Source organism: Bacillus sp. 0102A (assembly GCF_036765155.1).
Classification (GTDB): Bacteria; Bacillota; Bacilli; order Bacillales; family Bacillaceae; genus Bacillus; species Bacillus subtilis_G.
In genome coordinates this window covers 115,344-230,686 of sequence record NZ_JBAIZW010000004.1, presented here as the reverse complement: position 1 = coordinate 230,686, position 115,343 = coordinate 115,344, and the positions used below count along the sequence as shown (strand labels likewise).

At 44.6% G+C, this 115,343-nt stretch carries 103 protein-coding genes and 6 pseudogenes (2 of these 109 cut by a window edge); 59 read left to right on the top strand and 50 right to left on the bottom strand.

Annotation, left to right across the window (positions count from 1 at the left end):
- The 4 genes from V6D41_RS11705 to V6D41_RS11690 all read left to right on the top strand — a co-directional run.
- Positions 1-1,051, top strand: the 3' portion of a protein-coding gene (locus V6D41_RS11705) for a nucleotide sugar dehydrogenase (protein ID WP_148964148.1). Its footprint begins 227 nt before the window's first position; the window shows 1,051 of its 1,278 coding nt (coding positions 228-1,278); the start codon falls outside the window, past its left edge; its stop codon occupies positions 1,049-1,051.
- Positions 1,052-1,117: 66 nt separating this feature from the next.
- Positions 1,118-2,227: a non-hydrolyzing UDP-N-acetylglucosamine 2-epimerase gene (wecB, locus tag V6D41_RS11700; RefSeq protein WP_333518314.1), complete on the top strand. Its 1,110-nt coding sequence runs from the start codon at positions 1,118-1,120 to the stop codon at positions 2,225-2,227.
- 84 nt (positions 2,228-2,311) lie between these two features.
- Positions 2,312-3,082: a hypothetical protein gene (locus tag V6D41_RS11695; protein ID WP_333518313.1), complete on the top strand. Its 771-nt coding sequence runs from the start codon at positions 2,312-2,314 to the stop codon at positions 3,080-3,082.
- Positions 3,082-5,781, top strand: a complete 2,700-nt coding sequence (locus V6D41_RS11690) for a glycosyltransferase (RefSeq protein ID WP_333518312.1) — start codon at positions 3,082-3,084, stop codon at positions 5,779-5,781. The genes V6D41_RS11695 and V6D41_RS11690 overlap by 1 nt, the downstream gene beginning before the upstream one ends.
- Positions 5,782-5,803: 22 nt before the next feature.
- Here V6D41_RS11690 and V6D41_RS11685 read toward each other — a convergent pair whose 3' ends face one another.
- A complete protein-coding gene (locus V6D41_RS11685) occupies positions 5,804-6,625 on the bottom strand; it encodes a glycosyl transferase family 2 (RefSeq protein ID WP_333518311.1) in 822 nt (273 codons plus the stop codon).
- 264 nt (positions 6,626-6,889) lie between these two features.
- Here V6D41_RS11685 and V6D41_RS11680 point away from each other — a divergent pair, with 264 nt between their 5' ends.
- From V6D41_RS11680 to V6D41_RS11655, 6 genes and pseudogenes are all read left to right on the top strand, one after another.
- Positions 6,890-9,523 carry an N-acetylglucosaminidase gene (locus V6D41_RS11680; RefSeq protein ID WP_333518310.1) on the top strand — a complete coding sequence of 878 codons (2,634 nt, stop codon included), beginning with the start codon at positions 6,890-6,892 and terminating at the stop codon, positions 9,521-9,523.
- A 171-nt stretch (positions 9,524-9,694) separates the two neighbouring features.
- Positions 9,695-9,912 (top strand): annotated as a pseudogene (locus tag V6D41_RS11675) (transposase); the annotation flags it as partial.
- Positions 9,913-10,563: 651 nt separating this feature from the next.
- Entirely contained in the window at positions 10,564-11,790 is a 1,227-nt protein-coding gene (locus V6D41_RS11670) for a metallophosphoesterase family protein (RefSeq protein WP_333518309.1), read from the top strand.
- 4 nt (positions 11,791-11,794) lie between these two features.
- Complete coding sequence (locus tag V6D41_RS11665) at positions 11,795-14,692, top strand: ATP-binding protein (RefSeq protein WP_333518308.1); 2,898 nt, start codon at positions 11,795-11,797, stop codon at positions 14,690-14,692.
- Between the two features lie 78 nt (positions 14,693-14,770).
- Positions 14,771-15,715 carry a 3'-5' exoribonuclease YhaM gene (gene yhaM / locus V6D41_RS11660; protein ID WP_333518307.1) on the top strand — a complete coding sequence of 315 codons (945 nt, stop codon included), beginning with the start codon at positions 14,771-14,773 and terminating at the stop codon, positions 15,713-15,715.
- 124 nt (positions 15,716-15,839) lie between these two features.
- The gene (locus V6D41_RS11655; RefSeq protein WP_333518306.1) at positions 15,840-16,052 is read left to right on the top strand and encodes a sporulation YhaL family protein; all 213 of its coding nucleotides are present in this window, start codon (positions 15,840-15,842) and stop codon (positions 16,050-16,052) included.
- 40 nt (positions 16,053-16,092) lie between these two features.
- On the opposite strand, the gene V6D41_RS11650 is transcribed toward V6D41_RS11655, so the two are convergent.
- Entirely contained in the window at positions 16,093-16,956 is an 864-nt protein-coding gene (locus V6D41_RS11650; RefSeq protein ID WP_333518305.1) for a peptidylprolyl isomerase, read from the bottom strand.
- A gap of 159 nt (positions 16,957-17,115) precedes the next feature.
- Here V6D41_RS11650 and yhzE1 point away from each other — a divergent pair, with 159 nt between their 5' ends.
- Both yhzE1 and yhzE2 read left to right on the top strand, forming a co-directional pair.
- Positions 17,116-17,202, top strand: coding sequence for a sporulation protein YhzE1 (gene yhzE1 / locus V6D41_RS11645; protein ID WP_003327753.1), 87 nt, complete (start codon positions 17,116-17,118; stop codon positions 17,200-17,202).
- 124 nt (positions 17,203-17,326) lie between these two features.
- Positions 17,327-17,413 carry a sporulation protein YhzE2 gene (yhzE2, locus tag V6D41_RS11640; RefSeq protein ID WP_032681524.1) on the top strand — a complete coding sequence of 29 codons (87 nt, stop codon included), beginning with the start codon at positions 17,327-17,329 and terminating at the stop codon, positions 17,411-17,413.
- Between the two features lie 341 nt (positions 17,414-17,754).
- Here yhzE2 and V6D41_RS11635 read toward each other — a convergent pair whose 3' ends face one another.
- Positions 17,755-18,273, bottom strand: coding sequence for a DUF3267 domain-containing protein (locus V6D41_RS11635; RefSeq protein ID WP_333518304.1), 519 nt, complete (start codon positions 18,271-18,273; stop codon positions 17,755-17,757).
- Positions 18,274-18,480: 207 nt separating this feature from the next.
- On the opposite strand from V6D41_RS11635, the gene V6D41_RS11630 reads away from it, so the two are divergent.
- A complete protein-coding gene (locus V6D41_RS11630; RefSeq protein WP_333518303.1) occupies positions 18,481-18,822 on the top strand; it encodes a YhaI family protein in 342 nt (113 codons plus the stop codon).
- Here the strand turns inward: V6D41_RS11630 and V6D41_RS11625 are convergent.
- Both V6D41_RS11625 and V6D41_RS11620 read right to left on the bottom strand, forming a co-directional pair.
- Entirely contained in the window at positions 18,819-19,430 is a 612-nt protein-coding gene (locus V6D41_RS11625; protein WP_148964161.1) for an HTH-type transcriptional regulator Hpr, read from the bottom strand. The two genes, V6D41_RS11630 and V6D41_RS11625, sit on opposite strands and share 4 nt — an antisense overlap.
- A 176-nt stretch (positions 19,431-19,606) precedes the next feature.
- Entirely contained in the window at positions 19,607-19,963 is a 357-nt protein-coding gene (locus V6D41_RS11620) for a YtxH domain-containing protein (protein ID WP_148964162.1), read from the bottom strand.
- 130 nt (positions 19,964-20,093) lie between these two features.
- Here V6D41_RS11620 and V6D41_RS11615 point away from each other — a divergent pair, with 130 nt between their 5' ends.
- Complete coding sequence (locus V6D41_RS11615) at positions 20,094-20,285, top strand: hypothetical protein (protein WP_333518302.1); 192 nt, start codon at positions 20,094-20,096, stop codon at positions 20,283-20,285.
- Positions 20,286-20,358: 73 nt separating this feature from the next.
- Here V6D41_RS11615 and trpP read toward each other — a convergent pair whose 3' ends face one another.
- The 3 genes from trpP to V6D41_RS11600 all read right to left on the bottom strand — a co-directional run bounded on the left by trpP (position 20,359) and on the right by V6D41_RS11600 (position 22,666).
- Entirely contained in the window at positions 20,359-20,877 is a 519-nt protein-coding gene (trpP, locus tag V6D41_RS11610; protein WP_087991243.1) for a tryptophan transporter TrpP, read from the bottom strand.
- Between the two features lie 123 nt (positions 20,878-21,000).
- Positions 21,001-22,080, bottom strand: a complete 1,080-nt coding sequence (serC, locus tag V6D41_RS11605; protein ID WP_333518301.1) for a phosphoserine transaminase — start codon at positions 22,078-22,080, stop codon at positions 21,001-21,003.
- 148 nt (positions 22,081-22,228) lie between these two features.
- Positions 22,229-22,666 carry an HIT family protein gene (locus V6D41_RS11600; RefSeq protein WP_087991245.1) on the bottom strand — a complete coding sequence of 146 codons (438 nt, stop codon included), beginning with the start codon at positions 22,664-22,666 and terminating at the stop codon, positions 22,229-22,231.
- Between the two features lie 483 nt (positions 22,667-23,149).
- Here V6D41_RS11600 and ecsA point away from each other — a divergent pair, with 483 nt between their 5' ends.
- The 3 genes from ecsA to V6D41_RS11585 are packed head-to-tail and all read left to right on the top strand — an operon-like array spanning position 23,150 to position 25,844.
- Complete coding sequence (gene ecsA / locus V6D41_RS11595) at positions 23,150-23,893, top strand: ABC transporter ATP-binding protein EcsA (protein ID WP_333518300.1); 744 nt, start codon at positions 23,150-23,152, stop codon at positions 23,891-23,893.
- Positions 23,886-25,112: an ABC transporter permease EcsB gene (gene ecsB / locus V6D41_RS11590; RefSeq protein WP_333518299.1), complete on the top strand. Its 1,227-nt coding sequence runs from the start codon at positions 23,886-23,888 to the stop codon at positions 25,110-25,112. The genes ecsA and ecsB overlap by 8 nt, the downstream gene beginning before the upstream one ends.
- Positions 25,113-25,133: 21 nt before the next feature.
- A complete protein-coding gene (locus V6D41_RS11585; protein WP_333518298.1) occupies positions 25,134-25,844 on the top strand; it encodes an EcsC family protein in 711 nt (236 codons plus the stop codon).
- Positions 25,845-25,860: 16 nt separating this feature from the next.
- Here the strand turns inward: V6D41_RS11585 and sndC are convergent, their stop codons facing one another.
- The 4 genes and pseudogenes from sndC to hmoB all read right to left on the bottom strand — a co-directional run bounded on the left by sndC (position 25,861) and on the right by hmoB (position 29,451).
- Positions 25,861-27,051 (bottom strand): N-acetyl amino acid acetylase SndC, encoded by a 1,191-nt coding sequence (gene sndC, locus V6D41_RS11580; protein WP_333518297.1) that lies wholly within the window; start codon positions 27,049-27,051, stop codon positions 25,861-25,863.
- A gap of 69 nt (positions 27,052-27,120) precedes the next feature.
- Entirely contained in the window at positions 27,121-28,518 is a 1,398-nt protein-coding gene (locus V6D41_RS11575; RefSeq protein WP_333518296.1) for a hypothetical protein, read from the bottom strand.
- 68 nt (positions 28,519-28,586) lie between these two features.
- A pseudogene (locus V6D41_RS11570) lies at positions 28,587-28,907 on the bottom strand (hypothetical protein).
- Between the two features lie 43 nt (positions 28,908-28,950).
- Entirely contained in the window at positions 28,951-29,451 is a 501-nt protein-coding gene (hmoB, locus tag V6D41_RS11565; RefSeq protein ID WP_333518295.1) for a heme-degrading oxygenase HmoB, read from the bottom strand.
- 121 nt (positions 29,452-29,572) lie between these two features.
- On the opposite strand from hmoB, the gene V6D41_RS11560 reads away from it, so the two are divergent.
- From V6D41_RS11560 to V6D41_RS11535, 6 genes are all read left to right on the top strand, one after another.
- On the top strand, positions 29,573-31,717 hold the full coding sequence (locus V6D41_RS11560) for a transglycosylase domain-containing protein (RefSeq protein WP_333518294.1): 2,145 nt from the start codon (positions 29,573-29,575) through the stop codon (positions 31,715-31,717).
- Between the two features lie 120 nt (positions 31,718-31,837).
- Complete coding sequence (gene hemE / locus V6D41_RS11555; RefSeq protein WP_087991253.1) at positions 31,838-32,899, top strand: uroporphyrinogen decarboxylase; 1,062 nt, start codon at positions 31,838-31,840, stop codon at positions 32,897-32,899.
- A 72-nt stretch (positions 32,900-32,971) separates the two neighbouring features.
- On the top strand, positions 32,972-33,904 hold the full coding sequence (gene hemH, locus V6D41_RS11550; protein ID WP_333518293.1) for a ferrochelatase: 933 nt from the start codon (positions 32,972-32,974) through the stop codon (positions 33,902-33,904).
- 14 nt (positions 33,905-33,918) lie between these two features.
- The gene (gene hemY / locus V6D41_RS11545; protein WP_333518292.1) at positions 33,919-35,331 is read left to right on the top strand and encodes a protoporphyrinogen oxidase; all 1,413 of its coding nucleotides are present in this window, start codon (positions 33,919-33,921) and stop codon (positions 35,329-35,331) included.
- 145 nt (positions 35,332-35,476) lie between these two features.
- Positions 35,477-36,052: a TetR/AcrR family transcriptional regulator gene (locus tag V6D41_RS11540; protein WP_148964175.1), complete on the top strand. Its 576-nt coding sequence runs from the start codon at positions 35,477-35,479 to the stop codon at positions 36,050-36,052.
- 70 nt (positions 36,053-36,122) lie between these two features.
- A complete protein-coding gene (locus V6D41_RS11535; protein ID WP_333518291.1) occupies positions 36,123-38,450 on the top strand; it encodes a YhgE/Pip domain-containing protein in 2,328 nt (775 codons plus the stop codon).
- 41 nt (positions 38,451-38,491) lie between these two features.
- Here V6D41_RS11535 and fabHB read toward each other — a convergent pair whose 3' ends face one another.
- Complete coding sequence (gene fabHB / locus V6D41_RS11530; RefSeq protein ID WP_087991258.1) at positions 38,492-39,469, bottom strand: beta-ketoacyl-ACP synthase III FabHB; 978 nt, start codon at positions 39,467-39,469, stop codon at positions 38,492-38,494.
- Positions 39,470-39,598: 129 nt separating this feature from the next.
- Here fabHB and V6D41_RS11525 point away from each other — a divergent pair, with 129 nt between their 5' ends.
- From V6D41_RS11525 to V6D41_RS11510, 4 genes are all read left to right on the top strand, one after another.
- Complete coding sequence (locus tag V6D41_RS11525) at positions 39,599-40,375, top strand: YhfC family intramembrane metalloprotease (RefSeq protein ID WP_087991259.1); 777 nt, start codon at positions 39,599-39,601, stop codon at positions 40,373-40,375.
- 36 nt (positions 40,376-40,411) lie between these two features.
- Complete coding sequence (locus tag V6D41_RS11520) at positions 40,412-40,648, top strand: hypothetical protein (RefSeq protein WP_176365276.1); 237 nt, start codon at positions 40,412-40,414, stop codon at positions 40,646-40,648.
- A gap of 134 nt (positions 40,649-40,782) precedes the next feature.
- Positions 40,783-41,838, top strand: coding sequence for a M42 family metallopeptidase (locus V6D41_RS11515; RefSeq protein WP_087991261.1), 1,056 nt, complete (start codon positions 40,783-40,785; stop codon positions 41,836-41,838).
- Positions 41,835-42,242, top strand: coding sequence for an ASCH domain-containing protein (locus tag V6D41_RS11510; protein ID WP_087991262.1), 408 nt, complete (start codon positions 41,835-41,837; stop codon positions 42,240-42,242). The genes V6D41_RS11515 and V6D41_RS11510 overlap by 4 nt, the downstream gene beginning before the upstream one ends.
- A 37-nt stretch (positions 42,243-42,279) precedes the next feature.
- Here the strand turns inward: V6D41_RS11510 and gltT are convergent, their stop codons facing one another.
- Positions 42,280-43,569, bottom strand: coding sequence for a glutamate/proton symporter GltT (gene gltT / locus V6D41_RS11505; RefSeq protein ID WP_087991263.1), 1,290 nt, complete (start codon positions 43,567-43,569; stop codon positions 42,280-42,282).
- A gap of 266 nt (positions 43,570-43,835) precedes the next feature.
- The gene (yhfH, locus tag V6D41_RS11500; protein WP_032732181.1) at positions 43,836-43,970 is read right to left on the bottom strand and encodes a protein YhfH; all 135 of its coding nucleotides are present in this window, start codon (positions 43,968-43,970) and stop codon (positions 43,836-43,838) included.
- A gap of 157 nt (positions 43,971-44,127) precedes the next feature.
- On the opposite strand from yhfH, the gene V6D41_RS11495 reads away from it, so the two are divergent.
- From V6D41_RS11495 to lcfB, 4 genes are all read left to right on the top strand, one after another.
- On the top strand, positions 44,128-44,862 hold the full coding sequence (locus tag V6D41_RS11495) for an MBL fold metallo-hydrolase (RefSeq protein WP_333518290.1): 735 nt from the start codon (positions 44,128-44,130) through the stop codon (positions 44,860-44,862).
- Positions 44,863-44,874: 12 nt separating this feature from the next.
- Positions 44,875-45,870, top strand: a complete 996-nt coding sequence (lplJ, locus tag V6D41_RS11490) for a lipoate--protein ligase LplJ (RefSeq protein WP_333518289.1) — start codon at positions 44,875-44,877, stop codon at positions 45,868-45,870.
- Between the two features lie 64 nt (positions 45,871-45,934).
- Positions 45,935-46,579: an SDR family oxidoreductase gene (locus tag V6D41_RS11485; RefSeq protein WP_333518288.1), complete on the top strand. Its 645-nt coding sequence runs from the start codon at positions 45,935-45,937 to the stop codon at positions 46,577-46,579.
- Positions 46,580-46,696: 117 nt separating this feature from the next.
- Positions 46,697-48,238 carry a long-chain-fatty-acid--CoA ligase LcfB gene (lcfB, locus tag V6D41_RS11480; protein WP_333518287.1) on the top strand — a complete coding sequence of 514 codons (1,542 nt, stop codon included), beginning with the start codon at positions 46,697-46,699 and terminating at the stop codon, positions 48,236-48,238.
- A 39-nt stretch (positions 48,239-48,277) separates the two neighbouring features.
- On the opposite strand, the gene V6D41_RS11475 is transcribed toward lcfB, so the two are convergent.
- Positions 48,278-48,673: a hypothetical protein gene (locus tag V6D41_RS11475; protein WP_333518286.1), complete on the bottom strand. Its 396-nt coding sequence runs from the start codon at positions 48,671-48,673 to the stop codon at positions 48,278-48,280.
- Positions 48,674-48,821: 148 nt separating this feature from the next.
- Here V6D41_RS11475 and V6D41_RS11470 point away from each other — a divergent pair, with 148 nt between their 5' ends.
- Positions 48,822-50,099, top strand: coding sequence for a M48 family metallopeptidase (locus V6D41_RS11470; RefSeq protein WP_333518285.1), 1,278 nt, complete (start codon positions 48,822-48,824; stop codon positions 50,097-50,099).
- Positions 50,100-50,137: 38 nt separating this feature from the next.
- Here the strand turns inward: V6D41_RS11470 and aprE are convergent, their stop codons facing one another.
- Positions 50,138-51,283 (bottom strand): subtilisin AprE, encoded by a 1,146-nt coding sequence (aprE, locus tag V6D41_RS11465; protein ID WP_333518284.1) that lies wholly within the window; start codon positions 51,281-51,283, stop codon positions 50,138-50,140.
- Positions 51,284-51,725: 442 nt separating this feature from the next.
- Between aprE and V6D41_RS11460 the strand changes: the two genes are divergently transcribed.
- The 3 genes from V6D41_RS11460 to V6D41_RS11450 all read left to right on the top strand — a co-directional run bounded on the left by V6D41_RS11460 (position 51,726) and on the right by V6D41_RS11450 (position 54,465).
- Positions 51,726-52,175, top strand: coding sequence for a GNAT family N-acetyltransferase (locus V6D41_RS11460; protein WP_333518283.1), 450 nt, complete (start codon positions 51,726-51,728; stop codon positions 52,173-52,175).
- 68 nt (positions 52,176-52,243) lie between these two features.
- Positions 52,244-53,236 (top strand): NADPH:quinone oxidoreductase family protein, encoded by a 993-nt coding sequence (locus V6D41_RS11455; protein ID WP_333518282.1) that lies wholly within the window; start codon positions 52,244-52,246, stop codon positions 53,234-53,236.
- 257 nt (positions 53,237-53,493) lie between these two features.
- Positions 53,494-54,465: an ABC transporter substrate-binding protein gene (locus V6D41_RS11450; RefSeq protein ID WP_333518281.1), complete on the top strand. Its 972-nt coding sequence runs from the start codon at positions 53,494-53,496 to the stop codon at positions 54,463-54,465.
- Between the two features lie 31 nt (positions 54,466-54,496).
- Here the strand turns inward: V6D41_RS11450 and phoE are convergent, their stop codons facing one another.
- The 7 genes and pseudogenes from phoE to V6D41_RS11420 all read right to left on the bottom strand — a co-directional run bounded on the left by phoE (position 54,497) and on the right by V6D41_RS11420 (position 61,349).
- Positions 54,497-55,078, bottom strand: coding sequence for a phosphatase PhoE (gene phoE / locus V6D41_RS11445; protein ID WP_333518280.1), 582 nt, complete (start codon positions 55,076-55,078; stop codon positions 54,497-54,499).
- Between the two features lie 70 nt (positions 55,079-55,148).
- A complete protein-coding gene (locus V6D41_RS11440; RefSeq protein WP_333518279.1) occupies positions 55,149-56,243 on the bottom strand; it encodes an acetyl-CoA C-acyltransferase in 1,095 nt (364 codons plus the stop codon).
- 1 nt (position 56,244) lies between these two features.
- Complete coding sequence (locus V6D41_RS11435; protein WP_333518278.1) at positions 56,245-57,684, bottom strand: acyl-CoA synthetase; 1,440 nt, start codon at positions 57,682-57,684, stop codon at positions 56,245-56,247.
- Between the two features lie 4 nt (positions 57,685-57,688).
- Positions 57,689-58,249, bottom strand: coding sequence for a biotin transporter BioY (locus tag V6D41_RS11430; RefSeq protein ID WP_148964197.1), 561 nt, complete (start codon positions 58,247-58,249; stop codon positions 57,689-57,691).
- A gap of 134 nt (positions 58,250-58,383) precedes the next feature.
- The gene (locus tag V6D41_RS21535) at positions 58,384-59,208 is read right to left on the bottom strand and encodes a methyl-accepting chemotaxis protein (RefSeq protein ID WP_442893063.1); all 825 of its coding nucleotides are present in this window, start codon (positions 59,206-59,208) and stop codon (positions 58,384-58,386) included.
- Positions 59,188-59,565 (bottom strand): annotated as a pseudogene (locus V6D41_RS21530) (protoglobin domain-containing protein); the annotation flags it as partial. The pseudogene V6D41_RS21530 and the gene V6D41_RS21535, both read right to left, overlap by 21 nt.
- 254 nt (positions 59,566-59,819) lie before the next feature.
- Entirely contained in the window at positions 59,820-61,349 is a 1,530-nt protein-coding gene (locus tag V6D41_RS11420) for an FAD-dependent oxidoreductase (protein ID WP_333518276.1), read from the bottom strand.
- A gap of 112 nt (positions 61,350-61,461) precedes the next feature.
- Here V6D41_RS11420 and V6D41_RS11415 point away from each other — a divergent pair, with 112 nt between their 5' ends.
- On the top strand, positions 61,462-62,319 hold the full coding sequence (locus V6D41_RS11415; RefSeq protein WP_333518275.1) for an SDR family oxidoreductase: 858 nt from the start codon (positions 61,462-61,464) through the stop codon (positions 62,317-62,319).
- Positions 62,320-62,345: 26 nt separating this feature from the next.
- Here the strand turns inward: V6D41_RS11415 and V6D41_RS11410 are convergent, their stop codons facing one another.
- The gene (locus V6D41_RS11410; RefSeq protein ID WP_148964201.1) at positions 62,346-62,579 is read right to left on the bottom strand and encodes an IDEAL domain-containing protein; all 234 of its coding nucleotides are present in this window, start codon (positions 62,577-62,579) and stop codon (positions 62,346-62,348) included.
- Positions 62,580-62,871: 292 nt separating this feature from the next.
- Here V6D41_RS11410 and comK point away from each other — a divergent pair, with 292 nt between their 5' ends.
- Complete coding sequence (comK, locus tag V6D41_RS11405; protein ID WP_087991281.1) at positions 62,872-63,450, top strand: competence transcription factor ComK; 579 nt, start codon at positions 62,872-62,874, stop codon at positions 63,448-63,450.
- A gap of 44 nt (positions 63,451-63,494) precedes the next feature.
- Here the strand turns inward: comK and V6D41_RS11400 are convergent, their stop codons facing one another.
- Positions 63,495-64,394, bottom strand: coding sequence for an SDR family oxidoreductase (locus V6D41_RS11400; protein ID WP_148964210.1), 900 nt, complete (start codon positions 64,392-64,394; stop codon positions 63,495-63,497).
- A 207-nt stretch (positions 64,395-64,601) separates the two neighbouring features.
- On the opposite strand from V6D41_RS11400, the gene V6D41_RS11395 reads away from it, so the two are divergent.
- Entirely contained in the window at positions 64,602-64,871 is a 270-nt protein-coding gene (locus V6D41_RS11395) for an excalibur calcium-binding domain-containing protein (protein WP_087991283.1), read from the top strand.
- A 46-nt stretch (positions 64,872-64,917) separates the two neighbouring features.
- Here the strand turns inward: V6D41_RS11395 and V6D41_RS11390 are convergent, their stop codons facing one another.
- The 3 genes from V6D41_RS11390 to V6D41_RS11380 form a co-directional block, all read right to left on the bottom strand.
- The gene (locus V6D41_RS11390; protein ID WP_333518274.1) at positions 64,918-66,387 is read right to left on the bottom strand and encodes a sodium:solute symporter family protein; all 1,470 of its coding nucleotides are present in this window, start codon (positions 66,385-66,387) and stop codon (positions 64,918-64,920) included.
- A complete protein-coding gene (locus tag V6D41_RS11385; protein WP_333518273.1) occupies positions 66,384-66,584 on the bottom strand; it encodes a DUF3311 domain-containing protein in 201 nt (66 codons plus the stop codon). The genes V6D41_RS11390 and V6D41_RS11385 overlap by 4 nt, the downstream gene beginning before the upstream one ends.
- Before the next feature lie 224 nt (positions 66,585-66,808).
- Positions 66,809-67,171: a hypothetical protein gene (locus V6D41_RS11380; RefSeq protein ID WP_333518272.1), complete on the bottom strand. Its 363-nt coding sequence runs from the start codon at positions 67,169-67,171 to the stop codon at positions 66,809-66,811.
- Positions 67,172-67,321: 150 nt separating this feature from the next.
- Between V6D41_RS11380 and V6D41_RS11375 the strand changes: the two are divergent.
- The 4 genes and pseudogenes from V6D41_RS11375 to V6D41_RS11360 all read left to right on the top strand — a co-directional run bounded on the left by V6D41_RS11375 (position 67,322) and on the right by V6D41_RS11360 (position 70,735).
- Positions 67,322-67,946, top strand: a pseudogene (locus V6D41_RS11375) (TVP38/TMEM64 family protein).
- Between the two features lies 1 nt (position 67,947).
- Positions 67,948-68,454, top strand: coding sequence for a signal peptidase I (gene lepB, locus V6D41_RS11370; protein WP_333518271.1), 507 nt, complete (start codon positions 67,948-67,950; stop codon positions 68,452-68,454).
- Positions 68,455-68,631: 177 nt separating this feature from the next.
- Entirely contained in the window at positions 68,632-70,131 is a 1,500-nt protein-coding gene (locus V6D41_RS11365) for a monooxygenase (protein ID WP_333518386.1), read from the top strand.
- Positions 70,132-70,207: 76 nt separating this feature from the next.
- The gene (locus tag V6D41_RS11360) at positions 70,208-70,735 is read left to right on the top strand and encodes a MarR family transcriptional regulator (RefSeq protein ID WP_333516287.1); all 528 of its coding nucleotides are present in this window, start codon (positions 70,208-70,210) and stop codon (positions 70,733-70,735) included.
- Positions 70,736-70,955: 220 nt separating this feature from the next.
- Here V6D41_RS11360 and V6D41_RS11355 read toward each other — a convergent pair whose 3' ends face one another.
- The 5 genes from V6D41_RS11355 to V6D41_RS11335 all read right to left on the bottom strand — a co-directional run bounded on the left by V6D41_RS11355 (position 70,956) and on the right by V6D41_RS11335 (position 76,302).
- Complete coding sequence (locus V6D41_RS11355) at positions 70,956-71,153, bottom strand: hypothetical protein (protein ID WP_148964216.1); 198 nt, start codon at positions 71,151-71,153, stop codon at positions 70,956-70,958.
- A gap of 658 nt (positions 71,154-71,811) precedes the next feature.
- The gene (gene glcP / locus V6D41_RS11350; protein ID WP_333518270.1) at positions 71,812-73,017 is read right to left on the bottom strand and encodes a glucose/mannose transporter GlcP; all 1,206 of its coding nucleotides are present in this window, start codon (positions 73,015-73,017) and stop codon (positions 71,812-71,814) included.
- Between the two features lie 82 nt (positions 73,018-73,099).
- Positions 73,100-74,143: a glucose-6-phosphate 3-dehydrogenase NdtC gene (ntdC, locus tag V6D41_RS11345; RefSeq protein WP_333518269.1), complete on the bottom strand. Its 1,044-nt coding sequence runs from the start codon at positions 74,141-74,143 to the stop codon at positions 73,100-73,102.
- Positions 74,144-74,159: 16 nt separating this feature from the next.
- Entirely contained in the window at positions 74,160-75,005 is an 846-nt protein-coding gene (locus V6D41_RS11340) for an HAD-IIB family hydrolase (protein ID WP_333518268.1), read from the bottom strand.
- Entirely contained in the window at positions 74,977-76,302 is a 1,326-nt protein-coding gene (locus V6D41_RS11335; protein WP_333518267.1) for a DegT/DnrJ/EryC1/StrS family aminotransferase, read from the bottom strand. Before V6D41_RS11335 ends, V6D41_RS11340 begins: the two co-directional genes overlap by 29 nt.
- 104 nt (positions 76,303-76,406) lie before the next feature.
- On the opposite strand from V6D41_RS11335, the gene ntdR reads away from it, so the two are divergent.
- The gene (gene ntdR / locus V6D41_RS11330) at positions 76,407-77,396 is read left to right on the top strand and encodes an NTD biosynthesis operon transcriptional regulator NtdR (protein ID WP_333518266.1); all 990 of its coding nucleotides are present in this window, start codon (positions 76,407-76,409) and stop codon (positions 77,394-77,396) included.
- A gap of 575 nt (positions 77,397-77,971) precedes the next feature.
- On the opposite strand, the gene V6D41_RS11325 is transcribed toward ntdR, so the two are convergent.
- Together V6D41_RS11325 and V6D41_RS11320 are read right to left on the bottom strand one after the other, a co-directional pair.
- Positions 77,972-79,126 (bottom strand): AbrB family transcriptional regulator, encoded by a 1,155-nt coding sequence (locus V6D41_RS11325; RefSeq protein WP_333518265.1) that lies wholly within the window; start codon positions 79,124-79,126, stop codon positions 77,972-77,974.
- Between the two features lie 104 nt (positions 79,127-79,230).
- The gene (locus V6D41_RS11320; protein WP_333518264.1) at positions 79,231-80,436 is read right to left on the bottom strand and encodes an MDR family MFS transporter; all 1,206 of its coding nucleotides are present in this window, start codon (positions 80,434-80,436) and stop codon (positions 79,231-79,233) included.
- 113 nt (positions 80,437-80,549) lie between these two features.
- On the opposite strand from V6D41_RS11320, the gene V6D41_RS11315 reads away from it, so the two are divergent.
- Positions 80,550-82,277 carry an SgrR family transcriptional regulator gene (locus V6D41_RS11315; protein ID WP_333518263.1) on the top strand — a complete coding sequence of 576 codons (1,728 nt, stop codon included), beginning with the start codon at positions 80,550-80,552 and terminating at the stop codon, positions 82,275-82,277.
- Positions 82,278-82,468: 191 nt separating this feature from the next.
- Here V6D41_RS11315 and V6D41_RS11310 read toward each other — a convergent pair whose 3' ends face one another.
- On the bottom strand, positions 82,469-82,933 hold the full coding sequence (locus tag V6D41_RS11310; protein WP_333518262.1) for a ferritin family protein: 465 nt from the start codon (positions 82,931-82,933) through the stop codon (positions 82,469-82,471).
- Positions 82,934-83,117: 184 nt separating this feature from the next.
- Between V6D41_RS11310 and addB the strand changes: the two genes are divergently transcribed.
- The 5 genes from addB to hlpB all read left to right on the top strand — a co-directional run bounded on the left by addB (position 83,118) and on the right by hlpB (position 95,260).
- Positions 83,118-86,618, top strand: coding sequence for a helicase-exonuclease AddAB subunit AddB (gene addB, locus V6D41_RS11305; RefSeq protein WP_333518261.1), 3,501 nt, complete (start codon positions 83,118-83,120; stop codon positions 86,616-86,618).
- Positions 86,605-90,309 carry a helicase-exonuclease AddAB subunit AddA gene (gene addA / locus V6D41_RS11300; protein WP_333518260.1) on the top strand — a complete coding sequence of 1,235 codons (3,705 nt, stop codon included), beginning with the start codon at positions 86,605-86,607 and terminating at the stop codon, positions 90,307-90,309. The genes addB and addA overlap by 14 nt, the downstream gene beginning before the upstream one ends.
- A gap of 73 nt (positions 90,310-90,382) precedes the next feature.
- Positions 90,383-91,558 carry an exonuclease subunit SbcD gene (sbcD, locus tag V6D41_RS11295; RefSeq protein WP_333518259.1) on the top strand — a complete coding sequence of 392 codons (1,176 nt, stop codon included), beginning with the start codon at positions 90,383-90,385 and terminating at the stop codon, positions 91,556-91,558.
- Positions 91,555-94,947: an exonuclease subunit SbcC gene (sbcC, locus tag V6D41_RS11290; RefSeq protein WP_333518258.1), complete on the top strand. Its 3,393-nt coding sequence runs from the start codon at positions 91,555-91,557 to the stop codon at positions 94,945-94,947. The genes sbcD and sbcC overlap by 4 nt, the downstream gene beginning before the upstream one ends.
- Positions 94,948-94,963: 16 nt before the next feature.
- Positions 94,964-95,260 (top strand): HNH nuclease-like protein HlpB, encoded by a 297-nt coding sequence (hlpB, locus tag V6D41_RS11285; RefSeq protein ID WP_148964229.1) that lies wholly within the window; start codon positions 94,964-94,966, stop codon positions 95,258-95,260.
- A gap of 36 nt (positions 95,261-95,296) precedes the next feature.
- Here the strand turns inward: hlpB and V6D41_RS11280 are convergent, their stop codons facing one another.
- The 8 genes from V6D41_RS11280 to V6D41_RS11245 form a co-directional block, all read right to left on the bottom strand.
- The gene (locus V6D41_RS11280) at positions 95,297-95,515 is read right to left on the bottom strand and encodes a spore germination protein (RefSeq protein WP_010333667.1); all 219 of its coding nucleotides are present in this window, start codon (positions 95,513-95,515) and stop codon (positions 95,297-95,299) included.
- A gap of 49 nt (positions 95,516-95,564) precedes the next feature.
- A complete protein-coding gene (locus V6D41_RS11275) occupies positions 95,565-95,948 on the bottom strand; it encodes a spore germination protein GerPE (RefSeq protein WP_333518257.1) in 384 nt (127 codons plus the stop codon).
- The gene (locus V6D41_RS11270; RefSeq protein ID WP_333518256.1) at positions 95,948-96,121 is read right to left on the bottom strand and encodes a spore gernimation protein GerPD; all 174 of its coding nucleotides are present in this window, start codon (positions 96,119-96,121) and stop codon (positions 95,948-95,950) included. The genes V6D41_RS11275 and V6D41_RS11270 overlap by 1 nt, the downstream gene beginning before the upstream one ends.
- Positions 96,118-96,735, bottom strand: coding sequence for a spore germination protein GerPC (locus V6D41_RS11265; RefSeq protein WP_087993640.1), 618 nt, complete (start codon positions 96,733-96,735; stop codon positions 96,118-96,120). Before V6D41_RS11265 ends, V6D41_RS11270 begins: the two co-directional genes overlap by 4 nt.
- A gap of 21 nt (positions 96,736-96,756) precedes the next feature.
- Positions 96,757-96,990: a spore germination protein GerPB gene (locus V6D41_RS11260; RefSeq protein WP_148964232.1), complete on the bottom strand. Its 234-nt coding sequence runs from the start codon at positions 96,988-96,990 to the stop codon at positions 96,757-96,759.
- 13 nt (positions 96,991-97,003) lie between these two features.
- Positions 97,004-97,225, bottom strand: a complete 222-nt coding sequence (locus V6D41_RS11255; protein ID WP_087993638.1) for a spore germination protein — start codon at positions 97,223-97,225, stop codon at positions 97,004-97,006.
- Between the two features lie 419 nt (positions 97,226-97,644).
- A complete protein-coding gene (locus V6D41_RS11250) occupies positions 97,645-97,815 on the bottom strand; it encodes an aspartyl-phosphate phosphatase Spo0E family protein (protein ID WP_087993637.1) in 171 nt (56 codons plus the stop codon).
- A gap of 143 nt (positions 97,816-97,958) precedes the next feature.
- Entirely contained in the window at positions 97,959-98,882 is a 924-nt protein-coding gene (locus tag V6D41_RS11245; protein WP_333518255.1) for a CotH kinase family protein, read from the bottom strand.
- 154 nt (positions 98,883-99,036) lie between these two features.
- Here V6D41_RS11245 and V6D41_RS11240 point away from each other — a divergent pair, with 154 nt between their 5' ends.
- The 3 genes from V6D41_RS11240 to V6D41_RS11230 all read left to right on the top strand — a co-directional run bounded on the left by V6D41_RS11240 (position 99,037) and on the right by V6D41_RS11230 (position 103,262).
- Complete coding sequence (locus tag V6D41_RS11240; RefSeq protein WP_333518254.1) at positions 99,037-99,942, top strand: fumarylacetoacetate hydrolase family protein; 906 nt, start codon at positions 99,037-99,039, stop codon at positions 99,940-99,942.
- Between the two features lie 115 nt (positions 99,943-100,057).
- Positions 100,058-100,414 carry a YisL family protein gene (locus V6D41_RS11235; RefSeq protein WP_087993634.1) on the top strand — a complete coding sequence of 119 codons (357 nt, stop codon included), beginning with the start codon at positions 100,058-100,060 and terminating at the stop codon, positions 100,412-100,414.
- A 166-nt stretch (positions 100,415-100,580) separates the two neighbouring features.
- Positions 100,581-103,262: a S8 family peptidase gene (locus V6D41_RS11230; RefSeq protein ID WP_333518253.1), complete on the top strand. Its 2,682-nt coding sequence runs from the start codon at positions 100,581-100,583 to the stop codon at positions 103,260-103,262.
- A 31-nt stretch (positions 103,263-103,293) separates the two neighbouring features.
- On the opposite strand, the gene V6D41_RS11225 is transcribed toward V6D41_RS11230, so the two are convergent.
- A complete protein-coding gene (locus V6D41_RS11225) occupies positions 103,294-103,851 on the bottom strand; it encodes a DUF2777 domain-containing protein (protein WP_333518252.1) in 558 nt (185 codons plus the stop codon).
- Between the two features lie 169 nt (positions 103,852-104,020).
- Here V6D41_RS11225 and asnB point away from each other — a divergent pair, with 169 nt between their 5' ends.
- Together asnB and V6D41_RS11215 are read left to right on the top strand one after the other, a co-directional pair.
- Complete coding sequence (gene asnB, locus V6D41_RS11220) at positions 104,021-105,865, top strand: asparagine synthase (glutamine-hydrolyzing) (RefSeq protein WP_333518251.1); 1,845 nt, start codon at positions 104,021-104,023, stop codon at positions 105,863-105,865.
- Positions 105,866-105,946: 81 nt separating this feature from the next.
- Positions 105,947-106,722, top strand: a pseudogene (locus V6D41_RS11215) (phytoene/squalene synthase family protein).
- Positions 106,723-106,790: 68 nt separating this feature from the next.
- On the opposite strand, the gene V6D41_RS11210 reads toward V6D41_RS11215, so the two are convergent.
- Positions 106,791-108,158 carry an MATE family efflux transporter gene (locus V6D41_RS11210; protein ID WP_333518250.1) on the bottom strand — a complete coding sequence of 456 codons (1,368 nt, stop codon included), beginning with the start codon at positions 108,156-108,158 and terminating at the stop codon, positions 106,791-106,793.
- Between the two features lie 123 nt (positions 108,159-108,281).
- Here V6D41_RS11210 and V6D41_RS11205 point away from each other — a divergent pair, with 123 nt between their 5' ends.
- From V6D41_RS11205 to V6D41_RS11195, 3 genes are all read left to right on the top strand, one after another.
- Positions 108,282-109,145, top strand: coding sequence for an AraC family transcriptional regulator (locus tag V6D41_RS11205; RefSeq protein WP_333518249.1), 864 nt, complete (start codon positions 108,282-108,284; stop codon positions 109,143-109,145).
- A gap of 17 nt (positions 109,146-109,162) precedes the next feature.
- Positions 109,163-110,176, top strand: a complete 1,014-nt coding sequence (locus V6D41_RS11200) for a LacI family DNA-binding transcriptional regulator (protein ID WP_333518248.1) — start codon at positions 109,163-109,165, stop codon at positions 110,174-110,176.
- 207 nt (positions 110,177-110,383) lie between these two features.
- Positions 110,384-111,412: a Gfo/Idh/MocA family oxidoreductase gene (locus V6D41_RS11195; RefSeq protein ID WP_333518247.1), complete on the top strand. Its 1,029-nt coding sequence runs from the start codon at positions 110,384-110,386 to the stop codon at positions 111,410-111,412.
- Positions 111,413-111,459: 47 nt separating this feature from the next.
- Here the strand turns inward: V6D41_RS11195 and V6D41_RS11190 are convergent, their stop codons facing one another.
- The gene (locus V6D41_RS11190; RefSeq protein WP_333518246.1) at positions 111,460-111,969 is read right to left on the bottom strand and encodes a DinB family protein; all 510 of its coding nucleotides are present in this window, start codon (positions 111,967-111,969) and stop codon (positions 111,460-111,462) included.
- A gap of 49 nt (positions 111,970-112,018) precedes the next feature.
- A pseudogene (locus V6D41_RS11185) lies at positions 112,019-112,668 on the bottom strand (LysE/ArgO family amino acid transporter).
- A gap of 79 nt (positions 112,669-112,747) precedes the next feature.
- On the opposite strand from V6D41_RS11185, the gene V6D41_RS11180 reads away from it, so the two are divergent.
- Positions 112,748-114,199: an aminotransferase-like domain-containing protein gene (locus V6D41_RS11180; RefSeq protein ID WP_333518245.1), complete on the top strand. Its 1,452-nt coding sequence runs from the start codon at positions 112,748-112,750 to the stop codon at positions 114,197-114,199.
- 6 nt (positions 114,200-114,205) lie between these two features.
- Here the strand turns inward: V6D41_RS11180 and V6D41_RS11175 are convergent, their stop codons facing one another.
- Positions 114,206-114,844, bottom strand: coding sequence for a pentapeptide repeat-containing protein (locus tag V6D41_RS11175; RefSeq protein ID WP_333518244.1), 639 nt, complete (start codon positions 114,842-114,844; stop codon positions 114,206-114,208).
- Positions 114,845-115,048: 204 nt separating this feature from the next.
- Here V6D41_RS11175 and V6D41_RS11170 point away from each other — a divergent pair, with 204 nt between their 5' ends.
- Positions 115,049-115,343, top strand: partial view of an alpha/beta fold hydrolase gene (locus V6D41_RS11170; RefSeq protein ID WP_333518243.1) — the 5' end (the start) only. Its footprint extends 512 nt past the window's final position; the window shows 295 of its 807 coding nt (coding positions 1-295); the start codon lies at positions 115,049-115,051; its stop codon lies beyond the right edge, outside the window.

Below are 115,343 nucleotides of genomic sequence, written 5' to 3'. Positions count from 1 at the left end.
TATTATCTCTGTGCCAACCCCAAATCGAAACGATGAACATAAATCTTGTGACTTAACTTATGTGCTTGACGCAGTTAAGACTATTCTACCCTTTGTAAAAAAAGGAAATGTCATTATTGTTGAATCGACGATCGGGCCGAGAAGTATGGATGACTATATAAAACCTCTTGTGGAACAGGCAGGCTTCGTTATCGGAGAAGATGTGTATTTAGTTCATTGTCCTGAAAGAGTGCTGCCAGGCCAGATTCTTCACGAATTGATATATAATAACCGTATTGTGGGTGGGATAACCCCGGCCTGCACAGAAGAGGGAGCAAAAGTTTACAGCACCTTTGTGAAAGGTGAAATTATAAAAACAAATGCTAAAACGGCGGAAATGTCAAAGTTGATGGAAAATACGTTTAGAGACGTAAATATCGCTTTGGCAAATGAGCTTGCAAAAGTGTGTAATGAACTCGAAATCAATGCTCATGACGTCATTGAAATGGCAAATAAACACCCTAGAGTCAATTTACATCAGCCTGGACCGGGTGTTGGCGGACATTGTTTAGCGGTCGATCCATACTTTATCGTGGCCAAAGCGCCTGAAACTGCTAAGCTGATTGATCTATCACGTTCCATTAATACATCAATGCCGTATTATGTGGCGGACAACGTAAATGCGTTGCTAGAGAAAACAAATGGAAAAACGATTACTGTATTTGGTCTAACTTATAAGGGAAATGTAGATGATATTAGAGAAAGCCCTGCAATGGAAATCTTTGAATTATTAAAAGAACAGGGAAGATATGAAGTAAGGGCATATGATCCACATGTAAAAAGAGATTTTGTAATAAATGATGTCGAAGAAGCCGTGAAAGAGTCCGATTTAATTTTAATTCTAGCCGATCATGATGAATTTAAGAAATTAAACTGGGATCGGTTATCAAACATGTCTACGAAGCAAATATTTGATACAAAAAACATTGTGAAAAATCGTTCTAAAGATTTTAAATATATCAATTTAGGAAGTCTGCATGAGTTTATTCAAAAAGAAGCAGTACTGATCTAAAATTTGGCACATTGTTTTTTCAGACAACTATATGAGACCAAATAGCTCTAAGCGGGGGTAAAAGCATTGAAAAAAATAAAAGTTATGACCATATTCGGGACTCGACCTGAGGCAATAAAAATGGCTCCTCTTGTCCTTGAACTTAAAAAATATCCTGATCATATTGAATCTTTGGTCACAGTTACTGCACAACATAGGCAGATGCTTGACCAGGTTCTGAGTGCTTTTAATATTAAACCAGACTTTGATCTGGATATCATGAAGGACCGGCAGACACTAGCAGATATTACTACTAGGGCACTGACGAAATTAAATGAATTATTAGTTCAGGAAAAACCTGATATCGTTCTTGTACATGGTGATACAACAACGACTTTTGTTGGCAGTCTTGCCGCATTTTATAATCAAATCTCTGTAGGGCATGTAGAAGCAGGACTGAGAACGAGAAATAAGTACTCTCCTTTTCCTGAAGAAATCAACCGCCAGATTACGGGTGTCATTGCAGACTTGCATTTTGCGCCTACAGAAAAGTCTAAACAAAACCTTTTAGAGGAAAACAAAGACCTTGAACAAATCTATGTGACGGGAAACACTGCGATTGATGCCTTAAAAACGACTGTCCGAGGTGATTACCATCATGAAGTGCTTGATCAACTAGGTAATGACCGAATGATTCTTTTAACTGCTCACCGAAGAGAAAACATAGGTGAACCTATGGAAAATATGTTTCGTGCTATCAAAAGAATTGTTGAAGAGCATCATGACATTCAAGTTGTGTACCCGGTTCATTTAAACCCCGTCGTTAGGGAAACAGCAGAGCAAATTTTGGGAAGCTTGGATCGGGTTCATTTAATTGAACCTTTGGAAGTCATAGATTTCCACAACCTTGCCTCAAAATCATATTTGATTTTAACTGATTCAGGTGGAGTGCAGGAAGAAGCCCCTTCATTAGGTAAGCCCGTGCTTGTTTTGCGGGATACGACAGAGCGGCCTGAAGGAATTGAAGCAGGGACATTAAAACTTGCAGGTATAGAAGAAGAAGTCATTTACAAGTTGACGAAACAGTTATTAACAGATGAGGAAGAATATGAAAAAATGTCTAAGGCTTCAAACCCTTATGGAGATGGACATGCATCTAAGCGCATTGTTGAAGCTCTATTACAATATTTTTCATGAAAGATCCAATAGTCTGCCTTATGGCAGACTATCACGGAATTAATTTTATATTCCCTCACTTATGCAGAAAGGGATGAAGATGTTTTGAAACCTGTTTTCTCAGAAGCAGCTCAGAAAGAAGATGAAAAAGCGATCCAGTTTTTACAATTGGACGATAACAATCCAATCAAGTGGGAATATACATCAGCTGTGGGGGACCACGTTCTTATTGCAGTGAGGTCTAGTAATCTTGGCAACGAATATTTGTCCGCAATTGGAAAAAAAGTGATGTATTTAAGAAATGACCTTGAAGAAGAGAAAGAAGCAGGTCTTGAAACGTTCGACACCATTCTATTGGGAGCTCTCCCAAAGATGGTATTTGATTCAGACAGATATATTGAACGGCTTACGCCATATTTATCACCGAATGGAAGATTTGTACTATGGACTTTTATAAAAGATATAAACCTAGATCGTCTCCTTGCTCTAATTATAAAATCTTACCATCTTGGTTTACGTGTGAAAGTTCAAAGGGGGCACAATTGGCTGGGCTTGAAATTAGAGCATTCCAAAGAAACAGCCGTTAACGATATATCAGAGGCAATCCGTAATGTAATTGATTTTCTTCATTTACATGATGAAAAACAAATTCAGCCTTACGAAAAACAAATATCTTCCCTTTTGAGCGAATTAACGGCCCTGAAGAAAGAGCTTGTTGAGTCATATAAAAAAGAAGAAAAATTGCTGCAACATCAAAAAAAGATAGACAATCAAACAAAGTATCTTGAGAAGCGCTATCAAGCACTCTCTTCTTCAAAATTAGGACGCTTAACCCTTTTTTATTGGAAATTCAGAAAAAGAAGAGGTAACCGTTGATGTCGAATATTGATCAACGTCTTATGACCATTAAACAAAAAATAAATAGACTGACAAAAGAAATTGCGGTTGATAACGCTGCTATAAAGGAGTTTAACAATAAAAAGAGCTTAGCTGTATTAAATGATAGAAAAAATAAGCTATCAACCTTAAGAAACAGCCAAGCGGCTAAAAATAAGCCAACTTCTTCTCAAAATAGCATAATGACACCATCTGAAAAGGAAGCCTATTTGAAGTTTTTGGAGAAAAACCACAAAAAAGGTTATTATGATGAAATTCAGGAACAAATTAAGCAACTTCCGGACAGTAATGGTTCAAGGTATTATAAAAAACTTGATCTTCAAATTGGAATTATTGCAGATGAATTTTTATTTAAAAGTTTAGAGGATGCTGCGAATTTTCATTATATTACTTTTGAAAATTACAAGAATTTCGGTGATAAAATCGATATCTTTGTTCTTGCCACTGCATGGAGAGGGCTTGATGGAACATGGAAAGGCCTTGGAAATCCGAAAATAAAAAAAATTCGAGATCAGGTTCGCAACATTATTGAATTTTATAGAAGCAAACATATACCGATTGCCTTCTATTCAAAAGAAGACCCAGTTAATTATGAGTTTTATATAGACTTGGCTCAGCAAGCAGACCATATCTTTACTACTTGCCAAGAAGTCCTTGACGATTACCGAAGAGATTGTCCTTCAGCAAAGACGTTTGATGTATTGGAGTTTGGTGTTAACCCAATTTATCATAATCCAATCGGAACAAGATTGTTCAGAAGGCAGGATATACTATTTGCAGGGTCATGGTATCATAAATATCCCAACAGACAGCATGACAGCCGTATTCTCTTTGATGGTGTATTGGATGCGGGCCGTGAGTTAACTATCATTGACCGAAATTTCCCATTACAGCTGCCAGCTCATTTTTACCCAAAGGAATATATTCCTTACGTTGTGCCGGCTACAGATCATGAAACTTTGCAAAAAATTCATAAGATGTATGATTTCACATTGAATTTAAATTCTGTAAAAGACAGCAACACTATGTTTGCCAACCGAGTATATGAATTGCAGGCAATGGGCACGGTTGTATTATCCAATTACAGCATCGGAATAAATAGCAAATATCCAAACGTTTTTCTGGCCCCTTCTAGAGAAGAATTGACGGATTACTTAAACTCATTATCCGCAAATGAAATATATGAACTGCAGATGCAAGGCGTTAGAAAAGTGTTGAACGGCGAAACGGCATTTGACAGAGTAAATAAAATTGCGGAAATTACAGGACTTGAAAAGTATCAATTAAATAAAAAAGTGCTTGTAGTCGCAAAAGAAGATACATCTGAAATGAGAGAGCAATTCAACCGTCAATCTTATAAATATAAAACATTTATGGTAGAAAAAGATGTGACTGAACAAATTTATGCAGAGCATGATATGGTTGCATTTTTCGATGTAGATTACCGTTACGGAGAATTTTATCTCGAGGACATGGTCAACGGTTTTAAATATACAGATTCGGATTATATTACAAAAGATGCGTACTATCGTTCTTCTCAAGAGTATGTTCCCGGGATTGAACACCATTATGTAGATGAGATGAAAGATCGTCACCGTACGGTGTTCTGGAGAGAAGCGTTTGAGTGGCAAACGCTAAAAGATATGGAACCTGGTGAACTGTTAAAAGGATACAGCGTGGACCCTTTAGAGATCTTGACTGATCCAAAATGTAAACAGGAGAAAGAAAACAAATCATATAAAATTTCGGTGATTGTACCGACTTATAATAATGGGGAGCATTTAAGATTTAAATGTTTTCAAAGTCTATCCAGAAGCAGTATTTTTGAGGAAATGGAAATTATTATAGTTGACGACGGTTCAACAGATGGCTATACACCTAATGTTGTTAAAAGGTTGCAAGAAAAATACCCAAATGTCAAAACGTATTTTTATCCGCAAGGAGGCAGCGGAAGTGCGTCAAGGCCGAGAAATAAAGGATTAGATTTGTCTTCTTCAGAATGGATAACCTATCTAGATCCGGATAATGAAGCGATTAATGATGGGTATGCCGCTCTTTTACAGGAAGCTAAAGGATCTTCATATGACATGGTAATTGGTGATATGGTTCGATTATCAGATCAAGAGCAGTTATTTTCCTACTACAAAACCATGATGGGATTTAATAACGGCAGAGCATCTCGGAAGGGGCCACATGAGGAATTTCTCAAAAAGACTTATTTTAAGGCAATGAGCATGCAAGCTCTTGTCGCCAACAGAGAATGGCTTGTCAATTCCGGAATAAAGATGATTGAAGGGGCAATAGGAGAGGATACTCTCGTTTTTCATGAAATGATTCTTTCATCAAGGGAATTTAAAGTGATTGATTTACCTATTCATATTTACTATGCAATGGTCGAAAATTCTTCAGTTAACAATATAAACAAAAGATTTTTTGAGCGATATATGCTACTTGAAAAAGGGCGAATTGCTTGGCTGAAAAAAGAAGGACTATTAAAGGATTATCAAGATATTCGGCTTGAGAATTATATAAAGAATTGGTATATGGTTAAATTGGCCATGGTAAATGAAGAGGAAAAAGACGCAGCAAAAGATCTTCTAGTGCAAATACTGAGGTTGTATGAAGGAATGAATTGGAAAGATCAAGATATAATAAGTTTCTTAGAGTCAGAAATTTAGGTAAGGGGGGCTTCCCCCTTACCTAGTTTGTTAATCTTTTATTTAAAATAGCTAAAGTCTCCTCTTTACCCATAGGATTATGCCCTTTTTCCTCATCATAATAAAAGTGACAATCAATTTTATTTATATAAGGTTTTTGTTTAGTGAGCTCAAACAGCTGATTAAAAAAAGGATGAAAATGCCGGTTAACATCATGTTCGCAGGCTAAATTTTGGTAATAAATGATACTGGGAATATAATTAATTTTTTTGTAAAACTCCGGAATGCTTAACCTATATTTTAAATGCTGTGGAAAATCTTCTAAGTCTCTTTTATTATAAGATGTCTCGAGCATTTTCAAAACATGGCTTTGATAATAGTTACTCACAATTGTTTGTGGGTTATTAACTAATGCGGTAGAGCCTTTAACCATACCACTGAGGAAAAGAGAAGTGTATCCCCCGGCGGAGCTTCCATAAAAAGTGGTTTTTTCCGGCTGTATTTTTATTATTTCAGAAATTTTTACAATAATTTCTGAAATGGTTTCTAAATAAAAATGTTCTTTATCTCCCTGTCCCCAGCCGATATTTATATTTCCTAAATAAAGGGTTGGGTCATTATAAAATATGGTTGAACACGCGATTTCGTCAGCCCATGAATGCCTGTGGAAAACAGGTAGTGAATGTTTTTTTGGATCTATAGCGCCGGAGCCAAGAACTAATAAAGTGTCAGAAGATGATTTTATATTCAGAAAAAACTCAAACTTCACCTGTTTAAACTCTACAATTAATAGGGATTTCTCATCAAAGACTATAGTTTCCTTTGATAAATCTTCTAATGATGTGAATGTTTTTTTGATGTCCATATAGTCCCCTCGGTGTTTATTTTCTTTTAAAGATCATATATATATAATACTATTTTTGTCAAGGTCTGCTAGTTTTTAAACAGTAAATATGAAAATTTATTTTTGAGACCATACGCCATAGCTCTCATTACATTTTTTGAATTGTTCAAAAAAATCATCCGTTGTTCAAAATTTTGATATACTCGTAAATGTCGCTTAAACAAACTATTATATAAGCCGATATGAAAAAATGAGAGATTAATAAAAGAAGAAAGGGGGAGTCTAATGAAAAAAGTATCTTTAAAGTTTACTGTTGCTGTGTTTTTTATCTGCACGTTGAGTTTTGTTTTTGTCAATAAATCATCAGGCTATACAGATACTTCTACATATAAAGTAGAAACGTCCTCTGAGTTTCTTGGACAGGAAGACGCTGAAAAGAATCTGCAAAAGTTGAAGGCAAACACCGGCTGGGATGCAGTATATCAAAAAACAAACGAATATAGGAATATTTACAACATGTATTCCGGTGGATTTCCGACAGAATCAAGTGTTAAAACAGGACTGCAGGAGTTTGAAAATAACACAGGTATAAATGCTGATTACGTGCCAATCGGGACGAAAGATTATTATTATTATGTGTCTAGCGGCGGTTTTCCAGATAAATCTAGGGCGGAATCAGTCGTTCAGTCTTTTACAAAGGAGACCGGAGTTTCTGCAGCTGTTGAACCTATCAATACGACTAAAGATTACTATTATCAGTTAATCAGCGGCGGATTCGTCGGCGAAACTAAAGTAAAGGCTATTTTAAATGATTTTAAGACTAAAACAGGAATTGAAGGTACATATAAACCGATCGGCGATCCTGAAAAGTATCACACTTTGATAAGCGGCGGATTCAACGATGAGTCAAAAGTAAAGAATATTTTAAGTGATTTCCAACAGAAAACCGGAATCAATGGGACATATAAGCCAGTTGGCGATCCCGAAAAATATTATATTCTGACAAGCGGCGGATTTAGCAGTGAGTCTGCCACACAAGCCAATCTTGAGAAATTTGTGACTGAGACAGGCATTAAAGGCCATGTAAAGCCTGTGGGAGATTCTGTCGACTACTACAACATCAGAACCGGCGGTTTTGGGAGCGAATCTCTTGTCAAAAAGTATATTCAGGAGATTAAAGATGCTATCAACTTAACTGCTGAGTATGAACAAGTGCCGAATTCAACTTCATTCAGAATTCTATTCCATGATCTCAATTCTGCAGATCGGGAAAAGGCAGAGCGGCATATGACGGAGAAAAACTGGTGGTTCTCAACAGCGAAAAGTGATAAACAAACGTATGAGCGCTACAAAATCATATCCGATCCCGTGCTTGGAATGACCACTGTAAATAAAGGGTTGGAATTCTTTAAAAAGAATTCATGGTATGTGTCTTATAAAGAAACTGGGGAACAAGCACATACTAAATTTAAGATTTATTCCGATCCGATTCTTGGTGATTCTTTGCTTGCTAAAGGGTTAGATTTCTTCAGAGCTAACAATTGGTACGTTGGTTATCAGGATACTGGTAAAGAGGGTTATACTCGCTTTAAAATATATTCCAATCCGGTACTGGGAATGGATCAGGTAAATAAAGGATTGGAGTTTTTCAAAAAGAATTCATGGTATGCCGGCTATCAAAAGACTGGTGACACCGGATATTCATCATATCGGGTAGTGTCCGATCAGGTCTTAGGTAAGGCTCAAGCCCAAAAAGGACTGGACTTCTTTAAGGATAATGGTTGGTGGGCTACAATCGTTAATACTGAGAAAACTGGTTATTCTAGCTATAGAATTGAAACTGGGATGACTTTGTCGTATGATGAATTGCTTAAAGCACAGGCTTTCTTTAAAGAAAAGGGCTGGTGGAGCAGTTATACTAGCGAAAAACAATATCTTTATAAAATCATAATTGATAATGTTCAGGGATATAACAAAGCTTCTTCAATAGCCAGTCAAATTAAAAAGGACTTTGGATGGAACGTCAACATTGTCAAAATAAAAGACGGTCCTCAAATTATGTATACTGATTATGGCCTGACCTTCAATGATATGCTCAAAAAGCAAATGAGTGTAAATCCACAGACAGACTCGCCGGGTTATGTATCACTTACTTATATTAATACGGCAAATAGTACTGTAACGGCGGACTTCTTAAATGTGAGATCTTCTCCGGAAGTGGCAAGCAACAACATTATTGGGCTTCTTGAAAAAGGTGATAAAGTAAGTGTAATTGGTACAGAAGGAAATTGGGCGAAAATCAACCTTGGTTGGAGAAATGCAAGTGAAGATGAGACCGGGTATTATATCAATCCGAATAATTTTTCGATAGACAGTAAATATTACTTCCAGTATTTAAAACTGTCGCAATATGCAGGTCTATCAGCCAGTGAAATCAATACCAAGATTTTAAATGGTAAGGGAATTCTTGAAGGCAAAGGTGCAGCGTTTGTTGGGGCATCCAAAAAATACAACATCAACGAATTGTATTTGATTTCTCATGCTCTTTTGGAAACAGGAAATGGAACCTCTGAATTAGCCAATGGTGTCACATATAACGGTAAGACTGTTTACAATATGTATGGATATGGTGCATATGATTCCTGTCCGGTATCATGTGGCTCTAAAACAGCCTATGAGCAGGGGTGGGATACTCCTGAAAAGGCAATCATCGGCGGAGCGGAATTGATCGGTAAAAACTACATCCACAGAAGCGGTTTTCAACAGGATACACTGTTTAAAATGAGATGGGCTCCAACAGCGAGTCATCAATATGCAACAGATATCGGTTGGGCTTATAAGCAAGTAAATCGTATGTACAGCTTGTATACACTTCTTGATAATTATACGTTATATTATGACATTCCTAAGTATAAATAAGGAAAGAGATCAGATGCATAAAAGCGTCTGGTCTCTTTTTTTGAAAAAGAAACCCTAGACTAGCCTCGGGTTCCAAAAAGCTTTCAGCGCGTTGTATGAAGAAAAACTCCCCCGGGTGCTAAAATACTATTGGTTCACCAACCAAAATATCAACATACGGAGGAGTTTTTTATGTCAAAAGAAACTAACAGTCTAGCACATACAACATGGAATTGTAAGCATCACCATAGAAGGCAAGTCATTTATGGGAAAATTAAATACTTAGAACCTTATGTGACAGGAAAGGCGCCGAACGAAGCAACAGCATGTAAAAGATTATATCCATATGTTAGTGAGCATACCGCCAAAGATAAGCGTATGCATTTGTGGGATATTTAAAAGAAAAAGCAGTTTAATTGCCGCAGCCACCCGTTATCACGGGTGGTAATTATTTAGGAAAAACCCTTATATGTAAATGATGGAGGAAGAACTATTTTTTTATTCGAGAAGGCGAGGAGGGCCTAATATCTCTGTTTAAACAGTTGTCTAGATGACGTATTCTTCACCTTTTCTCGTTTTCGAACTGTTTTTCATCAATGTTTAGCAGCTTCCTAAACAAACAATTAGGCAGAATGGTTTTCTTAGAATTTTTTTGATGATTTCAGACTGCATTCTCTCTTACACATTTTGAGAGTTTTTTGCATTGTTTTAGCGTTCACTCGCTTTATTTTCATTCAGTAGCTTCAGGATGTTTCTTACTCCGTTCTTTTAAGAATTACTTGTTTTTCGTTTTTTCAACCCTTTCTCTCGATCTCAAAAAAGATATCCCGATTCTTTATTTAGTAACTGTCTTGAACCAATTTTACCTTTCTAGAAATTGAATGCATTTTTTCTTGATATTATGTTTTTCTGTTTTTTCTATAGTTTAGGATCAATATAGATATCTAAGTTTTCTATACAGTCTGTCCACCGGTGATAAACAGTGGTTATTATTTGACAGAACGTGCATTCGCCAGAATTCGGTGCTAAAATAAGGGTACTTCATCCTGGAAAGGAGCAGAATGTTGACTGATCTAACCTTTATTCATGCGGCAGATCTACATCTCGACAGCCCGTTTTACGGGATATCGCATCTGCCGGAACCGATTTTTGCCCGGATCAAAGAAAGCACGTTTGCAAGCGTGAGACATATGATAGATGCCGCAGTGAGAGAAAACGTTGATTTCATTTTGCTGGCGGGGGACCTGTTCGACGAAGCCAATCGAAGTTTAAAGGCCCAGCTCTTTTTAAGAAAGCAGTTTGAAAGACTCAGAGAGTGCGGGATTTCAGTTTATGTGATCTTTGGGAACCACGATCATCTTGGCGGGGAGTGGACGCCGATTGAATGGCCTGAGAATGTCCATATTTTTTCGTCCGCTGTACCTGAAGAAAAATCGTTTTATAAGGAAGGCAGGCGCATGGCAAGCATTTACGGCTTCAGTTATCAGGAGAGAGCCGTGACGGAAAACCAAGCCGTCCGCTATCGGAGGTCGACTGACGCGCCGTTTCATATCGGTATGCTTCACGGCACGCTGTCAGGAGCTGAAGGACACGATCCGTATTGCCCGTTTACACATGATGATCTCGTGAAAAGCGGGATGGATTATTGGGCGCTTGGCCATATTCATAAACGCCAGATTCTTTCTGCCGAGCACCCGGCGGTCATCTATCCGGGAAATACGCAAGCGCGCCATATGAAGGAGATCGGGGACAAAGGCTATTATCTCGTTCGTGTGGCAAACGGAGACATTTCGTATGACTTTCAGAAAGCGCATGATGTCTTGTGGGAAAAAGCGGCAGTTGATGTGACGGAGGCAAAGAATGTGAACGCCCTTTTCCAAATGATTGAGGACGCGTTTTCGAAGCTGCGGATAAAGGGGAGCCCTGTTTGTGTCAGACTCGTGTTGCAAGGGACCGCACCACAATGGCTGCTGGAGGCGCCGAAAGGCACTTTGGATGAGCTTCTTGAAGCGTTTCAGGAGCAAGAGGCGGAGGAAGAACACTTCATTTGGCCGCTCTCATTGGAAGACGAGACAGAACATGAAACAAACCTTACAAGCCTTGATCCTTTTTTTGGCGGTTTATTTACTGACATTGATCGCGGCGATCTGTCAGATGTGCTGGAGGGGCTTGAGCGGCATCCTGTGTATAGAAGGCACGCGGACCGGTTTAGCCAAGAGGAGCTAAAGGAAATAAAAGAGCAGGCACAGATTTTATTGAAAAGACAGCTTAAGGTGCTTGAAACATGAGGCGGTGAAAGCTTTGCGAATTAAATCTTTACATATCTACCAATACGGGAAATTTTCCAATCGGACCTTTCACTTTTCCGCCTCGCCTGTCCAATTAATCTACGGATTAAATGAGGCAGGAAAAACGACGATGATGTCATTTATTGAAAGCATGCTGTTTGGTTTTCCGAAAACGAAAAAATATGAACCGAAAACAGGCGGTGTCTACGGAGGTGTTCTTGAAGCTGAACATCCCGAATATGGGGTGTTGAGGATCGAACGGACGAAAGGGACTGCCGAAAAGCTAAGAGTGTACACAGAAAACGGCGAAGTGAAGCAGGGAGATGTTTTAAAGCAGCTGTTTCAAGGCACGGACAGGGCGCTGTATAAAGCCATTTATTCATTTGATGTATTCGGGCTGCAGGAAATTCACGCCTTTAATCGGGACAAGATTGGGGAATTTCTGCTGTTTTCCAGCTTGTTTGGCGCTGAAGCCGTATCTAAGCTTGATTCACGGTTGACAAAGGAAAGCGAAAGCCTCTATAAACCAAACGGGCGAAATCCTCAATTGAATCAAGAGCTGGAAACGCTTAAGCAGCTGGCAGCGAAGCTAAAACAGGCTGAAGCAGAGGAAGCGGGTTATCATCAGCTTCTTGAAGAAAAAAGAACGCTTGAATCCCGTCTTGCAGCCGCAGATACCGAATTGCAAGAGGCGGCAGGACATATCCGATCGTTTGAGGGAGCGATTGAGCTGAAGCCGCTGCTAAATGAAAAAGCGGCGCTCGAACAGGCGATGGCACAATATCCGGAACAGGCGGGACAATTTCCGGCTGACGGGCTGCACCAGCTGGAAAAATATGAATTTCATCTTCACCCGAAATCCGCACAGGCGGAGGCGCTTCGAGTGAAGATGGCGGAGCTTGACAAACAGGTGCAAAAGCTTAATCCGGATCAAGAAATGTTAGCGAAAGAAACGCTGATACAAGAGCTTTCCGCAGCGTTTCATATGTACCAATCCTGCGGAGAACAGCTCGCCGCCATTCAGGCACAGCTGCGCCAGTCGTCCGCACAGGCAGCGGCAGGGCTGGAACAGCTCAATAAAACGGATGAAAATGAACTCCTGAATATGAACACGTCATATGACTATGAATGGCAACTACAGCAGGCGGTGCAGCAATATGTGCAGGCAAGAGACAGAAAACGGCAGCTTGATGAGACGTTTGAACTTGCCCGGCAAGAGCTGGAAGACGCAGAAAAGGCCGTTCATGCAGCTTCGTCCGTCACTCTTGAAAACAGCGATAGAAAAGATAAAGAATCGGCCCTTAAAGCATATGATGAAGCACAGGGGCAGCATCAAGAGCAAGCGAAGCTGCGAGAACAGCTGAAGTTTTTTGAAAGGCAGCAGGTTAAACAGAAAAAGACTATCATTGCAGCTGGTATGTTGTTCATCGTTCTCTTTCTGCTGCTTCAGCAATGGATTCCAGCCATAAGCATCGGCGCTGCACTTATTGTGTATTGGCTTGCATTAGGTAAAAAAACACCGTCTTCCCGAAACAGCCGGGAGACGAGACAGCCAGTGACGGACATGTCGCCGGCAGAAGCCGAAGCGCTGAGAGAAGCATTATGGGAGGATGACCGCAATAAACAGCATCTCATCACACAGCGGGCAGTGCTCCAGCAAAAAGAGGCGGCTTATGAAAGGGTCATCCAGCAGTTTGAACAGTGGGAAAACGATATGGCCCCGTCCTTTACTCAGGTCGAGCGTTTTATGAAGGAGCTCGGATTCATGGAAGATCCGTCTTTTTTGCTTGATGCATACAGTTTAATGAAGGATGTCAAAAAAGACGTGAAGAAAAAGCATGAGCTGACAATTGAAGCAGGCAGGCTGAAAAAGCGCCGGCGAACATTCGAAGAACGCGTCAGCATGGTTCATCCGGTAGATCAGAGTCAGAATATGTCCATCTCGGACGCCCTTCACACACTTCGGAAAAACGTTGAACGTGAAAAAGAAATCGAGAAACAAAGAAAAGGAATTGAAACAGATATTCATTATACAAAGGAACAGCTGCTGGAGCTGGAACAAGAAATCCAATATTTTGAAGACCGGATCGAACAGTTATTTGCCGCGGCGGCTGCAAAAGACAGAAATGAGTTTTGCGCAATAGCTGAGGTCAGCAGGCAACTGAAGGATACGGAGAACAAGCTCCATCATGTAAACGCGCAGCTTCAAAGCGGACACCCGGTTGAGCTTGAGCTGGCGGATTCCAATACGCTTTCTGAATTGAAAAACAAGCAATTAATTGAGAAGGAAAGAAAAGAGCGGCTGACTGAGGAAGTCCAACAGCTTCGCAGCCAAATCGCATTGCTCTTTGTTAAACAGGAACAGTTAGAGGCTTCGGGGTTGGTATCAGACCTCAAGCTTCAAACCGAAATGCAAAAAGAACGTGTGAAAGACACCGCTAAAAAATGGGCCTCGATCCAAATGATCAAACAAGTGATCAGAAACAAATTGGAGCGGCATAAAAAAGTCGAGCTCCCGCGCCTTCTAGAGACGGCCGGAGAATTCTTCCGCCCGCTGACTGACGGAAGCTACCAAACGATTTATTTTTCCGAAACGGATGATTCCATTATGGTCATGCATTGTGATGGAACGGTCTATCAAGCAGAAGAGCTGTCACAGGGGACGTGTGAGCAGCTGTATACAGCGATCCGATTTGCTCTGGCCGTTACGCGTCAGGATGGGTCAAGGCTTCCATTCCAGCTTGATGACAGCTTTGTTCATTTTGATCAGGAAAGGCTCAAACGTGTATTAGACGTTCTTTATGATTTATGTGAAGGCGGAAGGCAGATTTTGTATTTTACATGTCATGATCATGTAAAGGATGCGTTTAAAAGCAGCCAAATCATTCATTTGGTGTCATAAAAGAGGTTCTATAGCTGTAAAACGGTATGTGATATACTGGTATCATGTAAGATAAGATACGGAGGGAGCTTTAATAGAATGGCTAAAGGGATTATGCTACATGAGGTTGGCGAACAGGTGGACCAATATCTATTGATTAAATCCTTGACGAAAGGGATTGCCAGCAACGGGAAACCATTTTTAACGCTGATGCTGCAAGACCAGTCAGGCGATATTGAAGCGAAGCTGTGGGATGCCAAGCAAAGTGATGAAGTGACCTATGCGCCGCAGACGATTGTGAAGGTCGTGGGGGATGTCCACCATTACCGCGGGCGCACCCAGCTGAAGCTGAGAAATATCAGACCAGTGAGCGAGCATGAAGACGTCAATATTGATGATTTTTTAGAAACCGCGCCCATTCCGAAAAATGAAATGATGGACACCATCACTCAATATATATTTGAAATGAAAAATCCGAATATCCAGCGGATTACAAGGTTTTTAGTCAAAAAACACGAAGCAGAATTTATGGATTATCCGGCGGCTACGAAAAATCACCATGAGTTTGTCTCCGGTTTAGCGTATCATGTTGTTTCTATGCTGAATCTGGCGAAATCCATTGCGGATTTATATCCGTCTCTTGACCGCGATCTGCTTTATGCGGGTGTTATCCTGCATGATCTCGGAAAAGTGAAAGAGCTGTCCGGCCCTGTTTCCACTTCGTATACGGTCGAAGGCAATCTGCTCGGCCATATTTCGATTATGGTCACAGAGCTGTCAAAAGCGGCTGAAGAGCTTCAAATTGATTCTGAAGAGGTGTTAATTCTTCAGCACTTGATTTTGAGTCACCACGGCAAAGCGGAGTGGGGAAGCCCGAAGCCGCCGATGGTGAAAGAAGCGGAAATTCTGCACTATATAGACAACCTGGATGCCAAAATGAATATGATGGACAGAGCGCTTGAGCGCGTGAAGCCGGGCGAGTACACTGAACGTGTATTCGCACTGGAAAACCGTTCCTTTTACAAACCGACTTTTCATAAATAATAAAAAAGGACTGATGCTGAACCATTCAGGTCAGTCCTTTTTTATGCGCTTTTGCCGCTCATAACTCGTCTCATTCCCGCATAGATTTAAGAATAAAGAATCTATGCAAAAGGGGGAGGAGCCCGTGTTATTTTTTCCATGGTGGGTGTATCTTTGTATTGTAGGCATCATTTTCAGTGCATATAAAATTGTGGCGGCAGCCAAAGAGGAAGAAAAAGCAGACCAGTCCTTTATTGAAAAAGAAGGGCAGATATATATGGAGAGGATGGAAAAGGAGAGAGAACGCCGCAATTCCCAACAGCCTGAAGAAGAAAATCAAAACCATTCCATCGCATAAAAAAGCTGTGCAGCTCAATGAGCCTGCACAGCTTTTTTTATTATTTAGAACTAGAAGTGCTGTCGCTTTTTGAAGATGTATTAAATGTGTCTTTGAGATCTTTATCTTTTACTTCGATATCAGCTTTCTTCATGACTTTTTGAACAGCTTCCTGAACGGCTGTGCTGTCATTTAGTTTTTGTTCAAGAACTTCGGATTTCAGTTCTTTTTTCATGTCATCGTATTTGCCGCGTTCTTCTGTCTTTTTGATGATATGATAGCCGTATTGTGATTTGACAGGATCACTGACTTCATCTGTTTTTAATTTAAATGCAGCTTTGCTGAATTCTTCCACCATACCATCTTTTGCGAACCAGCCAAGGTCGCCTCCGTTTGATGCAGTGCTGTCTGTAGAATATTCTTTTGCAAGGTCTTCAAATTTCTCGCCTTTTTTCAGCTTTTTCTCTACTTCTTCAGCTGTCTTTTTATCAGCGACAAGAATGTGGCTTGCGCGGATTTTGTCTTTTAAGCCTTCCCAGTACTCTTTAGTATCAGCATCTGTTACTTTGATTTGATCTTTAGCCGCTTTTTGTGTAAGCAATTCATATTTTACTTGCTCTTTGAGGTAATCTTTTCCATATTGATCTTCGAGGGCAGTATATTGATCGCCAAGTTGTGTTTTGTATTCTTTCAGCTTGTTGTCAATTTCTTTATCTGTCACTTTATATTTCTCGTCCAATACTTTTTCTTGCACTAGCTGTGTCAGGACGCTTGCACCAGCTGTTTTCTTCATGTTTGTGTAAAGCTCGCCTTTCGTTACATCGCCTGCGTCTGTTTTTGCGATGACTTCTTTGTCGCCGCCGCTGCAAGCACTGAGAGCGAGGATGCTTGTCGCGGTAATAGCTGCTATTGCAATTTTTTTCATTGTTTTCAAACACTCCTAATCATTCCAAATTAAATTACCTAAGCGTATCATAACACATTGTGGCTTTCTGTAAAAAGATTTTAAATAAAGGGCATTCGTCTAGTCAAACTTTTGCTGATGGCATACTTATATATTGATCAAGAAAAGGAGGTATGTAACATGAGCGGAGGATACTCTAACGGTTTCGCATTGCTTGTAGTACTGTTCATTTTGCTTATCATCGTAGGTGCAGCTTACATCTACTAAGCAACCCGGGGATCGCTTGCAAGATAAGCGATCCTTTATTTTCACTAGCGCCTAATCGTTTCAATCATGAATTGCATAAGATGTAATTGGAAAATAAAGCTTTTTACAGGAGGTGCTTTTTAAGATGGGTGAAGTATTTGCAGGCGGTTTCGCTTTATTGGTTGTGTTATTTATTTTATTGATTATCATCGGTGCTTCTTGGCTGTGCTAATCAAAATAAAAAGCCTAGCTGCTGAATCAGCAGCTAGGCTTTCTTTCATATTTACACAGTAAAGGAGATCTCCACAAATGAAGAGATCAGTAAAATTAATATAGATACATTGATAAATCGGAATACCTTATCCTGCCGCTCTTCAGGAATCTCTCTGACAAGGCATAGTGTATTGGTGAGCCTGTTTATGAAATATAAAATAAACATGGCAGCCACGATAAAATAGAATAAAATGATGGGAGATTCCCCCTCTCTCTGAACTGTCCCATATTACATTACCAAATATTTATTAAAAAAGATAGAATGCAAATTGAAAAATCGCTACTAGCGACAAGGTTTGGCTACTTTTCAACAAGAATATCCAAGCCGTCTGCTTCCTGGTCAATAAAAGCGGATTTCGGCGCTTGTATCAACTTAAGGGCCAGCAAGAAGTCAGGGAGACAGTAGCCGGCATGAATGCCCGAAATCATGCAGAAATAATGGGCATGATTTGGAAAAGCCAGCGCAGCGTAAAACAATACAGGCGTTATCAGCAAAAACGGGCTTACCAGTGAAATCAGCATAGTCGTTTTTGGTATCCGTTTCCATGCGCGCATACGCAATATGGAAAACTTTTTTTCTGATTTTCTTTTTTTGCAGATGATCGGCAGGACATGGATGACTTTATGTGCAAATAAAATAAAGACGAGCAATCCGCCGAATACAGGTACATATTCATCGCTTAAGCTTGTGCCGGGCCGCAGCAGCTCAAACGCTAAAAAGGTAGATATAAAAACCAAAATCATAAAACATACAGCAATTAATATGATGCGAACGGCGCCATAATCCTTCATGAGATTTATGGTCTTCCAGCAATTCATTAAAGTCATCCTTCCATACATCTTGATTAGAATCTCAAAATAATTTACTCCTCCTAAGAGAAAAAATCAATGCTTTTTTAAGAAAAAATATCATCCGGCAGGTATTTTTTTGAAACAAGCAAACAAACTGCGAAATATGGGGTTAGAACTTTCTTCTCAGTGAATTATCAGCTAAAATAAGATTAAAGATAGAAAGAAGTGGTGTGGATGGATTCGATGGATCATCGCATTGAGCGATTAGAATATTACATACAATTATTAGTGAAAACAGTAGATATGGACAGGTACCCTTTCTATGCGCTTCTCATTGACAAAGGGCTGAGCAGGGAAGAAGGGGAAGAGGTTATGAGGATATGCGATGAATTGTCGGTTGAGCTGACAGCACAAAAAGCGCAAGGATTTGTAACCTTCGATAAGCTCCTTGCGCTTTTTGCCGGACAGCTGAATGAAAAATTAGATGTTCATGAAACCATTTTTTCCTTGTATGAGCAAGGGCTTTATCAAGAGCTGATGGAAGTCTTTATCGGCATCATGAAGCACTTTGATTAACTGTTTACAGGTTCGAGCTCTTCTGCCGGTTCATCCGCAGCACTGTCCTTTGCTTTTTTCTTCAGTTTTCCGTTTGCGCTTTCAAAGTCATTGTCAATATTGGTGAGTGACGTTTCGAAAATTTCCATAAAATCATCGCCGTAAATATGGCGTATCATACACATCAGTTCTGCCACTTCAGGGAATTTTCCGAATAAATGATAAAGTGGCTGTGACCCTTTAAAAACCGCGTTGCGAGTCGGATCGAATTCCTCGAGCAAGCTCCAGAATACTTCATTCCCTTCCTCAGTCAATTGGACGTATGTGTTCCGTTTATCATTCAGGCGTTTGGAGAATCTTAAATATCCTCGCTCTTCCAGCTTTTTTGAAAAGTTGAATGCGGTTGATACGTGCATGACCCCGAATTTCGCGATTTCAGAAATGGAAGCTCCATTCAATTGATACGCAATCCATAAAATATGATGCTCATTAATATTCAGGTCATACGGTTTAAGCCATTGCTGCCAATCCTTCTCGATCGATTTCCAAAGAGCTTTGCTAAGCTGAGCCATTTTCTGGGTGAAGACCAGAGCCTCTTTCACATCATAAGGCGGTTCCACTCGATTCATTACGTCACCTGCTTCTCTTTTTCTTTTTCTCTATTATGCCAATAAAATAAAGATTAATAAAGATGAAAATGTAAGAATTTTTTAATAAATTCACAATCCGTTGCGGTGAGAGGCTTTTTCGGCAAAAAAAATGCGGGTCCAGTTTTAGCCCGCATTTTTTTCCTTTGAATAGGATATTAGTTTTGTAAGGTTTTCTCCAGCTGTTTGATCTTCTCTTCAATATCAGCGATTTCTTTTTGCAGATCCTGCTGGTGAGGTTTGATCTCTTCCTGCCATTTTTTAATTGACGTTTGGAGCTCGCCGCTCACATCTTTAATGACTTCTGTACTTTCTTTGGCCGCTTTGATCAGCTGGTCTTTTAACGCAAGTCCGTCTGATTTTAAGCGTTTGATCGTTTCTTCGAAAGAATCATAATTGGTTTTCATTTTTTCACGCAGCTGCGCTCCTGAGGAAGGTGCAGTCAGAAGAACTGCAGCCCCTCCGATAATGCCGCCTACGAATAGTCCTGTTAGCAGAGAACGTCCGTCCGCCATTACAATCACCCCGTCTTTTTCTTGAAAATAGGATTCATTCAGTATTTTTCGTTTTTTGTTGAAAGCCTGAACTTCTATACATAGCTTGCTTTATTTTAGCATATTTTTTAAGTGAAAAGGAGGGAGAAGGTTGTCTGTCTTTATAATGGTGTTATCCTGCATCACCCTTGCCTTCGCTTCAGGCGCTGTTTACTATATCAGACTCCTCAGCCAGGCTGCTTCTTATCCGCCCAAGAAGGTCATCCGGCAGAAAGCGCTTGTTTGTTCAACCGGAACCGCCTTTACACTATGTCTTATCTTTTTCACAAAACTCTTTGCTTAAAACATGCTGACAGGCTGCGGACTCTCTGTCGAAAAAAACCTCTCCCGGAAGCGGAAGAGGTTTTGGGTGACAATTATTCAGCAGCTTCCATAAAGCTTGAACGTTTTAAAATGGTTTGCACAATCGGATAAATAATAATCATTGCGATTGTGTTCAGTACAGCGGCCGGCAGAACAACAGCCGCGAACAATGCGGCGAAACCGCCAGGCAAACCGACGATCAATAAAGCTGACGATAAAAATACAATGCCCGATAAGATGGTCCCGATCGCTGTCAGAACTGCGGCTGCACCTGTTTTCTGGCTCTTTCTGAACAAAAGGAACAGGATGAAGAACAGAAACGCTGACACGGGTTTATCGATGATGTTAGGAATCTGTCCGGCTGGAAATGCGGTTGTAAGTGCGGAAATGATTCCGGTCACAATCCCAATGACGAGTACATTTTGCACCCGCGGGAACAGAAGGATGCCCATGAACATCATGATCAGCATCATATCTGGTTTCATGCCCCCTAAAAAGGGCGGAATAATGGAATGAAGCGCTGCGCCGATTGCGGCAAACAGAGCCATAATGACTAACTCTTTTGTTTTCATATCTATGCTCTCCTCTGCTAAGCTTTTTGCCCTCCAATAATATGCTCGTCATTTATTGCGAAGGCTTAAAGAATGTGATATGCAAACAGTATACCAAACGAACGGTTTGCATAGCCAGACTTTTTACTCATTTTCCTGCTGGAATTTCTTCATGAACGCAGCTAATTTTTCACAGTCTTCGAGAGACACCGCGTTATAAATAGAAGCACGGCAGCCTCCTACTGAACGGTGTCCGCCAAGGCCGATCATCTTTGCTTCTTTTGCTTCCTGAACGAATGTTTTCGTTAATTCGTCATTACGAAGCGTGAAGGTAACATTCATGCGTGAGCGGCTGTCCTTTCTGGCATGTCCTTTATAGAATCCGCCGCTTTCATCAATGCAGCTGTAGAGCACCTGCGCTTTTTGTTCATTGCGCTGTTCAGCAGCTTCAACACCGCCGTTTTCTTTCAGCCATTCCAGAACAAGGCTCAGCATATAAATCGCAAATGTCGGAGGAGTGTTGTAAAGTGAATCCGCTTTGACATGCGTTGAATATGTCAGGATTTTTGGAACGTTCGCATTTTCATTTTGCAACCACGTTTTTTTCATGATGACAACTGTCACACCGGAAGGGCCGAGGTTCTTTTGGGCGCCTCCGTAAATCACGTCAAATTTGGGCACATCGATTTTTCTGCTTAAAATATCGCTGGACATGTCAGCGACAAGCGGAATAGGGGAATTCGGGAATTCTTGCCACTGTGTGCCGAAAATCGTATTGTTGGACGTGATATGTAAATACGCGCCGTCTTTTACATCTGTAAGGTCAACTTCAGGAATAAAGCTGTAATTGTCTGCCTCGCTTGTCGCTGTCACAGAGGTGTTCCCGAAGAGCTTTGCTTCAGCGAGGGCTTTTTCTGACCAAGCCCCAGTCATTACAAAATGCGCGGTTTTATCAGGTGTTAAAAAGTTCATCGGAAGCATTGAGAATTGAAGGCTTGCCCCACCTTGAAGAAACAAAATATCGTAATCTTCCGGGATGCCCATCAGTTCGATTAAAAGATTTTTCGCTTTTTGGTGCACCGCTTCGTACTCTTTGCTGCGGTGGGAAAGCTCCATAACGGACATGCCGGATTCGTTAAAATCAATAAATTCTTTCTGTGCTTTTTGCAGAACTTCCAATGGCAGCGCTGCAGGACCTGCGTTAAAATTTGTTGTGCGTTCCATCATGATCCTCTCCCTGTTCTCCACGTTAATGTATAAAATAATACAATTATCCTATCACAAAAATGCAGTTTTTTGATAAAAAATTAGAATAATCAAAAGAAATTGACGGATGTTTGCTATAAATGCTCACAAATAAAATAACCCCATCTTATGATGAGGCCAGGCGTTTCGCGATAGAGGAAGAGATGGTCTGCAGATCCTCCGGTTTGTAATCATCAGCATGTGTTTTCCAAACGGCTCCGAATCCGTCTCCTTTTCCGTAGCGCGGGATAATATGCATATGATAATGGAAAACAGATTGTCCTGCTTTTTCGCCGTTATTGTTCAGCGTATTTAAGCCGATCGGTTCAAATTCATCCCGGATGGCGCGGGCGATTTTCGGAACAGCGTGAAAATATTGTTTTGCTAATTCATCCGTAAATTCATACACGTTTTCGATATGCGTTTTCGGAATGACAAGCGTGTGTCCCTTTGTCACTTGGCTTATATCAAGGAAGGCCAGCACGTGTTCATCTTCATACACCTTTGCGGATGGAATGTCACCGGCAATAATTTTACAAAAGATACAATTTTCTGCATTATGCATGAAAGTTCCTCCTTATGAAATTGTTTCGTATGTATACACTCATCGTACCACAGAAATGCTGGAAATAGAAAACAGGATGAACGGCGAGCGTTCACCCTGAATGCAGAGGAAGAGCTTTGTGAAGAAAATGTGATATGCCTTTGGTAAGCACCTCATTTGTCGATAAAATGAAGACTTGTTTAATGCCTAACGATTCCTGCGATAAACACCTCATTTGACAATTTGCTTCATAGAAGAATTCATCAAGTTCAGTGAAGAGAAATGGTTTGAGCATTGGACATGTTTATTTTCTATCCAACTGTATCTAAGACGTCTTTGACAAACACCTCATTTTTCAGTTGATATGCTTTTCCTCTACAACCATTATGATGTCCGGAAACCTGTCTCTTTATGACAGCAAATTCATCATTTGTTAAAAGGGAATTGTTTCAAATCATGCTTTGTTTTTGGTACTATGAAGAAAACAATATAAGGGGAGAAACTATGTCTCTGCTATCGGTAAAGAACTTGACCGGCGGATATACAAGAAATCCGGTTTTGAAAAACGTATCATTCACCCTTGAACCGAATCAAATTGTCGGTTTAATCGGGCTGAACGGTGCGGGTAAAAGTACAACAATCAGACATATCATCGGGCTGATGGACGCGCATAAAGGATCAATCGAATTAAATGGGAAAACCTTTGCTGAGGATCCGGAAGGCTACCGCTCACAATTCACCTATATACCTGAAACACCTGTTTTATATGAAGAGCTGACGCTGATGGAGCATCTGGAGTTAACAGCGATGGCATACGGTATTTCAAAAGAAACGATGGAGAAAAGGCTGCCGCCGCTTTTAAAGGAATTCCGAATGGAAAAGAGGCTGAAGTGGTTCCCGGCTCATTTTTCTAAAGGAATGAAGCAGAAGGTTATGATTATGTGCGCATTTTTGGCAGAGCCCGCGCTCTACATCATTGATGAGCCTTTTCTAGGACTTGATCCGCTTGCGATTAACGCGCTGCTTGAGCGGATGAATGAAGCGAAAAAAAGCGGGGCGAGCGTGCTGATGTCAACGCACATTTTGGCAACCGCGGAGCGCTATTGTGATTCGTTTATTATTTTACATAACGGCGAGGTGCGGGCGCGCGGCACGCTGTCCGAACTCAGAGAGCAGTTTGGAATGAAGGACGCGGCGCTGGACGATTTGTATCTTGAACTCACAAAGGAAGACGCTGGCCATGAATAATATGCTTGATATTTGGCAGTCGCGGCTGCAGGAGCATATCAAAGAAACAAGGACGTATATGAAATATATGCTCAACGATCACCTTGTCATTGTTTTGATCTTTTTTCTCGCGGGCGCTGCAAGCTGGTACAGCAAATGGATACGTGACATTCCCGCTCACTTTCCGTCCTTCTGGGTGATGGCCGTACTGTTTTCGCTCGTGTTGACAAGCTCTTATGTGCGGACGCTGTTGAAAGAGGCTGACCTTGTCTTCTTATTGCCGCTTGAAGCAAAAATGGAGCCTTACTTGAAGCAGGCGTTTGTCTACAGTTATGTGTCTCAGCTGTTTCCGCTGATTGCACTGAGCATTGTTGCAATGCCGCTTTATTTCGCTGTCGCACCGGGGGCTTCGCTCGCATCGTATGCGGCAGTTTTTGCCCAGCTTTTGCTGCTGAAAGCGTGGAATCAGGTGATGGAATGGCGCACGACCTTCCAGAATGACCGAAGCTTGAAACCGATGGATGTGATCATTCGATTTGCGGCGAATACGCTCGTTCTATATTTTGTTTTCCAATCTGTTTATATGTATGCGCTTGTGGTTTATGTCATTATGGCAGGTCTTTATCTCTATATGTCTTCCACAGCAAAACGGAAAACGTTTAAATGGGAGAGCCATATTGAGTCCGAATTGAGACGCAAGCAGCGTTTCTATCGGATTGCCAACCTGTTCACTGATGTGCCGCATTTACGGAAGCAAGCGAAACGCAGGGCGTATCTCGACTTTTTGCTGCGTCTCGTGCCGTTTGAACAGCGCAAAACGTTTGCCTACATGTTCACCCGGGCCTTTTTACGTTCAAGTGATTATTTGGGCATCCTCGTCAGATTGACGGTCATTTTCGCGCTGATCATTATGTATGTGTCGGCAAGCCCGCTCATTGCAGGGGTTTTGACCGTGTTTACCATTTTTATTACGGGCGTTCAGCTTCTGCCGCTGTTCGGCCACTTTGACCATTTGGCGCTTCAAGAGCTTTACCCTGTGAAAACAGAAACGAAGCTGAAAAGTTATTTCTCTTTATTAAAAACGGCACTTAGCGTACAAGCGCTGCTGATGTCTGCTGCTTCTGCCTATGCTGCCGGCTTGACAGGGTTTCTGTACGCGCTGATCGGTTCTGCCGTCCTGATTTTTGTTATTATGCCTTCTTATATGACAACCAGACTGAAAAAACATGGAAAGCTGTGAGCTTAAAAAGGGGTAGGTCAAATGACAGACAACCAGCTGCTGATGCATGAAGCCCTTCAATGGAAAATGCATTTTTTGCGAAAAGATTCCATGTTTGAACGCTTTTCAAAGCGTATGCAAACGAAGGTGAATGAGCGGATTCCGGAAAAAATTCATGCGGCCGTCACCGAAAGTGTGAAAAAAATGGTGGAAGCGACGATGGCCGGCTCCAATATCATCGCCTATAAGAAGGATACAAGCACACTTTCGCTCAGTGAAAAAAACGAACTGGCGAAAAAAACGATTGCTTCTTATCAGAAAGTGGCGGCTGCTGAGGGAGTCGGTACCGGAGCGGGCGGCATTTTTTTAGGGATTGCCGATTTCCCGCTGCTGCTTTCGATTAAGATGAAGTGTTTATTTACCTTATCCTCAATTTATGGCTTTGATGTGAAGGATGCACAAGAAAGAATGTTTTTGCTGCTTGTATTTCAGCTCGCGTTTTCGAGTGATGACTGCCGCAAATCGCTTTTTTGTGTCATCGACAATTGGGAGACGGAGAAAAAGAGTATCGACTGGAGAGTGTTCCAGCAGGAATATCGCGATTATATCGACGTCGTAAAGCTTTTGCAGCTTTTGCCCGGAGTAGGTGCGGCAGTAGGCGGCATTGCCAATTATAAGCTGCTTTCTCAGCTTGGCGAGACGGCAAGACACGTTTTTCATATGAGAATTACAAAGGAAACAGCCGGAGAATAAACACTCCGGCTGTTTTTTATAGTGTATGATAGGTGATCGCGGCACCCGCAAGCACCTTTGCTGCTGTCAGCATTGCTTTTTCATTGATATCGAATTTCGGATGGTGGTGGGGATAGACGCGCTCTGGCTGTTCAGGAGCGGCACCAGTAAAGAAAAAAGTGCCTTTGACGTTTTGTAAGTAGTAAGCAAAATCCTCGCCGCCCATTTGCGGTTCACCGTCAATGACCTGCTGAACGCCCTCCGTGTTCTTTGCGCTTCTGACCAAGTGGCTCGTTTCTGCAGGATGGTTCACAACAGCCGGATAGCCCCGTTCATAGTTGTACTCATAGGACGCGCCGTGCATGCTGCACACTCCTTTTACAACTGCTTCAATTTCTTTCTCCAGAACATTGCGGACACTTTCGTCAAATGAACGCGCTGTGCCGATGAGTGTGGCTTGGTCTGCAATGACATTAAACGGGTTGTCGGCGATAAAAGAGCCTGTCGAAATGACGGCGGAACGAATCGGATTAACTTTGCGGCTGACAATGTGCTGTAAAGAGGAAACGATTTGCGAGCCGATCAGGACGGCGTCTTTTGTATCGTGCGGGTGAGCGCCGTGGCCGCCCTTACCGCGGATTTTTATCGTAAATCGGTCCGCCGCCGCCATCACGGCGCCGGGGCGGCAGAGAATGGTTCCGAGAGGCTCAGTCGCCCAAAGGTGCGTGCCGAATATCACATCTGCATTTTCAAGACAGCCGTCATCAATCATTGGCTTTGCGCCTCCCGGATAATATTCTTCCGCATGCTGATGGATTATCACAAATGTTCCCTTCAGTTCATGTCTGTTTTGGTGAAGGACCTTTGCCACTGCGAGAAGAGCTGCCGTATGGCCGTCATGGCCGCATGCGTGCATGACACCCGGCACTTTGGAGGCGTAAGAAACATCTTTTTCATCTTGAATGGGGAGGGCGTCAAAGTCGGCCCGCAACGCGACTGTTGGGCCGGATTCGCTGCCTTCTATATATGCTAAAACCCCTTTGCCGCCAACATTCGTGCGGATCGGGACGCCTAATGATTCATAATAGGAAGCAATAAATGCGGCGGTTTTTTCTTCTTGAAACGAGAGCTCAGGATACATATGAAAATGGCGCCTGATCTCGACCATTTCTTCAAAACAGCTGTCGAGCTGTTTGTTTATCTCTTTCTGCAGTGTAAATATGGACAAAGCCGCTTCCCCCTTTTTCTATGCTTTTCCATGATTGTATAGAAAAAGTCTGAATATTTCAACTCGATTTCAAACCAACACCATGGCTGCGATGGCTGTCACAGAAAGGCCAATCGCGACGGGAATGAAGTTTTTTCTGGCAAGCTCAAAAGGATCAACTTTACAAATGGCCGCAGCGGGAATCAGCGCCCATGGGACCAGTGTTCCGCCCCCCACCCAGATGGCAGATATTTGGCCGAGTGCGGTCAGAACGGCGGGATCAGTATGAAGAGCGGACGAAAAGAGGTGTGCGATAGAGCCTGCGAGAGAAATTCCTGAAAACCCTGATCCGTCGAGGCCGGTTATCGCTCCAACGGCAGTTAGAGCAACGGCGGCAAGCTCCTTTGACATAGGCATCATGCCGGATAAAGCAATGCCGAGATCATTGACAATGCCTTGGGAGCCTTTAGGAAGTGCAGTGCCCAGTATGCTTTCAAAACCTGAGCCGCCAAGGTAAAAGAAAGCGGCAATCGGGATGACGGGACCGAAAACCTTAAAGCCGAACTGGAACCCATCAATAAAATAACTGGTGATTTTTTCAAGCCCTTTTTGCTTATACACGAGAAAATGGACAGTCAGGAGGATGCAGATGGCAGACCCGCCGATTAACGCGGTTGCATCATTTCCCTGTAGATTAAACAAGAGCATGCAGGCGATATCCCCAAGAAAGACAAGCGGAATCAAAAAAGCCAATATGGACCGCAGGCGTTTTGGCAAATACAGCGAGGTGTCTTGTTCGTCAGAAAGCTTAGGGGAAAAAGAATCTGAAGCTGGACCCAGCTGTTTTTTGCGTTCGCGCTGAATCATGATAAAAGCTGCGGTTGTTGTGGTCACACCCATAATCAGCACAAGGGGAATGCTCGCCGAGACGACATCACCGACAGGAAGGCCTGCCGCATCAGCTGTCAGTTTCGGCGCCGCCTGAATGACAAAGTCCCCTGACAAAGCAAAACCGTGACCGAACAAGTTCATGGCCATGGCTGCTGCAATAGGCGGCAACCCGGCGCGGGCCGCCGCCGGGAGCAGGACGGCGCCGATCAAAGCGACACCCGGAGAAGGCCAGAAGAAGAGAGAAATGGCGAACATCAGGCCGCCAATCAGCCAATAGGCAGTGACAGGGCCTTTCACAAGGTTTGCAAAGGGAGAAATCATTGCTTCATTTATCCCTGTTTTTGTTAACAAATCACTCATCGAAACGATAAAACAAATGATAAAAATCGTGGGCAGCAGTTCGCCGGCCGCGTAAATAAAGCTGTGGAATAAACTGCTGACAGAAGCTGAAAGTGAATGGCTGGTCCAAAGCGATATCATGAAAATGCCGAATAAGGAAATAAAGGTCGTATCTTTCCGCAGCAGCATAAATAGGATAATCGCCCCGATAAAAAACACATACAGAATGTGGACAGACAAAATCCCGACTTCCATCATTGATCACTCCTTCCGCTTCCTACAGATTATTCATAGGCAGGCGGAAGGTGCGGGGACAGAAGGCAGGGTTATGATAGAAGAAGATGAACATTGATCTGTTTGAGCTGCTCAAGCAAATGCTGCTTTAACACTCTATTCGCTTTCTGCTGATGCTCAGGGAAGCATTCAGGAGAAAAAATAACGGCGCCATCAGCCAGCCAGTTTTTTCTGTAGGCGATGATGCTTTCCGATGGTTTTAAAAATGAACAATCCTCGCGCTGCATCTCGTAATCATCAAATCCAAACTGAAAACCGCAGCACGGACAAATTTCATAAGAATGATACCCATGCTTATCATATGCCGGTTCAGTCAGTCCCTTAAACCCGCAGACTGGGCAAGTGTACTTCATTTTGCTTTCCCCCCGATAAAAAAGCTGCCGGAGATGCCGGCAGCTATTCGACAGCGGAATATGTGGTGACATACGAAGGCCGGGAGAAGATCGACGTGGTGTCAATTCCGGCAGACGTGCCGCGTTTTTTGTGGGCTTCTTTGTATGAACCTGACTGCTGCCAGTCTTGAAAGGCTCTTTCCGTTTCCCACAAGGTCAGAATGACGTACGTATCACTGTCAAGCGGGCGGAGCACACGAATTGCTTCAAAACCGGGCTCGTTTTCTACCTTTCCCGCTCTGTTTTTGAATCTGTTTTCAAACAGCGGACGTCCTTCCGGAGTGACGGCAATATTGTTCAAGACGGCAAAACCGGGATTCTTCATCTCGCCGGCTTGGTCAATCGCTTCATAAGCATGGGGTGCCTGAAAAACGGTATCTCCGCTTGTTTCGTGGATCAAAATCGCGTTTTCCTGGCCCTGCATCAAAAGGATATTTTCCGACGGATGCTTCTTTACGAGCGTTTTTAAAAAATCGGCTGTCCCATATGTAATATAAACATTCATATCAGCCACCTCCTGCTTGCTAGTATATCAAAACAATGGTATAAGTTTCTATTGGCGAGTGCTTCAAACATAATTCCAAACAATTTTTCCCATACTACCTTTAGAAAGGCGAGGTGAGTTCATGTTTAAGGTGAAGAAAAAGAAACTATTTATACCCATCATTATTTTAGTGTTAACTGCTTTTCTCGCTTTAATAGGATATATTTCAATTATTTTTCTCGGGCATTATGTCATAGATGAAAAGAAGCTGATTCTTCATGCCTCTTCAAAAATTGTCGATCAAGACGGAGTGGAGGTTGCCAGCCTGTATACTGAAAATCGTGAGCCGGTCTCGATTAATGAGATTCCGGAGCGGGTCAGAGAAGCGTTTATCGCTGTTGAGGATAAAAGGTTCTATGAGCATCACGGCATTGATGCGAAATCTGTCGGAAGGGCGGTATACCGCGATATATTAGCAGGCGGAAAGGTGGAAGGCGGAAGCACGATCACCCAGCAGCTTGCCAAAAATATTTTTCTGACACACGACAAAACGTTTTTAAGAAAAACAAAAGAAGTGATCATTGCGATTAATCTTGAACGGGATTACAGCAAGGACAAGCTTCTGGAAATGTATTTGAACCAGCTTTACTTCGGGCATGGGGTCTACGGCATACAAGCGGCGTCCCACTATTATTTTAATAAGGAAGTAAAAGATTTAACTGTATCCGAAGGCGCGGTTTTGGCCGCTATTCCGAAGGCGCCTTCTACGTATTCTCCTGTTTTGCATCCTGATAAAAGTAAGGAACGGCGTGATACGATTCTCGGCATGATGAATGACCAAGGCTACATCAGTGCGAAAGAGGCTGTCAGCGCGCAGGGGAGGACGCTTGGTCTGAACGTGAAGAAACAGTCGGAAACACCTTGGTTTGACAGCTATATTGATCTTGTGATTGAAGAGGCGGAAGACAAGTACTCGATTTCCGGAGAGCAGCTTCTTCAAGGCGGATACACGATCAAGGTTCCGCTTGATTCGAAGCTTCAGAAGACGGCTTATCAGGTGATGAAGCAGGGAAGCTACTATCCCGGAACAGACCAGAATGCTGAAGGAAGCGCCGTCTTTATCAATAACAAGACAGGCGGTGTGGAAGCGGCGATCGGCGGAAGAGAATACACATCCAAAGGATACAACCGCGTCACAGCTGCCCGCCAGCCGGGTTCCACATTGAAGCCGCTTGCGGTATACGGGCCGGCGATGCAGGAAAAGAAATTTAAACCATATTCTCTATTGAAGGATGAGCTGCAATCCTACGGAGATTATACACCGAAAAACTATGACAGCCAGTATGAGGGCGAAGTGACCATGTCTGACGCCATTACGTACAGCAAAAACGCACCGGCTGTCTGGACGCTGAATGAGATCGGCGTCGAAACAGGAAAATCTTATTTGAAAGCAAACGGCATCGATATCCCTGATGAAGGCCTTGCCCTCGCTCTCGGCGGTTTGGAAAAAGGCGTTTCCCCGCTCCGGCTTGCAGGCGCGTTTCATACGTTTGCCGCGAATGGAATGTATACTGAACCGTTCTTTATTTCCAGCATAGAGGATGAAGACGGAGAAACAATAGCTGGCCATAAAGAAGAAGGAAAGCGGGTATTCAGCAAGCAGACGTCTTGGAATATGACGAGAATGCTGCAGCAGGTGGTCAAAAAGGGAACGGCCGCGTCAGGAACTTATCACGGCGACCTGGCGGGAAAAACCGGCTCTACTTCTTATACAGGCGTCTCCGGCGCGACAAAGGATGCTTGGTTTGCCGGCTATACGCCGAAAATAACCGGGGCTGTCTGGATGGGCTATGATAAAACAGACCAAAACCATTATTTAAAGGGCGGCAGCGCGTATTCGACGAGGATGTTTAAAGATATTTTGACACAGGCTGGAGAAACCGGTGATGTGTTTACGAAGCCTAAAAACGTCAAAGAACTGGAAAGCCCGATTAAGCTGGAGCCGGTCAAAACGCTGGCAGCAGATTACACATTTAAAGCAGCGGGGCTGTTTACCATTGAATTAAAATGGGATGCTCAAGAGGATGATCGGACCGTATACAGAATTTATGTAAATAAGGATGGCAAGGAGACGCTTCTTGATTCAGTCGAAGGAAAGGGCAGCTATGAAATCTCTTATGCCAACTTGTTTTCAGGCGCTTCTTATAAAGTTGTGCCTTATAATACACAGACAAAAAGAGAAGGGGAAGGAACCGATTACGTTCAGCCGAAATTGTTTTCCTCTTAATGGAATTCGGCGATTTTTTGAACATTGAGCCTCATTTCTATACCATTTGCCCAAAACGAGGTATAGTGTAATGGTCAAGAAACACGAACGTATGGTTGCAGTATGAAAGGTGGAAATCAGATGAGTAAACAAGAAACGTTTAACGAGACGTTTTTAAAAGCTGCACGGGGAGAAAAAGCGGATCACACGCCTGTATGGTACATGAGACAAGCTGGGCGCTCACAGCCGGAATACCGTAAGCTGAAGGAAAAGTACGGATTGTTCGAGATTACCCATCAGCCCGAACTATGTGCGTATGTCACAAGACTTCCGGTTGAGCAATACGGAGTCGATGCTGCAATCCTTTATAAAGATATCATGACTCCGCTGCCTTCAATCGGAGTGGATGTTGAAATCAAAAACGGGATCGGGCCTGTGATTGATCAGCCGATCCGGTCTCTGGCGGACATTGAAAAACTCGGACAGATTGATCCGGAACAGGACGTGCCGTACGTGCTAGAGACGATTAAACTGCTTGTCAATGAGCAGCTCAACGTCCCGCTCATCGGTTTCTCAGGTGCGCCTTTTACGCTTGCCAGCTACATGATCGAAGGCGGTCCTTCGAAAAACTACAATAAAACAAAAGCCTTCATGTACAGCATGCCGGATGCATGGGACCTTTTGATGCATAAGCTTGCCGACATGATTATCGTATACGTAAAAGCGCAAATTAAAGCAGGCGCAAAAGCGATTCAAATCTTTGATTCGTGGGTCGGCGCGCTGAATCAAGCGGACTACAGAACATACATCAAACCCGTGATGAACCGGATTTTTACAGAGCTTGCACAGGAGGATGTGCCGCTGATCATGTTTGGTGTCGGCGCAAGCCATCTGGCAGGTGATTGGCATGACCTTCCCCTCGATGTTGTCGGGCTCGATTGGAGACTCGGCATTGAGGAGGCCAGATCAAAAGGCATCGCCAAAACAGTGCAGGGCAATCTGGACCCGTCCATTTTGCTGGCGCCTTGGGAAGTCATTGAGAAAAAAACGGCGGACATACTGGATCAGGGCCTGAAATCGGACGGTTTCATTTTTAACCTTGGACATGGGGTATTTCCTGACGTCAGTCCTGAGGTTTTGAAAAAACTGACAGCATTTGTCCATAAATATTCACAAAACAAAAAAACGGGTCAATATTCCTAAGCGTATCTTTTGGTATCATGATGATATACCTGTCAAAATATTTGTATCAGATCATTAAAGAGGGTGTAAACAGTGAGTAGAAAGAAAATGGGGCTTCTCGTTATGGCGTACGGCACGCCTTATAAAGAAGAAGATATCGAACGTTATTATACACATATCAGAAGAGGCAGAAAGCCTGAACCTGAAATGCTTCAAGATTTAAAAGACAGATACGAAGCAATTGGCGGCATTTCACCGCTTGCCAAAATCACAGAAGATCAGGCGCACAAGCTTGAACAGCACTTAAATGACATTCAGGACAAGATTACATTTAAAGCGTATATCGGTCTGAAGCACATCGAGCCGTTTATTGAAGACGCTGTGGCAGAGATGCATAAGGACGGCATCACAGAAGCAGTCAGCATCGTGCTGGCACCGCATTTCTCCACATTCAGCGTGCAGTCCTACAACAAACGTGCCAAAGAAGAGGCTGAAAAACTTGGCGGCTTAACGATTACGTCTGTTGAAAGCTGGTACGATGAACCGAAGTTCGTGAAATACTGGGTTGACCGAGTGAAGGAAACATATGCCTCAATGCCGGAGGATGAAAGAGAAAAGGCGATGCTCATCGTATCCGCCCACAGTCTGCCGGAAAAAATCAAAGAATTTGGAGACCCGTACCCGGACCAGCTTCATGAATCGGCGAAATTGATTGCTGAAGGCGCAGGCGTTTCCGAATATGCTGTCGGCTGGCAAAGCGAAGGGAACACGCCTGATCCTTGGCTCGGACCCGATGTACAGGATTTAACACGTGATTTATTCGAACAAAAAGGCTATCAGGCATTTGTATATGTCCCTGTCGGATTTGTAGCGGATCATTTAGAAGTGCTTTACGATAATGATTATGAATGCAAAGTGGTCACTGACGATATCGGCGCAAGCTACTACCGCCCGGAAATGCCGAATGCAAAGCCGGAATTTATTGATGCATTAGCAACAGTTGTATTAAAAAAATTAGGACGTTAAAGAAGGCGATGAACATGAGTGACGGCAAAAAACATGTAGTCATCATCGGCGGCGGCATTACCGGTTTAGCCGCCGCCTTCTATATGGAAAAAGAAATCAAAGAAAAAGATCTGCCGCTTGAGCTGACGCTTGTTGAGGCAAGTCCGAGAGTCGGCGGGAAAATCCAAACTGTCAAGAAAGACGGCTATATCATCGAAAGAGGGCCTGATTCATTTTTGGAGCGGAAGAAAAGCGCTCCGGAGCTTGTCAAAGACTTAGGCCTTGAACATTTACTTGTCAACAATGCGACAGGACAATCCTATGTGCTTGTAAACCGCACCCTGCATCCAATGCCGAAGGGCGCCGTAATGGGGATACCGACAAAAATCGCGCCGTTCGTTTCAACCGGTCTGTTTTCTCTGTCTGGGAAGGCAAGAGCCGCTATGGATTTCATCCTGCCTGCAAGCAAATCAAAAGACGACCAGTCATTGGGAGAATTTTTCCGCAGACGTGTCGGAGATGAAGTGGTTGAGAATTTAATCGAGCCGCTTCTATCAGGCATCTACGCTGGCGACATTGACAAGCTCAGTCTAATGTCGACTTTTCCGCAGTTTTACCAGACGGAACAAAAGCACAGAAGTTTAATTCTCGGCATGAAAAAAACAAGGCCTCAAGGCGCCGGCCAGCAGGTGACGGCTAAAAAGCAAGGGCAGTTCCAGACCCTGTCAACCGGTTTGCAGACTCTTGTCGAAGAGATCGAAAAGCAATTAAAGCTGACGAAGATATACAAAGGCACAAAAGTGACCAAGATCAGCCGCGGCGGCGCTGGCTACTCACTCGAGCTGGATAACGGCGTCACACTTGGTGCTGATTCAGTGATTGTGACTGCTCCGCATAAAGCGGCTGCGGGAATGCTTTCAGAGCTTCCTGCCATTTCTCATTTGAAAAATATGCACTCCACATCCGTGGCAAATGTCGCCTTGGGCTTCCCTGAAGGCGCCGTCCAAATGGAGCATGAGGGCACGGGCTTTGTGATCTCAAGAAACAGTGATTTCGCGATCACAGCCTGTACGTGGACGAACAAAAAATGGCCGCACGCAGCGCCGGAAGGGAAAACGCTGCTTCGGGCATATGTCGGAAAAGCCGGAGACGAATCGATTGTCGATCTCTCAGATAACGACATTATCAATATTGTGTTAGAAGACTTAAAGAAAGTCATGAACATAAACGGGGAGCCGGAAATGGCATGTGTCACCCGCTGGCATGAAAGCATGCCGCAGTACCATGTCGGCCATAAGCAGCGCATCAAAGAGCTGCGAGAAGCACTGGCCTCCGCGTATCCGGGTGTCTACATGACAGGCGCTTCTTTTGAAGGTGTCGGAATTCCCGACTGCATCGATCAAGGAAAAGCAGCCGTGTCTGACGCGCTTACCTATTTATTCAGCTGAAAACCTCCGCTATGGCGGAGGTTTTTTGGTTGGTAATAGCAATACTGTGTAAAAAAATGATTGAATTGATCAGCGGGTTATGATACATTTGCATATGTACTTAATGACTAAAATGTTCAAACGGTCAGTTTTGAGGTGATATACAATGTCAATAGATCGAAAAAAGCTCATTTTGGAGGCTGCCACAAAGTCTTTCACGCAGTTTGGGTATAAAGCGACGACAATGGAACTTGTGGCAAAGCTTGCGAACGTGGGGAAGGGAACCATTTATACTTTTTTCAAAAACAAAGAAGAGCTGTTTGACGAGATTTTCACTACTTTATTGAAGGAAATGAAGCAGAAAGCGGACGAAGCGATGGAGCCGAACCTTCCGTTCCATGAAAATGTGCACAGAGCGCTGTTTGCCATTCTCGAGTTCAGGAAAACACATCAGCTGACGATTAAGATTTTCCAAGAAAATGCTGAAATTGGTACAATGGCCGTTCAGGACGTCATCCAAAAAATGGAGCGTGGTCTTCTATCTTATATGAAAGATAAGATTGAGGACGGAATCGAAAGCGGCGCAATCAAGCCGTGCGACCCTGAGCTGACAGCTTTCGTGATGCTGAAGCTTTATATCGCACTCATTTTTGATTGGGAAAAACAGCATCCCCCGCTTGATAAACAGACAATTGCGGAACTGCTTGAATTGTATGTTGTCAAAGGATTGTCAGCCAACTAGATAATCCTTTCTTTTTGCAAGAAAATGACCATTTTTCATGATGAGTCAGTTTTAGAATGGAGGCATCAGGATGAACACAATACGAAGTCAGTGGAAAGACATCGTAACGAGTAAAACATTATTAATTCCCATCATTGCCATTTTGTTTGTCCCGCTTATTTACAGCGGCGTGTTCTTAAAGGCTTATTGGGACCCATACGGCACAGTTGACCAGCTCCCAGTCGTTGTCGTCAACCAAGACAAAGGAGCAACCTATGAAGGAGAAAAACTCCAAATCGGTGATGATCTGGTCAAAGAATTAAAGGATAATAACAACTTTGATTGGCATTTTTCCAGTGATCTTGACCAATCGTTAAAGGACTTATTAAATCAAAAATACTATTTGGTTGTCGAGATTCCCGAGGATTTTTCTAAGAATGCCAGCACGGTATTGGACAAAAATCCGAAAAAGCTGGATCTGAAATACCATACAAATGCCGGATCCAACTATGTAGGGGCAACGATCGGTGAAAAAGCGATCGATAAACTGAAAGCCTCTGTTTCTAAAGAAGTGACCGAGCAATATACGAAAGTCATTTTTGATAACTTTAAAGATATCGCCAAGGGTTTGAGCGACGCGAGCAGCGGCGCGAAAAAAATTGATGACGGCACAAAGGATGCGAAAAACGGAAGCGCCCAGCTGAAAGAAAATTTGGAGAAGCTGAAGGAAAGCACCGCCACCATCAGTGACAAAACGGCGCAGCTTGCAGATGGAGCGGCAAAGGTAACAAGCGGCATCCAATCGCTAGACAGTTCGCTCGGAAAATTCCAGGACAGCAGCAATACGATTTATGATAAATCTAGTCAGCTTGCAGCAGGATCAGGCAAGATAACGGGCAAACTGAATGAACTGAATGCCGGCCTTCAAAAGGTGCAGCAGGGCTTGCCTAATCTCACAAACGGACTGGATCAGCTCAACAGTAAAGCCCAAGAAGGTTCTGAGAAAGCAGCAAAAGCGGAAAAGCTCATCAATGCGCTCGATTTAACGAAGCTTGAAACAGCTGTCAACAACCTGGAAAAGTCAGAAACAGCGATGAAGGAATTAAAAAAACAGTTGACTGACTTTGAAAACAGCTTGAAAAACCGTGATCAGGCATTTAAAAATCTCATCAATTCGAGTGACTTCTTAACTGCGGAGCAAAAAAGCCAGCTGATCAATTCTGTTGAAAAGAAGCTTCCGCAAGTTGATGCGCCTGATTTTGATCAAATGTTAAGCCAGCTTCCTGCTGCTGATCAGCTGCCTGACATTGCAACGATAAAAAGCTCATTGGAAGATGTGAAAGCAGAGGTTGCACAGGTGAAGGCATTACCGGAAGCTACCTCTAAGCTTTATAACGGCGCAAAAGCCACTCAAGATGCGATTGACAAATTAACTGCTGGATCTGAGAAGATATACAATGCTTCACAGCAGCTGACAGATGGCCAAAATAAATTGACAGCCGGTATCGGTGAATATAATAAGCAGTTCGCAAAAGCAAAAGCAGGCTCAGAGCAATTGGTGACAGGAAGCAGCCAAGTATCCGGCGGTTTGCTGAAACTGTTAGACGGGTCTAAACAAGTCCAAAGCGGATCATCAAAACTTGCAGATGGATCTGAATCACTTGATACAGGTTTAGGCAAGCTATTGGACGGCACAGGAGAGCTGTCTAGTAAGCTGAAGGACGCGGCAGATCAAACAGGAGATATCGATGCTGACGATCAAACATACGGCATGTTTGCCGATCCTGTTAAAACGAATGATGACGCCATTCATTCCGTTCCTAACTATGGAACAGGGCTCACACCTTATATCCTGTCAATGGGCTTGTATGTCGGCGGCATCATGCTGACGGTTGTCTTCCCGCTGAAGGAAGCGTCAGGACGTCCGAGAAACGGTTTTGAGTGGTTCTTCAGCAAATTCAACGTTATGATGCTCGTTGGAATCATTCAATCACTGATAGTGGCAACGGTTCTTCTGCTGGGAATCGGCCTCGAGGTTGAGAGCACGTGGAGATTTTACGTGTTCACGATCATTACGAGTCTTGCTTTCCTGGCGATGATTCAATTTTTGGCCACAACGATGGGCAATCCGGGACGGTTTATCGCAGTGATTATTTTAGTGCTGCAGCTGGGAGCGAGCGGAGGAACATTCCCGCTGGAATTGCTTCCGAATTTCTATCAAGTCATCCACGGCGCATTGCCGATGACCTACAGCATTAACGGATTCAGAGCGGTCATTTCAAACGGCGATTTTGGCTACATGTGGCAGATGGCCGGCGTCTTAATTGGCATCGCCCTCTTTATGATATTGCTGAGCATTACTTACTTTATGATGCTAAGCCGGAAGGAAGAAACATCGGAAGAACAGCCGGCTTCATAATGAAAAAGAACTTGTTTCCTTCGAAACAAGTTCTTTTTTTGTTACATACCCCATTTAACAAGTAATCCTGTATAGGTTAATCCGCCGCCAAACCCAAACAGCATCACGGTTTGATCTTTTCTCAGCTTCCCGGCTTTGACTGCGAGATCAAGTGCCAAAACAATCGAAACAGAAGACGTGTTTCCATAATATTCGACACTGGTGAGCGTTTTTTCAATCGGGAACGGTGTTTTTTCACATATCGATTCGATCATGCGCAAGTTGGCGCTGTGAGGGACAAACCAATCGAGCTCGCCGCTTGTCAGCCCTGCCTGTTGCAAAAGGCGTTCAAATTCGCGGGGGACGGTTCTCACTGCCCATTTATACACTTCACGGCCATTTTGAACCATTTTACCGGAATCAGCAAGGGGAACCCCATTTAGTTCATTTCGCAGCCCGGCACGGTACAATATATCTCCGCTGTTCCCGTTTGTTCCTTGGACAGACGCAAGAAATCCAGGCGTCTCTTCATCTCGTTCAACTAACAGCGCCCCCGCAGCGTCACCGAACAGCACGCATGTTGTTCGATCGGTATAATCCGTTACTTTTGACAATGTCTCTCCGGCGATGACGAGAATTTTTTGATGGAGACCGGATGTGATCAATCCATTAGCCAAATGAAGGCCGTATGTCAGCCCGGCACACGTCGCATTAATATCCAGAGCGCCTGTGTTTTCCCAGCCGAAATATTCCTGCACGCGGCATGCCGTACTCGGAAAGGCATAATCGGATGTTGTAGTGGCAACAAGAATCATATCGACATCATCAAGTGTCCCTCCATAACGGCTCTTGAGATCCTTTATCGCTTCGATGCATAAATCAGAGGTGAACTGCTGTTCATCCGCTATCCGGCGTTCTCTCATTCCTGTGCGCTGAACAATCCATTCATCAGACGTATCAACGATCTTTTCTAAATCAGCATTGGTTAAGCGTCTGCTCGGCGCATAGGTGCCGATAGCTGTAATTTTCGCTTTTGACATATGAATCACTCCTTGTGATCAGATTATAACACTAGATATTAGTATCTGGTACTAAAAAAGAGGATTTTTCGCAAAAAAAGAGAAAATGTGAAATAGAGAATCTATGAAAAAGAAAAAGGAGGCTGAAAAATGGTCAGTCAAGGAGCGGTAGTCTTTATGGCGCTATCAGGGGCTATTGCGTTTTTATTGCCAATCGGGCTGATTGTATGGTTTAAGCGTAAGTATGGCGCCTCGCTTAAGGTGTTCTTTATTGGCGCTCTCACGTTTTTTGTCTTTGCCCAGCTGTTGGAGGGCGGCGTTCATGTTTATGTGCTGCAAGTAAATGAAATGACGAAAGAAGCCATGCAGAATCCATTGTGGTATGGCATTTACGGCTGCTTGATGGCCGGGATTTTTGAGGAATGCGGAAGGTATATCATGATGCGGTTTTTTATGAAGCGCCATCATGCTTGGGCGGATGGACTGGCTTTTGGGGCAGGCCATGGCGGGCTTGAGGCTGTACTGATTACAGGCTTGTCCTCTATCTCACTTATTGTATACGCATTTGCGATCAATAGCGGAACATTTGAACAGCTTTTGATTAATGACGACATCAAACAGGCGCTTCTGCCGATTCAGGAACAGCTGCTGCATACGCCTCCGTATGAATGGCTGCTGGGCGGAATAGAAAGAATCAGTGCCATTGCTGTCCAAATCGGGCTGTCCCTGCTTGTCCTGTATGCGATTAAAAGCCGCCGGCCGCAGTTTCTGCTGTACTCTATCCTTTTACATGCGCTCTTTAATGTACCGGCGGTTTTATACCAAAAAAGAATAATAGAACATGCTGCTGTTGTTGAAATCGTTGTTGCTCTCATAGCGGCTGTATCAGTCTATTGGATTGTAAAAGCAAATAGGCTGTTTCAATAAAAAGTCCAAGCAGCAGTACAGCCCGCTTGGAAAAATGTGAATGGAAATATTCATGAAGCATGGGTCATCAGAATATTTCTGATTCAGTCTTTAGAAATGACAGCAACAGTGTCTGTGTTTTTTACAAGAGAAACAATGGTGTTTCTTTTTCTTCTTCTCGCAAGGGTCATGGCATTCTTTCTTTTTCTTGCAATGGAAATCTTTATCGAACCACTCGTCAAAGAACCAAAAATCATCGAACCAATCACGACAATGATGTTTCCGTTCATGTGAATGACGACAGCACATAGATATCCCTCCTATTCCCATGCTCTCTACAGCATATGAGAGACTGATAGGAAAAGATTGGACGGGTCCCTCGGGAAAAGAGTATATTTTAAATAGAAAAATAAAAGGAGGAATGTCCTATGTCGTCCGTACGTAAAACGATGGAGCTCATTAAAGAACTTGTATCAATCCCAAGCCCGACAGGAAATACATATGAGGTGATCAATTATATTGAAAGCCTTTTAAAAGAATGGAAGGTACAAACGGTTCGGAACCATAAGGGCGGCTTAATTGGCACCCTTCCCGGACGCGACACATCCCGGCATCGCATGCTGACGGCGCACGTTGATACGCTCGGCGCTATGGTGAAAGAAATTAAAGCTGACGGCCGGCTGAAAATCGATTTGATCGGCGGCTTCCGTTACAATTCGATTGAAGGGGAATATTGCCAAATTGAAACCGCATCGGGAAAAACGTATACAGGAACCATTTTAATGCATCAAACGTCCGTGCACGTATACAAAGACGCGGGAAAAGCTGAGCGGAATCAAGAGAATATGGAGATTCGCCTTGATGAACCTGTTCACTGCCGGAAAGATACGGAAGAGCTTGGCATTGGCGTCGGAGATTTTGTGTCGTTTGATCCCCGTGTCGAGATCACATCAAGCGGATTTATTAAATCACGCCACTTGGATGACAAAGCAAGCGTCGCCTTATTGCTGCGCTTAATACATCAAATTCAAACAGAAGAAATTGAACTTCCGTATACAACTCATTTTCTTATTTCGAATAATGAAGAAATCGGATACGGCGGGAACTCGAATGTTCCTCCTGAAACAGTTGAATATTTGGCGGTCGACATGGGGGCAATCGGTGACGGGCAGGCGACAGATGAATATACAGTATCCATCTGTGTGAAGGATGCAAGCGGGCCGTATCATTATCAGCTGAGAAAGCATTTAGTCCATTTAGCCGAGAAGCATCATATCGACTATAAGCTTGATATTTATCCATACTACGGGTCGGATGCGTCAGCAGCGATCAAATCCGGGCATGATATTGTTCATGGACTCATCGGGCCGGGAATTGACGCTTCGCATGCATTTGAACGCACTCATCAATCATCTCTTCGCCATACAGCCAAGCTTCTGTATTATTATGTACAGTCACCGATGGCAGAGGAGAAAGGCGAATGAACATTTATGAGATGAAAAGCACATTCGGCTGGGAGGGAGATGACGGCTTAGGGGAACAGCTGATTCAGCAAATCCTCGCCGGAGAAAAAACAGCCACGTGCGCCCCGAAATCTTTATATTCAAAAGATGAATTGAGTGAAGTGTATCAAACGGCGGGACAGCTTGTTACCGTTTATGATAAGCATGACAATCCGAGATGCAATATAAAAGTGACAGATGTGTTTGAAACGACCTTTGGAGCACCTGATATGAGGTTAGTCAAAGGAGAGGGCAATGGAGATCGAATTGAGAAATTTCAGGAAGACCATCGGATGGCATGGGCGGAACTGATCAAAAACGGTGAATTAGAGCTGAATGAGGATACAGTTTTGATGACAGAGCTGTTTGAGCTTGTTCATGACTAAAAAAAGCCTGCGGGGCAAGAACCCCGCAGGCTTTTCATTAACCGGAAATGGTTGCGTTTTGGTCTGCTTTGGCTTGGGACATGACAGTTTCTGCTTTCGCAGGATTAAACATGCCTTCCCATTTAGACATCACAACGGCAGCAAGCGCGTTACCAGTCAGGTTGACAACTGTACGTGCCATGTCCATGATGCGGTCTACGCCGGCAATAAAGGCAAGTCCTTCAGCCGGAACGCCGATCGTGCCAAGTGTCGCAAGCAAGACGACAAAAGAAGTACCAGGCACGGCAGCCATCCCTTTAGATGTGACCATTAGGACGAGCACAAGCGTAATTTGGTGCCAAATCGTCAAATCAATACCGTATACCTGTGCCAAAAACAGCGCGGCAATAGATTGATAGAGAACGGAACCGTCTAAGTTAAACGTATATCCGATTGGAATGACAAATGAAACAATGCCTTTCGGGCAACCGATTTTCTCCATTTTTTCCATGATGCGAGGAAGAACTGTTTCAGAGCTGGACGTACTGAACGCCAGTAAGATTTCGTCCTTCATGTAAGCAAGGAATTTGAAGATGTTGATGCCGGCAATTTTTGCGACAATTCCAAACACGACAATCAAGAAGAAAGCAAGTGCGACATACACCAATCCGACGAGCTTTCCGAGAGAAAGAAGAGAACCGAGTCCAAATTTAGACACAGTCACTCCGATAAGCGCGAAAACACCGAATGGAGCCACTTTCATCACGAGGTTTACAACGTGGAACATGGCATGGGACACACCTTCAAAAAAGGCTAATACAGGCTTGCCTCTTTCACCGATCGCAGAAATACCCAATGCAAATAGCACCGTAAAGCAGATGATGGCAAGAAGATCTCCTTCGACTAAGGATTGGAAGAAGTTTGTCGGCACAATATGTAGGAACGTATCAGCTACTGTTTTATTACTTTGCTCTTTTTCAGTTTCGACATATTGACTGATGTCTGATTTTTGAGCTTCGTGTATATTAACTCCTGTACCCGGATGGAAGATGTTTGCAAGTGCTAGTCCGAGAATGATGGCAAAAGTCGTAATGATCTCGAAGTACAGAATCGTTCTGAAGCCTAATTTACCGACTTGCTTTCCATTTCCTGCGCCGGCTACACCGATGATTAAGCTGGAGACAACAATAGGAATCACTATCATTTTGATTAAGCGTAAAAAGAGATCCCCGATTGGCTGCAGGTAAGCAGGCAATGCTGGGTTGCCGTACCAAATAACGCCAACAATAACACCTAGAATAAGTCCAACGAATATTTGTGTGGCTAATCCAAACTTTATTCTTTTCATAGATTACCTCCCAAAACAAAGTATCAACATATATCATGAATTGACATATATTTAATCTCACTATTAGATCAAATTATAATAGATAAGAAATGAATTCGTCTATAGTAAATTATATTTAGAAAATAAATAATATTGTAAAACACAATATAAATCACCAGAATTATCTAAAAACGGGTGAGCTTTGACCTAACCTGACTATTATTTAAATATATAGAAGTTAAACGAATAAAAAAATCTCACACTTTATGTGTGAGATTTTCGCCCCTTTACATATCATTTATTTTTATACAGTCGCTGCAAATATTTATATAACATTCATGCTGTTCATCTATCTTTTTTCCGCATTCTGCACACTTTTTCGGAGGCAGGTTTCTAAAAAAATCAGTCATTTTTTCTAGCATAACCAATCCCTCTTTCCCCTTTGTAGTGTCTTCATTGTAATATAACAGTTTTGAAAAATCAATAACTGTTTTGATACAATGTTTAAAACATGCTTTTTTTAAGAAAAATGGGTATATTGAAGGGGGATCAATTTTCTTGAGAAGATAGGAGGACATTATGAAAGTTACAGTTATCGGATGCTATGGCGGTTTTCCGGCCGCAAATGAAGCGACGTCGGGCTATTTGTTTCAGTCAGGTGATTACTCGTTGCTTGTCGATTGCGGCAGTGCAGTATTATCGAAGCTGTTTGGATATGTACCGGCGGAAAAGCTGAATGCGGTGATTCTGTCTCATTATCACCATGACCATATCGCAGATATCGGGCCGCTGCAATTTGCCAAGCAGGTCGGTTCGTTTCTCGGCAAAGGAGAGCATACGCTTCCGATTTACGGACATGATGCTGATCTAGAACAGTTTCAAAAGCTTACATATAAAACACATACGAAAGGAATTGCCTATCAGCCGGATCAGCCGCTGATTGCCGGTCCGTTTACGATCACCTTTTTAAAAACGATTCACCCGGTGACGTGCTATGCCATGCGGATTACTGATGGCAGCCATACTGTCGTTTATACGGCAGATTCCAGCTATCAGGATTCATTTATTCCGTTTTCGGAAAATGCCGATTTATTGATTTCAGAATGCAATTTTTATGCCGATCAAGACGGGACAAGCGCAGGCCATATGAACAGTCTGGAAGCCGGGCGAATTGCAAAAGAAGCGAAAGCGGGAGAGCTGCTGCTGACGCATTTGCCTCATTTCGGCGTTCATGACAATCTTCGCGAAGAAGCGAAAACCGTTTTTAACGGCGTAGTGAATATTGCAACATCAGGTTTTGTGTGGGAAGGATAAAGGAGGAGCACCATGTTATTTATCGACAATCAAAATATCAATGATCCGCGGATCAACCTTGCTATCGAGGAGTACTGTGTAAAGCATTTAGATCCTGAACAGCCGTATTTGCTCTTTTATGTGAATCAGCCGTCTATTATCATTGGCAAAAACCAAAATACAATAGAAGAAATCAATACAAAATATGTAGAGGAAAACGGGATTATCGTCGTCCGCCGTTTATCAGGGGGAGGCGCTGTGTATCATGACCTCGGGAATTTGAACTTCAGCTTTATTACAAAGGACGACGGGAACAGCTTTCATAACTTCAAAAAGTTTACTGAGCCGGTGATTCAGGCATTACATCAGCTCGGGGTTGAAGCGGAATTGAGCGGCCGGAACGACATTGTAGCGGGTGGCCGGAAAATATCCGGAAACGCCCAGTTTTCGACTAAAGGACGCATTTTCAGCCACGGCACCCTCATGTTTGATTCAGCCATTGATCATGTTGTGTCAGCATTAAAGGTGAAAAAGGATAAAATTGAATCAAAAGGCATCAAATCAATCAGAAGCCGCGTGGCAAACATCAGTGAGTTTATTGATGATAAAATGACCACGGAGGAATTCCGCAGCCATTTGCTTCGGCATATTTTCAACACAAATGACATTCAAAACGTGCCGGAGTATAAGCTGACAGAAAAAGATTGGGAGGTTATTCATCAAATTTCGAAAGAGCGCTATCAGAATTGGGATTGGAACTACGGCCGCTCACCGAAATTTAACCTTAATCATTCAAAACGTTATCCGATCGGGTCAATTGATTTACGCTTGGAAGTCAAGAAAGGCAAAATTGAGGACTGCAAAATCTTCGGAGATTTCTTCGGTGTCGGTGATGTATCTGAAATTGAAAACCTGCTGGTCGGAAAACAATATGAACGCAGCGCCATTGCAGATGCGCTGGAAGGTGTGAATCTCAAGCATTACTTTGGGAACATTACGAAAGAGGATTTCCTTGATCTGATTTATTAAGGCGAAACACATGGTTTGAAAGAGCGATTGTGTTTTTGAAATAATGGAGGCAGGAGGGATTCACATGAAAGTGTTGTTAATCGGAGCGAACGGACAAATCGGACAAAGACTCGTTTCCCTATTCCAAGATAACCCTAGCCATTCCGTCAGAGCGATGGTCAGAAAAGAAGAACAGAAAGCGTCTCTCGAAGCTGCCGGTGCAGAAGCTGTGCTTGCGAATCTGGAAGGCAGCCCGGATGAAATCGCCGCCGCGGCAAAAGGCTGCGACGCGATCATTTTCACAGCGGGTTCCGGCGGCAGCACTGGCCATGATAAAACGCTGCTGGTGGATCTGGACGGAGCGGCAAAAGCCATTGAAGCTGCGGATATCGCCGGCATCAAACGGTTTATTATGGTCAGTACCCTGCAAGCCCACAACCGTGAAAAATGGAATGAATCACTTAAACCTTATTATGTGGCCAAGCATTACGCTGATAAAATTCTCAAATCCAGCGGTTTAACTTATACAATTATCCGTCCGGCAGGCCTTCGCAATGAGCCTGGAACGGGAACTGTTTCAGCAGCCGCTGATCTGGAACGGGGATTCATTTCCCGTGATGACGTGGCGAAAACGGTCATTGCTTCTTTAGATGAAACCAATACGGAAAATCGGGCTTTTGATCTGACAGAAGGAGATACACCGATTGCCGAAGCATTAAAGAAACTATAACAGAACTGACACTCGGGGCTTTTTGCTCTTGAGTGTTTTTTTGTGTTTCTCTATAATGAAGAAGAAAGCTTATCTTCAATAATGAATGACTGTTCATTCACTATAAGGGGTGGGAGAATGAATCTCGTTTCGAAATTGGAAGAGACAGCATCTGAGAAGCCCGACAGCATCGCATGCAGGTTTAAGGATCACATGATGACGTATCAGGAGCTGAATGAAAGAATTCAGCGATTTGCGGACGGCCTTCAGGAAGCCGGTATGGAGAAAGGGGACCATCTTGCTTTGCTGCTTGGCAATTCGCCGGATTTTATCATTGCATTTTTTGGTGCGTTAAAGGCTGGGGTCGTGGCCGTGCCTATCAATCCGATGTATACACCGACAGAAATCGGTTATATGCTGACAAATGGCGATGTAAAAGCGATCGTGGGTGTTGATCAGCTTTTGCCGCTGTATGAAAGCATGCATGAATCACTGCCGAAGGTTGAGCTCGTCATTTTATGTAAGACGGGAGATGCCGAGCCCGAAGCTTCAGACCCAGAGGTCAGAATGAAAATGACAACGTTTGCAAAAATAGCGCGCCCGACATCTGCCGCTAAACAAAGCCCAAAGCTTGTCCCTGATGATAACGCGGTTATTTTATATACGTCAGGAACGACCGGAAAACCGAAAGGCGCGATGCTGACCCATCAGAATCTGTACAGCAATGCCAACGATGTCGCCGGCTATTTGGGAATGGATGAGAAGGACAATGTCGTCTGCGCTCTTCCTATGTTCCACGTGTTTTGTTTAACGGTCTGCATGAATGCTCCGCTGATGAGCGGCGCAACTGTCTTAATTGAACCTCAATTCAGTCCGGCATCTGTTTTTAAGCTCGTTAAGCAGCAGCAGGCGACCATTTTTGCAGGTGTTCCTACGATGTATAATTACTTGTTTCAGCATGAGAACAGTAAGAAAGATGATTTTTCTTCCGTCCGGCTGTGCATTTCGGGGGGCGCGGCCATGCCAGTCGCGCTGCTGACGGCATTTGAAGAAAAATTCGGCGTTACCATTTTGGAAGGCTACGGGCTCTCGGAAGCCTCACCTGTTACATGCTTTAACCCGTTTGACAGAGGCAGAAAACCGGGCTCCATCGGGACAAGTATTTTACATGTCGAAAACAAGGTCGTAGATCCCCTCGGACGCGAGCTGCCCGATCATCAGGTCGGCGAATTAATCGTAAAAGGCCCCAATGTGATGAAGGGCTATTATAAAATGCCGATGGAAACAAAGCATGCGTTAAAAGACGGGTGGCTTTATACGGGGGACTTGGCTAGACGGGATGAGGACGGCTATTTTTACATTGTTGACCGGAAAAAAGACATGATCATTGTAGGAGGATACAACGTGTATCCTCGTGAGGTGGAGGAAGTGCTGTACCGCCACCCGGATGTCAAGGAGGCGGTTATCATCGGCGTGCCGGACGCCCAAAGCGGGGAAGCGGTAAAAGGGTATGTTGTACCGAAACACTCTGGCGTAACAGAAGCAGACATCATGCAACACTGTGAAAAACATCTGGCAAAATACAAACGGCCTGCCGCCATAACGTTTCTTGACGATATTCCGAAAAACGCGACGGGGAAAATGCTCAGGCGGGCGCTGAGAGATATTTTGCCTCAATAAAATGAAAAAGCGAAGCGGCGAAGCTTCGCTTTTTCATTTTCAATCCTTTGCTTCTTTTTTCACAATGTTCAGCAGCGCCTTTGTGTCGCTTTTATTTAATTTGTAGTACGTGCCGTCCTTCAAATAAACGGCTTGCTGGCTGCCGTCAATCCATAGTCTGAATGAGTCGTACCGGTCTTTATGAAACTTGATTGTCCCTTCGTAATCAGGGGTTGATGTTTTGTCTGTCTTCAGCTGTTTTCCCTGATTCATAATGTCCAGCATATCTTTGACGTTCTGCCTTCTTTCGATCTCGATATCTTCCCCGCCGCTTGAAGACAGCGTGATCAAATCCGCATCTACCGATTGATACACATCGCCTGACCGGCTGTAAAGATAGAAAAATGCAAGAAACACAAGACCGATAACCAAGATGGCTGCCACTAATTTTTTCATTTGCATCACTCCAAACATTGTTAGTTTTCCCAGTGATCGGGCTTTCCATGCTTAAAAGGGCGGAAAAGTACGGCGCATAGCTTGGTTCTAAGAATTTAAATTTATGATTACAATAGAAGTAACGGGTTAATGTGAGGAGTGAGGCGTTATGCGCAAGTGGATTGCGGCGGCAGGGCTTGCTTACGTGCTGTACGGGCTGTTTTTTTATTGGTATTTTTTTCTGTCTGGTGATTCCGCAGTACCGGATGCTGTGAAAGGGACGCAGGCTGACCCGGCTTCTTTCATGAAGCCGTCTGAATTGGCAGTGGCGGAGCAGTATTCAAATGTAAAGAATTTTTTATTTTTTATCGGGATTCCTCTTGATTGGTTTCTGTTCTTTGTATTGCTGGTCAGCGGCGTTTCAAAGAAAATAAAGAAATGGATGGAAGCGGCCGTGCCTTTTCGGTTTTTGCAGATCATTGGTTTTGTGTTTGTGCTTTCGCTGATCACAACGTTGGTGACGCTGCCTTTAGATTGGATAGGCTATCAAGTATCGCTTGATTACAACATTTCCACACAGACAGCGGCCAGCTGGGCTAAGGATCAGGTTATAGACTTTTGGATCAGCTTTCCGATCTTTACGCTTTGCGTTGTTGTGTTTTATTGGCTGATCAAACGGCATGAAAAAAAATGGTGGTTATACGCTTGGCTGTTAACAGTACCGTTTTCGCTGTTTCTGTTTTTTATTCAGCCTGTCATTATCGATCCTTTATACAATGATTTTTATCCGCTGAAAAACAAAGAGCTTGAAAGCAAGATTTTAGAGCTGGCAGAAGAAGCCGAGATTCCGGCTGATCATGTATATGAAGTGAATATGTCTGAAAAAACAAATGCGCTTAATGCCTATGTCACAGGCATCGGAGCCAACAAACGGATTGTATTGTGGGATACGACGCTGAACAAACTTGACGATTCAGAAATCCTCTTTATTATGGGCCACGAAATGGGCCATTATGTCATGAAGCACGTCTATATCGGATTGGCTGGCTATTTGCTCGTGTCGTTCGCTGGATTTTATGTCATTGATAAGCTTTATAAGCGGACGGTCCGCTTTACCCGCAGTATGTTTCATTTGGAGGGACGGCATGACCTTGCAGCCTTGCCGCTGTTGCTGCTTTTGGTGTCTGTTTTGAGCTTTGCGGTCACGCCTTTTTCTCATGCTGTCTCGCGTTATCAGGAGAATCAGGCTGACCAGTATGGGATCGAGCTGACGGAGAACAGAGAAGCGGCTGTTAAAACGTTTCAGGATTTGGCCGTGACGGGACTGAGCCAGGTTGATCCTCCGGTGCTTGTAAAAATTTTCAGAGGCAGCCACCCTTCGATCATGGAGCGGATTCAACACGCGGAAAAAGAAGAGAATAAACCAGAACAGGATCATGACAAATAAAAAGAAGCAGGTATGGAGGAACCTGCTTCTTTTTGATATTATTGTGCAGCTGCTTGTACATTGATTAGCCCTTTTCCATAATAGAAAGAGCTTCCAAGGTATGTTGTAGTGCTCTCTAAACGATTACGGACTTGTGTGTTTGTCCAAGTCGGGTGCTTAGAAAGAATTAACGCGGCTGCTCCGGCAACGTGAGGAGTCGCCATTGACGTTCCGTTGTAAGCACCGTAAGTGCCTCCAGGAAGTGTGCTTTGGATAGATACGCCAGGAGCCATCACATCAAGCTCAGAACCTACGCTTGAGAATGAAGCTCTTTGGTTGCTGCTGTTTACCGCACCTACCGCGATGGTAGAAGGATATTTCGCAGGATAGCCGACCGTGCTTGAGCTTCCGGACGTGCCTTCGTTTCCGGCTGCGACCGCAACGACGATACCGCTGGAAACGGCTTTATCAACTACTGTTTTCAGCGCTGTAGAACCAGAAGGTCCGCCAAGGCTCATGTTGATAACGTCCATATTGTTGGAAATGGCCCACTCAATGCCGTTAATAATCCAGCTGTATTGGCCGCTTCCTGTTGAATCAAGAACTTTTACTGCATATAACGATGCGTTCGGCGCTACGCCCAGAACACCGATTGAGTTATTAAGAGCTGCAATCGTACCGGCTACATGCGTGCCGTGAGAACTGCCGTCTTGGTATGGGTTTGTTTCAGAAGGTACGAAGCTTGCTCCGCCTCTCACGTTTAAGTCAGGATGAGAAGAGTCAATTCCGCTGTCGATAACAGCTACTTTTACGTTAGACCCTGTATAGCCTTGAGAGTGAAGAGCCGGCGCTTTAATTTGAGAAATGCCGTAAGGAACAGATTGCGCATATTCATGTGCAATATGATCTTCTTCCACATATGCAACGCTCGGATCTTGTTTCAATTCTTTTACTGTTTTTGCATCCAATGTTGCTGCGGCTGCGTTAACATACTTAAACTGCTTTTGAACTTTTCCGCCTTTCTCAGAAATAACATCCTTTTTCTTGGCGGAGCTCATGGCACTCATTGTCTGTTTAAATCCGACAATGTACTTCTTTTCTGTACTGCTTTTTCCGGCGGCCTGCGCAGACATGTTGCTGAACGCCATCGTAAAGATTAACGTTAACGCAAACAACAAGCTGATCCACAATTTTTTGTTTCTCACTCTTTACACTCTCCCTTTTTCAAAAATTCAGACTAGACTTACTTAAAAGACTATTCTGTGAATTTATTGTAATAGATGGAATAATATTTTAGTAGACCTATTTTTTTGCGATGATTTTATCTCTATTTAGGTATATCATCTCTCGCTATTTCTGTAGAGTCTCGAAACAACTAAATTCATACAGAAAAGAATGAAAATAGACATGAGTAAATGTTCATTATGTTGAAATGCCAAGCTTTTTCAGGTTAAATGCTCCTGAGTCCTAGCAAATTCCTGTCGAAAAAAATCCTTCAAATGACCTGCATGTGTTTCCATGAGATCAATGGATATTATCGTGATATTTTTTCTATGTATGCTGATAAAAGTATTCTGAAAATAAAATTCACATAAAATTCTATTAAAGTTAAAGTAAAGCGATTATAGATAGAGAGGAAGAAATGAGATGAACATTCGCCAAGCAAAGACATCAGATGCAGCAGCTATCTGGCCGTTATTTAACCAGTATCGGGAATTTTACAAGCAGGCGTCCGATCTGAAAGGGGCAGAGGCTTTTTTGAAAGCGCGTCTGGAAAATCACGAGTCTATTATTTTGATAGCTGAAGAAAATGGAGAATTCATAGGTTTTACCCAGCTCTATCCAACGTTTTCTTCTGTGTCAATGAAAAGAATCTACATATTAAATGACTTATTCGTCGCTCCTCATGCGCGAACAAAGGGAGCTGGCGGGCAGCTGCTGTCTGCCGCAAAGGATTATGCTGCGGAAAACGGGGCAAGTCGTTTATCGCTTCAGACTGAAGACCACAACCTGACGGCAAGAAGCTTATATGAGCAAAACGGCTATGAAGAGGATACTGCATTTGTCCATTATCGTCTCAATGTGCCGGCGAAGTAACATTGAAGCTTGATGATTTGGTTTTTAACGTTCTTCGGTTACAATAGAAACGAAAAGGAGTGTACCGAATGTCAACGTTATTTCAAGCATTGCTGGCAGAGAAAAATGCCGATGATGTTTCAGTCCATGTGAAAACCATGTCAACAGAGGATTTGCCGAAAGACGGTGTCCTGATTAAAATGGCTTATTCCGGCATCAATTATAAGGATGGTCTGGCTGGAAAAACCGGCGGCAATATCGTCAGTGAGTATCCGCTTATTTTGGGCATTGACGCCGCGGGCACGGTCGTCTCTTCCAATGACCCGCGTTTTGCCGAGGGGGATGAGGTAATTGCGACAAGCTATGAGCTCGGTGTCTCCCGCGATGGCGGATTAAGTGAATATGCTTCAGTGCCTGGTGACTGGCTGGTGCCTTTGCCGCAGAATCTTTCGTTAAAAGAAGCGATGGTGTACGGAACGGCGGGATTTACCGCGGCGTTATCGGTGCATCGGCTTGAACAGAACGGCCTGTCTCCGGATAAAGGGAGCGTGCTTGTCACTGGAGCAACCGGCGGTGTCGGCGGAATTGCAGTATCGATGCTGAACAAGCGGGGCTATGATGTGGCGGCAAGCACTGGAAACCCGGAGGCGGCTGATTATTTGAAGCAGCTTGGTGCAAGCGAAGTGATTAGCAGGGAAGATGTCTATGACGGAACGCTTAAGGCGCTGTCCAAGCAGCAATGGCAGGGAGCGGTTGATCCTGTCGGCGGAAAACCGCTTGCCTCGCTTCTAAGCAAAATCCAATATGGCGGATCTATCGCGGTAAGCGGTTTAACCGGCGGGGGGGAAGTGCCTGCAACGGTGTATCCGTTCATTCTTCGCGGGGTCAGCCTGCTCGGAATCGATTCAGTGTACTGTCCGATGGATGTCAGAACCTCTGTGTGGGAGCGTATGTCTTCTGATCTTAAACCTGATCAGCTGCTGGCCATTGTGGATAGGGAAGTATCGTTGGCGGAAGCGCCGGCTGCGCTAAAAGATATTTTGCAAAATCGCATTCAAGGAAGAGTCATTGTGAAGCTTTAACAGGATCAGCTTGCAGAGAAAGCTATATTTTTCTGCAAGCTTTTTTATGTACATGGGTTTGTACTGCTGCGCCCTGAAAACAATCTTTCATTTACCATTATCGTCCTGCTTCATTACAGTGAAAAACAAGTTTTTCCTGTAAGCTGAACTTTCTCATCTCATTTCAAAAAAGTTAGTGATAATGATTCTCATTCCGTGTTATACTATCTCTTGGATATCTTACCCTTAGAAACTACATACAGGAGAGACATGGACATATGAAAAAAGCACTGATGGTTCTTACAGTTTTGCTTCTTTCTGTTTTAACAGCGGCCTGCTCGTCTTCAAGCAGCAATCAAAACAGCAAAGAAAATAAAGTAGCGGTAACACACGATTTAGGGAGGACAAATGTGCCTGAGCATCCGAAGCGGGTTGTTGTGCTTGAACTTGGTTTTATCGACACGCTGCTTGATCTAGGCATTACACCTGTAGGGGTGGCCGATGACAATAAAGCGAAGCAGCTGATTAACAAGGATGTCTTGAAGAAAATTGACGGCTACACATCTGTCGGCACCCGCTCACAGCCAAGCGTGGAAAAAATCGCTTCATTAAAACCGGATTTAATTATTGCCGATACGACCCGGCATAAAAAGGTATACGATCAGCTCAAAAACATCGCACCGACGATTGCGCTTGATAATTTAAACGCGGATTATCAGGATACAATTGACGCTTCACTTACGATTGCAAAAGCGGTCGGCAAGGAGAAGGAAATGGAGAAAAAGCTGACGGCGCATGAGGAAAAGCTCAATGAGACAAAACGAAAAATCAGTGCTAACAGCGAATCCGTGCTGTTAATTGGAAATACAAATGATACAATTATGGCCAGAGATGAAAATTTCTTTACATCCAGACTTTTAACACAGGTCGGCTATCAATATGCGATCAGCACGTCAGATAACAGCGAATCAAGCAATGGCGGCGACTCAGTGAACATGAAAATGACACTTGAGCAGCTGCTGAAAACAGATCCGGATGTCATCATCCTGATGACAGGAAAAACAGATGACATTGACGCGGACGGCAAACGCCCGATCGAAAAGAATGTGCTTTGGAAGCAGCTGAAGGCAGTGAAAAACGGACATGTGTACCACGTGGATCGTGCGGTATGGTCTCTGCGCCGCAGTGTGGACGGGGCGGATGCCATTTTGGATGAGCTTCAGCGAGAGATGCCGACTGTGAAGAAATAAAAGGAAAAGACAGGCAAACGCCTGTCTTTTCTTATTTGATAAAGCCGGATAAGTGGCTGTTAATATTATAGTCTTTAATCCGCCATTTCTCTTCTGCAAATTCTATGTTGCTGAGGCAGGCGTTGACGAGGCGCGTGCTTTGCAGCTCTGGGTCACCGCCGGAAATTTCCGTCAGCAGTGCGTGAATCGCTGCACCGTGAGCGACGATCAGCACCTTCTGGTTTGGATACGCGTGATTTACTTTGACCAAACCGCCCATCAGCCTGTCAGTGAGTACTTCTAACGTTTCCATATTCGGATAGATTTTATCCGGATAGCGCTTTGTCCGCTCTTCCAGCAGCATGCCCTCCGCATCGCCGTAATCGCGTTCTTTAAAGTCATCCATTTCGACAATCGGAAGATGCAGATATTCATTAATGATTTCCGCGGTTCTTTTCGCTCTTTTCAGCGGGCTCGTCACAATGACATCCCAAGAAAAATCCTTTACATATTTTCCGGTTTCTCTTGCTTGGCGTTCACCTGTCGCGTTCAGCGGAATATCGGTTTTGCCTTGGCATTTTTGCTGCAGGTTCCAATCGGTTTCTCCATGTCTTACTAAGCAAACGGCTGTCATAAAATCCCCTTCCTGACTTTGGTCATATCGCTATTATACTAAATCAAAAGCACGCATCCTATGAAAAAGCCTATGCCATAATTTCAAATAATAAAGCAAGACCGATTCCGCCGCCGCTTCCGATGGCCGCAACGGCATATTGACAGTCTGTCCGTCTTTGCGCTTCATAAAACAATCTGGTTACCAGAGCTGCTCCTGATGCGCCGTACGGATGGCCGAGAGCTAACGCGCCGCCGCGCACATTGATTTTTGAAAAGGGGATGCCGAGTTCTTGAGAGCAGACACAAATTTTGACGGCAAAGGCTTCATTGATTTCATATAAATCGATATCATCAGGTGTTAAATTGTGTGTGATTAAGAGATTACGGATCGCATCAACCGGTGCAGCGGGCGGATAGTTTGGGTGAATCCCGCTGACGGCGCTGCCGATAAACCGGAGCACTGGCTTAAGCCCTAGGGCTGCCGCTTTTTCTTCTTCCATTACAAGGAGAGCAGCCGCTCCGTCTGATATGCCGCTGCTGTTGGCTGCTGTAACCGTTCCGGAACTGGTGTCGAAAACCGGTTTTGCACGGGAAATAATCGCTTCTATCGGCCGCTTTTTCAGAAATGCTTCGTCCATCTCTAATTCTCCGAGAGGAACAATTTCTTGACGGTAAAATCCTCCATCATGTGCGTTTCTGCTGCGTTGATGGCTAAGAAGCGCATATTCATCCTGCTTTTTTCTGCTGATGGAATAGCGTGCTGCCGTATATTCCGCTGCGATGCCCATGTCGGGATCACCGATTGCATCTGGAGAAAACCGGGCCCGTTCTGAAAAGGGCGATTGGCTGCTGCTTTCTGAGCCGCCCGCGATATACATCGTTCCGGCTCCCGCTTGAATGAGACTGCAGGCATAGCGTACAGCTTCAAGGCCGGAGCCGCACTGTCTGTCAATCGTCATCCCGGGAACCGATAAAGGCAGTCCGGCTTGCAGAGCTGACAGCCTGGCGAGATTGCCGCCTCTTCCGGTCGCGTTTCCGAGAATCACCTCGTTGATTTGATCCTCTAGCTTTCGGCTGAGACAGCTGATGATAGGAGCCGCCAAATCCTCCGGCAGAAAGTGATTCAGCAGCCCGTTTTGTTTTCCAAAGATCGTTCGTTTTGCATCAACAATAACCGCATTCAAGTTACACTGCACCCTCTTCTAGCCATTTCCTCACGCTGGAACGGGCGATTTTTCCGCTGCTCGTTTCCGGCAAGCAGTTTGTAAACACCCATTTTTTCGGAATTTTGTAGGATGCCAGTTTCTGTTTGCACAAGGCTTTCAGCTTTCTGGCATCAGTGTTTCCGTGAATGACAGCTACAGCGATTTCTCCCCAATACTCGTCCGGGATTCCAACGACAGCCGCGTTTTCAACCTCTGGACAGGAGAGAAGCACACGTTCAACTTCTTCTGGGAAAATATTTAATCCTCCGTACACAATCATCCCGTTTTCTCTTCCTGATATGTATAGAAAGCCATCCTCATCGACAAAGCCCATATCATCCACTGTCATCCAGCCGGATTCATCTAGTGCGCTGCCGTTGACATAGCCGGAAAACCGCATCGGGCTTTTGACAAATATTTTTCCGATTTCTCGAGGCTGACAGCGTTCTCCCGCAGCGCTGCGGATTTCAATCTGGACGTTGTGAAAAGGGCGGCCGGCTGAATGCGGCTTCCGTTTGCTGTCTTCCGGTGAGGAATATGTCACAAAGCTAAGCTCTGATGTGCCGTAAAAATCGTATAGCTTGAGATGAGGCCATTTTGCGGCCAGCTTTTTCTTAGATTCTGCCGGCCAGTCTGCACCCGATGAAATGATTTTGACAGGACTATTGGGAAAGGCCTCAATTCGAGAAAGGGCGTCTGTCATCGTCGGTACGGCAAAGAGAACGCTGACAGATTTACCGTTCAGCCATTCCTTCGCTTGAGTAGGGGAGAATTTTTTCAGCAAGCAAACGGTTCCCCCGAGAAACAAGGTGCTGACAGCCCCATATAGGAAGTGAGAGGACATTAACGTCCCGGGAATCAGAACCTTATCATCTGATGAAATCGAAAAATCAGTTTCCGTACACGTAAAGCTCTCCATCCATGAGCGGTGAGAACGTGTGAAGGCCTTCGGTTTTCCTGTCGAGCCAGACGTAAATCCCATATAAAAAGGGTGCTCTGGATCAATGATAGGCACGGGATCAGCGGATGCCTCCGAAATATCTGCCGTACAGTTATCCAGCAAAACAACAGGTGTCTTGTTATCTATCAGTTTGTTTTTGAAAAAGGCTGAAGTAACCACAAGATCCGCATCACTTATGGACAGCCGCTCCTTGCATTCAGCCGCGCTCCAGCGTGTGTCGATGGGAACTGCCGTGCACCCCGCCGCTGCAGCTCCGGCAAACAGCTGTAAAAACGCCAGGCTGTTCGGGAGCAGGATCGCCACACGGTTTGGCATGTTCGGCTGCGACCGCAGCCAATTTGCGGTTTGAGAGACTAGTTGAGCCCAGTCTCGGTATGTGATTTGCTCCGATTCAGTATGGATCGCCACACGGCCGGGCGATCTTTCGGCAATAGATGAATAGGTATGAGTAATTGTCATGGAATCAGCCTCCTTTCGTAAACATCGTATCAGAAAGAGACAAGGCTTGGGTGATTTTTATCGCCACAAACGCAGATACAGCTGCTTTTATCAAATCACCAGGCACATATGCAAGGCTCATGAAGGCGGCCTGTGACAAATCAATATGCATGATAAAAGCTTGTACTGGTATACCGAGCAGATAAATAAAGATGATGCCGAATACAATATGTGTGAAAAAGAGACGCAATACAGTCACTTTTCGCAGTCTGGAAACGGCTAAACTGATCAGCCACGAAGCGAAGGGATAAGCGATCAAAAAGCCCGCGCTCGGCCCGAAAAAAACGCCAAACCCGCCTCGTCCGCCGGGCAAAAGCGGCGCTCCGAAGGCAACGAGCAGCAAAAAGACAAGCTGGCTTAAGAAAGCAGACTTAGGCTTGAGGATGCTGCCTGCCAGCATGACACCAAGCGTTTGTAATGTAATCGGAACGGGTGTAAAAGATAAGAAGAGAGGAGGCATAAAGCCAAGCACTGCCATCAGTGCAGTAAAAATGGCAATATGCATCATGTCTATTAATCTCAGCATGTGAAATCCTCCAAACAGTAATAAAATATGGTTATACAATAAATGTAGACAATTATTATGTCAACTTAATTTTAATTTAAGTTGACATAATAAACGTGAAAAAACCGGCTGCTTGGCAGACCGGTTTTTGATGTTTATTCTTCTGTCAGGATAACAAGCGAATCAACAGATGCGGCCACGTGAGAAACGGCGCGGCTGACTTCCTGAAGCCCTCCAAGAAAGGCCTGCAAATCGACGTCGATTTTGCCTGATTGCTCTTTGCTGACTTTCATGCTGTGGACGATTTCATCGAATAGGCGGTTAATTTGCGTCATTTTTTCTTTACTATCGCTGACTAGCCCATTCACGTCTTTGATATGCTTTGAGACGATTTCGATTTGTGTATTCGTATTGTTCACAAGCTCAGACACGGTAGAGACCGTTTTTTTCGTGTCCTCAGAAAGCTTCCGCACTTCATTAGCCACTACCGCGAAGCCTTTACCGTGTTCACCGGCGCGGGCAGATTCAATAGAAGCATTGAGCGAGAGGAGGTTTGTTTGTTCAGCAATGCCAGTGACGATGCCGAAGATTTTTTCAATCTGCTGGGCGATCTCATCCAGCTTGACCATTTCTTTTTCGATTTGGACAAGGCTTGTGTCGATTTTGTTCATTTGTTTTTGCTGGATTTCAAGCTCTTTTTTCCCGCCGATCGACTTTTCTTCAACGGTGCCGGATGTCACTGTGCCGGCTTTGGATGCTTCAGAAATGCCTTCAGATTTGTCCACAAGCTCTTGAACAGATCTGCTCGTTTCTGAAAACAGATTTGCAATCGACCCAGAGGTTTCTTGAATTTTCTGGTGAAGAAGGTTTTTCTTTTCCTCTTGTTCATCACGGGTTTGATTGTACTCGCTTTGAAACGCATCAAGGACAAGCTGCTGTTCCAAGTTCAAGATTTTAGTTGTCGCTTTAATCGCTTTCAACAGTTCCTTATGGTCTGTAATAGACGATTCGTAAATGTTAATCATTGACAAAAGCAATTCTTGAAAGGCGCCCATATACCATTTTGGCTGAAGGCCGATTCTTAAATGAATGGAGGCGATTCGGTTTCGCTTTTCGATAAATTCATCATCGATAACGCCTGCAAACATTTCCTGAATATGCCGTTTTAGCGTTTGTTTTAAGCGGTCAACTGAGCTGTGGTCATTGATGATGTCCATTAAAGAGCTTTCGTGGTCAAGGTTTTTATAAAACGCATCGACGATGAATACGATGTGTTCTTGTATTAATGGCTGAAGCTGCTCTAAAGCGGAAAGCTCGGCATCTCCTAATCTGACCATTTTGAGCTGTTTTTTAACATCCGCATGTTTGTTTGTGAGCTGAATGCGGTTTTTTTGCTGTCCGTTTGACTCAGAAAAATAGGCGGTTTCTTGTTTTCTATCTTTTTTAAATAACAATACTGTGTCCCCCTTGGGAAAATATAATGTTTACCTTTTGGCTTTTTAAGCCTTTTTCTTTTTTATCGGTCAAGGGGAACGTGAATGAAGATACAGATGAAAAATATTTATAAAAACCGTTCACTAAAATGAACGGTTTAATCAAGGTCAATTTGTTTTAATGGTTTGATGGCAGGACCTTCAACAATTTCGCCGGTTGGCTTAAAGCGGGATCCGTGGCACGGACAATCCCATGTATGCTCGCCGTCGTTCCAGTCGACCTCGCAGCCTAAATGGGTGCACGTCGTATCGACGAGATGAAGGCAGCCTTTTTCATCTCTGAATGCCCCCGCACGTCTGCCGTTGATGGTGACGGCTTTTCCTTCACCCGGCGCGATCTCTTCAAACTGGACGTCAGGCTTTTCGAGCTTTCCTTTAATGAAATGCTTGGCGACATCGGCATTGTAAGAAATCACTTTCTGCAGTCCGGGGTTCAGATGGAAACGGGACGGCGTGAAAATGCTTTCGTATGGATTGGCTTTTTTCTCTACAAGGTCTGACAATAGAGTGGCCGCGACAGCTGATGACGTCATGCCCCATTTTTTGAATCCGGTCGCTACAAGAATATTGTCCTCCTGTTCCGACATCGGTCCGATGAAGGGAATTTTGTCAATTGTCACAAGATCCTGTGTGGACCAATAATATGGGATGCTTTTGATGCCGATCGTGCTTTCTGCAGCTTTTCTCAGTGATTCGTAATGTGTCGACATGTCTTTTCCCTGGCCGGTTTTATGGCCTTCTCCGCTGAAGAGAATCAGTTTTTCTCCGTTTACAAGGGTATAGCGGAGCGCCACTGACGGCTTATCGATACTCAAATACATGCCCTCGGGATAGTCGATCTTTGGCTTGACGGCGAGGACATAGGATCTGTCAGCGTACATTCTCGCAGAATATAATCCGCCTCCGTCATAAAAAGGGAAGTGGGAACAGCATATGATAAAGCGGCTCTTAATGGCGTGCCGGCTTTTTGTTACCACTTCAGGCCTTTCGCCTTTTTTGACATCAAGCGCAACGGTCTCTTCATAAATCCGTCCGCCTTTTTGAACAATCTGCTCCAGAAGCGCTTTTAAGTATTGAAGCGGATGAAATTGGGCTTGATTTTTCATGACAAGCGCCAGCTTAGAACCTAAGGGAATCGAAAGCTCCTTGATAAGGTCTCTTTCAATGCCAAGCTTTGTGTATGCCTCGTGCTCAGTTCGGATTTTTTTTACAGCATCTTCATTTGCTGTGTAAAGATATGCATCTTGTTCGCTCCATTCGCAATCAATTTGATGTTCATCCACAATTCCTTTTATGTAATCTATTGCGTTTTGATTGGCTTCATAATAAAGCCTTGCGTGGTTCAATCCGAAATTGCGGATAAATTCATCGTAAATCATGTCATGCTGGGCGGTAATTTTAGCAGTTGTATGGGCAGTGGTGCCATTGAGTACTTGATTGGCTTCAATCAAAACGACACGGAAGCCTCTCTTCGTGAGTTCATATGCCGTTGTGATTCCCGTAATCCCGCCGCCGATTATGGTGACATCACACTCAGTATCCTCTTGAAGCGCCGGAAAAGAAGGCAGGTCAGTTGATGTTTTCCAGTATGTTTCAGGTGCTTCCTTTGCAAAGTATTGATTAGCCAAGCCATTATACCTCCAATCAGATTTATTCTTAATTTTTCCATTTTCTATCTTTTCATACATAGGGAGCAAGCAGTGTTCATAACATAATAGGGTTGAAAAGGAGTGATTTGGATTGGCGAATCAAAAAAAGAAAACATTGCCGCCTCAGCACCAGAACCAGCAGCCGGGCTTAGAATATCTCATGGACCCGCCTCCGGATTTTGATAAGCCGAAGAAAGCGAAAAAATTAGAGGGCAAAACCGCTATTATTACCGGAGGAGACAGCGGAATCGGACGCGCTGTATCGGTGTTATTCGCAAAAGAAGGGGCTAATGTGGTCATTGTGTATTTGAATGAGCATCAGGACGCCGAGGAGACAAAGCAGTATGTAGAAAAGGAAGGGGGAAAATGCCTGCTGATTGCTGGAGATGTCGGGGATGAAGCGTTTTGCAATGATGTGGTTATGCAGACAAGCCAATCGTTTTCGTCCATTGATATATTGGTCAACAATGCAGCTGAGCAGCATGTCCAGCCCGGCATTGAAAAAATCACAAGCCACCAGCTGGTCAGAACCTTTCAAACAAACATTTTCTCCATGTTTTACTTAACAAAGGCGGTGCTGCCTCATTTAAAAAAGGGGAGCTCCATCATTAATACAGCCTCAATTACCGCCTACAAAGGGAATAAAACGCTGATCGATTATTCAGCGACAAAAGGAGCGATCGTTACGTTTACAAGGTCACTTTCACAGTCGCTTGTTCAGCAGGGCATACGGGTCAATGCAGTAGCGCCGGGTCCTATTTGGACACCGCTTATCCCGGCCAGTTTTTCCGCAAAGGATGTGGAAGTGTTTGGTTCAGATGTGCCGATGGAACGCCCGGGACAGCCGGTGGAAGTGGCGCCAAGCTATCTATACCTTGCCAGCGACGATTCCACCTATGTCACAGGACAGACGATTCACGTCAATGGCGGAACAATTGTGAATGGGTAATAAAAAGCCAATCCTTAAGGATTGGCTTATTCGCTCTGCTTGAGCGCTGCATATTCTTTAGAGAGCGTAAGAAACGCATCTTTATCTTTTTTGTCCAAGGCTTTATTGATTTGGTCCGTCAGCATGGCAAGCCGACGCTTATACAAGGATTCATCGAGCACCATTTGAATGTAGACATCCGTCATTGTGACATCAAATTCTTTTGTTTTTTGCGTGTTGCGGGACTTCATGAGCTCAGTGTACGATTTTTTCTCTTTCATAAAGAATCCCCCCAATGCCTTTTTTATAGTATATGGATAACGGTCGAAAAAATCAATCAATTTTTATAATTTTTAGACAACTAATACTTGGCAATCTATCGACATAGCCTGCAAAATGCCGTAAACCGGAAGATCATATGAATGTAAAATCGGGTTATTACTAGTAATTTAGTATCAGAAAATATCATTAAAAGATGATTTTAGCTTATTTGTTAAAAAAACCTGTCGTTTTATAAAAACAGATGATAGATTATTAGTATAAATTTTGCAGAAAAAGGATGGAGGCTATAATATGAGTCAGAAAACTGACGCACCTTTAGAATCGTATGAAGTAAACGGCGCAACAATTGCCGTGCTGCCAGAAGAAATTGACGGCAAAATCTGTTCCAAAATTATTGAAAAAGACTGCGTATTTTATGTCAGCATGAAGCCGCTGCAAATCGTCGACAGAAGCTGCCGTTTTTTCGGATCAAGCTATGCGGGAAGAAAAGCGGGAACTTATGAAGTGACAAAAATTTCACACAAACCGCCGATCATGGTGGACCCTTCGAACCAAATCTTTTTATTCCCTACACTTTCTTCGACAAGACCCCAATGCGGCTGGATTTCCCATGTGTACGTAAAAGAATTCAAACCGACTGCATTCGACGATACGGAAGTGACATTTTCGAACGGCAAAACAATGGAGCTGCCGATTTCCTGCAATTCGTTCGAAAACCAGGTCTACCGGACAGCGTGGCTCAGAACCAAATTCCAGGACAGAATCGAACACCGCGTGCCAAAACGGCAGGAATTTATGCTGTATCCGAAGGAAGAGCGGACGAAGATGATTTATGATTTTATTTTGCGAGAGCTTGGCGAGCGGTATTAGAAAATAGAGAGGAGCTGACCAAACAGGACAGCTCCTTCTCCTGCTTAGGCAGTCGGAATTCCTCCGGTGATGCCATATACCTGAGATGTCACATAGCTTGAATTCTCTGAAGCTAAAAATACATAAACATCTGCCAATTCCACTGGCTGGCCCGCACGGTTTAAAGGTGACGGCGGCGTGCCTTGGCCGAATTTAGGGATGTTTTCCGTCGGCTGTCCGCCGGAAATTTGCAGCGGTGTCCAAATTGGCCCGGGCGCTACTGAATTCACTCTTATGCCTTTCGAAGCCAGCTGTTTTCCCAATCCGACGGTAAAGCCGATAATGGCGTTTTTCGTTGCTGCGTAATCTAACAGCATCGGGCTTGGATTGTAGCCTTCAACTGAGGTGGTGGTAATAATTGATGCGCCCTCAGGCAAATACGGAAGCGCCGCTTTTACAACCCAATAAAGGGAAAAGACGTTCACTTCAAATGTTTTATAGATTTGTTCAGTGGGCAGATCTTCGATGTTTTCGACCGCTTGCTGTTTGCCGGCGACCAGCGCCAACACATCCAGACCGCCAAGTTCCTGATGCGCCTGTTTGACGAAATCCTGGCAGAAGGATTCGTCACTCAAGTCTCCGGGGATCAGTGCTGCTTTTCGCCCTTCTGCTTCTATCAGTTCTTTCACTTCTTCAGCATCAGGCTGTTCCGCAGGCAGGTAGTTAATGGCCACATCGGCGCCTTCCCGGGCGTAAGCAATCGCTGCCGCTCGGCCGATACCGGAATCGCCGCCGGTGACAAGCGCTTTTCGGCCGGTTAGTTTACCCGATCCTTTGTAGCTTTTTTCTCCGCAATCCGGCACTGGCTTCATGTTCTGCTGCAGGCCGGGCGGTTGTTGATATTGTTCGGGAAATTCATCATGAAAAAATGCTGTTAAAGGATTGCTAAGATTTGAATCAGACATCATCAACGCTCCTTTTCTGTTTGGTGTACATTCGTATGTGTACCCCTGAGTATTTTCAGAAAAACATGTTTTGAAAGTTTGAATGCTGAAAGACAAGAAAAACCCAACTCTTTTTCCATATTTATCTTGTCAAATTTGACTGTATGAATTAAGATGAAATCCAGCTATAAACAACTAAATATTGGGTATGAGGAGGAGTAAATCGTCATGAAAAAAGCGGCGGCGGTTTTGTTGTCACTCGGTCTCGTTTTCGGTTTTTCATACGGAGCCGGCCATGTGGCGGAAGCCAAAACAAAGGTGAAAGTCTATAAGAACTGCAAGGAGTTAAACAAAGTATACAAAGGCGGGGTGGCCCGCACGTCGAAGGTGAAAAATAAAGGCGGAAAAACGAAGTACAAGCCTTACGTCTCTAAGGCGCTTTATGATGCCAACAAAAAGAAAGACCGCGATAAAGATTATATCGCCTGCGAACGCTAAACAAGAAAAGCAATCTGATGGCCAGATTGCTTTTACTATTTATTGGTTACGCTGCTTGATCGGCCGCAGCGCTTTTCGCTTTTCTTGTCACAAAGCTTACTGCTGCCATGACCGTGATGTTCAAAAGCAGGGCGACGATGCCGACATTTACGTCTTTTGCGGCTTGCGGCAGCGCCGGAAATAAAGTGCTGATCGTCGTTTCCGTCAATGTAATATAAGACACCGCTCCGACACCTGTAACGATGCCGGCGAAGGCTCCCTGCTTCGTCACTATATTATGCCTGAACAAGCTAAATAGCAGGGATGGAAATAATTGTGTGACAAGGCTGTAGCCCATTAATAGCAGTGTAACGATGGTATTCCCGCCTTTGAACGTAAAATAAACCGAAATCAGCGCGATCACCGGCACTGCATATTTAGCAAGTGTCGATACGTGCTGTTCTGTCGTGCGGGGTGCGAACACTTTGTACACATTTTTTGCAAACAGGGTGGAAGCTGACATTAAGATCATAGACCCCGGCACAAGCGCCGTCAGCAGTCCGGCAGCGCCGATGATCCCGACAAACCATGGGTCAAAGGTTTGCAGAGACAGTCTCAAAAGCGATAAATCACCGTCCGCACCTTTCAAACCAGGCACTTGGAGGATAGCGGCAAAGCCGACGAACAGGACGAAGAGCAGGACCAGCTGGTATAGAGGCATGATGATGGCGTTTTTGCGAAAGACTCTTGGGTTTTCGGCTGAATACGAAGCGGAAAATGTATGAGGCCACATATAAAACCCGAGGGCTGTTAAGAGCACGGTTGAACTGAACCACGCCGTACTTTGCCCCGTTTCAGGAAGCGTAAGAAAGCCCGGCTTTGCCGTTTCAATCTGCTGAAACATGTCTTGAAATCCGCCGTAGTAATGAATGGGCAAATACACCCCTAAAAACAGAACGACGACCAAAATCATAATGTCTTTCACAACCGATATCCAGGCAGATCCGTGAATGCCGGAAACCATAACGTAAACCGTGATGGAAATGGCGCCGATCCAGATGGCGGCGGCCGGGGAGATTTTGCCGTACGATGTTTCCGATACAATCAGCCCGAGGCCTTTCAGCTGCAGCACAAGATACGGAATGAGCGCGGCGATGCCCACCAGTGAAACGAGCACGCCAAGCAGCGGACTGTTATATTTTTGGATGAAAAAATCAGACTGCGACATCAGCTTATGCTGTTTCGCGTACTTCCAAACAGCCGGCAGGAGCCAATAAGAAAGGATGTAGGCCAGGCAGCCGTAGGCAATGATGTAAAAGGCCGGTCCGCCTTTTCCATAGGCCCAGCCGCTTCCGCCGAGAAACGTAAATGTGGTATAAATTTCGCCTGCCATCAATAAGAAGACGAACAAGGTTCCGAAGCCGCGGCCTCCAACCGTCCACTGCTCAAGGTTCATGTCTTTTCCTTTTTGGGCGCGTATACCGAGAAAAATGCTCAAGAGCAGGACGCCGAAAATGATGATGAGAGCTGCGTTCATTCTGCTTCCTCCTTTTTATTTTCGTTGTCGAGGACATATACAATCGCCATCAACGCAGAGGTCAAAAGAGCCCACATCACGATATAGGCAAGAATAAACGGCATGCCCAATACATAGGGAGTCATTTTATTTGCGAAAGGGATGCCGAGTAAGATACCAATAAAGGGCAAAGTGGCGAGAACGTGAATCAGTTTCATAGAATCCTCCTTTTATTTTAAGGTGGGATGTGCAAGCCGGAGCGTACTGAAAATGATGTCGGGAAATATGGCGGCACATGTCATTTTTTGGGGTGAAAGGCTGTGGTTCGAATTATAAATAAATTCATTTTGTTTGTATAGTGCGAATTGTCTGAAATTTATTATTGAAATTGCCCGAAGAGGGAGCGGGCAGTTTCGGAAAGCCGCAAAATGATTCAAAAGACTTATGGCCTGTCCGGGGCAAATAGATAAAACGTTAATAATTCGCTAACCTGTTCACGGATTCGCGGATTAAAATAACGGTGCTTTTCTTCGTAACCTTCGATCACAAATACATAAAGCGTAAAGGCCTCATCGCGTTCCGCCTCGTGGATCACAATTTTTCTTTTCCTCAACTCTTTTCTGACCTCAATCAAATCCTTTTGTGCTATTTTTAATGATTCGCTGATAAGCTGTTTATAAGGATGCTTCAATTTTAAAGTGCTTTGCTCAATTCCGATGAGATCACGATTTAAAATCGTAATGGCCATGGGCAAAAAAAGAGCCCGTTCAATTAAATCGTATATTTCCTTCTGCAAATTCGGCATGCTGACTCCTTCTTTCTTACGGGAACGTTCGTTCTGTATATTCTATATCGGCTGGTGAAATGTTTCAATACAGAAAAAATCGCCAAAACTTTTTAGTTTTTTGCTGATAATGTGTAGAATAAGGATAGACAAACCCGGTAAGGAGTATAAATGTTGGATCATTTTTTATCCTATTTTACACAAGAAAACTTAACTGAATTATTCCAAAGCTACAGGGCTTTAGGTCCGCTCATTGCTGTGCTGCTGCCTTTAGTAGAAGCATTTCTCCCATTTTTGCCGCTGATCGTGTTTGTGGTGGCGAATACGAACTCGTTTGGCCTGTGGGAAGGATTCATCCTGTCATGGGCGGGATCAACTGCTGGATCTATACTTGTCTTTTTGATTGTCCGTCAATACGGGCAGAGAAGATTGCTTGGATTTATCCGCAGTCACCCGTCGGTCAGAAAACTGATGTTATGGGTGGAAAGACACGGCTTTGGCCCTATGTTTCTTCTGCTTTGTTTTCCGTTTACACCGTCAGCCGCGGTGAATGTTGTTGCCGGTTTGTCGAGGATCGGAACGCGGCCGTTTATTTTGGCGGCAGCTTCGGGGAAGCTTGTCATGATTTTTATGATCAGCTTTATCGGATATGATCTGCACGCGCTCATCACACAGCCGATACGAACGATCATTGCTGTATTGGTGATCGCTGTTTTATGGTATGTGGGCAAAAAGGTGGAGCGGTATCTGCATGTGAGAGCCAGTCAGCGTGAGCAATGATGGAGGGAGACAGTAACATGAAAAAACGGTTTTGGTTTCTTGCCGGTGTAGTGTCCGTCGTTCTCGCCATACAGGTTAAAAATGCCGTCTTTATTGATTACAAGGTGGAAGGCGTCAGTATGAACCCGACCTTTCATGAAGGGAACGAATTGTTGGTTAATAAATTTTCGCATCGATTTAAAACCATTCATCGCTTTGATATTGTCCTTTTCAAAGGCCCTGATCAAAAAGTGCTGATTAAGCGGGTGATCGGCCTGCCCGGTGAATCGATCAAATATAAAGATGATCAGCTGTATGTGGACGGAAAGCAGGTTGCTGAGCCATTTTTGAAGCATTTGAAATCTGTTTCTGCCGGAAGCCATGTAACGGGTGATTTTACCTTGAAAGATGTGACAGGAACAAGCAGAGTGCCGAAAGGACAATATTTTGTTGTTGGAGATAATCGCATATACAGCTTCGACAGCCGGCACTTTGGTCCGATTAGTGAAAAAAAGATTGTCGGTGTGATCTCCGATTCTGAATAAAAAAAGACGCCAATTGAAACGGCGTCTTTTTTGCGCTGGTTTGGAAAAATGTGTTGAAGAAAAATTTGTAAGGAGTTATAATCAAAATTGTTTCATGTGTAACAAAAATAGAATTCGTTTTTGATTTTGGATTGTTTTTATTGGTTTTTATTCGTTTTATATGAAACAAAAGGAGTGATTGAGATGAATGTTGAAGCTGTGATTATAGGGGGAGGGCCGGTCGGGTTGATGCTGGCTTCCGAGCTTTCGATGGCCGGGGTGAAAACATGTGTGATTGAGCGGCTTGAAAAGCCTGTTCCTTATTCCAAGGCGCTGACGCTGCATCCCCGCACGCTGGAGCTACTTGAGATGAGAGGGCTCTTGGAGCGGTTTGTATCCAAGGGGAGCAAGGTACCTTCCGGGCACTTTTCGATGCTGGATACCCGTCTTGATTTTTCAGGCTTGGATACGAGCTGTCCTTACACGCTTTTGCTTCCGCAGGCTAAAACGGAGCAGCTGCTTGAGGAACATGCGCGAAGTCTGGGAGCAGAGATGTTTAGAGGAGCAGAGGCGCTGGCGGTTACGCAAAACAGGGAAGGGGCGCAAACGATTTTCAAGGATCGGGAGGGGAGTGTGCAGACGATCATAAGCAAGTTTGTCATTGGTGCCGATGGTGCAGGTAGCACTGTCCGGAAACAGGCTGGAATTGAGTTTCCGGGTACCGACAGCACCGTTACAGCGGCGCTTGGAGATGTGGAGCTCCTTTCTCCGCCGCCGTCAGGAGTGCTGTCCCTTTGCACAAAAGAGGGCGGTGTGATGATTGTTCCGCTTTCCCCGGGCCGATACCGTGTCGTCGTAATCAGCCCATACCGTACTCAGACACCGAAAGATGTGCCGGTCACTGAGGAGGAGCTAAAAACTGATCTTATACGAATTTGCGGAACTGACTTCGGTTTAAGCGAGCCTTCGTGGATGTCAAGGTTCGGGAACGCCGCACGCCAAGCGAAGCGGTATCGGGACGGCAGAATCTTTCTTGCAGGGGATGCGGCTCATATTCATTTTCCAGCGGGCGGCCAAGGGCTGAATGTCGGCCTTCAGGATGCGATGAACCTTGGGTGGAAGCTGGCGGCGGCAGTCAAGGGCGCTGCGCCTTCGTGGCTTTTGGACAGCTACCATAAGGAGCGGCACCCGGCTGCTGAAGGGCTCCTGAGGAACACGGAGGCACAGACAAAACTGATTGATTTCACTCAAGCAGGACTCCATTTGCGCAGTATGATATCGGAGCTGCTCGCCTTCCCTGAAGTGAATCGATATGTAGCGGGGCAAATTTCCGCGCTTGATGTCAGGTATGAAGCTGATCCGGATATGCCGCCGCATCGTTTGAACGGGTTAAGACTCCCGGATATGAAGCTGAATGTTCCCGGTGGCCGTTCGGAACGGCTGTACAGCTGTCTTCAAAACGGGACATTCGTTTTACTGTCATTGATACAAGAAGCTGATGATCATAGCCGAGTGAAAGGCCTGCGTACGGTAAACGCCTCGCTTGCAGAACCGAATGAAAAGTGGCGGGACGTGCATACGGTATTGATTCGCCCTGATGGACATGTTGCCTGGGCGGTGGATGCATCAGCGCCCGATTGTACCGGGGTGATTCAAACAGGAATCAGCCGATGGTTTTCCGTCACCAGTCCGATGTAACGCAATTCGATTGTTTCATCTGTAACAAAACGGTATGATAGAAGAAACAATCGAATGAAAAAGGATGGAAAACCCGATGAACACAGATCATACGAAACACAATCTTTTTGAATTATATGCGGAGCTCATTCATCAACAGGAGAAATGGGAGGGACTCATGAAAGCCTTTTTGGCTGACGAGTTGAAGAAGCTGGATGACGAGCACGGGAGTAAATCACAATTGACGATGACAGAAATTCATGTTTTATCCTGTGTCGGAGACAATGAGCCGATTAATGTCACGTCTATTGCAGAAAAAATGAATACAACAAAAGCGACGGTGTCACGCATCAGCACAAAATTGCTTGGCGCCGGCTTCCTTCACAGAACACAGCTTAGCGATAATAAGAAGGAGGTCTACTTCCGTTTGACGCCGGCTGGAAAAAAACTGCATGGGTTGCACAAATATTATCATCAGAAGGTCGAACAGCGTTTTCTGTCATTTTTTGACCGGTACACTGAGGAAGAAATTCTTTTTGCGGAACGGCTGTTACGGGATTTGGTGACAAAGTGGTATCCATCCTCAGAAGAGATTGAAGAAGGTATCCACAGCGTTTTTGAATAAAAAACCATGCACAGGATGCGTGGTTCAGCGTGTTGGCAAACTCTGGTTCGTTGTCTGGTCTGTGCGTTGGTGCATACGAATTAGAACATTTTCTTTGCTTCCATACTCACTTTCTTCAGCAGCGAGGGTTTTCAATCACGTTGAAAAGATGACAAAATCCTAAAACGATTAATCGTTTTAGGATTTTGTCAACAATCAACACGCACCGGGTGTGTGTTTTTTACGTTTCCTCTTTCTTTTTCAAGATTGTAACGTAAATCAAATTTCCTCCGGCTAAAATGATAAGCGGCAGTCCGGGGGAACCGGATGTTACTAAATTGTAAATCAGCCAGATACCTAAACATAATCCGTAATATAAGTGCATTGCCTTCTCGGGATTGTCGCGCAGCAAAATCCCTTTAAAAAACTTTTTCATCATAACGCCCCATTAATTTTAAGGTTTCTCCTTTAGTTTACATGCATCTTCGGTTAATCTCAAAATTTGATCTTTGGCTTTTGATGCATCCTTAAAATATGTCAAGGAATGTTAGAATTATTTTTCTTTTTAAAGTATACAGTTACGTTTTCTGATAACTCTGCCACGTCGACCACAATTTCTTTTCTTTAAGAATGGACATTTTTGTATTCAGTGCTTCTAAATTCCTGTTGTGATACACAAAATATATAATATTCAACTTGGATTTGTATACATCTTCGTTGACATTTTCAGCATATCCTAAAGTATAGGTTTGTCCTTATACTGAATGTCTAGTTTGACACTTTTCTTGAAATCTCCACATTTGATAGTTAAATTTTTAATCTTCTTTAACCATGTGCTAATGAGCGGTTCCAATTCAGCAGCTATTGTTGATGGCAGCAACAGGTTAATTTATGGATGCATCATAAAACAATTCTGTAAATACCTTTGCTACGTCACCTGTGCGTATCTCGGACAGGTAAAGAATCACAATTACAATCACTTCTATCTCCCGTGCTAAAACACTGTTTTCTCCATATAAACAAGGAAAGAACTAGAGGACATTAAGTCCTCTTCTTACTTACGATATGTCTAAGAGTATCTTTCATTCACACGTTTTTTACTGTGTTTTTGAAGCTTTGCTTTCAAGTGAAATAGGGTCTTCTGTTTTAGTTCTCCTAATCTTTACAGAAATCCCCACTAGAATCACCGCCATAGTTGTAAATATTCCCATGGTTAATAAGATCGTATCCTGATTTAAACTCCATCCAATTAAGAAAGAGATTATCGCTCCTCCGAAACTTGCCGAAGCAATAAATAAACTTGTAACTTCGTCAACGTACTTCTGAATAATGATTGATGCTAGTGTTAAAGCAATGGGAAATATGCCCGCTATACTTAGACCAATCAAAAATGTACCACCCAATTGAAGTATTGGGTTACTTATATAAGAGAAGGCAATCAACAGAACAATTAAACAACTACAACTAAAGAGGAGGTACTTAGAAAAATCAAGCCTCCTACTTACTAAACCGATCAGTATTCTTCCTATGATGATCCCTACCCAGAAAAAGGAGACACTTATGAGACTAATTTGTTTATTGTCTTGGTTTATCATGATTGAAGGTAAAAAGTTGGCGAAATTTGTTTCAATTCCAGCATATAGGAAAGCGAAAAATACAAAAAAGCCTAATTGCTTTGATTTTTTTCTATCTCCTATAAAGTATTGAAATGCTCCTACATTTGGCAAGGCCACTTGCTGGTTAGCATTCTTAGCGTACTTTCGGTTCTTGGATAAGAAAATGAACCACCCTGCTAATAGGACGAACAAAAAGGTGAATATACAGTAATACGGTAAATACCAGTTATTAATATCGATGAAAGCATTAATTAATAATGGAAAAGATAAAGCCCCTAATCCAAAGAGAACTTCCAACTTACTCATTTTTTCTGCATTACTTTCGAAATTAGCAATAACAAAGGAACCAACTGTCGTTTCTAATGTACCTGCTCCATATCCTAAGAGAAAAGCCATTACAACAATATAATACCAATCCTTAGTTAGAAAAAAGATACTTAACGCTACAAGCATTATTGTCAAAGCTAACGTAAGTGTCCTAAAGTGACTGTATTTCTTAATCATTAACGGTGCGATTAATACGCCGCTTAGGAATCCGGTAAACTGAAAGAAAATGATGACTGAAATATCATCTGTTGTCTTGTTAAAAGATTCTAATAGAAATGGTGTCAAACTCCCTGTTGATATATGGATAATACCTACTGTAAAAAAGAAAGCATATCCAAATAAATATGTCCCTCTTAACATTCATTACACCCCTATATTAAAAAGCAGGAAAATAAATTCCTGCTTTTTTAGTAACTTACCTCTTCGAAATACGAATTGACTGCTAAAGAACAGACATTGTTTGAGGGTTGCTATCTTTCTCAAAGAACATTTCTAATACTTCCTGAGATCTAAAACCATCGTTAAAAGAAGGGATCTCAATCCAATCTTTCTGAGTTGATGCAATCCAATTGATTAACTCGTTTCTAAAAGAATCAGCCCAACCATAAAATTCGTTTGGCGGATCGTTTAATAGACTTTGCGGTACCGGGCAGTCTACCACGTTCAAGCCATCTATGAGTTTGTAAATGTGAGGATTACCTGTGTGGTATTTAAACTCTTTTTTGTGTCCAACTACCTCAATGCTAAAACCACAGTCTTCAGGTACAGAACATTTTGATGTGATGATATTTACAAATACCTTGTTCTTCAGTTGACCATAAATTTCTGCATAGTCATCTACAAGTACCTGTTTATCCTCTTTTGTTTTTACATTTGTGTTCATCTTTGCCCTTACTGATTCTGGGATGAAGTCACTCTCAAACAAATACCATACCATGTCGATAAGGTGAATACCAAGATCCCCCAATGATCCACTAGTCTTCTTACTATTAGCGTCATCTCTCCAAGTAAACTTCTTACGTCTAATTGCACTGTTTTTCTTGAAGTGTACTTTTATGGACAGTATGTTACCTAGTTCATGATTGATAATTAAACTTTTCAAGATATTTACATAAGACAGATATCTATAATTAAATCCCATACTAGCTCTTACGTCTAACCTTTCAGCAGTATCTTTCATTATGCTTGCTTCCTCAAGAGAAATAGCCATAGGCTTTTCACACAATACATGCTTATGTTTTGCTAATGCTTGCAAAGCATGTTCTTTATGGCAAAAGTTTGGAGATGCTACAATTAAACCTTCTGAGACATCAATTAGTTCATCTGCATTTTCATATGCTTTCCCACCGAAAGTTTTAACAAAGCTTTCCGCGTTTTGTTGATTGATGTCATACACCCCTACTAACTCTGCATTTTTTATTGTAGATAAAGCAGTTGCATGAGCTCTTGCAATACCACCTGCACCTATAATACCAATCTTCTTCATATCTAATTCCTCCTCATTATCCAATGATTTTTTTTAAGGTATTGGTAATTCCTTTTGAGTACTCACTATCAGATATAAGTTGGTGCAGGTTTTTGGCTTCTTGTGTTGCATTTTTTAACAGATATCCATTCCCGACTGCTTGTAACATACGAACATCATTTCCGCTATCTCCAAATGCGATCGCTTTTTCGGTATTTAGGTTGTATTTCTCTAACATAAACTTCACAATTTCATTCTTCCCCGTACCCATGGGTATAAAATCCACATCATAGCTGTCTTCTGGATCACCTGCTAAGGGATTACAGCGATTTATATTAACTGAAACTCCGTATTCCTCGCAGATTTTTTCAATTGTTAACAGGTTTTTCTTGTCGTTTATTTCATCTTGTTCCTGATAATAAAAATTATGCTTATACCGTGACTTTCCTAATTGAGTTTGAGGATTCAAAAGAATGTTATTTTTTTCGTGTAACTGGTTCACGAGCATTTCAATCTTTTCTTTACTAAACTCTTCATTTATACGACTGTTCCACTCATTATCTTGCTGTCCGAAGTTATGCTCTGAAAAGTACGTAATTTCAGTTCCAAGATCACTAGCTATAAAATGCGGGAAATATCTAAATTTTCCTCGTTCCATTTTATCGAGAATAGATTCTATACTACTCCCAGTAACCCATCCGATTAGTAGTTCCCCAGCTTTACTTTTTTGTTCTAGATAGTCTTCGAGTTCATATATGTCTTGTTGTTTCTGTTCATCGATTGTATGCGGAAAATACGTTTCATCAAAATCACAAAAAACAATATACTTAGGATGTTCAACCTTGGATAACGTTTTATACTCCGACATCTTGCTTAATAACATGAAACAGTCCCTCCATTACTCTGTCTTGCTCTTCTAAAGTAAATGACGGATATAAAGGCAAATGCAGTACCTGACTATGAGCCTTTTCCGTATGAACCAATTGGAGTTTTGCATACTTTTCCTGTACTAAAGGAGTTTTTTGCATATGAGACAGTACTGGATAATATACATCTGTTTGAACACCAAAATCTTTATTTAATTTAGTCATGATATCTGTTCTATCTTCTGTTCTTACCTTAATAGGAAACAGATGCCACACATGATCTTCACTTAATTCTGGTAATTCAATAAGGCCTTTATTCTGTAATTCTGCTAGTTGAGTAATGTATCTATCCGCCAAGAATAATCTTTTGAAGTTGTTTAATGAAAGATACTTCATTCTCTCTAAACCAATTGCTGCCTGTATATTGTCCATTTTTGAATTAAATCCAAAATTGATGACTTTCTTATTTTTCACATTTACTTCAAAACCATGATAACTAAATTGAATGCATTTTTTAGCGAGTTCTTCATCATCAGTTGCTATTGCCCCAGCCTTACCACAAACACCAAAATTCTTATATGGATTAAAACTTAATGTAGTGATGTCTGCATACTTTCCTAAGTCTGTCAGTCCAATTCCTTGGCAAGCATCCTCAATGACTTTTAATTTATAACGATTTGCTATTTGACGGATATGCTTCATTTCTGAATGTTTTCCGTATAAATGCACAGGTAGAATAAACTTTGTATAAGGAGTTATTGCTTCCTCAATTTTGTTAGGATCGATGCAGAATGTTTGTGGGTTAATATCTACATAGATAGGAACGCCTCCCACAGCTAACACAGCATTTTCAGTAGCTGAAAAGCTATTAGCCGGCATGATCACTTCATCCCCTCGGTTTAATCCTAAAGCCAATAATCCTATCATAATAGCATCCGTTCCACTGCTGGTTGCAATTACATACCTTTTATGTAAATATGTAGATAAAACATTTTCGAATTGATCTAAATAGGAACCGCTCGTAAATTTTCCAGTTGGCAAAACTTTAGTTAAAGCATTTAAGATATCATCCACTTCATCATTGGTTATTAATCTATCGACAGGCATAAAAGGGACTTTACTTATTTCGCGATTTTTTTGGTAGTTGAAAAGGTCATTTTCAATATCTGTATTTTCTTTTAATACTTGTCTCCACCGCTCGTTTACAATACTGTCTTCAATAACAAGTTCTTTTCCTTGTACGTCACCTTTTAAGTGTTTTAGTAGTAACATGTTTTCTTTACTTTTACCTAAAACTTTAACCTGTTTTTGCATGAACAGTACCTCCAGTGATTTTTTTAATCTTAAAATTTGTTACAAATTTATCCTAATTTCTGAAACCGATAACATGTCAATAACTTTTTTAAGGAAGGGAAAATATGCCTACAATTGATGAGATAGCAAAATTATGCAACGTGTCTAAAACCACAGTATCAAGAGTATTGAATAATCACCCTTATGTGTCGAAAGAAAAAAGAGATATGATCTTAAACGCTATTAACGAACTTGACTACACGCCCAATTATTTAGCTCGGAATTTTAGGAGAAATAAGACACAAACGATAGCTTTATCGGTTCCGAGTATCGACCATCCATTTTTTGCTCAATTAATAAAAGGGGTCTCTCATGAAGCGCTGTTTAAGAATTACAAGGTCATTGTATTTCAAACCTTTTATGACCAACAGACAGAGATAGAACTATTAGAGTTATTGAAACACAAAGAAGTTGATGGTATTATTCTTGGAACTTTAGAAAATGAATGGGATAAGATATCCCCTTTCTTAAAGTATGGTCCTATCTTATTATGTAATGAATATCATCACTCAGCGGACATCACGATCATTGGGTATGATGAATTTGAAGCCGCATACATGGGGGTTGAACATTTAATTGAAAGAGGACATAAAAAAATTGGATTTTGTTTTGATACTCCATATAGCGAAGCTCAATGTCAGAGGAAAGAGGGTTACTTGAAAGCTTTACAAGATTACAATTTACATCATAGAAACGAATGGATATTCGGCGAATTGTTTAATATCGAGGATGGCTTTCGTGTTTTTAATAAGATAAAGGATTTAAAAGACAGACCCTCAGCAATATTTACAGGAAATGATCAAGTCGCTGCAGGGATTATTAAACAGGCGATAAAAAATGGCTTTCATGTTCCAGAAGATTTAGCTGTAATTGGTTTTGACAACCAATTGATTTGCCAAGTCGTTACTCCGACCATAACAACAATTGATATTCCCGTAATAGAATTAGGTCAACAGGCTGTGTTGAAAATAATCGAGTATATTTCGGGTAACACTTCTTTAAACAGAAAAATTATTAAACTGCCAACAAATCTTATTATAAGAGAATCAACTTAACTCTAGGTTTTCACTTCCGTATCATTTTATATCTTTATATAGAAAAAGAGGTTATTCATATTTAACCTCTTTTTCAATCAGGAAGCCTGTTTTTTGAAATTCTCACAAATGCTCCTATACCAAAGTCGTCAATGATTTCTTCGCCTTTCATTTCGCCCTCTGGCAGCATTACTTCAAATCTGATGCAAGTTATCTGATCAAACAAATTTTTGTTCAGCAATGCGGATGAGCAGACATATACAATAAAAAAACCACCCTATGCTTTAAGCAAGAGTGGTAATCTAGAGTGACTTCCTTCATAAACTCCATTTCAACAGATCCATCAGGAGTCTTGATGATTTTTCATTGCTCATGGCTCTCTATGATGTATCCGCTGTTACTTGTAATTCGTTTGTGTCAGCAATTTCAATCAACGCATTCTCATACTTTCGACGAGCTGTCTCGATTAACAACGAAATATCTTGATTGAAGCTATTTACACTTACCTGCCCCATTTTGAAGTGTTCCATACTCTACAGAATAGAGTGAACAATTCTCTTTTCCATTTAAATATACCACTTGTGAATTTTTTTCAACTAGGGATTGCTGCCGCTTATCGAACTCTCTGTGCCTTTTTTCTCCCCATGAAGATGGTGAAGCAGGCGATAAAACGGCGGCAATAGGGCAATGACAAGGATGACGCGTATGACCTGAACCGCAACGACAAAGGTGGAATCGGCATGCAAGGTAACAGATGTCGTCGCCATTTCTGCAATGCCGCCAGGCGCAAATGCCAGAACAGAAGTGATGAGTGAGATTCCTGTCAGCTTGGAAACGATCACGGCGCTTAAAAACATAGTCGCGATTAAACCGACGGATGAGACAAATCCGACGATGATAATGCGGGTGACGCCGGTAAACATGCTTTTGTACATCTTAGAGCCGATCGTTGCCCCGAGAAATACTTGCGACACATGGTTAGCTTGTGACGGCCACCATGCCGTCATGTCTTGCCCTGTCACCGCAGCACCGCCAACATGTATAAGAGCTGCACCGAGCATGCTGCCGAGCAGCCATGGAGCCGGAAATTTTAAACATTTCGCAGCTTTGCAAGCGCCCCAGGCAGCGAGAATCAGAACGGCAGTCCACAAAACGGGAGCGAGCCTAAAATCCGTCGTTGCTGAGGAAAGCGTTTCTGCTGCGGCACTTGCGGAACGATCTTGTTTTGTATAGATCAGGATGACTAAAAATGGAATGGAAAGCACCACGAGCAGCACCCGCATCATTTGAACGAGGCTGACAATGGCAGTATTGGCGCCGACCTCCTGTGCGATGCTGGGCATGGCGGACAGCCCGCCGGGAGCCGTACCGACAAAGCTGGTCATCATATCCGTTTTGCTGAAACGCCAAAGCACATATCCCGACAGCATGGCCATAAGTATAGACAATACCAGCATAACGCCGACTGAAAACCAATGGTCTTTGAGGACAGAGAGAACGGATAAATTCAGCTTTTGGCCCAATTCTATGCCGAGAATCACTTGCCCGAGGGCGAGCCATCGGCGGTTAATTCCTTTTTGGTCCGGCGCCATCATCAGCCATGCCGGCCGTATCATGGCGAGGCAGCAGGCGATAATCAGCGTTCCGATCATCCATCCAATTGATATTCCGGTTAATGAAAGAATAAATCCCCCGGCTGCACTGATTGCGATAAACCATAGATCTTTGAGGAGATGTTCGTCTTTCTTCAATGTAAAACCCTTCTTCCTTCTCACGTAACACTCCAATTGTTCACGTAGTGAATGTATGATTACTATAGTATATTTTCGTTGATAAAGAAATGATGAATTATTTTCTATTTGCCATTCGCTTTTCTTATGACCTGGTGTTCGAGCTTTTCTATTGTGTAAGTCAGACATAAACCTGCTGCTAACAAACATACGGTAAGAGCGTAGAAAATCACTTCTCCGCCAAACGATGTCAGGATCAATCCGCCTGCCAGTGGTCCGATTGAGCGGGATATATCCCAATGCAGGCCGTATACCGCATAAAACCGGCCGAGCAGATGAGGCGGTGCCAATCTCGAGATGAAGGTCTGGATGTGAGTTAATCCGATGCTTTCGCCAACCGTCATCACGGCTGCCGTCACTAATAGCATGGTCACGGAGGTTGAACATGCAAAGCCGGCAGCAGCAAGGGAGTAGCAGATATAAGTAATGAAAAGGATTGTTTTCATTGAAAGCTTTTCTGTCCCTTTGACAAGAGGAACTTGGAGGACAAAGCTGAATAAAGCTTTTGCCGCCGAGTAGATGGTCAGCATGGACAGATAATCAGAAAACATGTTTTTGCTGAACAGCCTGTATGTTGTTTCTGTTTGCGCGTATAACATGCTGATGGGAAGAGACAGCAGCAAAAGAAACAGCACGGGTTTGTATATTGTAAAGCTCTCGGACATTTCCGGTGTTGCAGCTGTGTGTAGCGGCTTCGTTTCTGGCAGTTTCAGTGCAGCGATCAGAAAGTAGATGAACAACGCCGCGGCATCTAAAGCGAATATCCAAACGGGGTTATGATTGTACAGCAGCACCCCCAGCACAGGCCCCGCCGTCAGGCCTGCTGAATAGATCGCATTGATGACCGCAAACACTTCAGAACGTCTGCTTTCCGGCGTGCTTTCGGCAATTTGGGCGCGGGAGGCAGGAATGTACAATGATCTCCCAACACCATTCATGACATAGAGAAAGGCGAAAACATACGCATGCTCAGCAAACACAAACCCCGTCATTGCCGCTGATTGCAGAAGCAATGCGATCAGAATCGCGGTGCGCCGCCCAAGCCGGTCCGTCACCCGTCCTGCAACGAGCGTCAGGCAAATATCGGCAAATGGCTGAAGACTGATGATCAGCATGGGGATCATAACACTGCCGTTTAATTGTTCATGCAGATACAACACCATAAAAGGGCCCATCATTGCACCTGTCAGGCTTGTCAGCATTTCGCCGAAAAAGCGGAGCCAAACGGGAGCGGTGTATCTCGATTTAATAGATTGAAAGCTGGATAACATGTGATCGCCGCCTTTCGCGTTTTGATATAGTAGTAGTGTATAGAAGGGATGGCGGCCCAAAAAGTGAAGAAAAGAAGAGAAAAAGATTCCCCTTTTATCGGGAGGTGCGGGGATTGAAGCTGATTGAGCACTATGTGGCACTTGTAAAAACAGGACACGCTGCGTATGGACAAATGAATGAAATGACGCTCACTGAGATTGCTGACTGTTTATTTTGTACAGAAAGAAATGCAAAGCTTATATTACATAAGCTGGAGAATAAGAATTGGATTATCCGGGAAAGCGGGGCGGGACGCGGCCGCAAATCCAAAATCGCGTTTCTTCGCCAGCCTGAGGAACTGCTTTTTCAAACCGCCAAGGAATATACAATGGCCGGAAAGCTAAAGAAGGCAAAGGAACTGATTCAGCAGTATCAGTCCGCGTTTCCGGGGCTTCAAAACGAATATGATATGTGGTTTTCTGAGGTGTTCGGCTTTGTGACAGAGACTGGCGGGGATGGAGCGAAGGATGTGCTTCGGCTGTTCATCACCCCTGAAGCTGTCAGCAGCCTGGACCCGTGCCGCATCTTTTTGCGGTCTGAGGGGCATTTCGTCAAACAAATATTTGATACACTGCTCACGTTTGATCCGGATGTGCAGGAGCCGAAGCCTCATTTGGTTCATGGATGGGAAGAGGACGGGAAAAAACGGTGGAGATTTTTTCTTCGAAAGGGTGTGTCTTTTCATAACGGACAGCCGCTGACGGCGCGGGATGTTGCATTTACGCTTCGGCGCTTTTTGGCACAGGCTGACAACCCATATAAATGGCTGTTATACGGAGTGAAACAAGTCTTAGAAAACAGCTCTTATTGCGTGGAGCTCATACTTGATAAGCCGAATGAACTTTTGCCGTATGTTCTTTGTGATGAACGGCTGTCCATTCTGCCGGCAGAACAGGGCGGCGGAATCAATGGAACAGGGCCTTTTCGGGTGATGCAGCAGCACGGCCGGATGCTTGTGCTTGAAGCCAATGAGCGCTACTTTAAGGGACGGCCTTTTTTGGATCGCGTTGAGTTTGTGTTTTCTGAACAAGCCGGAGAGATGAATGGTTTTACCATTCAAGAAAAACAAACATGTTCTGAGAAGCAAACGGTTTTTGACGAGCGGCATGTTCAGTATTTGTCGGTCAATCTGAAAAAGAAGGGGCCTCTTTGGCATCGAAGCTTTAGAAAAGCGCTCCGCCTGCTGATTTCCTCTGAACGGCTCGTTCGTGAAGCGGGAGGGCACCGCAAAACCCCGGTTACGTCTTTTTTACATTCGAGTCCTTTTGATTGGGGAGGTGTTTTACCTTCTGAATTGCTGAAGCAGAGCGGCTACAAAGGAGAAACACTGGTGCTGTATACCTTTTCGGAAACGGATCATCGCGAGGACGCCGAGTGGATTCAAAATGTTTGCGCCCAACATGGCATCAGGCTTACACTTCAATTTTGTGATTCTGCTGATCTGCGCCGGCCCGAAATCGTGCAGATGGGGGATATCATCCATGACAGTGCGACGTTTTATCAAGACAGTGAGTTTGGTTTTCTGCATTTGCTGCTGTCTGAGAACAGTTTTTTGTGCCAGCATCTATCTGAAAAGATGAAACAGATATGCTCAGAAATGACAGAACGCTTTTTTTCGATGCCTGACCGCTGTTTGAGAATCAATATGCTGCAGGACATTGACCGCCAGCTTATACAGGAATTCAATGTAATTCCGCTGTATCAAAATGTGCTGCGGGTGACATCGAGCGAGAATGTGAAAGGCCTGATGCTTGATGAAGAGGGATGGATTGATTTGTACTCCGTGTGGCTGTCTAAATGAAAAGAGGGTTCTTTCTTGAACCCTCGCTGTCTATTATGACGTTGCCATGCTGCGGTCTTGGCAATGATCGTGACCATGCTTTTCATATTCTGTGCCGCGCGCATCATGCTTTGAAGAGCCTCGGGTACAAGCATCAGAATTTTTCTCCGTGGCCGATCCCCTCTGCGTGTATCGTTTTATGTTTTCTGGCTTTATTTGAAAAAACAGGCAGGGTATATGTAACGTTCCGTCAGATAGTATAGAAACCAGACAGCGTGATGTTGTTCATCCCGTGCGGCGCGCGTAAAGAGGCTTTTCGCTTTTACGTTTAAGGTTTCCTCGGCCGCACGCAAGTAAAAGTGGACTGTTTCTTGTTCATCTTTAAAAGCGGCGTTCAGCCCTCTCGTGAAATTGTCCGGGCATTCCCCCGTTTGTTTCGGCATCATGTGTTGGCCGGTAATGGCTTCGTACAATGTGGAAAATTCACGGAGGTGGCGCATTTCGGCACGCCTGATGTCATCTATCTGCTTTCTAATTTCGTCGCGGCGGGCAAGTTCGGCAAGCTTGCGGCAGCATTGAATCGCGCTGAATTCTCCGTCAATGGCCTTTACCAAATTCTGAATCAAAACAGGATCTGTCCGGTATAGCGCCGGATAGGGGAAGCAGTTGTAATACAAGAGGGTTCAACTCCATTCTTAGGAATTGGGCTTCTGTAAAAAATATATGCAGGGCGGGGAGACATGTGCGGAGAAATTCAGCTTTTTATATGCGAAAAGGCCGTTTTTACCAATAAATCAGATTGGTCATTTTCGTCAACATTCGATAAAATATATAGAGATAAAAAGAGAGGGGTCTTCTAATTTGGGAGCAGAGTTTTTAGTAGGCAGGTCCGGGAGTGGAAAAACGAAGCTGATCATCGACAGCATTCAGGATGAACTGCGCCGGGCTCCATTCGGGAAACCGATCATTTTTCTAGTCCCGGATCAAATGACGTTTTTAATGGAATACGAGCTTGCTAAAACGCCTGATATGGGCGGGATGATACGCGCTCAAGTGTTCAGTTTTTCACGATTGGCATGGCGCGTTCTCCAGCATACAGGAGGAATGAGCAGGCCGTTTCTTACGAGCACAGGCGTACAGATGCTCCTGCGGAAGCTCATTGAGGAGCATAAACAGGAGTTTAAAGTCTATCAAAAAGCGAGTGACAAAAGCGGGTTTACCGCACAGGTAGAGCGCATGCTGACAGAGTTTAAGCGTTACTGTCTGGAACCGGAAGATATCCGCCGGATGGCGGAAAGCGGAACGGCTTCCGAGTATCGCGGGGAACGTGTTTTATCTGAAAAGCTTCATGACTTATCGATTCTGTATCAGCAGATGGAAAAAAGCCTTTCAGACCAATATCTTCACTCTGAGGATTATTTGACATTGCTGTCAGAGCATATCCCGCTTGCGGAAGATATAAAAGGCGCGCATATCTATGTGGACGGCTTTTATCAGTTTACACCGCAGGAATTCAGGGTGTTGGAGCAGCTTATGGTTCATGCAGAGCATATCACGTTTTCGCTGACAGCGGACAAGCCGTCATATGAGCGGGAGCCGCATGAACTGGAATTGTTCAGAATGACGGGGAAAACCTATTACCGCCTGCATCAGAAGGCGAAGGAACTGAATCTGGACATTGCCTATAAAGAGCTAAGCGGAACTGAGCGGCATACGCAGACGCCGGAACTGGCGCATCTAGAGGCGCAGTATGAAGCGCGTCCGGCTGTCCCGTACGCAGAAAAACAAGAGGCCTTAACTGTGATGCAGGCCGCAAACAGACGAGCTGAGCTGGAAGGCATTGCCCGGGAAATTCATGCTCTTGTCAGAGAGAAGGGCTATCGCTATAAAGATGTAGCGATTCTTGCGCGCCAGACGGAAGACTATAAGGATATGGTGAAGGAAGTTTTCGCGGATTACGAGATTCCTTATTTCATTGACGGAAAAGCATCTATGCTGAACCATCCTTTAATCGAATTTATCCGGTCAAGCATTGATGTTCTGAAAGGGAATTGGCGATATGAAGCGGTGTTTCGCTGCGTGAAAACCGAACTGCTATTCCCGCTTAACGAACCGAAAACGAAGGTGAGAGAACAGGTCGATCAGCTTGAAAATTACTGTATCGCCTACGGTATTAAAGGCGACCGCTGGACAAAGGGCGACCGTTTCCACTACAGGCGTTTTGTGTCATTGGATGATGATTTTGCGCAGACCGATCAGGAAATCGAAATGGAAAACATGCTGAATGACACACGCGACTGGATTGTTCCGCCGCTTTTTCAGCTCCAGAAACGTATGAAAAAAGCAAAGACGGTCCAAGAGAGGGCGGAGGCGCTCTACCGCTATCTGGAAGAGACGGATGTGCCGCTGAAGCTTGATCAGGAAAGACAGCGTGCCGAGGAAGACGGCAAAATCATTGAAGCACAGCAGCATCAGCAGGCGTGGGATGCAGTCATTCAGCTGCTTGAGGAGTTTGTTGAAATGATGGGGGATGATGAGATTTCTCTTGATTTGTTTCAGCAAATGATGGAAGCCGGCGCGGAGTCGCTCACATTTTCTCTTATTCCGCCTGCGCTTGACCAGGTGTTTGTCGGCAATATGGATTTATCCAGAATGTATGGCACCGCTTGCACCTTTGTGCTGGGGGCAAACGACGGCGTTCTGCCGGCGCGTCCTGATGAAAACGGGGTGCTGTCGGACGATGACCGGGAATGGCTGAAAACCATAGGAATTGAACTCTCCTCAGGCGGGCGGGAGCGTCTGCTTGATGAGCATTTCCTCATCTATATGGCGTTTTCCAGTCCGTCTGACCGGCTTTATGTGTCGTATCCGATTGCTGATGCGGAAGGAAAAACGCTTTTGCCGTCGATTATCATTAAGCGGCTGGAAGAACTGTTTCCGCAGCATAAGGAGCGCCTATTGACAAATGAACCTGAGCAGGTCAGCGATGAAGAACAACTTAAGTATGTCGTCAATAAAAGCGTGGCACAGTCCTTTACCGCAAGCCAGCTCAGATTATGGACTCGGGAATACGACATCAGCGACGTTTGGTGGAGCACGTACAATATGCTGATGAGTGAGCCGGACAGGCTGCAATCGAAAAAACTGTTCTCAAGCCTGTTTTTCCGAAATGAAGTGAAGCAGCTTGATCACGGCGTGTCGAGACAGCTCTATGGCGAACGCATTCAGGGCAGTGTATCGAGAATGGAAAGCTTTAACGCGTGCCCATTCTCCCATTTTGCGTCACACGGGCTTCATCTGAAGGAACGGCAATTTTTCAAACTCGAAGCACCGGATATCGGCCAGCTGTTTCATTCCAGCTTAAAGCTGATTTCAGACCGGCTGCGTGAGCAAAAAATGGATTGGCGCGATTTAACGAAGGAGCAGTGCGAGCTGTTTTCCTTTGATGCGGTAGAACGGCTGGCACCGAAACTGCAAAAGGAAATTTTGCTCAGCTCAAACCGGCATTATTATGTAAAGGAAAAGCTGCAAAAAATCGTGACCCGTGTGTCTGGTATTTTAAGCGAGCATGCGAAAGCGAGCGGATTCGTGCCGATCGGGCTTGAATTGGGCTTTGGGGGAAAAGGGCCGCTTCCGCCGCTGACCTTTAAACTGAAAAACGGCTGTACGATGGAACTCGTCGGGCGAATAGACCGTGTCGATAAAGCGGAAAGCTCAAAAGGCCTGCTTCTCAGGATTGTCGATTATAAATCAAGCGACAAAGGCCTTGACTTAGCGGAAGTATATTACGGACTGGCGCTGCAAATGCTGACGTACCTTGACTTATCAATTACACATTCAGCCGACTGGCTCGGAATGAGAGCGACGCCGGCCGGAGTGCTGTATTTCCATATTCATGACCCGATGATTCAATCTAATCTCCCGCTTGGGCTTGACGAGATTGAACAGGAGATCTTTAAGAAATTTAAAATGAAGGGCCTGCTCCTCGGTGATCAGGAAGCGGTTCGCCTCATGGATACGACCCTTCAAGAGGGACGGTCAAATATCATTAACGCCGGCTTGAAGAAAGACGGCTCTCTCAGGTCGGATTCAGCGGCAGTCGGCGAAAAGGAATTTGAGCTGTTGACGAAGCATGTGCGCCGCACCTTCCAAGAAGCAGGCGAACAAATCACCGACGGACGTGTATCGATTGAGCCGTATAAAATGAAGAACAAGACGCCGTGCACATACTGTTCGTTCAAATCAGTATGCCAATTTGATGAATCATTAGAAGAAAACGAGTATCGCCCATTAAAGGCTGAAAAGGACAAGACGATACTTGAGTGGATAAAAAAGGAGGCGGATGGCAATGAACATTCCTAAACCGGCAGACAGCACATGGACAGATGACCAATGGAATGCCATTGTTTCAACCGGCCAGGATATTCTCGTGGCAGCGGCGGCGGGCTCCGGAAAAACCGCTGTGCTCGTTGAACGAATGATCCGGAAAATCACCGCGGAAGAAAACCCGATTGATGTAGACCGGCTTCTCGTTGTGACATTTACAAACGCCTCAGCGGCAGAGATGAAACACCGGATCGCGGATGCCTTGGAAAAAGAGCTTGTAAAACGCCCCGGATCACTGCATATCAGGCGCCAGCTGTCTCTTTTAAACCGGGCCAGCATTTCGACGCTTCATTCCTTTTGCCTGCAAGTGCTGAAGAAATATTACTACTTGATCGATCTTGATCCGGGCTTTCGGATGGCTGATCAGACAGAAGGCGAGCTGCTTGGGGATGAGGTGCTGGACGAGCTGTTTGAAGACGAATACGCAAAGGGCGAGAAGGCGTTTTTTGAGCTTGTTGACCGCTACACGACAGACCGGCACGATCTGGATCTGCAATTTCTCGTCAAACAGGTGTACGAGTATTCCCGTTCCCACCCGAACCCGGAGGCATGGCTGGAGAGCTTTGTTCATTTGTATGATGTATCGGAAAAGAGCGCCATCGAAGAGCTTCCGTTTTATCAATATGTCAAAGAGGATATTGCCATGGTGCTTAACGGAGTGAAGGAAAAGCTCTTGCGCGCGCTTGAGCTGACGAAAGCGCCGGGCGGCCCCGCGCCGCGCGCTGACAATTTTCTTGATGATCTTGCGCAGGTTGATGAACTGATTCAGCATCAGGGTGATTTCACTGAACTTTATAAACGGGTGCCCGCAGTCTCTTTTAAGCGCGCGAAAGCAGTAAAAGGGGACGAGTTTGATCCTGCGCTCCTTGAAGAAGCGACGGATTTGAGAAATAGCGCAAAAAAACTGCTTGAAAAGCTTAAAACCGATTACTTCACGAGAAGTCCTGAACAGCATTTGAAAAGCTTGGCCGACATGAAGCCTGTCATTGAAACGCTTGTACAGCTTGTCATCAGCTACGGAAAACGATTCGAAGCCGCAAAGCAGGAAAAATCAATCATTGATTTTTCTGATTTGGAGCATTACTGTTTATCCATTTTGACAGCAGAGAATGAAACAGGTGAGCGCGAGCCGAGCGAGGCAGCAAGATTTTATCAGGAGCAGTTTCGCGAGGTGCTCGTTGACGAATACCAGGATACCAACCTCGTGCAGGAATCGATCCTGCAGCTCGTCACAAGCGGGCCGGAAGAGACAGGCAACCTGTTTATGGTAGGAGATGTCAAACAGTCGATTTATCGATTCAGGCTTGCTGAGCCGCTTCTTTTCCTCTCCAAATACAAACGATTTACAGAGAGCGGAGAAGGTACGGGACGGAAAATTGACTTGAATAAAAATTTTCGAAGCCGGACTGATATTTTAGACAGCACAAACTTTTTATTTAAACAGCTGATGGGCGGCAAAATCGGTGAGGTTGATTATGACGAGCAGGCTGAGCTGAAGCTTGGTGCGGCGTATCCGGACAATGATGAGACGAAAACGGAGCTGCTGCTGATCGACAACACAGAAGAGACGGATGCAGGTGAGGAAGCAGAAGAGTTGGAAACCGTGCAGTTCGAAGCGAAAGCGATCGCCAAGGAAATTCGCAAGCTGATTTCATCGCCATTTAAGGTGTATGACGGAAAAACGAAAACACACCGCAATATTCAATACCGCGATATCGTGATTTTGCTCCGTTCCATGCCGTGGGCGCCGCAAATCATGGAGGAGCTGAGAGCACAGGGCATACCGGTTTACGCCAATTTAACGTCAGGTTATTTTGAAGCGGTCGAAGTTGCCGTCGCGCTTTCTGTGCTGAAGGTGATCGATAACCCGTATCAGGATATACCGCTTGCCTCTGTGCTGCGCTCACCAATTGTCGGGGCGGATGAAAACGAGCTGTCTTTGATCCGGCTTGAAAATACAAAAGCGCCGTACTATGAAGCGATGAAAGACTATTTGGCGACTGGTGACCGGAACGACGAGCTTTATCAAAAGCTGCAAACATTCTACGGTCACCTGCAAAAATGGCGTTCGTTTTCGAAAAACCACTCAGTATCTGAGCTGATTTGGGAAGTGTACCGCGACACGAAATACATGGATTATGTCGGCGGAATGCCGGGCGGAAAACAGCGTCAGGCCAATTTGCGTGTTCTCTATGACCGGGCGCGCCAATATGAATCGACGGCATTTCGCGGCCTGTTCCGTTTCCTGCGGTTTATCGAACGCATGCAGGAGCGGGGGGATGATCTTGGAACGGCGCGAGCGCTCAGCGAGCAGGAGGATGTTGTCCGTTTAATGACGATCCACAGCAGCAAAGGGCTCGAATTTCCAGTCGTGTTTGCGGCGGGTCTCGGCCGGAACTTCAACATGATGGACTTGAACAAATCGTACCTGCTGGACAAGGAGCTTGGATTTGGCACGAAGTTTATCCATCCGCAAATGCGCATCAGCTACCCGACGCTTCCGCTCATCGCGATGAAGAAAAAAATGCGCAGGGAGCTGCTGTCAGAGGAATTGCGTGTTCTCTATGTCGCATTAACGAGGGCGAAAGAAAAACTGTTTCTGATTGGCTCGTGCAAGGATCATCAGAAACAGCTCGCAAAATGGCAGGCATCCGCGTCCCAACCTGACTGGCTTCTGCCCGAATTTGACCGCTACCAGGCGAAAACGTATTTAGATTTCATCGGGCCGGCTCTTGCCAGACACAGAGATTTGGAGACTTCAGCTGAAAACGGTGCGGCAGCGCATGCTGATATATCAGGACACCCGGCTCGTTTTGCCGTTCGAATGATTCATTCCTATGATTTGCTTGATGATGATTTGGAAGAAAGAATGGAAGAAAAAAGCGAGCGCTTAGAAGCGATCCGCAAAGGTGAACCAGTTCCCGGCTCGTTTGCATTTGATAAAAAAGCCCGCGAGCAGCTGAGCTGGACATACCCGCATCAAGAGGTCACACAAATTCGAACAAAGCAGTCGGTTTCTGAGATCAAGAGAAAAAGAGAGTACGAGGATGAATACAGCGGCAGGGCTCCCGTTAAACCGGTTGACGGAAGCATTCTGTACAGGCGCCCCGCTTTTATGATGAAACAGGGCCTGACAGCGGCGGAGAAAGGGACAGCCATGCATACGGTGATGCAGCATATCCCGCTGACACATGTGCCGACGATAGAAGAAGCGGAGCAGACGGTTCACAGTCTTTATGAAAAGGAGCTGCTCACTGAAGAACAAAAAGCCGCTATTGATATGGAAGAAATCGTGCAATTTTTCCAGACGGAAATCGGCGGACAGCTGATCGGCGCTAAATGGAAGGACCGGGAAGTGCCATTTAGTTTAGCGTTTCCGGCCAAGGAAATCTATCCTGATGCACAGGAGGCGGATGAGCCGCTTTTGGTGCAGGGAATCATCGACTGTCTGTATGAAACTGAAAACGGCTTATATCTCTTGGATTATAAATCAGACCGGATTGAGGGCAAATTCCAGCACGGCTTTGAAGGAGCGGCCCCGATCTTGAAGAAACGATATGAAACGCAACTTCAGCTGTACACGAAGGCGGTTGAGCAAATTGCGAAAACAAAGGTAAAAGGATGTGCGCTTTATTTCTTTGACGGAGGGCACATACTGACATTATAGCGAGATCCGTAAGCTCCGGGATTTCAGACGGAGCGGATCTCGTTTTCTATACAAAAAAGAGAGGTGAAAGCATTTGCGGATTTTACATACGGCGGACTGGCATCTTGGAAAAACGCTTGAAGGAAGAAGCAGGCTGAGTGAACAGGCCGATGTGCTTGATGAATTAAATACGATTGTAAAAGAAGAGCAGGTCGATGCCATTGTCATGGCGGGGGACGCGTTTGACACCGTAAACCCGCCGGCTTTAGCCGAGCGGCTGTTTTATGAAAGCCTGTCTGCACTCAGCGACAAGGGAAAGCGCCCGATCGCTGTCATTGCCGGAAACCACGATAATCCTGACCGTTTGTCCGCCGCTTCACCGCTGACACATGAAAACGGCATTTATTTAATCGGTTATCCGACAACAGAACCGCTTCATATTGAAGTGCCTTCAGCCGGGGAGCTTTTGGCTGTCGGAGCACTGGCATACCCATCTGAAGCGAGGTTAAATGAAGTGCTTTCCGATACATTTGATGAAAAGCTGCTCCGTGATCATTATGATGTGAAAATCAGGCAGGCGTTTGAGCATATGACAAGCCGGTTCCGCAAAGACGCAGTGAAGATTGCCGCTAGCCATATTTATGTCGCAGGCGGAAACCAAACGGATTCAGAGCGGCCGATTGAAGTCGGCGGGGCTTATACGGTGGCCGCTGAAAGCCTGCCGGCTGATGCCGCTTACGTTGCGCTCGGCCATTTGCATCGGCCGCAAACGATCAAACGGGCGCGTACGCTTGCGCGTTATTCAGGATCTCCGCTCGCCTACAGCTTTTCTGAAACGGGCTACGCCAAATCAGTGACAATCGTGGACGCGAAGCCGGGGGAAGAGGCCTCTTGGCATGAGGTTTTATTATCAAGCGGCAAGCCCCTTGTGAAGTGGAAAGCGGCAAATGGCTTAAGCGAGGTGTACAGCTGGCTGGATGAAGGCAGGGATCAGAATGCCTGGATTGACCTTGAAATCCGTGTGGCGGATCAGTTATCACTTGAAGAAATCCACAGACTGCGGAAGGCGCACCCAGGCTTTATCCATATCAGGCCGGTTTTTGAAGAACAGAACAAAGACCGGGAACAGATCGAGGTTAAGCATGTGTCGATCGAAGACCGTTTTAAGAAATTTTATGAAAAACAAACTGGCGGCGCGGTGCCGGATGAAGAAATGGTGAAGCTGTTTTTAGAGCTTGCATCAGGCGTTGAAGAGGAGGATGCGAAATGAAGCCGATCGCCTTAACTATTAAGGGGCTCCACAGCTTTAGAGAAGAGCAGACGATAGATTTTGAAGGCCTTTCGGGCGCCGGTGTTTTCGGCATTTTCGGCCCGACAGGAAGCGGTAAATCCTCTATCCTCGACGCAATGACGCTTGCTTTATACGGAAAGGTGGAGCGGGCCGCAAACAATACGCACGGAATTTTAAACCATGCGGAAGATACGCTGTCTGTTTCCTTTACCTTTGCGCTTCAGACGAATCATCAAATCTCTTACAAAGTCGAGCGTGTGTTTAAGAGAACGGATGAAATGAAGGTGAAAACGGCACTTTGCCGCTTCATCGAAATCAAAGACGAGCACACGGTGCTGGCTGATAAAGCCAGCGAAGTGAATAAAAGAGTCGAGGAGCTCTTGGGGCTGACGATCGACGACTTTACAAGAGCGGTGGTGCTGCCGCAAGGGAAATTTGCCGAATTTCTGTCTTTAAAAGGGGCGGAACGCAGGCATATGCTTCAGCGTTTGTTTCACTTGGAGCAGTATGGAGACCGGCTTGTGAAAAAGCTGAGACGGCAGGCGCAGGAAGCCAATGCGAGAAAAAATGAAATGCTTGCTGAACAGTCCGGTCTAGGTGAGGCGAGCTCAGAAGCGGTTGAGCAGGCGGAAAAGGCTCTCGAACAAGCCGAAGCTCATCTGGATGCAATGAGGAAGAATCGTGACCAGGCAAAAGAGCGGTTTACGGAGCATCAGGAGATTTGGAATGTCCAAAAGGAACAATCGGCTTATGAAGAAGAGAAAAAACGTCTCGACGAGGAACAGCCGCACGTAGACAGCATGCAAAAACGCCTGCTGGAAGCAGAAACAGCCTCTGCTCTGAAGCCTTATGCGGATCGGTATGCAGAAGCGATCCAGCAAGAGGAGAAGGCTGCAAAGGAACAAATGCTTGCCCAAAAGGATTTAGCAGACCGGACAGCATACTATCATCAAAAACATGAAGAGTATGAAGCGTGGCGCCGGCATAAAAGCGAGAAAGAACCTAAGCTTTTAACCGAGCAGGAGCAGCTTTCCCGCTTGCAGGAGATCGAAATCAAACGAAGTGAGGCCAAGCAAGAGGAAGAACGCAAAAAGGCTGAACTCCAGCAGAAAGAAGAGGCTCTTCAATCTGTCATGAATGAATTGGAGACTGTAACAGACCGTCTTTTACGAGGGCAAAACAGACAGACGGAACTGAAGCAGCAGCTCAAATCTCTGCAGGTGACATCAGATGAGCGAAAAAGCTGCCAGCAGGCCGCAGAGATGGCATTGCGCATCAGACAGACTGAGGAGCAAATCACAAAAGAGCAAAAACGAAGTGACGCATTGAACCTCGTGCTGCAGAAGATGAATGAGGAGAAGAGTACACTCGATCAAAAGACGGAGGCGGAAGAAAACAATATCGTACAGGCATATGAGGCTGTACAAACCGTGTATCATTTGGTGTGTGAGACGGAACGGTCATTAGCCGGTATGACTGAGCAGGCTAAAAAGAGACAACAAACGCTTCACGCGCAGCGTGAAAAAGCAAGAATGGCGTTGCTCACAAAAGAATTAGCCGAAAAACTGACCGCCGGAAAGCCTTGCCCGGTCTGTGGTTCAACGAATCATGATCCGTCTGCCTCAGTACATGAAACATATGAGCTCGACAGCAGTCTTGAAGAAAACATCAAGCGGACAGATATGTTGTTGACGGAAGCGGCAGCTTTCAGCCAGGAGATTCTTTCAGCAAAAATCACACTTGAAGAACAATCCGCGCGGTTTATTGAACAGTGTCCGTTTTTGCAAACGATGCAAGCTCAGAACCTTGAAGCGGCAGCTTCTTACGAGAATCAACCGGTGCATGAAGCATTCGGAACTGCCAAATTAGAATGGAAACGAGTCAAACAGGATATTCTTTCTGTTAAAACACGAATGGCGCAAATGATTAGCGCTTATCAGGAGTCTTTAAAAAAGGCCGATCTGCTTAATGAAAAAATCGGTTTTGAAAAAAGAGAGGCTGACCGTATTGAAAGCATCATTACCGAGCTTCAGTCCTCGATGGACAGCCGCCTGAAAATGTTTAAAGAAGCGTTTCAGGATCAGTCTGTGAATGAAGCGGAAAAATGGCAGCAAGCCATTGAAGAAAAGGACCGGGCTGCAGAAGAATGCGAAAAACGCATTGAGAAGAGCATCGCGTTTCTTGCTGAGCATGAAGCACAAAAGGAAAAGCTGCGGGAGTCGGGGCACCAGCTTGAACGTGAAAAGCTGGAGCTTCATTATGCGGCTGAACGCATCAATAGCGTGATAGCGGATTATGAGCACGAACTCGGAAATTACGCAAAACGAGACTCGATCGAGATCAAACTTCGCTCTGTCCAACAGGATCTAAAGCAGTTAAAGGAAAAAGAGCAATCTCTATATGAAGAATTGCAAAGCGCCCAGATGAAGCTCAATCAGGCGAAAAGCCGCGCTTCAGCAAGCGAGCTGACGCTTCAAGAGGCGAAAAACAGATTGGAAAAAGCGGAAGCCGCTTGGCTCGAGCATGCGAAAAGCACCTGCTTTACCCGGGCTGAGGAGGTGGAGCGAAGTCTTATCCCAGCCGATGAGCTTGACAAGATGAAAGTCGGCATCGACCAGTTTATGGATAAGCTGAAGCAGAATGCTGCAAACTTAAAACGTGTAGCAGAGATACTTGCCGGCCGAGCCTTATCAGAGAGCGAATGGAGTGCAACCGTTACGGCATTACAAGAAGCTGAGGACGCATTAGGCGCTGCTATAGAGGAAAAAGGCGCAGCAGCGAAAGCGCTGGCCGTCATTCGCGACCATCATAAACGGTTTAACGAAATTGAAGCTGAACTGAAAAAATGGCAGACACATATTGACAGGCTGGACAAGCTGCAAGCTGTGTTTAAAGGCAATACCTTCGTTGAATTTTTAGCTGAGGAGCAGCTTGAAAGCGTTGCGCGGGACGCATCAGCAAGACTTGGCATGCTGACGAGACAGCGCTATGCCATAGAAGTGGATTCAGAAGGCGGATTCGTGATGCGGGATGACGCGAATGGTGGCGTCAAACGCCCGGTATCCAGCTTATCTGGAGGAGAGACCTTCCTCACTTCGCTTTCTCTCGCTCTTGCGCTGTCCGCGCAGATCCAGCTTCGCGGGGAATACCCGCTGCAGTTCTTTTTCTTAGATGAAGGGTTCGGCACCCTTGATCAAGATCTGCTGGATACGGTTGTGACAGCCCTGGAAAAACTGCAGTCCGACAATCTGTCTGTCGGTGTCATCAGCCATGTGCAGGAACTGCGGGCACGGCTTCCGAAAAAGCTGATCGTCCATCCGGCTGAACCGAGCGGCCGCGGAACACGGATATCTCTTGAGTTGATGTAAGAAGGGGGAAACGGATATGGCAAAGCAGACTGCCGGAATATGTGAGCTGTGCGGCCGGAGTGATGTCCAGCTGACAGAGCACCATCTCACACCGAAAGAGGAAGGCGGAACATTCCTGCCGACAGCCATGCTCTGTATTCCTTGCCATAAACAGATTCATGCCTTATATACCAATCAAGAGCTTGCGGTTCGCTTGAACGGAATAGATGAACTTAGAAGTGATCTGAAGCTTGCACGGTTTGTCAAATGGATCAGAAAACAGCCGCCTGAGAAGCTGATCAAAACAAAGAAATCAAATGAACGAAAAAAATGACTAAAAAGCAGCCCTCTCTTTGCAGAGCGGCTGCTTTTATCCATTTCCAACCATATCTTGATCGCTGACATCGGGGTCTATATAATTTGTCGCGTTGACTGCATTGTTTAATAGAAGGAAGTCTCCCGTGTTTCCTGCTCCCGAACCGAGCGCAGATTTTGAAGAGCTTTTCGGAGAAAGGTAAAAGGAATCACCAAAGTTTACGACTCCGCCCGATATCGAATTGATAGCTATAGGCCCGACAATTGCTGGCATAAACGACACCCTTTATCGAAGTCTCTGTTTAGTATATGCTCTTGGCGGACTATTGTGAGCGCGGAGACTGAATCTGCCTGATATGTTTGATTCTCGCATCGCCGCGGACAACCGAAGCCGCCCCCGCATGAAAGACAGAAGAGGATGAGACCCCTTGAATTTTGACGTTGCGAACATGAATGATCGGAACCTCGTGGCAAAATGCGCTTTGCACCCCTGTTTCCGGAATCGGTGTCACGGCCTGCTGCTGAAAGATCGGGTAATCCTTGCTGTGAAACGAGCCTTCATTATTGTAAAACGTAGACAGCGAGCGTTGTACAGCAAATACTTTTATGCTCATATCGATTTCGTTTGTGTCGCCAACTTGAAACACACTTGCTATCGCGAGAGAGTTAAATTTAATCATTCTGATGCGAGATATGCGCTTAAGCATTATTGCGACAGCGGAGCAAACGGGCCGATAATAAGAGATTCAGGCGGTGTATCGAAAATAGAAGAAAGATAGATCGATTCAGTGTCTCCGATGTGGAAAATAGAGGAGCTGGACACACCGTTCATTCGAATATTCCCGACTTCCAGATTACGGTTAATGACTGTGAAAATCATGCTTGCTCATCTCCTTTCATTTCGGATGGGATATGTTCCAGAAAATGTTCTACAGCACGGATCACGTCCCGCTTCACATGCTCAGCGATATGTTCCGCATATTGTTTAGGCGGTGTCTGTTCTTCTTTTTTGATATGGGACATATAATAGTGAATCCGGCTGTCCATTTGTTTTCTGATGTCTTCAATGACATGATGCCTGTTTGTATCGTCAAGCCTGCTGTCATATTGGTTTTCAAGCTGCTCCAAAACATCTGGGATTTCTTCGGTTAAGAACATGTCGACATTTTGTCGGATCTGCTGCATGAGCTGGGCGCTCTCTTCCTGCTGCATCATCCCGATTTCAGGTGTTGTTTGGCTGACTTCAAAATTTTGGACACTGTTCGGGTCTGTCGGATTTAAGCCGATATTCAGTGTCCCGTCGAGCCGTTCAATTTTCAGCTGGTCAAATTTATACTCCACACGCTCAATGGTTGTGGCCGGCCGCTGTTTCATCGAATTCATTTCAGTTTGAATCTCTTTCAGTTGACGTTCGAGCTGCTGAATATGAAGCGCCTGCTGCTGAACGAAGGAGTTCAAGTTTTGCAAATAAGAGGAAACAGATTGATCATACATGGTTTCACCTCTTTCATATGATTAACGGCCAGGAGGCTGGAGCGGGACCAATGCACCTGTATCGGGCTCCTGCGACTCGACTGGCTGCCCCAAGGCAGTTACCTCTGGAGCGGCTTCTACATAACTGCCCGTATTATACAAGTTTGACAAAGATTTGATTGATCCGGCGCTTCCGATTTGCAGAATAGAGGAGTTGCTGATGGATTCAAGCCGAAGATAGTTAATTTGAATGGTTTGATTCACATAGAAATTCATGGGCCTCACTCCTTTACGCATTCCCTGCGATCGGCTGATCAACTGCATCGTTGTCATATACATTCGTCGCGTTTTTGTAATTCGTCACTTTGAGGCTGTCACCGGTATTAAAACTGCCTGCACCGGCAAACGTTCTGACCTGTGCCTGAGGAGAAATCGTAATACAGTCCCCGATGTGAACGACTCCGCTCGTACCAATCGCATTAATTTTAAACGCTCCGACAATGGCCGGCATACGAGCACATCCTTTGTTGAAAAATTGAAAAAAGGCGGGTAAAGTAAAAATACAATTTGATTTCAATTGGGCTATTCACGATAGCTTATGACAAACACACATATGTGTGAAGGAAATTTAAAGGGGACATATCAGCTTTTCATGCAAACGATTAAATTTTTTCAGCCGATATGTTTAATTGTTTGAAAAGCGGGGAATGTATAAAGCGAGCGGAATTGCGGCGATGGATACCGCTATCCGCCTGCGTGATTTTTATTTCAGTTTCTTTGGTGTTTTTGCGTGTAGGATGCTTTTTGGAGTATGTCGTGCTGCGGTAACCGATTTTTTGGGCGGACACATTCTCGCCCTGAGGTATATCTCAGAAGTGCTGAGCAAAAAGCGGAGTTACATATGGTGAATTCAACGTTATAGAAAATGATTCACATACGGGAGTTTTCAGGATATCCCCCAAAAACCATTTCTTTTTTAATTCGGGTGTTCAGCAGACTGTCCAGCTCTTGGCTGCATTGAATCGTTTCCTTTGAGTTCATGCCGTATTTTTGTGCTGTTTCAATTAGTGTGATTCTCATTTCTTCAATTTTACTATTCATTACCCTATCTCCAATTCTAGAATTTATTTTGATCAAAACAGGATATCGTTAGTATAACCTATTTTTGCTGAAAAGGTTGCCTTTCGTCAATTTGACTAAAAAAGCGACAATTTTTTTGCGGCCTTTTTTCATGCAAGAAAGGACTATAGTCTTGCTAAGTGTGCTTGCAAAAAGTCCTGCCGTTCCTCAATTTCTCTAAGTATGTTTGTCTGCTCCTTTTCGAATTGAAAGGGGCTTTTTTTTATAAAAGGATCATCATCAGCTTTTTGACAAATGTCAAGTTGCCATTCGCTGATGAAAGGAGACAATCGTTCAATGGTAAACGACCGGTACAGCACGTTTTTCATTAATGTGTGATATTGCGACCGGAAAGCGGGAATGGAAAGCAGCCTTGACGCAAGCGTCCGTCCTTTAGTCAGCAGAGGATCTTCGTCAGCTATTCCGTGTGCGGCAAGCGATCGTGTCTCTGTCGGGGAAACGTGAAGCCGGCCGGATTCGTTTAAACAAAATGTGTAATAAAAGCCTTGACGGGTGCAGGCGCTGCCGATCAGCCACAAAAAAAACAATTTGATATCCAGATACATTTTAATGCGTTCAGCTAATTCGGCATCTTCCGCTGTACGAATCAGCGTGAAAAATTCGTGTGAAAACGCGGAAGATTCATCTTTAAAAACGGACAGCGGAACCCGCGGATCGGCAGTCTTTACTCGATAAGCTGTCCTATCGGCTAGCTGATGGTTCTTGATGTTCAAATAAATGCCTTCGGGCTGGCCATTGATGGTCAGAAAGCTGTATGAGGCAGCGGGAGCAGGAACACCGATCTCGTCAAAAAGACAATAAGCGAGCCTGCGCCGCATCAGGGACGGATCATCCTGTTCCGCATTCAAAAAAAGTGTGCTTTCACCTAGCGGAGCCTTTTCCCAGCTGATTTCATAGGATGTCTTTTCCGCTCTGTCACGCTGTGTGAGAAGAATGGGGGAAACTGACAAGTCTGTCACCAGAAGCCCCTTGGCAGTTCCTTTTTTCTTAAGCTGATGCCGATGAAAAAATAAATGTACGCTCTCCATCTTTTTTCCTCCTCCTCAAAACGACATTTGTATGATATGTACTGCAAGCCCGTCCTGAAACGAAATGAAAACGGTCGTGATAAAAAGGGATTTCAGCATTCGACAGAGAATACATGAAGGAGCATTCTGATTTAAAAGATGATGGAGGAATAACATGAAATTTGCGACAGGGGAACTTTACAACCGAAAGTTTGTCGGCCTGATCATTGATGATGAGAAAATCATGGATTTGCAAAAGGCTGAAAAGAAACTGTTTGAACTTGAGACGATTCCGGGATCGCTGATTGAATGTATCGCAGAAGGGGATAAATTCGTTACGCATGCGAGGCAGCTGGCCGAGTGGGCAAAGAAACCGAATGATGAGCTGGGATCATTTATTTATTCATTATCTGAGGTGAAGCTCCATGCACCGATTCCTAGGCCATCAAAAAATATCATCTGCATCGGCAAAAACTACAGGGATCACGCGATTGAAATGGGAAGCGAGGCTGACATTCCGGAACATCCGATGGTATTTACAAAATCGCCGGTTACGGTTACAGGGCATGGTGATATCGTAAACAGCCATGAAGGGGTCACCTCTCAGCTTGATTATGAAGGAGAGCTTGCTGTCGTCATCGGAAAAAGCGGTAACCGCATATCAAAAGAAGACGCATATGACCATATTTTCGGATATACGATTGTGAATGATATCACGGCGCGTGATCTGCAAAAAAGGCATAAGCAGTTTTTTATCGGAAAAAGTCTGGATACGACATGTCCGATGGGACCTGTGCTTGTACATAAATCATCGATTCAGGAGCCTGAGCGCCTCAAGGTTGAAACGAGAGTCAACGGTGAGCTGCGCCAATCCGGTTCGGCAAGCGATATGATCTTTTCCATTCCGGAATTAATTGAAACCCTCTCAAAGGGGATGACGCTTGAAGCGGGAGACATCATTGCCACCGGTACGCCGTCTGGCGTCGGAAAGGGATTTACGCCGCCGAAATTCTTGCGGTCAGGTGACAAAATCGACATTACGATTGATCCGATCGGAACGCTGTCAAACCCAATCGGCTGAACCAAACAGAAGGGCGGACGCGGACCCGCCCGTTTTTTCTGAGACTCGTCTTTGTGGGAGAGGACAAGTTCATGGTACTATAAGTGGGGTAATTTATCTGATAGGGGGAACCTGTATGACACACTTACATATTACGACATGGGTGGTAGCGCTGATTCTGCTTTTCGTCAGCTACTCGCTGTATGCGTCAAGAAGTGCGAAGGGCGCAAAAATCACTCATATGATTCTGCGGTTATTCTATATCCTAATTATTTTGACCGGAGCTTGGCTGTTTGTCGATTTCGCCAACTGGAACGGAGAATACGCCGGCAAAATGATTCTTGGCATTATCACTATCGGCCTGATGGAAATGCTCCTCATCCGCAAGAAAAAAGAAAAATCAACCGGAGGCCTATGGATCGGCTTCGTCATTGTCCTTGTGCTGACAGTGCTGCTCGGTCTGCATTTGCCAATCGGCTTTCACTTATTTTAATAGAAACGTGCGAACCCGGCTCTATGGATGGAGTCGGGTTTTTGTGTGGTTTATCCCTTATATTCCAAATCATTTAAAATAACCTTAAAATTCCCTGTAAGCGGTATCTCGTCCTATGAAAGTATGATACCTTCAAGAAGATTCATTATTTTACAGGAGGGATATCATGAAACGCAGAAAGTTCAGCTCGTTTGTGGCGGCAGTGCTTATTTTTGCACTGATCTTCAGCCTTTTTTCTCCGGGAACCAAAGCGGCGGCCGGCGCGATCGATCAGGCGGATGCTCTGGAAAACGGCAAAGAACAGACAGGCACCATGAAGGAACCGGAACAGGTGAAATGGTACAAAGTGACTCCGGGAAAAGCGGATATTCAGAAAAGCTCACATATGGCACTGACCGTAAAGAGTGATTCAGTACTGAATGTATCTGTATATCCAAGTATGGAAAAAGCGCTTAAAGATGAAACGTTTGAAATGTACCGTTCTTATACGGCGGAGGATGGAAAAAGCGAAGTGATTTTTCCGTACGCGTGGAGCGGCCCTTACTATGTAAAAGTTGAATACCTCGGGGAAGAAGAACCAGAGGACGGCGGAACGGCGGAAGCAGCCGCGGAAGCCAAGTATACGATTGGGTATAAAGGCACGAAAAAGCAACCGTCAGATTTAGAACAGGAAGAAGCTTGTCCGGTGGAAATGAGTGTCGATCAGAAAAAATCGGGAAAAAGCATTCTGGACAAACTGAGAGCGATTCGCGATGACCAGTTAAGCCAAACAGCAGAAGGCAAAGAACTGACAAGCCTTTATTACAAAGCGGCACCGTTTATTGTGGCAAAGCTCGCATTCAATAAAACAGCGAGAAATGAAATCTATCAGGATCTTGTGACATTAAAGCCGTTGTTTGATGATGTGTCAGAAAACGGTGCGTCATCTTCATATCAGATAACTGAAAAGGATCAAAAAGCGATCAATCGGCTATACGAGAATGCTTTACAATCCGTCCCGTCTTTCCTTAAAAAGGAGATAAAGAAACAGGCGGAACGATTCAATATCAAGCAGCTGCAAGGCAAAACAGCTGGAGCGATTTTAACTGAAAACAAACTTGCGGCAAAAAGTGAAGTTCAGAAAACAAAAGTCATTTTCAAGGTGAAGAACAATAAAAGCCTCTCATCCGTACATAATGAAATGAAGGGCTTTTCTGCAAGCGCGCAATCGAAAAAAGACATTTCCAATGTGAAAAAGGCAAAGAAACTGTTTGACAATCTTTATTCATTTGAGCTTCCGAAAGACGAGAAACAGAACGGCACATATACGGCAAGCGCAAAACGGGTCAAGAGTGCTGCTGCGACATTATCCAAGATGTCTAACGTAGAGTTTGCGGAACCTGTGCAGGAATACAAAAGCCTGTCAAACGATATTCAATATCCTTACCAATGGCCGCTTAAAAACAATGGTGAAAACGGCGGTGTTAAAAACGCGGATGTGAAATACGAGCCTGCCAGCACCCTGCTGTCCAAACGCAAGCTGAACGATACATTCATTGCGGTCGTAGACACAGGTGTGGACAGCACACTTGCCGATTTAAAAGGAAAAGTAAGAACAGATCTCGGACGCAATTTTGTCGGACGGAATAACAACGCAATGGACGATCAGGGGCATGGGACGCACGTCGCCGGCATTATCGCTGCTCAAAGCGATAATGGCTATTCAATGACTGGTTTGAACGCCAAAGCGAAAATCATCCCGGTAAAAGTGCTTGATTCCACAGGAGCCGGAGATACTGAACAAATTGCCCTCGGCATCAAATATGCTGCTGACAAAGGGGCAAAGGTGATTAATTTAAGTTTAGGCGGAGGCTACAGCCGCGTACTTGAATTTGCTTTGAAATACGCGGCTGACAAAAATGTCTTGATTGCCGCAGCCAGCGGAAATGACGGAGCCAATTCCTTACCTTATCCCGCTTCTTCTAAGTATGTGATGTCAGTCGGAGCAACGAACCGCATGGATATGACCGCAGATTTCTCTAACTATGGAAAAGGTCTTGATATCTCAGCGCCAGGGTCTGATATCCCGAGCTTAGTGCCGAACGGAAATGTCACGTACATGAGCGGTACGTCTATGGCGACACCGTATGCTGCCGCTGCTGCAGGCTTGCTGTTTGCACAAAACCCTAAGCTGAAAAGAACAGAAGCAGAGGATATTTTGAAAAAGACGGCGGATGATATTTCGTTTAAAAGTGTCGATGGCGAAGAAGAAGAATTGTATGACGATTATGGTGATCCGATTGACATTCCGAAGATCCCCGGAGTTGACTGGCACTCAGGCTACGGGCGGCTGAATGTCATGAAGGCTGTCAGCGCAGTTGATGTACAGCTCAAAGTCAACAAGCTTGAAAGCACACAAACAGCCGTCAGAGGAAGCGCGAAGGAAGGCACGCTTATCGAAGTGATGAGCGGCAAGAAAAAACTCGGCAGCGCCAAAGCCGGAAAAAATGGTGCATTTAAGGTCAATATCCCAACTCAAAAACAAGATCAAGTACTGTATGTAAAAGCAGCAAAAGGCGATGCGAAAACGTCGTATAAAATTGTCGTTGTCAAAGGAAAACCTTCAGGCACACCGAAAGTCAACGCAGTGAAAACGAAAGATACGGCAGTGAAAGGAAAGGCGAACAGCAAAGCAATGATCAGAGTGAAAAACAAATCAAAGAAAGTCATCGCTTCTGCCAAAGCTGATGCGAAAGGAACGTTCACGGTGAAAATCAAAAAACAAAAAGCCGGAACGGTGCTGTACGTCACGGCTGCTGATACAGACAAAAAAGAAAGCAAGAATGTAAAAGTCGTCGTTGAAAAATAACCAAAAAGCGGTGCCCGCTGCACCGCTTTTTTTATTTGCGCCCCCGCCGGACCGCTGAATACATAATGGATCGCTTTCCATTTGATGCCGTCCATTCGAACCGGTCTCCTGTGCCTTCGCTGCTATAGTGATGCTGCATTGCACATTGGGCGGTGTCGTTTGAAAAGTGATAAAAAGAAACACCCTGCTCCGCAGGTGTATTCGTAAAGACTCCTTTATTATAAGAAAACACGCAATCGAATACCGATAAGCCAAAGCTGTGCAAATGCTGTAAAAATGCGAGAAAGGTTTCGTCATCAAGCGAATCCAAAAGCGTCATGAGCGGCCGCTTGACTGATTTTTCATAGCGGATGCGTTCTCCGCCTGAAAGGGAGATGTTTTCTTCACCGCATGCCAGAATCGATTTATCCTGAAAGCCGGCCTGTTCCCACTTTCCTTTATGATGGATCCAGATTGGGCTGTGATGCAGACTGTCTGCTAGCAGTATATCGCCTTCTCCGTTTTCGATTAAACAGATGCCATCTTCGATGAGGATGGTGCCGTATTCCCATTTTCGTTCCTCTTTATATAATAATTGTTTCCGTTTCATGCATGCTGTCTCCTTTTTCTTCTTTCCTCTCCTTTCTTTCCAATTCAAGCCTGTCCCATACAACTCTTTTGTGGACAAATCAACTATCTGCCTATAGATGCATAAACTTACTAAGGTGCTGAAAGAAACGAAATTGTTACGAAAGAAACGGGATTGGAGCTGATATCACATGTGTGGAATTACGGGTTGGGTCGATTTTAAAAAGCAGCTCGTCCAGGAAAAACAAACGATCAACAGAATGACAGACACTCTTTCCAAACGGGGGCCTGATGATTCTAACGTTTGGGGGGAGCACCATGTTTTATTCGGACATAAAAGGCTTGCGGTCGTTGATATCGAAGGCGGGCGCCAGCCGATGGCATGCACCTATAAAGGAGATACGTATACCATTATTTACAATGGCGAGCTGTATAACACGGAAGATCTGCGCAAAGAATTGCGGGCGCGGGGCCATCAGTTCGAGCGGACGTCAGATACCGAGGTGCTGCTGCACAGCTACATTGAATGGCAGGAAGACTGTGTAGACCATCTCAATGGCATATTCGCTTTTGCTGTGTGGGATGAAAAGCGCGATCTGCTGTTTGCTGCGAGAGACCGTCTCGGCGTGAAGCCGTTTTTTTATACGGAGCAGGGATCTTCTTTTCTCTTCGGGTCAGAAATCAAAGCGATTCTCGCACACCCTCATATAAAAGCCCGAGTGGACAGAACAGGACTTTCTGAAATTTTCGGACTTGGACCGTCCAGAACCCCGGGTACCGGCGTATTTAAAGGCGTGAAAGAAGTCCGGCCGGCTCACGCGCTGACGTTTTCCAAAGACGGGCTGAACATTTGGCGTTATTGGAATGTTGAAAGCGAAAAACATACGGACAGTTTTGATGACACGGTTGCCAATGTCAGGTCGTTGTTTCAGGATGCAGTGACGCGGCAGCTTGTATCGGATGTGCCGGTTTGTACGTTCCTATCAGGCGGACTGGATTCAAGCGCCATTACAGCGGTTGCGGCAGGCCATTTTGAAAAGGAAGGAAAAGCCCCGCTTCATACTTATTCGATTGATTACGAAGAGAATGATAAATTTTTTCAAGCAAGCGCTTTTCAGCCGAATGACGATGGGCCTTGGATTGAAAAAATGACAGATGCCTTCAGCACAACGCACCACAAATGCGTCATCAGCCAAAAGGATCTCGTCGATCATTTAGAGGAAGCCGTATTGGTTAAAGACTTGCCGGGAATGGCTGATGTCGACTCATCCCTGTTGTGGTTTTGCCAGGAAATCAAAAAGGACTTTGTCGTCAGCCTGTCGGGAGAGTGCGCGGATGAGATTTTCGGGGGGTATCCGTGGTTCCATACAGCAGACGTTGAGTCGGGATTTCCGTGGATGAGATCGACAGAGGAGCGGATTAAGCTGCTATCTGAATCATGGCAGAAAAAATTGAATCTCAAAGACTACGTAAATGCCAAATACGAAGAAACATTGGCAGAAACACCATTATTAGACGGAGAAACGGGTGTGGACAAAGCAAGAAGACAGCTTTTCTACTTAAATATGCTTTGGTTTATGACGAACCTTTTGGATCGAAAGGACCGCATGAGCATGGGAGCGAGCCTTGAAGTGCGGGTGCCGTTCGCCGATCACCGGCTCGTGGAATATGTTTGGAATATCCCATGGGAAACGAAAATGCATGACAACCGGGAAAAAGGCATTTTGCGCAAAGCGCTCGAGGGCATTTTGCCTGATGACATTCTGTATCGCAAAAAAAGCCCGTATCCGAAAACACACCACCCTGAATATACAAAAGGTGTCAGCGAATGGCTGAAAACGATCAGAAGCCAAAAGGACTCCGTGCTCCATACCCTGCTGGACAGAAAACAATTGGATCAGCTCTTAGAAACAGAAGGCTCCTCCTTCAAGGTTCCGTGGTTCGGACAGCTCATGAAGGGGCCTCAGCTGATCGCCCACCTTGCCCAAATTCATACGTGGTTTGAAGCGTATCGCATTGATATTGATGAGGGATAAAGCAAAAGCCGATTCTGCGCAAAGGAATCGGCTTTTTCTTCATATACAATTGGGAGAAAACATAATAGACTTGAAGAAGCAGTGATACATAGGAGTGAAAAGAAATGAAAGAGATAAAAGAAGCCTATCAGCAGTGCGGGCAGATCGTCAGCGCCCGCGAACCAGCCTGTTACAAAGCATTCTCGTTTCTGCCGCTGAAGCAAAGACAGGCCGCTTGGGCGGCCATGGCGTTTTGCCATACGGCGGCCAGTGCGGATGAGAAGGCGTTATTTGCCATGGAAGCTGAGGCGGAACAGGTTTTTTCCGGGACATATAACGGAAATGATTATTTATGGAAGGCTTTCGGCCATGCGTACCAAACCTTTACATTGGACAGCGGGCCGTTCCGTGAGTTCATTGCCGCACAGAAAGCGGAAGATAAACCGTACGAAAGCCTCGATGAACTGCTCATGTACGCATATCAGACGGGTGGTGCGGCCGGATTGATGCTGCTGCCGATACTGACACGCCGAAACCAAGATCAGCTCAAACAAGCAGCCGTCTCTCTCGGCTTGGCTATACAGCTGATTCGAATCTTAAGAGATATCGGCACGGACCACCAGCAAAAAAGCCGCATCCCCCGGCAGGTGATGCAGCAATTTGGATATACAGAGGACGATCTTCAGAAGGGCGTCGTCAATAAGCCGTTCACCATGACATGGGAGTATATCGCTTTTGAAGCGGAAGCCTACCTTGAAGAGTGCCAGGATGCCTTGCCGCTATTCCCGATGTATTCGCAAAAAACGGTGAAAGCCGCTCTTCATTTGTACCGTGCTGTTTTAGAAAAAATCCGGTCGGAGCAATACGATGTCTTTTAACATCAATACGCTGTCACAGAGAACGAAGCGTTCTGATATCTAAAAAACACCCGGCCTTGAACCGGGTGTTACGCCATGCCTTTTTGAATCCAGATACGTGAGCGCCATCTTCTGTACATTAAGATTCCCCGGACCCATTCGTCCGCGATAAAGGAAATCCAAATGCCGGCAAGGCCGAAACCGAGGTGGATGCCGAATAGATAGGCAAGCGGAAGCCCGATGCCCCACATCGAAATCATTGCCATGTAGACAGGGAACTTCGCATCGCCAGCCGCCCGCAGGGAGTTGATAATGACGACGTTAAAGGAACGGCCCGGTTCAAGAATAATCGTCATCGCAATCAATAAGCTTGCAGTAGCGATAATATCAGGGCTTTGTGTAAAGATGCCGATGAGATCCTTGGAAAAGATCGTCATTAAAACAGACGTTGCCGCCGCAATTCCGAGTGCCCAGTATAGGCTCTTCATGCAGCGTTCATAAGCGGCGTCAAACTGTTTCCCGCCGATATAGCGGCCGATTAAAATTTGCGTGCCTTGGCTGATGGCAGTGCCGAACAGCAAAATAAACATCGTAATATTTTGCGTGTACACTTTTGTTGTCAAAGCCTGCGCGCCCATGATGGCGATAAAATAAGTGACAATCATTTGCGACAGGTTGTATGAAAGCTGTTCTCCCGCAGAAGGGATGCCGATTTTCAGTAGCTTGCGCAGATGCTCTTTATGCATATGAAAGATTTTTTTCAACGACATTTTCAGCTGGATGCGTTTGTTGACAATGACAATCATCGCGATTAATCCGATGACACGGGCGATAGATGTAGATATCGCCACACCGGCTACGCCGAGAACAGGGAAGCCGAACAGGCCGAAAATCACAACAAAGTTTCCGGCAATGTTTAAAAGGTTCATGCCGATTGTGACAAACATTGTATCTTTTGTATAGCCGTAGCTTTTTAAAATTGCGCTGAATGTCATGATTAAAGCCTGAATAAAGGACAGACCTCCGACGACTTGTAAAAAGACTTTTGCATCAGGCATCAGATCGTTTGTCAATCCCATCATATGAAGCAGAGGGACAGCCGCGAAAAAGATGAGAGCGCTAATGGCAAGACTGATGAAGAAGTTGGCGCCGATTGACACATAAGCGACTTCCATGGCTTCTTTCTTTTTCCGTGATCCTAAAAATTGTGAAATGATAACGGTCGTTCCTGTTGCGATAAAGCTGAACATCACGATAATTAAATTCAAAATCTGGTTGCTGACGCCGACTGCTGCCACGCTGTTATCTGAGTATTGGCTAAGCATCAGTGTATCGGCATTACCCATAAACATATATAATGAGACCTCGATAAAGATCGGCCAAGTAAGCGAAAATATTGAGAACGATTTGTCAGCGGGTTTTTTCAAAGCAGTTGATTTGAAGACAGCTTGTTTCATTGTGTCTAACCCCTTTCGTAAATAAAATCAACGTTTTAAAGTGTACCTCCATTTCCTTATAATAAAAAGGGAGAGAAACGATACTTCTTGCAAAAATCCGACTTAAAAAGGAGGATGATCAAAATGCCCCGCATCCAGTTTACAGTCCCGCCATTTCCGGTATTTATCGCAGCCGGAGAAGGGGTTTTTAAAAAGGGAGAAACCCATGTGAAACGCGTATTCTCTGTGTTTGACCTGATATACGTCAAGCAGGGAATGTTATATATTACAGAAAATGAAAAATCGTTCTCAGTTGAAGGGGGCGAGTACATCTTGCTTTCTCCCGGTCTTGAACACTATGGGACGAAGGGCAGTGATGAAGCAACCTCCTATTATTGGCTTCACTTTGATGAACATCGGTATAAATTTACGGCAAAGGGAGGCAGCAATTGGTCTGAGCTTCAGCAGGAAAAAGGGAGCTTCGAGGAGCCGGCCCGCTACGGACTGGCTTTGCCGAGAAAAGGCAAGGTGCAGCGCCCGCAGTTTATGGCGCAGCAGTTTGAAAGGCTGATCGATTACTCCGCGGAAAACTCCGATTTGCCGCTTAGAAAACAAATCTTATTTGAAGAGCTGATGCTGCATCTTCAAAAAGAGGCGTTTCAAATTCCGTCTGCGAAAGAGCGGGTTGCCTGGGAGGCGGCCCGGTACTTACAGGAGCATTATAAGGAAAAGACAACAATCAAGGATCTATCGCTTGCCCTTCACTATCATCAGGATTATGTGAGCCGCTGCATGCAGCAGGTGCTTGGCGTTACGCCTGCACAATACACGAACCGGGTGAGAATGACGGAAGCGAAGCGACTTTTATCCTCTACAAACGATAAAATGGGCGTTATTGCGGAAACGATCGGAATGGAAGACCCGACATACTTTTCAAAACTCTTTAAGCAGATAGAAGGCATTTCACCAATTGAATACCGGAAAATTGTCAGCAGGAAAGTTCAATAACCAGACGAGGGATGAATATGAAAACAACAATCTACGATGTGGCAAGGGCGGCGGGTGTCTCGATCACAACTGTGTCGCGTGTGATTAACAATACCGGCAGAATCAGTGACAAAACGCGGCAGAAGGTGATAACTGTCATGAAAGAAATGGCGTACACGCCCAATGTCCACGCCTCGGCGTTAACGGGAAAACGAACGAATATGATCGCTCTTGTAACGCCTGATATTTCAAATCCTTTTTACGGCGAACTTGCCAAAAGCATTGAGGAAAGGGCGGGTGAACTCGGTTTTCAAATGATGATTTGCAGCACCGATTACGATTCGAAAAAAGAAACAAAATATTTTTCTGTCCTGAAGCAGAAAAAGGTGGACGGCATTATTTTTGCGACAGGGATTGAGAATCATGACAGCATGTCTGCTTTGGAGGAAATCGCCAGCGAACAAATCCCGCTTGCCATGATTTCTCAGGATAAGCCGCTGCTCCCGGTGGATATTGTCGTGGTGGATGACATTCGCGGCGGGTACGAGGCCGCCAAACATCTACTGTCACTCGGCCATACGAACATCGCCTGCATTGTTGGAGACGGGTCAACGACGGGTGAAAAAAACAGAATCAAAGGCTTTCGTCAGGCGATGGAGGAGGCGAACGCGCCTGTAGATGAATCCCTTATCGTCCCGACGCGATTTTCTTTGGAAAGCGGCAAGGAAGAAGCGGGGAAATTGCTGGACAGGAACGCCCCAACAGCTATTTTTGCCTTCAACGACGTATTGGCCTGCGCTGCCATACAAGCTGCGAGGATAAGAGGACTAAAAGTGCCGGATGACCTTTCGATTATCGGTTTTGATAACACGATTCTTGCAGAAATGGCGGCCCCGCCTCTGACGACTGTGACCCAGCCGATTAAAGATATGGGGCGGAGCGTCATCGAACTGCTGGCCGAAGCCATCGAAGGAAAACGAAAGACGAAACAAAAAATCGTGCTGCAGCCTGAGCTTGTGGTCAGGCATTCCACATCACCGCTCAAAACTTGAGCCCGCTAATGAGCGGGTTTTTTCATGTTGACAGTTGAAGTCAAAAAACATATTGCGTGCAGGCAAAAGACATTGTAAAATGAAACCATCTTTTGAGAAAGCGCTTGCGCAACGTGTTAAAGCGGATTGGAGGGCTGTTTTTTTAGCTGTCGAGAGAAAGCGCTTTCTTAAGGCGATTCCAAAATGCGCTAAAGGAGAGGATGGGACGTGGAATATCAAGTAAGATGCGCGGTATTAGGGTTAGGAAGGCTCGGTGATAACCATGCGAAAAATCTCGTCACAAGTGTTCCGGGTGCAAAGCTGGTCAGTGTCGGTGATCCGTTGAAAGGGAGAGCGGAGCAAGTTGCCAAAGAATTCGGTATTGAAAAATGGTCAGAGGACCCGTATGAGATATTGCAAGATCCCGGCATTGATGCTGTCATTATCGTAACGCCGACAAGCACACATAGCGATATGATCATCAAAGCAGCGGAGAACGGCAAGCAGATCTTCGTTGAAAAACCGCTGACATTAAGCCTTGAGGAATCAAAAGCAGTTTCTGAAAAAGTGAAAGAGACAGGTGTCATTTGCCAAGTCGGCTTTATGAGACGATTCGATCCCGCATACGCAGACGCCAAACGGCGGATCGACGCTGGAGAAATCGGCAAACCCATCTATTATAAAGGCTTTACGCGCGATAAAGGAACGCCTCCCGCAGCGTTTATCAAACACAGCGGCGGGATCTTTATAGACTGCTCCATCCATGACTATGATATCGCCCGTTATTTGCTCGGAGCAGAGATCACTTCTGTTTCGGGACACGGCAGGATCCTGAACAACCCGTTTATGGAGCAGTACGGCGATGTGGATCAGGCATTGACATATATAGAATTTGACTCCGGCGCAGCGGGGGACGTCGAGGCAAGCAGAACTTCTCCATACGGACATGACATCCGGGCGGAAGTTATCGGGACAGAGGGCAGTATTTTCATAGGGACATTGAGAAATCAACATGTGACCATCCTGTCGGCGAAAGGGAGCAGCTATGATATTATCCCAGACTTTCAAACTCGTTTTCATGAGGCCTACTGCTTAGAGCTTCAGCATTTTGCCGAGTGTGTCCGGGATGGAAAAACACCGATTGTGACAGATATCGATGCAACGATCAATTTAGAAGTCGGCATTGCCGCGACCCAATCGTATCGAAGCGGCAGGCCTGTACAGCTGGATGTGAAAAGTGCTCATATTCGTTTATAGGCGTCGGCACTCCCGCACATCTTTCCTATCAAAAAAGCAAGGACAGTTTAGCCCTTGCTTTCTTTCTTCTCATATAAATAGTACACATAATCAGTAGGTGCGCCTGGATGGCCAAGCTGCCTCAGCATGGCGGTCACGTTCCCTCTGTGATACGTACCGTGATTGACGACATGCAGGATGACGCCTGTATAAGTTGTTACGAGTGTCCCGTGTGTCGGATGCTGAAATAAGACCTGCTGTTCAAAGTCCGTCTGGCGGCTGAAGAAATCGTGATACTGTGCCTCCAGTTCAGAAACATGCTCTTTTATCACTGCCAAATCACGATGCGCGGCCTCGAATTTTCCGACGCTGTCTATCACCTCTTGGTAGGTTGCTCCTGAAAGAGTTTTCAGCCAAATGTAGTCAGCCCTGCACATATGAAGCAGCACGTCGCTGATAGAAGGGAATACGCTTTGTACTTCTTGATAAGCTGTTTCCTCCGGCAGGCTTTCGATATGATTCAAGATTCGCTTGTTCGCCCAGGAATGGTAGTCATAAAACTGTTTAGCATCAGTCATCAGCATTGCCTCCTTTTCTATGAAATTCGCTGTCTCTTTTGTTTTCCCTTCAATTTCTTAATAGTGATACTCCGAAATACCCTGCTGCTGCCCACATCACCACTGCCGAGCATTTGTTTACGATCAGCATAAGCCTGCCGCTCGTATCCATTGTCTGAAACAGCCGGCCCGCTATCGCAAGACTGATAAACCAAAACCAAGACACAGCGATGCAGGCGGCCATAAAGAGCCATTTCTCAAGCCCCGAGTATTGGAGCGAGCTTGTGCCAATGACGCCGATCGTGTCCAGAATGGCGTGCGGATTTAAAAGAGAAACGGCGGCCGCAAACGCAGCTTGTTTCTTAGCTGTGAACGTATTTTTCTCATTTTGGTTTGCTTTCGGATGGCTGTTCCAAGTCACCCAGCCCATATAGAGGAGAAACAAAAATCCCCCGGCCATCATGACTGTTTCAAACACAGGCAGCTGCTGAACAATGACAGATACACCCGCAACGGCTAATGCGATTAATAGGGTATCGCAGACAGCCGCGCTGATGACGGCGGGGAGTGCCCGCCAAATATGCCTTTGCCATGCCCCTTGCTGAAAAATAAATACATTCTGCGCTCCCAGCGGCAAAATTAAGCCAAAGGCAAGCACAACTCCGTGAATGATTGCATTCATACTGAAAAAACTCCCTTCACATCTGTTTTTTCAATCATAAGGGAGATTTTCTACCATGTCTCCGGCCATTTGGTTGGGTTTAGAACCAGCCAAATGTATAATGTGAAAAAAGGGGGCATGACTATGTCGCAATGGCAGCCAAGCCGGGATTCGGATATTCCGCTGCATCGGCAGATTGAACAATACATGAAAGACAAAATTCTTCACGGAGAGTGGGCTGTGGGGACGAAAATCCCTTCACAGAGAACGCTGGCCGACATGTTTCAAGTCAATCGCAGCACAGTAACAGCAGCCATTGATGAACTCACGTCTCAAGGCCTGTTAGAGGGGAGAAGAGGAGGCGGAACGAAGGTTGTAAACAGTACTTGGAGCGTGCTGGCGGCTGAGCCTCCGCTCGATTGGAGCAATTACGTCCGTTCTGGTATTCATCACCCAAATTCTTCTATCATTCAGGAGATTAACCAAAACGAACCAAGAGCGGATATCATCAGATTAGGCACAGGAGAGCTTTCACCAGATCTGCTTCCAGAAGACACAATGCGCCGGATGTTTCAGCAGATGAATCCGCACGCCCTGTCTTTAGGATACGAGCAGCCGAAAGGAAATCTTAAGCTGAGGAAGGCGGTGGAGGACTATTTAAAAGGCAAGCAGATCCATGTATCACCGTCAGCGATTTTAATAGTGTCCGGCGCACTTCAGGCGCTTCAGCTTATCTCGATCGGGCTTTTAAAACGAGATTCAGTCATTTTGACGGAAAAGCCGTCCTACCTTCAATCTTTGCATGTGTTTCAATCAGCGGGGATGCGGCTTCTCGGCTTGCCGATGGATGAAGCGGGAATCAAGGCGGGGCTTATTTCTTCTTATCGAAAACAGTACGGAGGACAGCTGCTTTACACCATTCCGTCGTTTCATAATCCGACGGGCATTGTCATGTCAGAACAACGAAGGAAAGAGATCATCAGCCTGTCAAAAAATGAGCAGCTGCCGATCATTGAGGATGATGCGTACGGTGATTTATGGTTTGAAGAAAAACCGCCGCAGCCGTTAAAAGCAATGGATCATGAAGGCAATATTTTATATGTGGGCACGTTTTCAAAAACAGTGAGCCCCGGCCTGCGAATCGGCTGGCTGGCCGGACCAGAGCCGGTCATTGAACGGCTGGCGGACATTAAAATGCAGACAGACTACGGATCGAGCGGCCTGTCCCAGTGGGCAGCAGCCGAATGGCTGTCACAGGGGTATTATGAAGAGCATCTGACATGGATACGCGGGGTTTTAAAACAAAGGAGAGATGCGGCAGTTCAGTTTCTCGAGCGGTATGCCGGGGACATCGCGACGTGGCGGATTCCCGCCGGCGGCTTTTATATGTGGGTGACATTTCACAAACCCTTGCCTGTCAGCCGTTTCTTTCATGAACTGCTGAAACAGCAGGTGCTGGTGAATCCCGGTTCTATTTATAACGGCGAAGACCGCAACAGCATCAGGCTGTCATATTCCTATGCATCTCTTGCGGATTTGGAAACAGGCATTAAAGCGGCAGCCGATACAGCCCGCCGCCTGATGATCTAACATTTGTTATACAATGACAGCTCCCAGCGCCCTGGCGAAAGCCATCGCGTGCTCCGGCGCGATTTTGCAGCCTTTCAATTTGTCGAGGGAGACATGAAGCTGTTCAAAACGGCACGTGCTGATGTCCATGTTCTGAAGGGACGTGCCGGTAAAGCTGGCGCCTTCCAGTTCGCACCCGTCAAAGTGTGTCTGCTGGAGCGTCATATTGCCGCACTCACTTTGCATAAGGGCACAGCGATCAAATCGAACTTGTCTCATATTTGAGTACGAAAATGAACTGAAATGTCCGTGGCACTCATCGAATGAAACATTCCGCAGCGTTGAGTCCGCCACATTCATTCCAACCATTTTTGATTGCTTAATGGAAGTTCTGTGGATGACAGCCCTGCTGAAATCGGTGTTTGACAAATCACATTTTTCAAAGATCACATCGGTCAGTTCAATCTGCCGGAAAGACACATCAATAAATACGACATTTCTGAATACCGTTTTTTCCACACAAAGTTTTTCAATATCTTCGCCGCAGATTGTACAATCTTCAAACAAGCGCATGCTGATTACATCATCCTGCACCGCGGTTTTATGGAAATCTGCGGTTTGCAGGTTTTCCGGTATGTGAGGTTTTTGAATCACTATTTTATTCATGCGATGACATCCTTTGCTGCCCGAAAACCAGAAGCCTCCGGGTTCAATTTAATAGATCGTTACGGGAATTGCTACATATAGTGAATCATGAAGAGCCTTTTCTTGGTATGGCAGCCCGCTTGTTTTGTAAGCATAAATGGAAAGCTCCCTGTACGTCAAGGCGTTTACAGACCGGGAAAGAAAAGGGAACAGGAGGAGTGCGGAATGGGGCATTACATCAAAACCGAGGAGTATGTGACACTGTTTGTAGAGGATATCGGGCATGGAAGGCCGATCATCTTTTTGCACGGGTGGCCATTGAATCATAAGATGTTTGAATATCAAATGAATGAGCTTCCGAAAAGAGGATTCCGTTTTATCGGCATTGATTTACGGGGATATGGGCAATCTGACCGCCCATGGGAAGGCTACGATTATGACACGATGGCAGATGATGTCAAGGCAGTCATTTATACATTGCAGCTTGAGAACGCGATTCTTGCCGGTTTTTCGATGGGCG

What these genes read in the sequence shown, in the direction of transcription:
- V6D41_RS11690 (WP_333518312.1), top strand. Translation starts at nt 3,082, where the DNA reads ATGTCGAATATTGATCAACGTCTTATGACCATTAAACAAAAAATAAAT.
- V6D41_RS11685 (WP_333518311.1), bottom strand. Translation starts at nt 6,625, where the DNA reads ATGGACATCAAAAAAACATTCACATCATTAGAAGATTTATCAAAGGAA.
- V6D41_RS11680 (WP_333518310.1), top strand. Translation starts at nt 6,890, where the DNA reads ATGAAAAAAGTATCTTTAAAGTTTACTGTTGCTGTGTTTTTTATCTGC.
- V6D41_RS11670 (WP_333518309.1), top strand. Translation starts at nt 10,564, where the DNA reads ATGTTGACTGATCTAACCTTTATTCATGCGGCAGATCTACATCTCGAC.
- yhaM (WP_333518307.1), top strand. Translation starts at nt 14,771, where the DNA reads ATGGCTAAAGGGATTATGCTACATGAGGTTGGCGAACAGGTGGACCAA.
- V6D41_RS11650 (WP_333518305.1), bottom strand. Translation starts at nt 16,956, where the DNA reads ATGAAAAAAATTGCAATAGCAGCTATTACCGCGACAAGCATCCTCGCT.
- yhzE1 (WP_003327753.1), top strand. Translation starts at nt 17,116, where the DNA reads ATGAGCGGAGGATACTCTAACGGTTTCGCATTGCTTGTAGTACTGTTC.
- yhzE2 (WP_032681524.1), top strand. Translation starts at nt 17,327, where the DNA reads ATGGGTGAAGTATTTGCAGGCGGTTTCGCTTTATTGGTTGTGTTATTT.
- V6D41_RS11635 (WP_333518304.1), bottom strand. Translation starts at nt 18,273, where the DNA reads ATGAATTGCTGGAAGACCATAAATCTCATGAAGGATTATGGCGCCGTT.
- V6D41_RS11630 (WP_333518303.1), top strand. Translation starts at nt 18,481, where the DNA reads ATGGATTCGATGGATCATCGCATTGAGCGATTAGAATATTACATACAA.
- V6D41_RS11625 (WP_148964161.1), bottom strand. Translation starts at nt 19,430, where the DNA reads ATGAATCGAGTGGAACCGCCTTATGATGTGAAAGAGGCTCTGGTCTTC.
- V6D41_RS11620 (WP_148964162.1), bottom strand. Translation starts at nt 19,963, where the DNA reads ATGGCGGACGGACGTTCTCTGCTAACAGGACTATTCGTAGGCGGCATT.
- trpP (WP_087991243.1), bottom strand. Translation starts at nt 20,877, where the DNA reads ATGAAAACAAAAGAGTTAGTCATTATGGCTCTGTTTGCCGCAATCGGC.
- serC (WP_333518301.1), bottom strand. Translation starts at nt 22,080, where the DNA reads ATGGAACGCACAACAAATTTTAACGCAGGTCCTGCAGCGCTGCCATTG.
- V6D41_RS11600 (WP_087991245.1), bottom strand. Translation starts at nt 22,666, where the DNA reads ATGCATAATGCAGAAAATTGTATCTTTTGTAAAATTATTGCCGGTGAC.
- ecsA (WP_333518300.1), top strand. Translation starts at nt 23,150, where the DNA reads ATGTCTCTGCTATCGGTAAAGAACTTGACCGGCGGATATACAAGAAAT.
- ecsB (WP_333518299.1), top strand. Translation starts at nt 23,886, where the DNA reads ATGAATAATATGCTTGATATTTGGCAGTCGCGGCTGCAGGAGCATATC.
- V6D41_RS11585 (WP_333518298.1), top strand. Translation starts at nt 25,134, where the DNA reads ATGACAGACAACCAGCTGCTGATGCATGAAGCCCTTCAATGGAAAATG.
- V6D41_RS11575 (WP_333518296.1), bottom strand. Translation starts at nt 28,518, where the DNA reads ATGATGGAAGTCGGGATTTTGTCTGTCCACATTCTGTATGTGTTTTTT.
- hmoB (WP_333518295.1), bottom strand. Translation starts at nt 29,451, where the DNA reads ATGAATGTTTATATTACATATGGGACAGCCGATTTTTTAAAAACGCTC.
- V6D41_RS11560 (WP_333518294.1), top strand. Translation starts at nt 29,573, where the DNA reads ATGTTTAAGGTGAAGAAAAAGAAACTATTTATACCCATCATTATTTTA.
- hemE (WP_087991253.1), top strand. Translation starts at nt 31,838, where the DNA reads ATGAGTAAACAAGAAACGTTTAACGAGACGTTTTTAAAAGCTGCACGG.
- hemY (WP_333518292.1), top strand. Translation starts at nt 33,919, where the DNA reads ATGAGTGACGGCAAAAAACATGTAGTCATCATCGGCGGCGGCATTACC.
- V6D41_RS11540 (WP_148964175.1), top strand. Translation starts at nt 35,477, where the DNA reads ATGTCAATAGATCGAAAAAAGCTCATTTTGGAGGCTGCCACAAAGTCT.
- V6D41_RS11535 (WP_333518291.1), top strand. Translation starts at nt 36,123, where the DNA reads ATGAACACAATACGAAGTCAGTGGAAAGACATCGTAACGAGTAAAACA.
- fabHB (WP_087991258.1), bottom strand. Translation starts at nt 39,469, where the DNA reads ATGTCAAAAGCGAAAATTACAGCTATCGGCACCTATGCGCCGAGCAGA.
- V6D41_RS11525 (WP_087991259.1), top strand. Translation starts at nt 39,599, where the DNA reads ATGGTCAGTCAAGGAGCGGTAGTCTTTATGGCGCTATCAGGGGCTATT.
- V6D41_RS11515 (WP_087991261.1), top strand. Translation starts at nt 40,783, where the DNA reads ATGTCGTCCGTACGTAAAACGATGGAGCTCATTAAAGAACTTGTATCA.
- V6D41_RS11510 (WP_087991262.1), top strand. Translation starts at nt 41,835, where the DNA reads ATGAACATTTATGAGATGAAAAGCACATTCGGCTGGGAGGGAGATGAC.
- gltT (WP_087991263.1), bottom strand. Translation starts at nt 43,569, where the DNA reads ATGAAAAGAATAAAGTTTGGATTAGCCACACAAATATTCGTTGGACTT.
- yhfH (WP_032732181.1), bottom strand. Translation starts at nt 43,970, where the DNA reads ATGCTAGAAAAAATGACTGATTTTTTTAGAAACCTGCCTCCGAAAAAG.
- V6D41_RS11495 (WP_333518290.1), top strand. Translation starts at nt 44,128, where the DNA reads ATGAAAGTTACAGTTATCGGATGCTATGGCGGTTTTCCGGCCGCAAAT.
- lplJ (WP_333518289.1), top strand. Translation starts at nt 44,875, where the DNA reads ATGTTATTTATCGACAATCAAAATATCAATGATCCGCGGATCAACCTT.
- V6D41_RS11485 (WP_333518288.1), top strand. Translation starts at nt 45,935, where the DNA reads ATGAAAGTGTTGTTAATCGGAGCGAACGGACAAATCGGACAAAGACTC.
- lcfB (WP_333518287.1), top strand. Translation starts at nt 46,697, where the DNA reads ATGAATCTCGTTTCGAAATTGGAAGAGACAGCATCTGAGAAGCCCGAC.
- V6D41_RS11475 (WP_333518286.1), bottom strand. Translation starts at nt 48,673, where the DNA reads ATGAAAAAATTAGTGGCAGCCATCTTGGTTATCGGTCTTGTGTTTCTT.
- V6D41_RS11470 (WP_333518285.1), top strand. Translation starts at nt 48,822, where the DNA reads ATGCGCAAGTGGATTGCGGCGGCAGGGCTTGCTTACGTGCTGTACGGG.
- V6D41_RS11460 (WP_333518283.1), top strand. Translation starts at nt 51,726, where the DNA reads ATGAACATTCGCCAAGCAAAGACATCAGATGCAGCAGCTATCTGGCCG.
- V6D41_RS11455 (WP_333518282.1), top strand. Translation starts at nt 52,244, where the DNA reads ATGTCAACGTTATTTCAAGCATTGCTGGCAGAGAAAAATGCCGATGAT.
- V6D41_RS11450 (WP_333518281.1), top strand. Translation starts at nt 53,494, where the DNA reads ATGAAAAAAGCACTGATGGTTCTTACAGTTTTGCTTCTTTCTGTTTTA.
- phoE (WP_333518280.1), bottom strand. Translation starts at nt 55,078, where the DNA reads ATGACAGCCGTTTGCTTAGTAAGACATGGAGAAACCGATTGGAACCTG.
- V6D41_RS11435 (WP_333518278.1), bottom strand. Translation starts at nt 57,684, where the DNA reads ATGACAATTACTCATACCTATTCATCTATTGCCGAAAGATCGCCCGGC.
- V6D41_RS11430 (WP_148964197.1), bottom strand. Translation starts at nt 58,249, where the DNA reads ATGCTGAGATTAATAGACATGATGCATATTGCCATTTTTACTGCACTG.
- V6D41_RS11410 (WP_148964201.1), bottom strand. Translation starts at nt 62,579, where the DNA reads ATGAAAGAGAAAAAATCGTACACTGAGCTCATGAAGTCCCGCAACACG.
- comK (WP_087991281.1), top strand. Translation starts at nt 62,872, where the DNA reads ATGAGTCAGAAAACTGACGCACCTTTAGAATCGTATGAAGTAAACGGC.
- V6D41_RS11400 (WP_148964210.1), bottom strand. Translation starts at nt 64,394, where the DNA reads ATGTCTGATTCAAATCTTAGCAATCCTTTAACAGCATTTTTTCATGAT.
- V6D41_RS11395 (WP_087991283.1), top strand. Translation starts at nt 64,602, where the DNA reads ATGAAAAAAGCGGCGGCGGTTTTGTTGTCACTCGGTCTCGTTTTCGGT.
- V6D41_RS11390 (WP_333518274.1), bottom strand. Translation starts at nt 66,387, where the DNA reads ATGAACGCAGCTCTCATCATCATTTTCGGCGTCCTGCTCTTGAGCATT.
- V6D41_RS11385 (WP_333518273.1), bottom strand. Translation starts at nt 66,584, where the DNA reads ATGAAACTGATTCACGTTCTCGCCACTTTGCCCTTTATTGGTATCTTA.
- V6D41_RS11380 (WP_333518272.1), bottom strand. Translation starts at nt 67,171, where the DNA reads ATGCCGAATTTGCAGAAGGAAATATACGATTTAATTGAACGGGCTCTT.
- lepB (WP_333518271.1), top strand. Translation starts at nt 67,948, where the DNA reads ATGAAAAAACGGTTTTGGTTTCTTGCCGGTGTAGTGTCCGTCGTTCTC.
- V6D41_RS11360 (WP_333516287.1), top strand. Translation starts at nt 70,208, where the DNA reads ATGAACACAGATCATACGAAACACAATCTTTTTGAATTATATGCGGAG.
- V6D41_RS11355 (WP_148964216.1), bottom strand. Translation starts at nt 71,153, where the DNA reads ATGATGAAAAAGTTTTTTAAAGGGATTTTGCTGCGCGACAATCCCGAG.
- glcP (WP_333518270.1), bottom strand. Translation starts at nt 73,017, where the DNA reads ATGTTAAGAGGGACATATTTATTTGGATATGCTTTCTTTTTTACAGTA.
- ntdC (WP_333518269.1), bottom strand. Translation starts at nt 74,143, where the DNA reads ATGAAGAAGATTGGTATTATAGGTGCAGGTGGTATTGCAAGAGCTCAT.
- V6D41_RS11340 (WP_333518268.1), bottom strand. Translation starts at nt 75,005, where the DNA reads ATGTTATTAAGCAAGATGTCGGAGTATAAAACGTTATCCAAGGTTGAA.
- V6D41_RS11335 (WP_333518267.1), bottom strand. Translation starts at nt 76,302, where the DNA reads ATGCAAAAACAGGTTAAAGTTTTAGGTAAAAGTAAAGAAAACATGTTA.
- ntdR (WP_333518266.1), top strand. Translation starts at nt 76,407, where the DNA reads ATGCCTACAATTGATGAGATAGCAAAATTATGCAACGTGTCTAAAACC.
- V6D41_RS11320 (WP_333518264.1), bottom strand. Translation starts at nt 80,436, where the DNA reads ATGTTATCCAGCTTTCAATCTATTAAATCGAGATACACCGCTCCCGTT.
- addA (WP_333518260.1), top strand. Translation starts at nt 86,605, where the DNA reads ATGAACATTCCTAAACCGGCAGACAGCACATGGACAGATGACCAATGG.
- sbcC (WP_333518258.1), top strand. Translation starts at nt 91,555, where the DNA reads ATGAAGCCGATCGCCTTAACTATTAAGGGGCTCCACAGCTTTAGAGAA.
- hlpB (WP_148964229.1), top strand. Translation starts at nt 94,964, where the DNA reads ATGGCAAAGCAGACTGCCGGAATATGTGAGCTGTGCGGCCGGAGTGAT.
- V6D41_RS11280 (WP_010333667.1), bottom strand. Translation starts at nt 95,515, where the DNA reads ATGCCAGCAATTGTCGGGCCTATAGCTATCAATTCGATATCGGGCGGA.
- V6D41_RS11275 (WP_333518257.1), bottom strand. Translation starts at nt 95,948, where the DNA reads ATGCTTAAGCGCATATCTCGCATCAGAATGATTAAATTTAACTCTCTC.
- V6D41_RS11270 (WP_333518256.1), bottom strand. Translation starts at nt 96,121, where the DNA reads ATGATTTTCACAGTCATTAACCGTAATCTGGAAGTCGGGAATATTCGA.
- V6D41_RS11265 (WP_087993640.1), bottom strand. Translation starts at nt 96,735, where the DNA reads ATGTATGATCAATCTGTTTCCTCTTATTTGCAAAACTTGAACTCCTTC.
- V6D41_RS11260 (WP_148964232.1), bottom strand. Translation starts at nt 96,990, where the DNA reads ATGAATTTCTATGTGAATCAAACCATTCAAATTAACTATCTTCGGCTT.
- V6D41_RS11255 (WP_087993638.1), bottom strand. Translation starts at nt 97,225, where the DNA reads ATGCCGGCCATTGTCGGAGCGTTTAAAATTAATGCGATTGGTACGAGC.
- V6D41_RS11250 (WP_087993637.1), bottom strand. Translation starts at nt 97,815, where the DNA reads ATGAATAGTAAAATTGAAGAAATGAGAATCACACTAATTGAAACAGCA.
- V6D41_RS11245 (WP_333518255.1), bottom strand. Translation starts at nt 98,882, where the DNA reads ATGGAGAGCGTACATTTATTTTTTCATCGGCATCAGCTTAAGAAAAAA.
- V6D41_RS11240 (WP_333518254.1), top strand. Translation starts at nt 99,037, where the DNA reads ATGAAATTTGCGACAGGGGAACTTTACAACCGAAAGTTTGTCGGCCTG.
- V6D41_RS11235 (WP_087993634.1), top strand. Translation starts at nt 100,058, where the DNA reads ATGACACACTTACATATTACGACATGGGTGGTAGCGCTGATTCTGCTT.
- V6D41_RS11230 (WP_333518253.1), top strand. Translation starts at nt 100,581, where the DNA reads ATGAAACGCAGAAAGTTCAGCTCGTTTGTGGCGGCAGTGCTTATTTTT.
- V6D41_RS11225 (WP_333518252.1), bottom strand. Translation starts at nt 103,851, where the DNA reads ATGAAACGGAAACAATTATTATATAAAGAGGAACGAAAATGGGAATAC.
- asnB (WP_333518251.1), top strand. Translation starts at nt 104,021, where the DNA reads ATGTGTGGAATTACGGGTTGGGTCGATTTTAAAAAGCAGCTCGTCCAG.
- V6D41_RS11210 (WP_333518250.1), bottom strand. Translation starts at nt 108,158, where the DNA reads ATGAAACAAGCTGTCTTCAAATCAACTGCTTTGAAAAAACCCGCTGAC.
- V6D41_RS11205 (WP_333518249.1), top strand. Translation starts at nt 108,282, where the DNA reads ATGCCCCGCATCCAGTTTACAGTCCCGCCATTTCCGGTATTTATCGCA.
- V6D41_RS11200 (WP_333518248.1), top strand. Translation starts at nt 109,163, where the DNA reads ATGAAAACAACAATCTACGATGTGGCAAGGGCGGCGGGTGTCTCGATC.
- V6D41_RS11190 (WP_333518246.1), bottom strand. Translation starts at nt 111,969, where the DNA reads ATGACTGATGCTAAACAGTTTTATGACTACCATTCCTGGGCGAACAAG.
- V6D41_RS11180 (WP_333518245.1), top strand. Translation starts at nt 112,748, where the DNA reads ATGACTATGTCGCAATGGCAGCCAAGCCGGGATTCGGATATTCCGCTG.
- V6D41_RS11175 (WP_333518244.1), bottom strand. Translation starts at nt 114,844, where the DNA reads ATGAATAAAATAGTGATTCAAAAACCTCACATACCGGAAAACCTGCAA.